We start from the raw sequence: 115,343 nt of genomic DNA on the forward strand, positions 1-115,343 counted from the left end.
AATCTAGAGAACCGGATTTAGGGGTGCTGTTAATGAGCCGTTAAATGTTGTTAAGGCCGCTTTTAGTAAGGTAAAACACTGTTTTTAATCGGAGGTTAAATGAGAGCTTGTTTTTGGCTACTTTTGCCAAAATTTTGTCTGCATGCTTTCGGTAAACAATTTATCTGTACAATTCGGAAAACGCGTTCTTTTTGATGAGGTCAATGTCAGTTTCACTACCGGAAACTGCTATGGTATCATCGGCGCAAATGGAGCGGGAAAATCCACCTTTTTAAAGGTGATCTCGGGGCAAATCGATCCCACCTCAGGAGGGAGTCATTTGGAACCCGGAAAGCGCATGTCGGTACTTGAACAGAACCACAACCGCTATGATGAGTTCCCGGTTTTGGAATCTGTTATGCGAGGTAATCAGCCCTTGTTTGCTGTCAAAACAGAGATGGATCAGTTGTATGCGGACTATTCAGACGAGAACGCCGATCGAATAGGGGAGCTGCAGGTGCAGTTTGAAGAGATGAACGGCTGGAATGCCGAAAGTGATGCAGCCGCCTTGTTGTCCAACTTGGGGATAGCCGAAGCCTTGCACTACACACAAATGTCCGATTTGGATCCAAAAATGAAGGTGCGTGTGCTTTTGGCTCAGGCGCTTTTCGGAAATCCCGACGTGCTGATCATGGATGAGCCGACGAACGACTTGGATTACGAAACCATTTCTTGGTTGGAAGATTTCTTAGCCAACTACGATAATACCGTCATCGTCGTTTCACACGACCGTCACTTTTTAGACTCGGTCTGTACCCACATCGCCGATATTGACTTTGGTAAAATCAACTTGTTCTCGGGGAACTACACCTTTTGGTATGAGAGCAGCCAGCTGGCAGCCAGACAGCGAGCTCAGCAGAACAAGAAAGCAGAAGAAAAAGCCAAAGAACTTCAAGAGTTCATCCAGCGATTTAGTGCAAACGTGGCGAAGAGTAAACAAGCCACTTCGCGAAAGAAAATGCTGGAAAAACTCAAGGTGGATGAAATCAAGCCATCGAGTCGCCGTTACCCTGCCATTATTTTTGATCGGGAAAGAGAAGCGGGCGATCAAATCTTGCAGGTCGAAAAACTCAAGGCCTATTCTGAAGATGGAGACCTCTTGTTCCAAAAGATTGATTTGAATTTGGCCAAAGGAGATAAAGTGGCCATTCTTTCCAAGGATTCAAGAGCCTCTACGGCCTTTTATCAAATCATCACAGGCCATCAAAAAGCAGAAGAAGGGACTTTTCAATGGGGGGTAACGACCACCCAGTCCTATTTGCCCTTAGACAATAGTTCTTACTTCAGTGATGATATGAACCTGGTCGATTGGTTACGCCAGTGGGCTAAGACAGATGAGGAGAAGGAAGAAGTCTACATCCGCGGCTTTTTAGGTAAAATGCTATTTAGTGGGGAGGAGGCATTGAAGAAGTCCACCGTTCTTTCTGGAGGTGAAAAGGTACGTTGTATGCTCAGTCGCATGATGATGCTCCGAGCCAACGTCCTGTTATTGGATGAGCCCACCAACCACTTGGATCTTGAGAGTATCACGGCCTTCAACAATTCTTTGAAGAATTTTAAAGGCAATTTATTACTCACCACCCACGATCATGAGTTCGTACAAACCGTGGCCAATAGAATCATTGAACTCACCCCAGGGGGAGTCATCGATCGCTATACCACCTTTGACGAATACATGTCAGACAAAGGGATTCGGGAATTACGCGAAAAAATGTACGGTCTAGAAACGGTCTAGGCGTTGAAGTACTTGCTGTTCCAAATAAACGGATTGAAGTTCTTTGAACGAGCAAATCCGTAATACAAAGCAATGGCTACCACGCATTTGAACACAAAAAAGAACACCAACCAGAATTCTGCACTAGAACTGTTCTTAGAAAACAAGCCGTCAGGAACCAAATAAGTCAGGGCTAAGCTTAGAACACAAAGGGTAAGGGCTAATTCTATCATCCCTTTCATGGGCCATACCATCAGCTTGCGCAAGGGGTGTAAATCATTTCCCCATTGATGGATAAGGTAGTAATATCCGTTTCCAATCGGAGCGAACAAGAGGGGATCGTCCTTATCTTCTAAGCGGAAGAGCTTGGAAGGGGCCATGATTTTTAATCCTTGAAGTTCGGTACCGTGCTGCTTTTCCAGGAATCGAATTTCCTGAACCGCTTCTTCCGGTATCTCCGGCTTGAAGTAACGCACATCCAGAAACCGCAATCGGTAGTCCGTACAGACGTTTTTAATGGTTTCTAAGGAGTAAATTCTTTCGGTTTCCAATAAGTCTAAATCAAATGTATTTTCAATAGACTCACTCTTTTTTTGGAAAGCGTTTTTTATTCTGCTTTTTTCTTCCTCTTCACTGTTCCAGATGGACTGGACGAAAGCCTCTACATTTAAAGAATTTGTAGAATCGCTCGGGCGCACCTTGTCGAGGGCCCGTCGCACATTTACTGGGTTCAACATAACATCTTTTTATAGCAACGGCCTAAAGTTACATAACAGAATGCAGAAGTAAAACCCTCAGGCATAAAATTGAGTAGTTGTATTTGATAAAAAGTCCATATCCCGAGAATTTGATTCCCAGGGATCAACTTTTTTTCACTAGTTTAGCCCTTCTGCACTGGTCTCAACTTAGAGGTTCCAGTCCAGAAACCAAACTGACAAACTAACCATGTTTAAGGAAATAAGCATTCGACTCTTATTGTGTATGGCTCTGTTTGCTCTGACCACTGGTCTGCAGGCTCAGGACAGCCATAAGACAATACTAAATGCCTTGAACAAAAGTGAGCTTTCAGCCACGCTGGAAAAGGTGGACGACTACACCTTATTTGCTCCCGCAGATCAAGTGTTTTGGAATCTTCCCAAGGAACAGTTTCAGCAACTATTCAATCGTCAGGATCCCTCTTTTTTAGAAAATGTCTTGCGCTATCACATTGTTGCCGGAAAACTAAGCGCCTCGCGTCTTCTCAACGATTTGGCAAAAAACAAAGGAAGAATGAGTTATCCCACCTTATTGGGTGATCGACTTCATTTTAAAATGGAAGGGCTGGATATACTCTTGGTAGATTCTCACGGGAACAAGGCCCGAATTACACAGGCGGACCTTTCTACACAGGAAGACCAATTGATGCACGGCATCGACGGCTTGATTTTACCGCCAACTTACGATTAACGCAATTCCGCTTTTAGTTCGTTTTGAAGACGTTGGGTAATACGCTGCACGCTCTTGTCGATCTGCTTATCCGTCAAGGTTTTTCCTTCATCTTGTAAGGTCAGATGTACCGCATAGGACTTTTTGCCCTGTGGTAATTCCTTGCCTTCGTATACATCGAAGAGTCCAACTGATTTTAGGATTTTGTTTTCTGCCTTTAGGGCTTGCCCTTTGATGTCAGCAAAAGTAACCTGCTGATCGACCAGCAGGGCGAGGTCTCTGCGCACCGCCGGAAACTTCGATACCGCTTTGTACTGGATTTGCTCTCTGGAGGCCAGGAGTTCCAAACAAAGGTCCCAGTTTATTTGGGCGTAGTACACTTCTAGCTTTAGGTCAAAGTGTTTACAAAGAGCCGGATCTAATGTCCCGACCTGAGCCAGGGTTGTTCCTTTGATTTTCCATTCCAACCCATCGCTATACATCCCTTTTTCCTCCACATAACTAGGCGTATCAAGGGTAATACCGATACGATTCATTAAAGACTCCAATTGACCTTTCAGGGTGTAGTAATCGGCTGTTTTGCCACTGGATTTCCAGTGGGGATAAACTTCTTTCTCTGCCATCCACAGACCCAGGTATTTCTTTTCCTCATAAGATTCCTGTTTGGATTCTTCACTGACCTTGTGGTAGGTTTTTCCCCATTCGAATAAGGCTAGATGATCCTGCTGCCGGTTGCTGTTGTGGCGAAGAACCGGAAGACCGGAAACAGCGCCCTCTGTTCGCATTCGACCGAGATCGGAACTCAAGGGGTTGAGCAGTTGTACTTCTTTGGAGGCGGCGATCCGAAACTTCTCCATTTCGAGGGGCTCCAGGCTATTGGTCAGGATTTCATTAAAGCCCTTCGCGCTCAAGAATTGACTGAGTTGGGTCTCTAATAAATGAGGTTCACTCCATTTGCTGCTGGCCACAGAAAAAGTCATTTTTTCGGGGATTTCTACGGTATTGTATCCGTACACCCGCAAGATTTCTTCGATAACGTCTACCTCTCGGGTGACGTCCACTCGGTAAAAAGGAACGAGTAGGTTCAGGCCTTTTGCGTTTTCTCCTTGAATTTGAATATCCAAGAGAGGAAGTATTTTTTGATCACCTCCCGGTCGATTGTACTTCCGATGAGGCTGTCGAGTCGGCTGTAGTTCAAGAAAACGGGGTGTGACGAAGCCTTCTGTTCCTCCAGATCAATGACCGGAGAACTGACTTGACCACCAGCAATTTCTTGAATAAGCAAGGCCGCTCTTTTTAAAGCATAAACCACTTGCTCCTGATCGATTCCTCGCTCAAAACGGAAAGAGGCATCGGTATTCAGGCCATGTCTTTTGGCTGTTTTACGAATAGAAACAGGATCAAAATAGGCGCTCTCCAAGAAAATAGAGGTTGTTGAATCGCTCACCCCAGAATACTGACCACCAAAAACACCCGCTATACACATCGGCTTCTGGCTATCACAGATCATCAAATCTTCGGCCGAAAGTTTTCTTTCTACCCCATCGAGGGTAGTAAACGTTGTTCCTTCCGGAAGACGTTTTACAACGATGGTCCGGTCTTGTACTTTATCTAAGTCGAAGGCGTGCAAGGGCTGTCCCAGCTCATGAAGCACATAGTTCGTGGCATCGACAATATTGTTGATCGGACTCAGGCCAATCGCCTTTAAGCGGTTTTGCAACCAATTGGGTGATGGGGCGACAGTAAGGTTGGTCAATGTTAGCCCAGCATAACGCGGAGCTCCTTCGGCATCTTCTACCTGTACTTCTACCGGGTGGGTAGGGGAGTCTACAGAGAACGCACTTATAGAAGGAGGTGTCAAAGTCGCGTCTTCGTTTTTTAGAGCCAGGCCGGCGCGAAGGTCACGGGCAACCCCAAAATGACTCATGGCGTCCGCTCGGTTTGGCGTCAGGCCAATCTCAAAAACCTGATCTTCTTCGACGGTAAATACTTCCTTGAGTGGAGTACCGGCTTGCCAGTGGTCTTCCAAAACAAGAATTCCCTCGTGACTTTCGCCCAGACCCAGTTCGTCTTCGGCGCAAATCATTCCATGACTGAATTCACCGCGAATTTTTCCTTTTTTGATTTTCCAGGGATTGCCTTCACCATCGTACAATTCGGTACCGATAGTGGCAACGGGAACCGTCTGGCCTTGAGCAACATTAGGTGCCCCGCAGACTATTTGTACAGGTTCTTCCTGTCCGATATCGACTTGGGTCAGTTTTAGTCGGTCTGCATTAGGGTGCTGTTGGCACTCGAGTACCTTGCCGATTACGACTCCTTCTAAGCCACCTTTAACGCTGCTAAAGGCTTCAATGCCTTCGACTTCGAGTCCGAGATCAGTAAGCAGCTCTCCAGCTTTTTCAGCCTCCCAATTCAGGGGAAGCATTTCTTTCATCCAGTTATAGGAAATTTTCATGGGAATTTACCTCAGGGTCAACTATATCGCGCAAATATAAGGAATGCACTTGCGAAGAAGAGGCTTGGGCGGTCGAAAAAAAAACGACCATTCCCTGTATAAAAAGACTAAGTTTAACGTCTAAAGCCGTTCAACGCAATACTATGAAATCAGCTTCACAAATTCTCTCAGCGCTTTCGAGCGTTTCTTTCTTGATCATCTTGTTCCTTTTCAGCTCCTGCGAGGAAGAAAATAAGAGCCCGGAACCGGGGCAGTGGACCGGATATCTGGAGGTTCAAGAAGGAAAGAAACTCCCTGTTCGATTTGCGGTTGTGGAGGAAGGAGAAAGCTGGAAAATGACCTTCTATAACGCAGAGGAAACATTGGACTCCTACGTAGCGAAATTGGCTGAAGAAAAGGCCAAGGTTGAATTTCCAGTATTTGAAACTCATTTTGACCTGAACTATTCGAAGGATTCGCTCTGGGGAAAGTACCTACTACCCAATTTGGGAAGAGAGTTGAATTTTAGTGCCCGCCCTGGAAAAATGAAAGGAGCAGACCTTGAGCCGTCCGATGCTAATTTTGAGGGTTCCTGGCAAGCGGTCTTCGAAACGGAGACGCCTACACCTTATCCGGCTCTAGCTGAATTTAAGCAAGAGGGTACGCGGCTGACTGGTACCATCAGAACCACGACAGGAGATTACCGCTACCTGGAGGGAGAGGTGAAAAAAGACTCTTTGTGGTTAAGTACCTTCGATGGGGCCCATCAGTTTCTTTTTTTAGCAGGAATGGAAAGCGATAGCCTCAAGGGAAAATTTTACTCAGGGAACCACTACCTCAGCGAGTTTACGGCTTGGAAGAATGCCGAATACGAATTGCCTTCTCCGGACAGCTTGACTTATTTGCTGCCGGGATATGACCGTCTCGCTTTTTCATTCAAAGACACGGAAGGGCAATTGCGAAGCCTGGAAGACGAGGAGTTTAAAGGAAAACCCGTGGTCGTTCAGTTGATTGGTAGTTGGTGCCCGAACTGTTTGGAAGAGTCCAGGTTTGTCGCTCAGTACCGAAAAGCACACTCAGAAATTGAAGTGCCCTTTGTGGCCTTGGCCTTTGAATATGCTAAACCAGAAGAGAAAGCCTTGTCTCTGCTGAAAAGACATCAAGATCGACTGGAAATGGATTACCCTATTCTCCTGGCTCAATACGGGGGAGTAGATAAACAAGACGCACAACAGAAATTACCCATGTTGAGCTCCGTCTGGTCGTATCCGACTATCCTATTCTTGGATAAAAACCACAAACCCATTCGAATCCATGCCGGATTCAATGGCAAGGCCACCGGAGAGGTGTATCAAAAATTCACGGAAGAATTCCACGAAACCCTCGTAGAACTTCAGGGACAGCTTAAATAATAGTAGACTTCCCCAGGCCGATATTTTCGTCATTGAGCTTATCGGAGGCCGAATCGTCACCCGCAAAATCAGCGATAAAATCACCCACTTCGGAGGTGCCAAAAGGGCTTCCGCTTTTGAGGTCACTGGTGACCACCCCTTGTTTTAGGGATTGAGAGACCGCCTGTCGTAGCACCAGGGCTTCTTCGGTCATATTGAAATGATCCAAGAGCATGGCCGCCGATAGGATGGAGGCGACTGGGTTGGCAATGTTCAGCCCCTTGGCCTGTGGAAAGGAACCGTGAATCGGTTCAAACAAGGCCGTGCTGTCTCCGACGGAAGCCGAAGCTAAGAGTCCGATGGACCCGGCAATAACACTTCCTTCATCCGATAATATATCACCAAACATATTTTCGGTCAGCACCACATCAAATTGGCTTGGGTTCAAAACAATTTGCATGGCCGCATTATCGACAAACAGAAAGTCCAGTTGAACATCTGGATACGCTTTGCCCAATTCGGTGATGGTTCTTCTCCATAAACGGGAGCTTTCCAACACGTTGGCCTTATCGACCAGGGTTAATTTCTTTCTTCTTTTTTCGGCTGCCTGAAAAGCCAAGTGCCCAATTCTTCTGATTTCATCTGCCGTGTACAGGCAGAGGTCTGAGGCCGATTCCTGGTCCTCAGAAAGCCATTTTTCTCCGAAGTAAATCCCACCGGTCAATTCCCGGTAAATCACGAAATCTGTTCCGGCAATGCGGTCGTTTTTCAAAGGAGACTGATCGATCAATTCCGGGTAAGCCTCTACAGGGCGAATGTTGGTGTAGAGTTGCATTTCTTTCCTTAATCGGAGCAGACCTTGTTCCGGACGAACTTTCGCCGTGGGGTCATCATCGTATTTGGGATCGCCAATGGATCCAAAAAGAATAGCGTCTGCTTCGCGACAAACCTCCAATGTCGACTCTGGCAGAGGATTTCCTGTCTGGTCTATAGCAATGGCACCAACAGGAGCTTCGATATACTCAAAGTCGTGACCGAATCGGCTGGCGATGGCGTCCAAACATTTAACGGCTTCATTGACCACTTCGGGGCCAATCCCATCTCCGGGTAAAAGGGCAATCTTTTTTTTCATGAATCAGTGGCTTCGGCTTTTTTCGAAAGCCTGAATTTCGTCTTTTTTACTCAATAAGAAGTCAATATCGTCGTACCCGTTCAGCAGGCACATCTTTTTGTAGTCATCGATGGCGAAATCGACTTTGATTCCCAGTTCCGGTGCTTCCAACACTTGTTCTTCTAAATTAACCCTAAAGCTGGTTTGCGGATTATTTGAAGTTGCGGCGAGCAGCTTTTGCAGGATCTCTTCCTCTACCTGAATAGGGAGGATACCGTTGTTCAAGGCATTGCCTCTAAAAATATCGGCGAAATAACTCGAAACAATAACGCGGAAGCCATAATCAGCCAGGGCCCAAGCAGCGTGCTCTCTACTGGAACCACAACCGAAATTCGTTCCGGCCAGCAAAATCTCACCACTGTAGGTTTCTTGGTTTAAAACAAAATCAGGTAAGGGCGTGCCGTCGGCTTTGAACCTCCAGTCTCTAAAAAGATTTTCACCAAATCCTTCGCGGTCTGTGGCTTTTAAAAAACGAGCCGGAATAATTTGATCTGTATCGACGTTTTCAATCGGTAAAGGAACCGCTGAAGACTCTATTTTATTCAATTTTTTCATAGTGCCGGTTCGAGGGAATTGATTACTGTGAGTTTACCTTCAATCGCGGTTTGGGCGGCGAGTAGAGGAGAAGCCAGCAAAGTACGAGCCCCTTGACCCTGGCGACCTTCAAAGTTTCGGTTCGAGGTCGAAACACAGTAGGCACCGGAAGGAATTTTGTCTTCATTCATTCCTAAACAAGCCGAGCAGCCCGACTGGCGAATGGCAAAACCTGCCGCTTCAAAAATATCTTGCAGGCCCTCTTCTTTGATCTGCTTGGCTACTTGCTGTGATCCTGGTACAATCCAGGCGGTGATCGCAGGAGATTTCTGCCGTCCTTTTACAACCGCTGCCGCTTGTCGAAAGTCTTCGATGCGTGAATTGGTGCAGCTTCCGATAAATACATAATCGATCGGGTGATCCACCAGACTTTGCCCAGGGTTAAAGCCCATGTAGTTGAGGGCTTTTTCGAAATTCTGATCGCCACTATCTGGAATAGTACCCGATAGAGGGATTCCCATTCCCGGATTGGTCCCATAGGTAATCATGGGCTCAATGTCTGCGGCGTCAAAGCTGTATTCTTGATCGAATTCAGCGCCTTCTTCCGTTGGGAGACTTTTCCAATAGGCCAGTTTCTTTTCCCACTCCTCTCCTTTAGGGGCAAATTCACGACCCTGCACATAGTCAAAAGTGGTTTGATCGGGGGCAATCATCCCTCCGCGAGCTCCCATTTCAATGCTCATATTACAGACCGTCATGCGGCCTTCCATACTCATTTGCTCAAAAACGCTGCCGGCATACTCGACAAAATAGCCAGTCCCGGAATTGGTGCCTAGTTGAGCAATAATGTACAAGATCACATCCTTGGGTGTTACGCCTTGGTTTAAGTCACCGTCCACCTTTATACGCATCTTTTTGGGCTTGTTGAGCAGCAAGCATTGGCTGGCAAACACCATAGCCACTTGCGAGGTTCCGATTCCAAAGGCAATAGAACCAAAAGCCCCATGAGTGGAGGTGTGACTGTCACCACAAACCATGGTCATCCCGGGTTGAGTGATCCCTAATTCAGGGGCCATGACATGCACGATTCCTTGGTAAGGGTGTCCCAATCCGTAAAGGGTGACCCCGTGGTTTTCGCAATTTTTACTCAAAAGATCAACCTGCTTTCGCGAAAGGGCGTCTTTAATGGGTAAGTGCTGGTTGAGGGTCGGTACATTGTGGTCCGCGGTAGCGACCACCTGCTGAGGCCTGTACAGCGGTATTCCGCGTTGTTCAAGCTCGGCAAAGGCCTGTGGGCTGGTGACCTCGTGAATGAGGTGCTTGTCGATATACAAGATCTGAGGGCCATTGGGTACGCTGTCGACCACGTGGGCATCCCAAACCTTGTCGAATAAGGTTTTACTCATTAGGCTACACGTTCTACATCCACTGCAGATTGCTCTACAATTTCGTGGATGTCTTCGTCATTAATTTCTTTTTTGCGGTCTGCAAATTCCAAAAATTTCTGGTAAACTTCGTCCAATTGAAGTTTAGTGAGTTCGTATCCTACATTTTTGGCGCGGTAGGCAAGAGCGGCACGACCGCTTCGGGCCGTCAGGACAATACTCGATTGATTGACCCCAACATCTTCTGGATCAATAATTTCGTAAGTCTCTCTGTTTTTGATTACCCCGTCCTGGTGAATACCACTACTGTGCGCAAAAGCGTTGGATCCGACGATGGCTTTATTGGGCTGTACAGGCATACCCATTTTCTGCGAAACCATTTGACTGGTGCTGTAAAGCAACTTGCTGTCAATATTGGTATCGAGATTCAAATTAGGGTGTTGGCGCAAAATCATAACCACTTCTTCCAAAGAGGTATTTCCGGCGCGTTCACCAATGCCGTTGATTGTACACTCAATCTGGCGGGCTCCGTTAATCACCCCAGCAATAGAATTGGCCGTGGCCAAACCTAAATCGTTGTGGCAGTGACAGGAAAGGATGGCCTTGTCAATGCCTGTTACATTTTCTTTGAGGTACTTCATTTTGGCACCATACTCTTCTGGCAGGCAATAGCCGGTGGTATCCGGAATATTCAAAACGGTTGCGCCTGCTTTGATCACGGCCTCACAAACCCGAGCCAGGTACTCGTTATCTGTGCGTCCGGCATCTTCCGCGTAGAATTCAACATCTTCTACGTACTTCTTGGCCAACTTGACCGCGTTTACGGCGCGCTCCAAAATCTTGTCCTGAGTGGAGTTGAATTTAAATTTGATGTGGGATTCAGAAGTACCGATACCGGTATGGATCCGAGGTCTTTTGGCGTGTTTGATAGCTTCAGCGGCCACCTCGATGTCCTTCTGGACCGATCGGGTCAAGCCACAAACGGTGGCGTTGCGCACGAGTTTAGCAATCTCACTTACACTGCGAAAATCTCCTGGACTGGATATAGGGAATCCCGCTTCGATCACATCGACGCCCAGGTGATCCAGTCGTTCGGCGATGATTAGTTTTTGAGTGGTATCCAGTTTGCAACCTGGAACTTGTTCCCCATCACGCAGGGTGGTGTCAAAGATTTGTACCTTATCTTTACTCATTTGTCGACATTTTAACAGGCAATTTCAAATGTAAAGCAGTCAATAGGGAGCCCGTTGAGGACTTCTTTGGCATTACGAGGCTAAAGCTCCTATTTGATTATTTAAGGCACTGGTTTACAGTTTTTTATATAGATTTTCATTACGATGACAAACCCGCCAAAAGATCCCTTGTTTATTCTGGTTAAATCCCTCTCGAAGTCCGAGAAGCGCCAGTTCAAACTCTATGTTGGGCGCTTGGGGGTGAATGCCGATGCCAAATTCCTTGCCTTGTTCAACCTTTTGGACAAGATGAAAGTCTATAAAGAAAGGATGATTCTCGATCAGGGAATCGTTAAAAAAGCCCAGCTCTCCAACCTCAAAGCCCACCTCTACAAACAACTTTTGGTCAGCCTGCGATTGAATCCAGCACATCAAAATACGCGGGTTCAAATCAGAGAACAGTTGGATTTTGCAACCATTCTTTACCAAAAGGGCCTGTATAAGCAAAGCCTTAAGTTGTTGGATAAGGCCAAAACCATGGCCCTGGACAATGAAGAAAAGACCATCGCCAGCGAAATTGTCGAACTCGAGAAGAGTATAGAAACCCAGTACATCACGCGGAGTATTCCGGACCGAGCAGAAGAGCTTACTGCCCAAGCCCAATGGCTTTCTCGTCAAAATGAACTCGCTAGCGCACTCTCCAACTTATCACTCGAACTATACGCGATGATGCTGAAGGTGGGGTATGTAAGGAACGATACGGATCTGGAAAGGGTGGAGCGTTTTTTTGAAACGCATTTACCTGAATTTGAAATGACTGAACTCGGTTTTCGCGAGAAAATGTGGTTGTACAAGGCCCACCTCTGGTATTCCTTTTTGACCCAGGATTTTTTAGGTTGTTACCGCTTTGCCAATAAGTGGGTAGACCTTTTTTACGAGCACCCGGAACAGATTTACCTGAATCCGGTTTTCTTCTTGAAGTCGAATCATTACTTACTGGAATCCCTCTTTTTTATCAAATACAGTTCGCAGTTTCGGGAAACCCTTGAAAAGTTGGAAGAGATTCTGACTTCCGACCGTTTTCCGAAAAATGAGAACATCGCTTCTCTGGCCTTCTTGTATTTGAATTCCAATAAACTCAATCTGCACTTTATGGAAGGTACTTTTGAGAAAGGCCTGCCCTTGGTTCAGATTGTTGAATACGGAATAGAAAAGCACCAAGACCGCATTGATCAGCACCATATCATGTTGCTCTATTACAAACTAGCTTGTTTATACTTTGGGATAGGGGACCATAAAAATTGCATTCAGTACCTCAAGCGCATCATCGAGAATAAGCAGCTAAAAATGCGCGAAGACCTCATGTGTTTTGCTCGCGTTCTAAGCTTGGTGGCCCATTACGAAGCTGGGTTGGATTATCACCTGGAAGTTCAGCTCAAAAGTACTTTCAAGTTCCTGCTCAAGATGAATGACTTGCACGCCGTTCAAAAAGAAATGATCAAGTTCTTGCGCCGCCTTGGGGATATTTATCCGACCGAGCTGCGGGCTGAATTTGAGAAACTCTACGTAGAACTAAAGAAGTTTGAGAACCATCCTTACGAGAAGCGAGCCTTCCTTTACCTCGATATACTCTCCTGGCTGGAGAGTCATTTACAGAACCGACCCGTTGCGGAGATTATCCGTGAAAAAGCCTTGAATACGGTCCGCTAATCCAGAGGCCAAACATCACCTCGGGGTGGGGGAGCAACAAAAGTCATTTGCTCTTTTTTTACCGGGTGTTCCAGTTGCAGCTTACGGGCGTGAAGACTGATCCCCGCATCGGGGTTTGATCTTTTGGCTCCATACTTTAAATCTCCTTTGATCCAAGATCTGCAAGCTGCTAATTGAGCCCGTATCTGGTGGTGTCGCCCGGTAAGCAAATCAATTTCTAGACAAAAGTAGCGATCCAACTTTTTTAGGGTGCGGTAGCGCAAACGGGCTTCTTTGCTGTTCGATTTTTTATCGGGATGGGCGTAGGATTTATTCTGTTTGGGGTTGCGAATAAGCCAATGATGTAATTCTCCAGTTTCCTTTTTATCAGGCAATTGATTGACCAATGCCCAGTAGGTTTTCTGGGTCTGCCCTTGGGCAAATTGGGCGTTCAATCGACTTAAGGCTTTGGAGGTCTTGGCGAAGACTACAACCCCGGAGGTCGGTCGGTCCAGACGGTGTACCACTCCTAAGAAGGCTGCACCCGGCTTATTGTAGCGTTTAACCAGGTACGCTTTAAGGCGCTCCACCAAGGGCTGGTCTCCGGTTTGGTCGCCCTGTACGAGTTCACCACACTTTTTATTAACCACCAAAAGGTGATTGTCTTCGAAGAGGATTTCTTCTAAAGGTCCCATAGAAGGGGAGGTCTAGTATTGTTCGCTCTCGTTGGGAAAGTCGCGACTCTTCACATCATCCACGTACTGACCGATGGCCTTGCCCATCTCGTCGTAGAGGTTCATGTACCTTCTGAGGAAGCGCGGATTGAATTCATGCGTCATGCCCAATAAATCGTGGACAACAAGAACTTGCCCGTCCACTCCACCACCGGCTCCTATTCCGATGACAGGAATGGTGAGGCTGGCCGCGACTTCTTCCGCTAATTGGGCTGGGATTTTTTCCAGCACCAAAGCGAAGCATCCAATCTTTTCGAGCATTTTGGCGTCGCGCTTAAGCTTTTCTGCCTCGGCTTCTTCCTTGGCTCTAACGGTATAGGTTCCGAATTTATAAATGGACTGCGGTGTTAGTCCTAGGTGCCCCATAACGGGAATCCCCGCTTGGATAATACGTTTTACAGAGTCTTTGATTTCTTCGCCTCCTTCGACTTTTACCGCATGACCGCCGCTTTCTTTCATGATACGGATGGCTGAACGCAGCGCTTCTTTGGAGTCACTCTGATAACTACCAAAGGGGATGTCGACCACCACCAAAGCCCTTTTGGCTGCTCTAACCACGGAACTCGCATGATAGATCATCTGATCCAGGGTAATGGGTAGGGTGGTTTCGTGACCGGCGATCACATTACTGGCGGAGTCCCCCACAAGGATGACATCGACTTGTGCCGCATCGACAATTTTGGCCATTGAATAGTCATAGGCGGTAAGCATAGAGATTTTCTCTCCGGTTTGCTTCATCTCGATGAGGGATTTTACCGTTACCCTCTTGTACTCTTTTTTAGCGGTAGACATGTTCTAGCGTTAGATCCAGAGCAAATTACGTGGATTTTAACGAGAATTACGGATTGATCTCGTAAGTCTTTCTGTACTTTTATCCGAACCGATTAGAACAAACTCATGAAGAATTCTCCTTTATTTCCTGCGAAAAAGTCCCCAGTAAAGCTTGTATTTACTCTTCTTTTGGGGCTAGTCATGACCGGTAATACCTTGGCTCAAATGTCAGCTGAGGAAGCCGAAGTCAAGCAAGCGGTCGACGACTTTTTCGCGGCTTTTCATGCTCAAGATTCGGTTGTGTTAAAGGAGGCCGCAGCACCAGGGGTGGTACTACAGTCCATCGGATTCAATAAGTCTGGTGAAGTCATCTGGCGCAAAGAGAAATTCGAAAAATTTATTCAATCCATCGCCAGCATTCCTGCTACAACCAAATTTGAAGAAAAACTCTTGTCCTACTCGGTCCAAGTCGACGGTCCAATGGCCAATGCCTGGACGGAATACGAGTTCTGGATCAATGGGGAGTTTAGTCATTGTGGGGTGAATAATTTTCATTTTGTCAAACTGGACGGAAAATGGAAAATCAGTTATCTGATCGATACCCGCAGACGCGCAGCATGCGATGCGATGAAAGAATAACACTTAGCAATCGCTGAGGAATACCCCCACAGCCAGACCACCTTCGGAGGTTTCCTTGTATTTGGAATTCATGTCCTTGGCAGTTTCCCACATGGTATTGACGACTTTATCTAAGGGTACTTTGGTGGATGTTGGATCCGTTTCTAAGGCCAACTCTGCCGCATTGATCGCTTTGATCGCACCCATTGAATTTCTTTCTATACAGGGAATTTGAACGAGCCCGCCAATGGGATCACAGGTAAGGCCCAAATGGTGTTCCATCGCAATTTCTGCGGCGACCATGACTTGTTCCGGTGTTCCTCCTAAAAGCTGAGTAAGGCCGGCTGCGGCCATGGCGGAACTAACGCCAATCTCTGCCTGGCATCCTCCCATCGCCGCAGAAATAGTCGCCCCTTTTTTAAAGATGCTTCCTATTTCGCCCGCGACGAGTAAGAAGGTTTTGATGTGTTCAAAATTGGCCTTGTGGTTTTCGATCACCAGGTAATACATTAAAACCGCCGGGATAACTCCTGCACTGCCGTTGGTTGGTGCTGTTACGACGCGTCCCAAGGAGGCATTGACCTCGTTTACACTAAGAGCGAAACAACTGACCCACTTTAAGATTTGTCTGAAACGAACCCGTGTTTTGCGAATGGCCGCAATCCAGCTTTCCGGATCTTGATAGGGTTCCTCTTCCATCAGATTGCGGTGCATATCAAAAGCACGTCTTTTTACAAACAGTCCGCCGGGTAGAGTGCCTTTTGTATGACAGCCTTCATAAACACAAGCCAACATGCAATCCCAGATCCGTTGAAGTCCTGCATCAATTTCTTCCGCCGAACGAAGGGTTAATTCGTTTTCCCAGACCAATTCAGCCAGGCTCTTCTTTTCTCGTTCGCAATAAGCGAGGGCTTCGTCTGCTTTGAGAATAGGGAAGGGGAAGGTATTCTTAAGCTCCTCATTTTCGGTCGATTTGTTTTCTTCTTGCACTACAAAGCCACCACCGATAGAGTAATAGGTTTCTGCGATCTCCTCGCCTGATTGAAGTCGGGCTCGAAAACGCAAGCCGTTCGCGTGGTAAGGAAGAAAGTCACGAATAAACAAGATGTCATCATCCCACGAAAAAGGGAGTTCCGTTTGCCCTCCAAGAGAGAGCACTTTTTCCCTTTTGACCCGATCAATCCGTTGGTGTATGGCTTGGGTCTGACACTGTTCCGGATCTTCTCCGGCGAGCCCCATGACCACGGCGATATCTGTGGCATGTCCTTTGCCCGTAAGGCAGAGAGAACCGTAGAGATCAATCTGAATCGATTGCAATGAGGAAATGGCCTGCTTGGAGCGCAGTTCATTTAAAAATGATTCTGCCGCACGCCAAGGTCCTAAGGTGTGGGAACTGGAAGGGCCAACTCCGATTTTGAGCATGTCGAAAACACTGATACACTCCATGTTTCCTGCCTTTACTGATTAGTCCTCAAATATACTACGGCCTATTTCATAAATCGCCATTTTTTTGCCGTTTTACCGCTTGTTTATTGCGGATATTTAAAATAGCGAGACCTGCTTCCAGAAGGTGACAGGAGAAATGCCAAAAACAAGTAGCGCTGACAGCTTGTCAGCTTTTTACAGCTGGCACGAAGCTTGCCCTAAGAAGGCAGACGAAATCTCTAATAAAATTAAGTAGAAGCATATGAGCAAAATAATTGGAATCGACTTGGGTACGACCAATTCCTGCGTCTCGGTTATGGAAGGAAACGACCCGGTAGTAATCCCCAATGCAGAGGGGAAGCGCACCACGCCTTCTGTAATCGCCTTCGTTGAAGGAGGGGAAATCAAAGTGGGCGACCCGGCCAAAAGGCAGGCGGTTACCAATCCAGAAAAAACCATTTACTCGATTAAGCGATTCATGGGGAATAAATTCTCTGAATCTTCCACAGAAGCGAATCGGGTTCCTTATAAAGTAGTCAAGGGTGACAACGATACCCCACGTGTAGATATCGACGGTCGTTTGTACACTCCACAAGAATTATCAGCGATGATTCTGCAGAAGATGAAGAAAACGGCAGAGGATTACCTCGGACAATCCGTTTCTGAAGCAGTAATTACTGTTCCGGCCTACTTCAACGATTCACAGCGTCAGGCGACCAAAGAGGCTGGTGAAATTGCCGGTTTGACCGTTCGCAGAATTATCAACGAGCCAACAGCCGCTTCCTTGGCTTATGGTTTGGACAAAAAGAACAGCGACCAGAAGATTGTCGTATTTGATTTTGGTGGGGGAACCCATGACGTTTCTATTCTTGAATTGGGTGACGGAGTATTTGAAGTTCTTGCCACAGACGGAGATACCCACTTGGGAGGTGATGACGTTGACCAAAAGATTATCGATTGGTTGGCAGAGGAGTTCAAGAGCGAGGAAGGGATGGACCTGCGTCAGGATGCCATGGCGCTTCAACGCTTGAGAGAGGCTGCTGAAAAGGCGAAGATTGAATTGTCTGCTTCCGCCCAAACAGAAATCAATTTGCCATACGTTACGGCTACAGCTTCCGGACCAAAGCACTTGGTGCGTACCCTGAGCCGTTCGAAGTTCGAGCAATTGATCGACGACTTGGTAAAACGTACCATTAATCCTTGTGAGGCCGCCTTGAAATCTGCAGGTCTTTCTAAAAGTGATATTGACGAAATTATCCTGGTTGGAGGTTCGACCCGAATTCCAGCGGTACAAGAGGCGGTAGAGAAGTTTTTCGGTAAAAAGCCCTCTAAAGGAGTAAATCCGGATGAGGTTGTTGCGGTTGGTGCTGCGATCCAGGGAGGTGTTTTGACCGGAGATGTAAAAGATGTACTTCTTTTGGACGTCACTCCACTTTCTTTGGGTATTGAAACCATGGGAGGGGTAGCCACGAAGTTGATTGAATCCAATACAACGATCCCGACAAAGAAGTCTCAGGTATTCTCCACGGCAGCCGATAATCAGCCTTCGGTTGAAATTCATGTACTGCAAGGAGAGCGCCCAATGGCTGCGGATAATAAAACCATCGGACGTTTCCACCTGGACGGAATTCCACCAGCTCCAAGAGGGACACCTCAGATCGAAGTAACCTTCGATATTGATGCGAATGGTATCATCAAAGTATCAGCAACGGACAAGGCGACCAATAAATCTCAGGACATCCGAATCGAAGCTTCCTCCGGATTGACCGAAGAAGAAATCGAGAAGATGAAAGCAGAAGCGGAGGCCAATGCCGAAGCCGATGCCAAAGCCAAAGAGACAGCCGATACCTTGAACAAGGCGGACCAAATGATCTTCGAAACAGAGAAGCAACTCAAAGAGTTCGGCGATAAATTGTCTGACGACAAAAAGAAGCCGATCGAGGATGCTCTGGAAGAATTGAAGAAGGTCTACGAAACCAAAGAGGTTGAGGCTATTACTCCAGCACTTGATAAAATCAATGAGGCCTGGAAAGTCGCTTCAGAAGAGATGTATAAGGCACAGGCAGAAGCACAAGGAGGAGCCCCAGGAGGGGAGCCTGGACCTGACGCCAGCGCTGGTAATGCATCAGAAGGAGATAATGTAGAGGACGTTGACTTCGAAGAAGTGAAGTAAACCAATCTCATTTCATATAGAAAACCCGCCAACTGGCGGGTTTTTTATGGCATCATTTATCGAACCCTTAACAAATCAGCCGCGCTTTAAGCCCGAACTTTGCTTTTATGAAGCAGATTTGGGGAATTGGGATTTGGATAGTGATCATGGGTTTTATTCCGATGACTTTTGATTTTGGCACAAAAAACAGTGCGGCCAGCCGAGACTGGCGGGTAATTAATGACGGAGTCATGGGAGGCTCGTCTCAGGGCCGTGCCCTGTTAACGGAAGAATCCATCTTGTTTGAGGGCGAAATTTCGCTTGAGAATAATGGAGGGTTTAGCTCCTTAAAAAGTCCTTTTACATCTTACGATTTATCGGGGAAGAAGTACCTGAAGATCCGCTATAGGGGTAGTGGACAGCCCATGGCCTTTACTTTAGAAACCAATAGACGTTGGTACAGACCATACTTCAAAAAGAGATTGAGCAGTACATCGGGTCAGTGGGTTGAAGAACGCATCGAACTGCAGGATTTCGAGGCGTATCGTATAGGATCTCGTCTTAAGCAGACCCTTACAGAAGACTTTTTGGAACAAATAATACGCATTGGTTTTATATCTGATGGGAAGCAGGCTGGGCCTTTTCGATTTGAAGTGGACTACATCATTTTTGAATAAATGCAGAATTAACCTTGACTTTACGTGGTATTTTCTAATTTAGAAAGTGTTTAAATAACCATTGCTGTGAAAAAGAAATTTTCAATTCTACCCCTGATATTATTGGGATGCCTTGTGATGGCCTTCCAATGTGACGACGACAAACAGACGCTCTTCGGAAACAATGTTCAGGCGAATCTAACTGCTCCCGCTGATTTTTCGGTTGGTGATACCCTCTGGATACGAGGACAGGTCTCCGCCAATGTCTATGATTCAGAGCTGCGGGATTCTGTCTTTGATCCTAGCTATGAATTCTCTTCTCAGTTAAGTTTGTCAGAACTCGTTCAAGTCAGTCCGGATCGAACCAACGAAATTCAGATATCCGACGCTTTGGATCGTTTTCGTATTATCAATCGAGAGGGATCTTCTTCAGCTGGCCGATGTTCCGCCTCAGAATTGAGAATACTCACCGAACTGGATCAAGAAAACAACCAATACCGCTATGAGATCGGATTGGTTCCTCGAGAAGCAGGAGAATATATCCTTCATTTTTACAGTGGAACGGGAATCCGCAATAACGACCGAAACTTGGACGTACTGAATGCCTTTAATACGGGTGCGTCGAACCCAAGTTTGACTTGCCGAAATTGTTGTTCCGGCTTTAGTCTGGATGTCCAGGCCACCCAAAGTGACTTTCTTTTCAGTGTGGACTAGGAGGAATTCTTCTACTACACGGTGATGAATAGAGATCCATTTTTAAACACTTTCGGAAACTTGATTTACGGTTCATAAGGTTTCGGCGCCACCCAAATGCCTTTGAAGTCGTATTTTTATAAAATCTATGCCTAAAACCCTAAAAATGAAAAAATACGGAAGAGTTCTCGGCCTCGTCTTGCTTGCGAGTTTGACCTTTATGGCTTGTAAACAGGAGAATAAACAAAAAGAAGTCGTAGATGAGACGGCCAAGTCTTCGATCACCCTGGAAAAACTAGAAGGTTCACCAGTTTATTCCGATGCCATTCTACAAATGAATCAGCCAGCTGAAACTACCATGGCAAGTGGAGGAGAAGTGAACTTTGCTTTTACGGTGAACAACTATGAGTTAGGAGCTCAAACGGCCGGACCCAACGCCGAAATGCTCGCTAATTCCGGAAAAGGTCAGCACATTCACTTTATTTTGAACAATCAACCCTATTCAGCTCACTACGAGCCTAACTTTTCAAAAGAAATTCCTGACGGTGTGCATCATTTGGTAGCTTTCCTAAGCCGTTCTTACCACGAATCCGTAAAGAATGAGAACTCAGTGGTTGTAAAGAAAATGGTCGTTGGGGAGAACCCGGTGGATTCCTTAGGGCTCGACATGGAGGCACCAACTCTAGTTTATAGCCGCCCAAAAGGTACCTATAAAGGAGATGACACCAAGAACTTATTACTTGATTTCTTTGTTTTGAATACGACCTTGTCTGCGGACGGGAATAAAGTCAAAGCCACAATCAACGGTGAAGAGTTTATGATAACCGAATGGGCGCCACACGTTGTAAAAGGCTTGCCAATGGGAGAAGTGACCATTCAATTGGAACTTATTGACAGAGAGGGAAACGCCATTTCTGGACCCTTTAACAAGGTCACTCGAACAGTCACTTTAGTGGAGTAGACAAGTACTAGACGATCTCTGCTTTTTCCAAAATGTAAAAAAGCCCTCGATTTCGGGGGCTTTTCATTTTTTTAAACCTAATTTACTGGTATGGAAGAAAGTCAAAAAAAGAAATACCTGTCCCCCCTACGTAGTATGGATTTTTACATGACGAATTATCACGCACTACTCAAAAAGCTAAAGGTTGAGTATGAGGTGTCGGAGATTGAAGGAATACTGCAGCGCAAGGTGCAGGACTCCCTTTTAGAACTTCTTCGGGCTAACGAATACGAAGCCCTGGTGGTCACAGACCTCAATCGAAAGATTGTTTGGGTCAACAACGGATTCAATGAAATGACTGGCTATACCAAGACCTTTGCGTTAGGTAAAAAACCCACCTTTCTTCAGGGCAAAAAGACTTCAGAAGAAATAAGAAAAGAGATCCGCCAGTTGCTTGCTGAAGGGGTTCGATTTAACCGTACTCTCTTGAATTACCGGAAAAGCGGGGAAGAATACCACTGCCATATCGATGTTATTCCCCTGCGCAACGAAGAGGAAGAAATCACCCACTTTCTGGCGATGGAAAGGGAGGAGCAAGTCGCTTAAATCCAGGGAAGCCGCTCGAAGTTTCTTATCTTTTAGGTCCTAAAATTGGAAACTATGAGAAAAGGGATAGGCTTAATCTTCATAAGCTTAGTGGGCATGTTTCAATTGCATGCTCAGGACCGAATTACAGGGGAATCATTTGCGACACGCTCAGTCGTGTTGGGGCAAAACGGCATGGTGGCCACCAGCCATCCCCTGGCAACTCAAATCGGTCTGGATATACTTAAATCAGGAGGGAATGCGATTGATGCGGCCATTGCTGCCAATGCGGCTTTGGGTCTTATGGAGCCCACTGGTTGCGGTATTGGAGGTGATCTATTTGCCATTGTGTGGGACAATGAAGCCAAAAAACTCTATGGACTCAATGCCAGTGGGCGCTCCCCGGAGTCCTTAACACTAAAGTATTTTGAAAAGCAGAAAAGCACGAAGATTCCTTCTTTCGGCCCTCTTCCCGTTAGTGTTCCCGGGGCAGTGGATGGTTGGTTCGAGCTGCATGGAAAATTCGGCTCTAAGCCCATGGGCGAAATTCTTCAACCGGCTATTGATTATGCAGAAAAGGGTTTTCCCTTAACCGAATTAATCGCCTGGTACATGAACCGTTCGGTGCCCTTTTTCATCTCGCGCGGATTTCCGAACATCGAGGATACCTATATGGGGCAGAATGGGGGGAAGCTTCCTAAAGAAGGAGAAATCTACAAGAACCCCTACTTAGCGAATACCTACCGCAAGATTGCTGAAGGTGGTCGGGACGCCTTCTACAAAGGAGATATCGCTAAAACCATAGGAGCCTTTATCAAAGAACAAGGTGGATTTTTGTCGGCCAAGGATTTTGCTAAACACAAATCCGAATGGGTAGAACCCGTTTCGATCAATTACCGGGGCTATGATGTTTGGGAGTTACCTCCTAACGGACAAGGAATTGCTGCTTTACAAATGTTGGAGATACTCGAAGGGTATGACTTTTCAAACATTGCGTTTGGAAGCGCAGAGCACTTGCACCTGTTTACCGAGGCTAAAAAGTTAGCTTTTGAAGACCGTGCGAAGTACTACGCCGATATGGACTTCTTTGATGTACCGGTAGAGCAGTTGCTTTCTGAGGAGTATGCTGCATCGCGACGGGCCCAAATAACTGACCGGGCAGGCCGCTATGAAGCTGGAGAAATTTCGGCAGGGGAAACCATCTATATGACCGTGGCCGATAAGGACGGGAATATGATTTCTTTGATTCAAAGTAACTACCGCGGAATGGGGTCGGGGATGGCCCCACCAAAATTAGGTTTCATGTTGCAAGACAGAGGCGAGCTCTTTAGTTTAAAAAGGGGACAAGCCAATACCTATGAACCAGGGAAAAGACCGTTTCACACCATTATTCCCGCTTTTGTCACGAAAGACGGAAAGCCTTTTATGAGTTTTGGGGTCATGGGTGGCGATTTTCAACCGATGGGTCATACCCAAATCATCATGAATGTGGTGGATTTTGGAATGAATATCCAAGAAGCCGGAGATGCTCCGCGTTGGGACCACACCGGAGGGGCGAGTCCTATGGGGGCGGTGAGCGAGAACACAGGAACCGTGCGCGTTGAATCGGGAATTTCGTATACGACCATTCGGGATTTGATGGGAATGGGTCACCGTATTGGTATCGCTCGTGGTGTATACGGAGGCTACCAGGCCATTCTCTGGGATGATGTCAACAAGGTCTATCACGGTGCATCAGAGAGCCGTAAGGATGGCCAAGCAGCGGGCTACTAAAAATTCTTAAAATCTAAATGCAACTTAGTTGCATTAACTAAAAAACTACACTATATTTAGATTGTTGAATAGTTCAGCTCCCTAACCTGAGGGTTCTTCAACCTGACTGAAAGAACTGAGCTATCCACATTTCTTGTGTGATTAAACCCCGGTTCAATTCGATTTTATCGTTTTGGTTCGGGGTAATTTTTTTCACCAATCTTTCCGGTTTTGATCTAAAGTGGCATGTCCAGCTCCTGCATTTTTTCGCAAATGCAACCGAGTTGCATTTGTCTAGAATAGCCTATCTTTAGGGGACCTTTTGGAAAGAGGGCCTTTCCTATGGAACTACAGTGCATTTCGGTGCAAGGTGTAAACGAAAGATTTGATATGTTACAACGAAAGTTTGACGAGGTTGTGAAATCTCATTTTCCTAATTCAATGGATGCAAAAGATACCTCCATTCACTACTTAGGAAAAATGCAAATTGAACATAAACTCGACATTTCTAAGGTGTTGATGGCGACATCGGTGTGCTCTGATGATATCAACGTGCCTTCAACTACATTTTTTAATGTTCTCTTTGGACCGTTCATCATGGGGGGACTTGGAGGGGTGCCATTTGCCGGTCAAACCGGAATGACAGCCTTCGCTCATCACATTCCTGATGATGGAAGTGCCTTTATCTTCTATGGGCCTCATATCGGTGTAACCCTAGAAGGAGAACTGGGTAAAATGTACCGTCCCCGTCAAGAAAATACAGGGAATTCCTGCGGAGCACTAATGCTCGCCTTGGATCGTCTTCACGATGAGAACTACCGTCCTATTTTAAATGACGATGACTATCAGCAGATGAAGTTGGAAGAAAGCCTTTTGCCTTATCGAGCCGATATTTTAAGTAGCGACAACCCTCAGAAGGCCATTACAGAGGCGACTTACGACATTATTGATAAGAAAATTCACGAGTATTTAAAAACGTGTAAAGATGAATTCCCTGTCGATAAAGTGACCCTCCTTGGAGGGATCATCATCAATACCGACTATGGACTGGATGACTATTTCGATTCACGAAATTTTGAGGTCATCAATGTAAAAGAATTATAAAAACGAACAGTGACTAAAAACGCATCTCAGGTAGAGGAACTAGGAGATAATCATATCGCTACCTCTGTGGAGACACCCTTGAGACCAGATGCCTTTGAGCATTCTGATGAGGAGAAGATTGAGAACATACAAGGTCTGTTTGGACAGATCATGGAAGAGTTGGGTTTGGACTTGACAGACGAAAGCCTTTCAGGTACTCCATACCGCTTTGCAAAAATGTATGTGAAGGAGTTGTTTTATGGTTTGAATCCTCAGAAGAAACCTAAGATTTCTACTTTCCCCAATACCTATGGGTACAAGCAACTTTTAGTCGAACAAAACATAAATATTGATTCGTCCTGTGAACATCACTTTCTTCCTATAGTGGGGAAAGCACATGTCGGATACATTCCAAAGGATCGTGTTGTTGGTCTTTCTAAGATTAATCGACTCGTAGATTACTATGCGCACAGGCCTCAAGTACAGGAGCGGCTTTGTCTGCAAATCATGAAGGATCTTCAAAAGATTTTGGATACTCCAGATGTAATTGTTCTGGTGGAAGCCAAACATCTGTGTGTGTCTTCTCGTGGTATAAAAGATAAGGACAGTTTCACTTCCACCTTAGAGTACGGCGGATGCTTTAGTGAAGAATCCTTACGGAAGGAGTTTTACGACCTTCTAAAACCCACTTTGGATTAAAGATTTTCTTGTGTGATTAAACCCCGGTTCAATTCGATTTTATCGTCTTGATCTGGGGTATTTTAATTCCTTTGCCGCAATATCTTTCGTCCATAATTCTTTCCCGTCTTTATCCAGTATCTGAATGGTCAGCACACGCTCTGTCCTTGGACCTGATACGGTTAATATTCCGTAGTTGTGCTCTCCAACCAGGGTTTCTTCCAGCTTGTACTTATTGAGTACTTCTTTATTCTGATTGGCTCCCGCGGTAAGGGAAGAACAAGTCAGGTCGTAAAGAGGATAGTAGCGGTCACTTTCCTGCATTTTACTCAGGCCGGTATGGTGCCGGTCCCCATCCAGAAAAATAACTCCCTCGATTCTTGCTTCTCGGATTCTTCTAAGGAGGTATTGCTGTTCTTCTGGGAAGGTGGCATAATTCTCGTACATCGCTTCTGTACTGAGTACCTGACCTCCGATAGCCACAAACTTAAACGGGGCGCGGCTGCTTGCTAAGGCATTGATCAGCCAGTCAATTTGAGCTTTGCCCAGCATTTGACGATCTCCGGTATAGTTGTCATTGGAGGTTCTGTGGTAGCGATTATCCAGCAGGAAAAATTGTATGTCAGCCCACTGAAAGCTACCGGTGATCCCGCCCTCACCCGTGAGGTTATAATTCGGGTTCGTCCAGAACAGTTGAAATATTTCGGAGGCCGTTTCTTTCATCCAATAACTTCCATCGGCATTATTGGGTCCAAAATCGTGATCATCCCAAATCGCATAGTGATGGGTCGAAGCCAGTAAGGGTTGGACTTCCGGGAGCGAACGCGTATGGGTATACCGGTGCAAAAATCCGGTGCGGGAATTCCAATCGACTTCTCTTAGGTAGGTGTTGTCACCCAGCCACAGCATAAAATCCGGATTGCTCTTATGAATAGACTGAAAGATTTCAAACTCGCTTCCATAGGGTCTGCCCGGGCGGTCAAATTCAGGCTCGTTGACATAGTTGCAACTACCAATTGCAAAACGCACGGTCGGAGGATCGGTTCGCCATTGCCAGAGGGTCTGGGATTCAAATTCCATCGGGTAGTCTCTGCGTACCTTTTTACCGTTAATGTGTAGGGTGTAGGTGTACTTTTTTCCAGGTAATACCTTGTCGGCAATGAGCTTAGCCACAAAAGCCTGATAGGGGTCGGTAGTGACTTTAGCTGTTTTAAACTTGACTTTAGGATCAGCCTGATCGTAGTACTCAAAATAGACCTCTGCGCTTTCGGTGGTTTGTGCCCAAAGTAGGACTTCCCGCATGGTAGAATACCCTACCATAGGGCCTGATTGTAAAAGATCCTGGGCTTGTATGGCCAAAGTGACAAATAGGAAAAGAGAAGTGCTAATGAGATGTCGAAATCGAGCGGTCATAAGTCGGTAATTTTTTATGGTGCAAAAGTAGAGGATACCAATTGGCTTATGGGCAGCTCTGGCTTAAGTATTCTTTAAATCTTCGTTATTACTAGAGGAGTCTCGCCGTATTTCACTCGCCAGGCCTATGGCTTCTTGAATCCGGTTATAGGTGCCACAGCGACAGAGATTACCGTTCATGGTCATTTTTACATCCAGGTCTGATGGATTAGGGTTGCGATCCAAAAGAGCCGCAGCCATCATGATCTGCCCAGATTGGCAGTATCCGCATTGGGCAACATCCAATTCCTTCCACGCTTTTTGCACTGGATGATCTCCCTTTGGACTGAGTCCCTCGATGGTGGTTACTTTCTTATCGATAGACGAAATCGGGAATTGGCAAGACCGTATTCCCACACCGTCCAGATGAACTGTGCAGGCGCCACATTGGGCTATACCGCACCCAAATTTGGTGCCGACTAAGTTCAGATGGTCCCGGAGGACCCACAATAAGGGAGTGTCGGCTTCACATTCTACTGTAAAAGAATTTCCATTGACCTCAAGGGTGTAGGTAGGCATCGTAGTGACTTTGCTATTTCCCTAAAGATAGGGCGATTCCGGGTGGTTATAAAGGCTGTTTTTCTTTTAGTTGGATCAAATATGGGATGAATATCGTATTCCCTGCCGTGCTCAGTGCCAATACATTTGGACCAACTAATACACAGTAATTATGAAAAAAGTAATGGGGCTGGTTCTTTGCCAGTTATTTTTAACCACAGCCATCTTTGCTCAAGAAGTCAAAGAGGTTAAAGTCAAAAACCTGGCGAGCTTTGGAATGCCTAAATTCAAGGATGCTCCAAAAAGGGTTTTTATTCAAGAGTTCTATATTAACTACCAGATGGTCTATGACCAAACGAGTATTGCCAAAGGATCACCAGAACTCGGGGGAGGCGCTCGTGGATCGGCCAAGGCTCAGTTGATTTTAGGGCTACAAGGTATTCAGGAAGCTGATTTACAGGCCATGACCGATCAATTGTACAAGGAGTATACCGACCGTTTAAAACAAGCTGGTTTTGAGATTGTCACCGCAGCTGACCTGCAAGGGGAACCTACGTTTGAAGCTGGACGGTGATCAATGGAGGAGAGCCGAACAAAGCGCAATTCCCTGGTTATATTACTACAGCGCCGAGCAACACCCAATTCTTCATTAAGAAAGAAACCAAGAGTGGCAAAAGAAAAACCAAAGGCGGAGCCTTTGACAATGGGATGGGAACCTCCAAAAGCCTAGGGGGAATTATCGTGGCTCGTGTCAATGTCGCGATCCCTTTTGTTGAGGATGGCCAATCACAAGGGAGTAGAGCACTGACCAAGACCTTTGGAGGTGTAGCGAAGGTGGTCGCTCGACCAAGTCTAGGCGTGGTTAATGCAACATCTTTTCAGGTCAAGGGAGGATTTGCTCAAAAAACCATCATCCTCAATTCCAATTCACTTTTCGCATTTAAGAAGGGGCTCAAATACCAAGCGACATTGAATGTTGTTCCTAAGAAAACCATCGCCATTGATGGGGTATTAGAAGACAAAAAGTACAAGGCTGTTAAAAGCGCAGAGCAGGACCTTTGGGGGTCAGACTATGGAGCAATTCGTGTATTCTCCGCTTCGGATGTTGTACTGGAAAAAATGCAGGCGGTTCCCTGTGATCCTGAAGTCTATAAAAAAGGCGTCATGATGGGCAGTTCAGCTTATCTCAATGCTTCCTTAGATGAATTTTTGAAATATCAATAAGGTCCGGAGGAGCTGCGTTTAGCTGGCCGTTTATCGGGCTTTGCCTATTTTGTCTGCCAAAGCCCGGTTTCCGGTTAACTCCTAGAAAAATGCATAAGTTCCTGATTTGTTTGTTGTGTTCGCTGTTTTGTTCTGCTTTAACTGCCCAGAACGCCGATAGTCTATTGATTGAAGCGCGCCAACAAAAAGATGACTCCCTTCAATTTTCTCTTTACCGACAAAGTGCGTTCTCTTTGATTTTTAGCGATAAGCAAAAGGCCAAAGAAGTGCTGGAAGAAGGACTGGCCTTATCCCTAAAAAAGGACAACCCGTTGGGACAGGTGAAGTTGCTCTATGTAAAGGGGATTTACATGGATGTTCACCAGCAGTCGGATTCTGCTCACTATTATTTCAGTAAAGGCTTAGAAAAAAGTCGGTCTAATGGGTATAAATCCCAGGAAGCCACTGGAATGAATAATCTGGGGATGTACAATTGGAATATCGGAAAATTCGAGGAGGCTCTCGGGTACTTTTTCGAAGGGCTAAAGCTCAATGAAGCACATGGCGACCCAAAGAATAACGCAAAGTATTTAAATAACATCGGCTTGATCTACCAGGAAATGCTCTTACTTGAAAAGTCCTTGGAATTCCATAGGAAGAGTCTCGCTTTGCGCAAAGAATTTAATTTGCTGAATGAGCAGCCCGCGTCCCTTAATAATATTGGGATTTGCCTGACAGACCTTAAGCGTTATGAGGAAGCAGAGGCCGCTTATATGGAAGGCTTACAAGTGGCTAAGAAAGCCAACAACCTCTTGGAGTATTACCTCTTGTTGGAGAATTTGGGGTATATGTACATGGAGCAAGAAAAGAATGCCTTGGCAGAGGAATACTTCAGTATGGCGCTTGATCGTCCAGAGACCCTTGGACGGGACCCCAAATCTGAATTGATTATTTCAGGGCATTTAATCGGTCTTTACAATAGATTGAACAGGCTAGAAGAATCCCAGCGATATATCCAAAAGGCCTCGGAGATTTTAAAGGAGTATCCTGACTTAAAAACCTATGCCGACCACATTCATGCCAACTCAGTAGAAAGTCATTACCGCTCCCAAAAATTGCTTCAGGCCAGGGCGGCTTTCAAAGCCTATGCTCAACTGAAAGATTCTGTTTTCTCCAAGAATAGCGCTACGGCGCTTGCCGATATGGAAGTTCGCTACGATACCGAAAAGAAGGAGAGAAAGTTACTGGAACAGAAAGTGGCGATGACCGAGAAGGACCTGACGATTCAACGAAAGGAGTACCAGCTTATCGGGCTGATTATTTTGCTTTTGCTCATAGGTCTAATCGGTTATTTGATATACAATCAGCAACAGATCAAACACTTGCAGTTTAAAAAAGAGACGGCACTTCGCGAGGCCATGGCTCAGATTGAAACTCAGAACAAAATGCAGGAGCAGCGTTTAGCGATTTCCCGCGATCTCCACGATAATATTGGTTCCCAATTAACCTTTATCATTTCGTCTATTGATAACCTGGGGTATGGTTTTGAGCTGGAAAAGCCTTTGACCGATAAGCTCAATCAGATCAGTGGATTTACTCGCCATACTATCGGTGAATTAAGAGATACCATTTGGGCGATGAACCATTCCACCATGACTTTTGAGGAACTCCAGGGCCGTATTTCTAATTTCTTAAGTCAAGCACAGCAGGCCGAAGAAAGGATTATGTTTTCTTTTGAAGCGGAAGAAGCCTTACAGCAAAAAGAGCTAACCTCTTTACAAGCCATGAATATCTACCGAATTGTCCAGGAATCGGTCAATAACTCCATAAAGCACGCCAATCCTTCAGAGGTCAAGGTAGAAGCAAGCTTTAAAGAGGGGATTTATTGTACCATCCGTGATAACGGGAAAGGATTCAACCTTCAATCCATCAGTGACGGGAACGGCTTGCACAATCTGCGAAAGCGGGCCGCTGATATCGGCGCTGAAGTGCATATTGAATCGTCCCAAAAGGGGACCTATATCCAATTGTCGAATATCCAAGTTCAGCAGGCATGAAAATAAAGCTCGCCATTGCAGATGACAACCCCTTCATGATGTCGGCGGTTAAGGCTAAAATTGCCTTTTTCCCGGAGATTGATCTCAAATTCACCGCACAATCTGGAACAGAATTGCTTGATCAATTGACAGACAATCACCATATCGATATGGTCTTGATGGATATTGAAATGCCCGGTATGGATGGCATTGAAGCAACGGCGAAGGTCAGTTCTCTTTATCCGCACATCAAGATTATTATGCTTACTGTCTTCGATGAGGATGAGTATATTTTCCAGGCCATTCAGGCTGGAGCTCACGGTTATCTCTTAAAAGAAACAGATCCTAAAAGTCTTTTCAATGGCATGAAGGAAACCCTAGAAGGCGGCGCGACCATGACCCCTTCAATTGCGCTTAAAACCCTGCGATTACTTCGTAATCCTATCGAACCGTTAGAGGAGAAGGAGCGCCTTAAAGTGGCCTTAACTGAACGCGAAATGCAGGTTTTAGAACAATTGGGCAAGGGCCTGTCTTACAAGGCAATTGCAGAGAATTTGATCGTTTCTGTTGGAACGATTCGTAAACACATCGAAAGCATTTACCGCAAGCTCCAGGTTCACAACAAAACCGAGGCCGTAGAAAAGGCTAAAAGAAATAGAATTATCTAGAATTCGATACGGTCGTAGGCCTTGAGGGTTTTTAAAGTCCACAGGGTTTGTATACCGGCCCATTCCAGCTTCATTCCTTCGCTCAGTCCGTACCAGGTATCCCAGCGTCCGTCCGGTTTTTGTTTCTGAATTAGAGCGTTCAGATCCCTTGCGATATCAGAGGTTGTGAAAGAATCCGACAATACATCATTAGGATGCGGTGCAAAATACAGGCGATGTGGCTTTCCGTAGAGGCCCCATCCTTCGTCTGCATAATCATCGCAGATGATTTCGCTGGTCTGGAGCCAATCTTTGTACTTCTTAAGTTCTTTTTTGGCACGATTGCGATCCGGATGGAACTGGAGAAATTGTAATCGGCGAGGGGTGCAGAGGTGGCAAAAAAGGTGTTTTTCTTGAAGGCGATCCAGTTCTTGCCAAACAAATTGATCTGCAGTGTTCATCCAGGGAATGTCAACTTCGTACTTGTAAAGTATGCCAAGAAGTGGAGCCGTGGTACTTAAGGCGGCCCATTCTTTAACCGTTTTAAAATGGTCCGCACAAGGGTAGGAGGAAGTGGGCCTGAACATCCAGGGTACTCCTCCCTTATCCGTTGTTACCTCTTCGAAGTAAGGCATGAAGTCCGAAAGTAAAAGTTCCTTGTTTAGCAATCCTACTTCTTCTATGGTTTCCAAAGCCATGACAGAAAACAAGGGCTGACTTTCTGGAGAGGCTGTATCAGGCTCCATCCCGTGACCAAAACCTCCATCGCGATTGCGGTAAGCGTAAACGGCATGAAATACTCCTTTCGCCGGACCTCCTTCAAAGTGGTAATGGAAAAGCCGGCGTTCAATCATGCGGGCATTGGTCAGGATAAAATCCCGCGCTTTTAGGTACTGCTCTCTGGAGAGTTTCATAGGCAATCATTCATAATCCAGTGGGCCCTTAGAGGTTTTCTGCAATGGAGATCAAGGCCATTCCTGCCGCGGCCCCTGAAATAAATAAATTCCATTCTCGGTGCTTGACGCGGATGATATTTAAAAACAGAAACGATAGTCCGGTAATGATCAAAACAATGAGCAATTGCCCCAATTCAATACCAATATTAAACCCGAAAAGAGGCTCCAAAAGGTTGGATGATCCCATCAGAAGGCTACGCAGGGAGTTCGAAAAATCCATCCCGTGAATCAAACCGAAGAACAGGGCCATAAAGTAATTCCGTTTCATAGAGCTTTGGGCAGCTAACTGACTGACCTGACTCCCAAGGACATTGCTAAAGGCCGTAATGAGAATGGTCATCGGAATCAGTACAGAGATCACATTAGAGGGTATGCGCAGGATATCCGTAAGCACCAAGAACAGCGTAATGCTGTGCCCAAGGGTGAAGGCCGTGACCAACCATAATATCTTGCGCCATTGTTCAATGCGGTAAACAGCACAGAGCACCACCAAAAACAAAATATGGTCGTAACCAGCCAAATCTGAAATATGGTCAAAGCCAAATTTTACGTAGAACCAAAAGGTATCCATGCTAGTACTTTAGGTGATGAACTGGTGTTTTTTTACTCAACATAAGGCTTTTGGATTTTCCCCTTACATGGACGTAAACAATATTGTTTTGATCAAAAAAAAGATCCGTAAAAACAGCATTCTTTATCTCCAATGACTTCAACGAAGTAGGTTGATCCAATTCGAAGTAGAGCCATAGGGCCGTGTCTTCTCCCTCTCCAGCGAGTTTTTTGCGTTGAATTTTAAGTTTTTGCCTCTTGTTGTTCGATTTGATGTAGAAAAACCGATCTAAGTAATTCAGCAACAGCGTTTCCGCGTTTTTTGCCTCATTGGGTTGACAAAAAGCCAATTCCTTACTGTTGGGATCAAAGACCAAGGCTTCATTGACGTCCGTCAAAAACAGTCGAAGATTAACGGTTATTTTATTCTTCTTTTCGTCCCATTCAATCTCGCAAAGCGACAAGCGCAGAGGGTGCGCCAAGCACAATTGCGTTGTTACAAGGGCAGTAAAAAGAAGGAACGTTCTGATCACGGATTAGCTTTGAGCATTTTCTTTGGCGTAGGCCTGAACTTCTTTGAAAACACGAATCAGGTTACCTCCCCAAATTTTTTCGATTTGCTCTTCACTATAACCGCGTTTAACCAGTTCGATGGTGATGTTCATGACTTCACTGGCGTCAAAAACTCCTTGTATTCCACCCCCTCCGTCAAAATCACATCCAATTCCAACATGGTCAATACCAGCCACTTTGACGATATGGTCAATATGGTCAACAACGTGCTCCACTGTCGCTGGGGGCGCAGGGTATTTTTCGTTGATGTCTCTAAAAGCCTGGCGTAGCGCATCGCGTTCCTCGTCCGTCATCTCGCCAATAGGCTTCATATTGGCTCTTAAAGCGGCCATTGCAGAATCGCGTTCTACATTGGGTGGGGCTTCACGGAGGTAATCTGCAAGCATAGTCAGTTGAACAACCCCTCCATTATCAGCCATGAGCTTGAGCATTTCGTCTGTCATGTTCCGGCGGTGATCCGTAACGGAACGCGCATTGGAGTGACTCGCAATAATAGGGGCTTTAGACAGCTTAACCGTATCGTAAAACAGGCTGTCATTTCCGTGAGAAACGTCGACCATAATGCCCAATCGATTCATCTCTTTGACGACTTCTTCTCCGAAAGTGCTCAAGCCTCCGTGTTCAGGTCCTTCTGAATCCGTTGCCGAGTCAGCAATATCGTTGTTGGAGGAGTGTACCAAAGTGATGTAACGTACTCCTTTGTTGTAATAAAGTTCAACGTTAGAAAGGTCATTCCCGATGGGGTAACCGTTTTCTATTCCAATGTAGATCGCTCTCTTTCCTTCATCTTCCAAAGCATAAGCATCTTCAGGATTAAGGGCCAAACCAACAATATCGGAATTGCGGCTGGTGGAAGCGACAATACTGTCGATCATTTGCAGGCAAAGGGCTTTTGCTCGGCTGTGCCCGTCATCATCCCGGATATCCTGAGCGACAAAGGCCGCAAAGAAGATCGCGTCCAGATCGCCTTCTTTCATTCGAGGGTAATCCACTTTCGACCCCGTTTCTTTTGGGTCGTGGCGAACCGACATATCAAAGCCCGGTTCGATCATCCGAAGCGGTGTATCGGCATGGGTGTCAACGGTTAGTACTCGTTTGTGAATTTCCAGTGCGAGTTCTCGTTGCTCTTCTTCAGTCAGTTCAGCTTTTTCCTGTTCCTCGCAGCCAACACTGATCAAGAGGGTGAGAAGGAATAAAAAAGGAATGTAGTTTTTCATATGAAATGGATTAGTTGAAAGCGAATGAATGTCTAAGGTAAGAATTCCAAGTATGGCATAAATGAATTTAATTGGGTTGTAAAAGGGTCATGGCGTACATCTGATCTAATTGTGACCTCGTTCTGTTTTGCTCGTCTTGACCGAGATGTACAGAAGTGATCACCGACTGCCCAATGACAATTCTTCCCTTGAACTCACCATCATCAGCCTGGTGCATGCCCTCCAAAGGATACTGGTCCAGGTAGTTCCCTAGTTCTTCGTGCGGCACCGAGGATTTTAGTGCCCAGATCGCATGAAAAATCAAGGGTTCCCCCTCAGGACTCTTCCCTACATAGAGCATGTTATGCCCTTTTTTTCGAAGGATGGTTAAGAAGGGAACAGCCTCCTTTTCGATGAGTTCTAGTTTTTGATCGGCCGTATCGGGCAAGTCATAGTGATGGCCCATTTCCATCTGATCTCCTGAATCTCGAGGAAGCCAAATTTGGTAGGTGCTCATTAAATCCCGGATCATCGAGGAGCAGTCTCGGTTTTCTAATGCTCCACCCCAGCCATAAGGCCGCCCGAGAAGGGCACTTACCAGGGGTTTTAAGGTCTTTTCTTCAAACGGATAATCGCCCATGGCTACTTCTTTTTTAGCTACCCTGACTTTCAGGAGACGAGCCTGTTTGTTTTCGGTGCTCGCAGCCATAAATACCTCGAGGCTATCGGCTTGTTTGTCCAGTTCACTATAAGGCAAAAGCATGCCCATCTTGGCTTTGATGGCAAAAAGAGAGCCTTCGGGGTTGAGTACCACATTATCCGAAAGAGGTCGGGCATAGTGACCGGTGGTCCAGGCAGAGATGAACTCTTCATCTACAAGTGCAATAGCTTGCATGCTGACCCAACCTTTATAAATGGGACTGATCACATAGCCCCATTGTTTGTCCCGACTGAGGTGCAGTATCTGTAAAGGAGTATTCGCCCATAAGGCTGTTTCTTGAAAATAGTCGAAGGGGTAGCCTTCACCGGCTTTCTTCGGCTGATCGAATCCAGGACGTTCTGTGGGTAGTCTGCGCAGGTCTGTATGTTGAACGACGAGTCCCTTATGAACAAAATTGGGGAAACTGCCCGCATCGGCATTGGCGATTAAGGCCTCTCTTTCTTGCCGATTGTGCGGTTTCTTATGCTCTCCATACCAATTGTCATCTGCCCGGTATTTTTCTAAATAAGTCAACTCTTTACCCGGAAAAGAGGCGAGTTTGGCGAGTAAAGAATCGGGCGAGGATGCCCAGGGGAGCAGGGAATTCTTCAGGAAGGTTGTCTGGGTCTTTGTACTAATTTTGATGGGCTTTTTGGGAAAAGACAACTGCTCTAGGCGGTATTCTATAACCTTCACTTCTTCAGGCTTGCTATTATCGGTGCAGGAGACAAGAAGAAAAATACACGGGATTATAATGGGCTTAGGAAGAAGTTTAAAAGACCAGGGGTGATTCATAGGGGCACTTTAGGATACTGAAAGTTAGTCTATTTAGAAAAAGGCCAGACTTCCATAACGCGAAATGACGTTTCACAGGTAAAAAAATATTATTTCAAGATTAAATGCAACTAAGTCGCATTTAGATGTAAATTTACAGTCTCTATTTCTGAAAATGAATTCGATGCAAAAGAAATTACCTGTTACCGTACTCAGCGGTTTTCTAGGCGCTGGCAAAACCACCTTATTGAATCACGTTCTTCACAATAAAGAGGGATTGAAAGTAGCTGTTATCGTCAATGACATGAGCGAGGTTAACGTAGACGCTGAACTGGTCAAGAGTGAAAATACCCTTTCGCGTACGGATGAAAAGTTGGTGGAGATGAGCAATGGCTGTATCTGTTGTACACTCCGAGAAGATTTGATGATCGAGGTGGAACGACTGGCTAAGGAGAACCGATTCGACTACCTGCTCATCGAGAGTACTGGGATCAGTGAGCCCATTCCAGTGGCCCAAACTTTTTCTTTTGTCGATGAAGAAAACAACATTGACCTTTCTCGCTTTAGCTACGTAGACACCATGGTAACCGTGGTGGACGCCTTTAATTTCTTTAAAGATTTCGGCAGTCCTGAGACCCTGATGGATCGTTCCTTGACGGATATGGAAGGCGATTATAGAACGGTGGTCAACTTGTTGACGGATCAAATCGAGTTTGCCAACGTCATTATTCTGAACAAAACGGATTTGGTCTCCAAAGATCATTTAGGAATCCTGGAGGCGACAATTAAAAAACTCAACCCTTCGGCCCGTGTAGTAGAATCTTCATTCTCTAAAGTTAGCCCTTCAGAAATCCTACACACGGGCCTTTTTAATTTCGAGGAAGCCGAGCAAAGTGCGGGTTGGATAGAAGAACTCAATAAGGAAGAGCACACACCAGAGACCGAAGAATATGGAATAGGGTCCTTTGTTTTTAGGAGTAAGCGCCCTTTTGATCCGGTTCGATTTTGGGACTACGTTCAACATCGTTTCCCTCACAATATAATTCGCAGTAAAGGCCTCTTTTGGGTGGCTTCGCGCCCTGATCAGGCCCTGATTTGGGGTCAGGCAGGAGGATCACTCCGTACAGATGCTGCAGGTGTCTGGTGGTCCAGTATGCCCTTTAAGGAAAGAGCAGAGTACATCGCTTTTCTTGAAAATCAAGACCAAATCGAGGAGAAATGGGATCCCACTTTCGGAGATCGCAAAAACGAAATCGTCTTCATTGGTCAGGATATGGACGAACGGCAGATTCGTTTGGCATTAGAAAACTGCCTTTCTACGAGCGAAGAATTGGGTTCCGAGAAATGGAAAAAGGGCTACGATGATGAGTGGCCCGTACCTCGGCCATACTCCGTGGAATAGCTACCCTAGAACGGGGATACCAGAAACCTAGTCGAATTTTGACAGGGGAGGTTTTTCGTCTTTTGACTTTTCCGTACATTCTACCATCAAAAATTTGAGTTATGCGCAAAGCCCTCTATCTCGTATTCGCTGTGCTGCTATTATGCAGTCATGATCTTTATATCAGGATGGACGCCTATTTCTTGGAAGCCAACCAGGAGGCAGTTTTGAATTTATATAATGGAACCTTTGAGAAAAGCGAAAACCTGATTACGCGGGACCGCATGTTGGATGCGTCTTTGGTCGGTGGAGGAAAGCGTCAGGCCATTGCGGAGGAGCAGTGGTCGGACCAAGACAGTACCATCAGTCAGGTTCGCTTCCAAGTGGGGGAAGAGGGAACCTATGTCGCAGGTGTTTCCACTAAAGCCCGAAATATTGAGCTAGCAGCTCAGGACTTCAACGACTACTTAAAACATGACGGTGTCTTGGATATGTTGGCTAAAAGGCAACAAGAGGGCACTCTTGAAAGCGACGCAGTTGAAAGCTATGAAAAGCATGTAAAAGCCATCTACCAGGTAGGAGAGGTCAAGACCGATGATTGGAATACCGTTTTGGGTTATCCAATAGAGTTTGTTCCCCTAGAGAATCCCTACGATCAGTACAGTGGAGGAAGCCTTAAGGTTCAACTTTTGTTAGATGGAAAGCCTCTGCCTAATCAATTGGTTTATGCTGATTATGTTGGCGGTGAACACGACCACGACCACGGGGACGCAGATCACGGCCACAGCCATGATAAGGCGGAGGAGCACGCCCATGATCACGGTGACGGTGGTCACAGCCACAGTCATGACAAAGCGGAAGAACACAGCCATGATCACGGCGACGGTGGTCACAGCCACAGCCACGACAAGGCGGAGGAACACTCCCACGATCAAGGTGACGGCGATCACAGCCACAGCCACGACAAGACGGAAGAGCACTCACACGATCACGGTGACGGCGATCACAGCCACAGCCACGACAAAGCGGAGGAACACTCCCACGATCACAAGGAGGAGCTTCATTCCCATGCCGAAAAGGAAGCAGAAGAAACCCATACACACACCAGTGGCCAGGAATTGCTCACCAATGCCCAAGGAGAGGTTGAAATTAAATTGCCGGCTGACGGGGTCTATTACCTTCGAACGATTTACATGAGAGAAGTGGAAGGCAGCAATGAGCTGACCCACCGATCTAAATGGGCCACTTTAAGCTTTGAAGTTACCCATCAGCATGGGGAAGGAACGCATACGCATGAGCATGAAGAGGGAGGAATACCTACCTGGGTCTTTGCTTTAGGAAGTCTTTTGGTGGTTGGAATCTTGTTCCTGGTTTTTAGAAAAAAGTAAGCTTATGCGATTTACGACTCGAGGCCTGTTTTCTGTATTGCTTTTTTTGGTTCCCTTATTGGCTTTTGGGCATGAAGTCAGCAGTGCGGATCAAGAAATACTTCGTACAGGAGGTTTATGGGCCTATATCCGTGTTGGAGCCACCCATATGCTCACCGGTTATGATCACTTGCTCTTTTTGACAGGGGTGATCTTTTACCTCAATGGATTTAAAGACATTTTAAAGTTTATTACGGTTTTCACCATTGGGCACTGCATCACCTTAATAGGGGCCACCTATTCCAGCATAACGGCCAATGAACATTTGGTGGACGCTGTGATTGCCTTAAGTGTACTTTACAAAGGCTTCGAGAATCTTGGTGGATTTGATAAGATTGGATTTAAGTCTCCGAACCTCTTGCTGATGGTTGGTCTCTTTGGTTTGATTCACGGCTTTGGTCTTTCTACTCGTCTTCAGTCTTTTGATATCGGGAGTGAACAGTTTCTTGCGAAAATCCTCTGTTTTAATTTGGGGGTAGAAGTAGGGCAGGTCCTGGCTTTAATCCCGATTGTCTTTATCATTACCTTATCGAGAAAGCACGCCCAATTCCCCGCCTTTTACAAAGCGATCAACTGGTATTTGGTCCTCGCCGGAATTGGACTGTTCTTTTACCAGATGTACGGCTATTTTAATGGACACTAAGGGAGAGGTTAACCCAATTTTCTTGATTAGCTTTACTGAACAAAACCAAAAGTTCAGTTTCATTGGATACAGCAAAAATTGGAATCATTAATGTTTCGGATCGAGCGAGCCGCGGTGAATATGAGGATATTCCTGGGAAGGAAGTAAAACGCCTACTCAACCTATGGTTAACGAGTCCTTGGGAAGCTGAATACGCCGTCATTCCCGATGAGCAGGATCTTTTGGAAAAAGCCATGATTGAAATGGCTGATATCCATTCCTGCTGTTTAATCGTCACTACTGGAGGAACCGGTCCGGCGGTCCGCGATGTTACTCCAGAAGCTACAGAAGCAGTCTGCGAAAAGATGATGCCTGGATTTGGAGAGCAGATGCGGCAAGTCAGTTTGCAGTATGTACCTACCGCCATTCTTTCAAGACAAACCGCCGGCATTCGGGGAAAATCCTTGATTGTCAACCTGCCGGGTAAACCCAAAGCAATTCAAGAGTGCTTGGAAGCGGTCTTTCCGGCGATACCTTACTGCATCGATTTGATTGAAGGGCCTTATTTAGAAGTCAATTCTGAAGAGATGAAGGTCTTTAGACCCAAAAAGGGTTAATTGTTCGCAATCCGGTGCTTTTTCTCTTGGAGGTAAAGTGTTCCAGGTTTCTTTAGTTTAAGTGATTTAAACAAAATGTATACTACATTAGTTTAATTGCGATTATAGGTTAATGTCTGCTTGAAATAATATTATGAAAAGAATAATCATCATATTTCTAACATTAACTGCTTTCTCTTGCAAAGCACAGTCATTAATAAAGCCACTTGACGGAGGTGGTTCTTGCCCAGTGTTTGATACAAATTGCTATGAAAAGGATACAACAAATGAATTACTAAAATTTTCAGGCACTTGGAAGTACCAAAGCGGAAATACGGAAATCACATTTAAGCTAAAAAAGGAAGAGCATTATCAAATTTCAAATAATAGAAATTTCCTAGATCTGCTAGTTGGTGAATATCAATACGTAGAAAATGGTTTAGAATTAGCAAACACTTTAGCTCAATTTGATAATCCCTTTGTTTCAGGCTATAGACATAGCATAAGTGGTAGTGTCTTTATGCATAGGTTACCATCCTATTATTGCGAAGACAATAGTGAGCCCGCTGAGATTAAAATTAATGTTAATATTAGTCACCCGACGGATACTGATGTAGATGGACAACTTATTTTAAGATATGTTAATGACAGCGAAATAGAAAAACTAGAAGTTTGTGTTTATGACCAAACTACACTAGGTAGTGGAGATGTCAGAACATTAATTCCTGACGGTCAATATGTTTTTGTGAAACAATAAAACTAGCCATATCATTCTATAAATTCAATTGCTTTAAAAGGCTATACTTTGTGATGATTGTTTTTGTAAACTAGAGAACTAAACTGAGTGTTGAACTCATCTTCACGCCGCTGTAATATAAATGAAACTAATGTAAAATATTAGGTTCCATCCGGCCTCCGCACCTGACAATAAAGCCTAGATTGCTTTGTAATCTCGCCTTTTTCTTTTTCCTCGCTTTTAAGGAGGGATTCACTTCGTGATCCCTACGGTCTCCGCACCTGACAATAAAGCCTAGATTGCTTTGCAATCCTTCGCTTTTTCTTTTTCCTCGCTTTTAAAAGCAAGCTTTTAACGCTCCTAAAAAGAAAAAGCCCGATTTTCTAGCGAAAATCAGGCTTTGCTCTAAGCGGAGGAAGAGGGATTCGAACCCCCGGAGGTGTGACCCTCAACAGTTTTCAAGACTGCCGCATTCGACCACTCTGCCATTCCTCCAATAAAATCGAAACAAGTTGACTCCTTGTTTCGGGCTGCAAATATAGGAAGCTTTTTCAAAATTGGGAAAGGGAATTTGCATCAGAGATTCAGAAGATCAAAATAAATGTACTTTTGCCCGCATGGAAGCTTGGTACACGCAGCCCGTAGAACATTGGTACTACTTTTTATTGTTGGTCGCTGTCGGTTTTGCCGTCGGTTTTATCAATACCCTGGCCGGAGGAGGATCTCTCTTGTCCTTGCCGACCTTGATCTTTTTGGGCTTGCCACCAGCAGTGGCTAACGGGACGAACCGCGTCGCCATTGTTATTCAGACGGCCCTCGCCACGGCAGGCTTTAAAAGCAAGGGCGTCTCTACCTATCCCTTCAATGCTTATTTGGGTATTTCGGCCTTGATTGGCGCCATCATAGGAGCTCAGATTGCAGTCGATATCAAAGGCGAAACCTTTAATCGGATTCTGGCCATCATCATGATTGTGGTTTTGGTGCTCATTGTTTTCAGGCCCAAAATTGATATTCAACAGCTGCAGGAGCGCACGACCGGGAAGCACCTATGGATGGGGATTGGAGCTTTCTTCTTATTTGGTATCTACGGTGGGTTCATCAATGCCGGCATCGGCTTTGTCATCATTCTGTTTCTCCACTATGTCAACCATATGACCCTGGTACGGGTTAATGCCACCAAAGTAGCCGTAGTGTTTACCTACACCTTGTCGGCCCTCTTTATTTTCGCTATGAATGACAAGGTCAACTGGCTTGTCGGTCTGGTTTTGGCCTGCGGAAATGGGCTAGGGGGCTGGGTAGCCAGCCGCGTATCCGTAAATAAGGGAGACGGATTCATCAAAGTCTTTTTGGTGATCATGGTGGTCGCCATGGCCATCAAACTCTGGTTCTTTACCTAGTAGCTAACGTACTCTACAATTTCAAGTCCGTAACCGGTTATCCCAACACGCTTGGCCTGCTCAGAGTTGGTCAGTAAACGCATTTTAGAAATATTGAGGTCGTGAAGGATTTGGGCCCCAATTCCAAAGTCTTTGTTGTCCATTTCAATTCGTGGAGCAGGGGTGACCTCCGCATCATTAGAAGCCTCTTTATACGCGCGCAGACGCCCGAGTAGGTCAAAGGACTGATTCCCTTGATTGATAAAGACCATGGCCCCCTTTTCTTCTTTTTCCAGGGCTTTAAACATGCGACTTAGGGCCTTGTCCGGATTGGTAGTCAAGGTGCCCAATACATCGTTATTGACCAGGGTAGAGTTGATACGGGTCAGGATGGGGTCTCCCTTTTCCCAGGAGCCTTTTACCAAGGCAATATGTACTTGTTCGTTCGTGGTTTGTTGGTAGGCCACCAGTCGAAAGCTTCCAAAGCGGGTTTGAATGCTGAAATCCTCTTTTCGCTGAATCAGACTATCGTGCTCCATACGGTACGATACCAGGTCTTCGATCGAAACAATTTTTAAGTCGAAACGCTCTGCCACCTTCATCAATTCCGGTAAACGCGCCATGGAGCCGTCTTCGTTCATGATCTCTACAATCACCCCAGCAGGTTTCAATCCAGCCAAACGGGCAAAATCGATAGCTGCCTCCGTATGACCGGTCCGACGCAACACCCCACCTTCTTTAGCAATCAGAGGAAAGATATGTCCTGGACGAGCCAATTCATGCGGCTTGGTTTCTGGCTTGATAAGGGCCTGCAAGGTTTTTGCACGATCACTAGCCGAGATTCCTGTAGTCACGCCCTCGCCACGCAGATCGACAGAGACCGTAAAAGCGGTTTCTAAGGGGTCTGTGTTGTGACTGACCATTTTGTGGAGTCCGAGTTCCTTGCAGCGACTCTCGGTCAAGGGAGCGCAGATAAGCCCTCTTCCGTGGGTGGCCATAAAATTGACCAGTTCCGGAGTAACCAATTCGGTGGCCGCTAAAAAGTCACCCTCATTTTCTCGGTTCTCATCATCGACGACGATGATCACTTTTCCAGCCCGAATATCTTCAATGGCTTCCGCGATGGTGTTGAGTTGGATGACGTCTTTCATGAATTATCGGATTTGCTTGGATACTTCTTTCAGGTCCTTCAATGTCATCCAGTGATAGGCGATAAAAAAGGGAATTCCGACAAGAAGCAATACAAAGGCATTGTTGGGAGCTTTACGCTGGGCCAAGTCGTAAATCTTACGGTGTTGCGCCAGCGAACGGATAAGGTTGTAATAGAGTACGATCAATAAAATAATCAATACCCCAATTATGATGATCTGGGCTTTTTCGTCTTTGAGTACTCCGCCTAGAATTAGCCCTACCATAGTTAAAAACCAGCTGATTGAACCGTAGAGGGTACTGCGTTTAAATCGCTCAATGAACAGTTTGCATTGCTGATAGCGATTATTAACCAACTTGGCTTTCTGTTTGAGATCATCCAGACCAACGCCTCGTTTTTCTAAAATCTTGATTGCCATAAAGCGGAAATCTTCCGGGTACTCGAATTGCTCAAAATTCTGAACCACATCCTCCAGTTGGTGATTGGGGAGGGGGTGAAGCTTTTCAAAGGCTTCCGATTGGGTGTCCACTACAAATTCCTGACTGGCCTGAAAAAGTTCGGTGAGGGACTGATCTTCTTCTTCAACTGTTTCTTCCTCTTCCTTTTTCCGCTTAAAGAATTTTAGGAGCGGTGCCAATTTGTTACTGATGTTCATCAGGCCGCGATCCGCGGTCGCTCTCTTGGTCAGGTAAATACCGAAAGGCATCATGATTAAGGTCGAAAGCCAGGCGCCCAGGGCCGGGTTGATTGCTCCCTTTTTGGCGGCATTCTCAGCGGCTACACCTATAAAGTGGTAGGTGAGGAACAACAAAATGGCGATCACCATAGGCAATCCCAATCCTCCTTTTCGGATAATCGCTCCAAGTGGAGCCCCGACGAAAAACAGAATGATACAAGAAAAAGCAAAGGCGTATTTCTTGTTCATGGTCAGGATATGGCGGTTGTAAATCTCGAAGCGTTTTTCGAGTTCTTCTTTCTTGATGTTGACCGTATTGATCACGTTGGTCACATTGGCCTTAGCACTATTGAGTACTTGAGTCCGCTTCCATTCCGGTAGGAGCTCCAGGAGGTCTTTGGCGGCAAGAATGCTGTCCATGGGCAAGGGTTCCGCCTTAACTTTCTTCTTATTCTGATAAGTACTATCGACCGTTTTTACAGGGAAAGCACCCATCCGAATGGTGATGTTCTTAGAAACAGCCTTGACCTGCTTGACGTTGTTCTCTCTCAAGGAGTCAATGTCTTTTCGCAGGCGAGACACGTTCTTCATCTTATCCGTGGTCTGCCCGGTTTCCTTTTCGAGGTCCTTATCGTTGAGCGAAGAGACATCGATATTCTTGGTATAGGTATCAAAGTAGGCCCGTGCAAAGGGGCGCTTTCTTTTTTCTTTGGGTTTGGTCGGCTGCACGTCTTGGTAGTAATAACCGTCGTAGAGTATCAGCTGAATCAAATCCGAAGTCTTGCTGCTGATGAGTTCCCCGTTTTTGGCGCGGATTACGGTCGTGTTTTGCTGATTGGCCGCTTTTTGGTGAATGATGACATCCTCCAGATACTGATCGTCCGGGCCTGATTTTTTCTCGACCTTGATGTTCATGTCTGAACCCTGTATATCGGTAAAAACCCCTTCGACAATTACCGCCGTAGGCTTGAGCTTCGCGATGTTTCGGCGCATGCTGTAGGTTTTCTGTTCAGAGCGCGGAATGATGTCGTTGGCCAGGAAGAAGGTGCCTACTCCCAGAATACAACAAAAAATGACCAGGCTGCGCATGGCGCGTTGCAAAGAAAAGCCGCTGGCCTTCATGGCAGCGAACTCGTAGTTTTCGGCAAAGTTTCCGAAAGTCAGAATAGAGGAGAGCAGTACTGTAAGGGGAAGAATTTTATCAATCAGCGTCGGCAAGTAGTTGATGACGAACTTGATGATAATCCCCAAATCCAGATCCTTTCCGGCCAATTCACTGATGAACAGCCAGATCGTTTGAAAAATAAAGATGAATAAAAGGATCGCGAAAGAACTGAAAAAATTGAACAGGAATCGCGTTAAAATGTACCGGTCTAAAAGCTTCACTCTCTAGTTTCTGACGATATAGTAGCCTTGGTTTTCGTACTTGGCTTCGTCAAAGGTAAATAAGCTTTTTGAGAGCGGTTGGTTCGTTTTCAAAGAATTCACAGTTATCGTGGTCTTTGTACCGTTCTTTCCGGTCTCGATGAGTTTGTAGATGTTCTTGGTTTGCACATCAATACCCAACAAGATCGATTTAATCTCACTCTTGCTGTCGATCGGAATCAACTTGACGTATTGAATCATGCGCCCATCGGTCTTCTGTTCGATATCCCAAGAATAACGGTGCCCTGATTTGTAAAAGGTCAGCATTTTTGACGGGGTAACCGTATTTTCTTCTTCCGTGTAGTCCTCAATGATCACTTCTTCATTCTCGGGAATGATGGTGTAGACTTTTTTTCCGTCATACAACTGCTGAGCGCCAAAAAGGTTGAAGAGGTATTTATCGCCCGACATGGTTACATCTCCACGGGTTTCTTGATGTGTTTTGGTTTCGCTGTTGTCCAAGGCGTATTTGAAGTCGACCTGGATGTTGTCGTAGCTGTTTACTTTCTTGTACACTTCATCCAGCAAGGCCTTGGCCTTGTCAGCATTCTGACCAAAGGCAGTTACGCTTAAGAAAAAGGCTCCGAGAAGGAGTAGTTGTTTTTTGAACATGTCGTTTTTCGTTGAAATTAAGTGGTTTCGTTTTCCAGCAATTGCTCCAGTGAATACATATCTGGCACCAGAACCTGACGGGCCTTGCTGCCTTCAAACGGCCCTACAATACCCGCGGCTTCCAGCTGATCGATAATGCGTCCGGCTCGATTATAGCCCAACTTCAGTTTTCGCTGAATCAGAGAGGCAGAGCCTTGTTGTGCGGTTACCACCACCTCGGCCGCGTCTCTGAACTTGCTGTCACGCTCCGAAACGATATTATCAATACTCGTGCCAGAATTCTCGTCTACATACTCCGGTAATAAGTGGGCTTCCGGGTAGGCGCGTTGGCTTCCGATAAATTCTGTAATCTGCTCGACTTCTGGGGTGTCCACAAAGGCACATTGAAGGCGTGTTACGTCGTTCCCTTGGGTGTAGAGCATGTCTCCGCGACCAATCAACTGATCGGCTCCAGGACCGTCTAAAATCGTTCTGGAATCGATTTTGGAAGTCACTCGGAAGGCGAGTCGAGCCGGGAAGTTGGCTTTAATGATCCCGGTAATCACGTTGACCGAGGGACGCTGCGTCGCAATGATCAGGTGAATACCTATGGCTCGGGCCAATTGGGCTAAGCGTGCAATGGGGGTTTCTACTTCCTTACCGGCTGTCATGATCAAATCTGCAAACTCATCAATGACCAAAACGATATAAGGTAAGTAGCGGTGTCCTTCTTCGGGATTCAGGCGTCTTGCCTTGAACTTCTGGTTGTATTCTTTAATGTTCCTTACCATGGCTCCCTTCAGGAGTTCATAGCGGCTGTCCATCTCGATACAAAGTGAATTCAAGGTGTGAATCACCTTGGTGGTATCGGTAATGATGGCTTCCTCTGAATCTGGAAGCTTGGCCAGGAAATGGCGCTCAATTTTGTTGTACAGGGTTAATTCCACCTTCTTCGGATCCACCAGGACAAATTTGACCTCGGCCGGGTGCTTCTTGTAGAGCAAGGAACTAATTACGGCATTTAGTCCAACGGACTTACCCTGTCCGGTGGCACCCGCCATGAGCATGTGGGGCATCTTGGCCAGGTCGACCACAAAGGTTTCGTTGCTGATGGTCTTTCCAAAGGCAATGGGCAATTCCATCTTGGACTTTTGGAATTTTGTAGAGGCGATGACCGATCGCATAGACACCACCGAAGGCTTGGTGTTGGGTACTTCGATCCCGATGGTTCCTTTTCCGGGGATCGGAGCGATGATACGAATACCTAAAGCCGATAGCGATAGGGCAATATCGTCTTCGAGATTTTTGATTTTAGAAATACGCACACCAGCCTCAGGCACAATCTCGTAGAGTGTAACGGTCGGTCCGATGGTCGCTTTGATCTGCGCAATCCCAATCTTGTAGTTTTTTAGCGTCGCTACAATCTTGTTCTTGTTCTCTTCCAGCTCGGCTTTATTGATGGTAATGCCTCCTTCGGCTCCATCCAATCCGTGACTGTCCAGAAGCTTAATAGGAGGGAACTGGTATTTTCCGAGTTCCAAGCGTGGATCGTATTCCCCATAATCCTTGACAAGCTTTTCGGCCTTGATCACGGATTCTTCTTTTTCTTCCTTGACTGCTTCCACCTTAAAGTCGACTTCATCCGTTGGGGCAGGGGCTTGGGCCGCTGCAGGGATTTCGGTATCTAAGGTGACCGAAGTGCTCGGACTTGGAGTAGGTGTAGGCGTAGGGGTTGGGGCAGGAGCGGGACTAGGCCTCGTCTCTGCAACCACTTCTTCCTCCAAATGATTCAATTCAACTTCCTCACTCTTGAGGTCCGCGGTGCTTTCAAAACTTTCTTCGACTTCTTGTCTGTTTCGGCTTAAATCGATCTTTGGTAGTTCGATAGACTGAAAAAAGCGCAGAAGACTGTTCAGCCGGGCGCTAACCCAATTCAGACTTTTATCTGGCGCAAAGTTAAACAGGCGTACCAACGCGATCACCAAGACAAAGATCAAGGTCAAGACCACCCCGAGGGAACCAGTATAATCCTGCAGGAAATCATTGATTTCTGTCCCGACACGTCCTCCCAAGGCATTACCAGGCTCCGAGAAGAACCCGAGGGCAATGCTGCCCCACATCATTAAAAAAAGACCCCAGAACCATTTGGAAACCAATTTTTTTAAGGTCAATCCAAAGAAGTAGTAAAGACCAGTAAGGGTGATCAAAATAGGAATGACAAAGGCGGCCAAACCAAAGCCTTTGTGCATGAGAAAATCCGAGAGGGCTGCCCCGAATTTATTCAAGGCATTGTCAGCCTGAACTTCCCGGCGACCGAGTTCTGTGATGGTGCTCTGATCGATTTCCCAACTCGAAAGGGAAGAGACAAAAGAGAAGAACAAGGCGATGCCTAAAAGCATAAAGAGACTACCCAGAATAATCTGGTTTTGTCTGGAGAGTTTCCAGGAAAAAGGCTTCTTTTTCTTTTTAGTGGATGTAGGTTTTCTTTTCGCGGTTCGCTTGGCCATAGTTACGAGCTGGTATTGGGCTGTTTTGCTTTAACCTCTAAAATTACAAAATCCGTCCAATTATAAGAGGAAAGCGCCTATTTCCATATACGGAAAGCGCTGACTTTTGGATGGTCCAATGAAGAATAATTTAAGAAATCAGGGATAGGGCACGGGGGATATACAGCAGACCTCCTGTGATTAAGGCGATTACGGCCGCAAAAACAACTGCGGCCGCACCATAATCCTTTACACGTTTAATTTGTGGGTCCTGTCGGGACTCCACTTTGTTAGCCAATTCTTCTATCGAAGTGTTTATGGCCTCCAGACCAATGACCAAACCGATGGCCAGATTTTGCAGGATCCACTCGACAGGGCTCAGCTCAGCAAGAAAACCGAGGCCAGTGACCAAGAGGGCGGCCAGGGCATGTACCTGCATATTGGGTTCGGATCGGAAAAGAGACACCAATCCTCGGAGGGCAATGCCCACACTGCGCATTCTTCCTTTAAGAAAGGAATCAGGCATCCATCAAGGCTTCTAAAGCGGCTTTGTAGTTGGGTTCGTTTGCTATTTCAGAGACGAGTTCCTGGTGGAGAACAACTCCTTTTTCGTCCAAAACAACAACAGCTCGCGCCAGTAGTCCTTGAAAGGGACCGTCTTGGAGTTCCACCCCGAAGTGATCTCCAGTATCGCGGAAGCGGAAGTCAGAAAGGGTTTCTACTTTGTCAATCCCTTCAGCACCACAAAATGCAGTAAGAGCGAAAGGAAGATCTCTTGAAATACATAGAACTTTGGTGTTCTCTAATTCAGCAGCTTCTTGGTTAAAGGTGCGAACCGATTGGGCACAAACCCCGGTGTTCACACTAGGAAAAATATTGAGGACAAGCTTTTGCCCTTGGTAGTCCGATAACTGGACATTGGCCATTTCTATATTCACCAAGCGCAAGTTGGCGGCTTGGTTTCCTGCTGCAGGAAGAACTCCTGATGTCGTGCACGGATTTCCTCCGATGGTAATTGATGCCATAGTGTTTTTTTGTTCTGTAAAATTACGACCTGAGAATCACTTAGACAGCCGGGGTGACCAGTTTTTTGATTTTAATCTGGAAGGCTGCAAAGAGCAGGGTCATAAAGGGACTGAGGTAATTGAAGATGGCGTACATCACGTATTCACCAACTCCCACCCCCAATACTCCGCTGTGATAGGCTCCGCAAGTATTCCATGGAATTAATGCCGAAGTTACCGTACCCGAATCCTCCAAGGTTCGACTCAGGTTTTCCGGGGCCAGGCCACGATCTGCATAGGCTTTAGAGAACATTTTACCGGGCACCACAAGGGCGAGGTATTGATCAGAGGCGGTTAGGTTGAGAGCCAAACAGCTCGCTACCGTACTGGCAAAAAGACTGAATGTTGAAGTGGCCAATTCAAGCAGGGTGTTGGTGATTCTTTGCAAGGCCCCTATACCGTCCATGATTCCTCCAAAGACCATGGCGCACATGATCAGCCAGATGGTTCCCAGCATGCCGTACATACCCCCAGAAGAAAAGAGGTCATTCAAGAGCGGGTTAGAAGACTCTACACTGGAGTCGACGGTGATGGAGTTGAGCACTCCTTTGTATGCAGAGGTAAAGTCCAATTCCGTTCCCCCTCCGAGTTTCGCAATAATATCGGGTTGAAAAATCAAGGCAAATACAGCGCCTAGTAAGGTTCCAATGAGAAGGGCCAAAAGAGGTGGGGTTTTCTTGACGATGAGCCCTATAACGACCAATGGAACAATAAATAACCAACCATTAATGGTAAAGGAATCTTTTATTGCTGCCTGAATCCCGGCAGTGTCTGCTTGGCCAGCGGCGTCTTGAAAAAGTCCTAAAATGATAAACACAAAAAGGGTTACTACAATGGTCGGTACGGTGGTGAGGGTCATGTATCTGATATGAGAGAACAATTCACCTCCCGCCATGGCTGGGGCCAAATTGGTGGTGTCGCTCAAAGGAGACATCTTATCGCCAAAATAGGCGCCCGATAAAACCGCTCCGGCGGTCATTCCGGCTGAGATATCGAGGGCGTTGGCAATTCCGATGAGGGCGATACCTACCGTAGCCGATGTGGTCCAACTACTTCCTGTTGCAATCGAAATGATCGCACAGATAACCACACAGGCGGCCAAAAAGTAACTGGGATGCAGAATGTCTAATCCATAATAGATCATAGCGGGAATGATTCCGCTGGCCAACCAGGTACCAGAAAGTGCCCCGACCATCAAGAGGATGAGCAAGGCCGAGGTCGTGGATTTGACATTGGACCCCACTTCGTCCAGCATTTTCTTGTAGCTCACCTTGTTGGAATAACCCACAATCGCGGCAACTGCTCCACCCAATAAGAGAATGAACTGGTTGGAACCACTTAAAGCGTCATCTCCGAAAATGTAAACGTTCAAAGCCAGCAGGGCGACCAAGACAATTACGGGTATCAGGGCCTCAAAAAGGCTGAGTTCCTTGTTTTCTTCAACGAAATTGTCTGGGCTAGGGGTTTGGTTTTCCATATAATAAACTATAAGCCCCTAATATTACGATTTTGTCTCCCGCTCTGCAAGCTTAGGAAAGAGAGTAACTGTCTTTCCAGCCCGTAAGTCCTACCTTCTTTAAGGCCTGTCGGTATCCCATAAAACTGCTCTCGATGTCCCCGTCTAAGCCCACAGAAAAACGAATTAGACCGTCACCGAGACCCATATCGAGCCTTTCATTTTCGGGGATTTCTGAAGAGGTAGAAGTACCCGAAGCGCTGAATAAAGTTTGGTGGTGACCCAGGCTCACGGCCAGATGACCCAGACCGGCTTTCTGCAGCTCTTGCATCAGGGCATTGGCCTGTTCGAAGTTATCTACTTCCAGGGTAAAGAGGCCTCCAAAACCATAACGCGATTGGTGCTGAGCTCGCATAATGTCGTGGTCGGGGTGAGATCTCAATCCGGGATAGGAGACTCGGTATCCCATCTTCTCCAGACCTCGCGCCAGGTAATGCGCATTTTGGCTGTGGCGAATCATACGAACATCCAGGGTTTGAAGGTTCTTGAGAATACCGGCCGCCCGGGTCGAATCCAAGGTGCTGCCAAACAGCATGGCTGCTCCTGTATTCACATCTCGCAGAGTATGGGCCATTTCTGCAGTGCAGCAGGCTACACCGGCTACACAATCGCTATTCCCATTGATAAATTTGGTAAGGGAATGAATGACGATATCGGCCCCGAGTTGAGCAGGTTGTACCAATAGGGGGGTAAAGGTGTTGTCGACAATGAGCTTTAAGCCTTTGCTGTGCGATAGCTGCCCAAGACTCGCAATGTCTGTTATGCGTAAGAGCGGATTACTCATGGTTTCCGTATAGATCACCCGGGTGTTTTCCCGAATGGCTCCTTCGACAGCTGCCACATTGTTGGTGTCTACAAAGGTGGTTTCAATACCGAGTTTTGGAAGAAAGAATTTCATGAAGGCATAGGTGCCTCCGTATATGGTGCGACTAGCGACAATGTGATCTCCTTGACCACAATGCTGCATCAATACGGCACTGATAGCGCCCATACCACTACCAAAAACGACTGCACTTTCGGTCTTTTCCATTTTGGCTAAGGCCATTTCTAAACGTGTAGTCGTGGGTGCTGAATGTCGGCTGTACAAGAAGTGATCTTCACGAGTGCCTTCAAAAGTCTCAATCATGGCATCCGCAGAGGGAAAGGCGTAGGTCGCACTGTCCGATATAGGCGGGTTGATGCCCCACTGAGCTTGTTCATTCGGAGTATAAGGCCAAAGTTTCATAGAAGTTGATTTATTTCTTACTGTAAATCACTTCATTATTAGATAAAAAAACAACTGATATTTTATTTAGATGAAAATATTTCTATGTAACAATAAATACATTGAATATTATTCTAATTTAGTCGTTGAAATACTGAACTCACGGAAACATCTTCAGAATCAAAAATTTATGGAAAGTAAGCTAGACGAGAAAGATCGGGAACTTCTGAATTTATTGCAAAGTCACGCCAAGTGGACCAATAAACAATTCGCCACGGCCTTGGGCCTTTCCAATACCGCGGTTTACGAACGCATTAAGCGACTGGAACGACAAGGGATTATAATGGAGTATGTCGCCTTGCTCGATGCGAAAAAAATAGGAAGGCCTTTTGTCGTATGGTGCCAGGTGCGCCTTGCGCAGCATATGCAACAGAATGTTCGAGAATTTGAAAAGGCGATTGCAGAACTTTCGGAAATAAGGGAATGCTATCATGTCAGTGGGGATTACGACTATATTCTTCGCATCCAGGTAAAAGACCTGGAAGCCTACCGCTCTTTTCTGGTCGAGAAACTAACGAACATCGATGGCATTGGGAATACCCACAGCAGCTTTGTTATTCAAGAAGTAAAACACAGCACAGCCCAATTGTTATAAATAGACAGGGTTTATTTATTCGGCCAAATAGTGCTAATTTTACAGGCCTAAAATCGCTTTTATGAAATCGTATGATGTAGTAGTTATCGGATCAGGACCTGGCGGATATGTAGCAGCCATTCGATGCGCTCAATTGGGAATGAAAACTGCAATTGTAGAGAAGTACTCCACGCTCGGGGGAACCTGCCTCAATGTAGGGTGTATTCCATCCAAATCCCTTTTGGATTCTTCTCATCACTACGAAGATGCGATCAAACACTTCAGCGAGCACGGAATTGAGATCCCAGGAGAAGTCAAAGTGAATCTGGAACAGATGATTGCTCGTAAGCAAGGGGTTGTTGATCAGACCACCAAAGGGATTCAGTTCCTGATGGACAAAAACAAGATCGATGTATTTGAAGGGCTTGGTAGCTTCTCTGGAAATACGGAGGTAGAAGTTGCCTTAACGGCAGGAGGAACAGAAACCCTTCAGGCTGGTAAGATAATCATCGCAACCGGTTCAAAGCCGGGTAGCTTACCCTTTATTGAGTTAGATAAAGAACGTGTTATCACCTCGACGGAAGCCCTAAAACTCTCCGAGATTCCCAAGCATATGATCGTGATTGGGGGAGGTGTTATTGGTCTGGAACTTGGGCAGGTATATAAGCGACTGGGAGCTGAAGTCAGTGTTGTGGAATACCAAGATCGTATCATTCCTGGGATGGATGCCGGCTTGTCCAAAGAACTGATGAAGGTGCTCAAGAAACAAAAAGTGAAGTTCTACCTTTCTCACAAGGTAGGAGCGGTTGAACGCAGTGGCGACACCGTACGCATTACTGCTGAAGACAAAAAGGGACAAAAGGTTGTATTGGAAGGTGATTACTGTTTGGTTTCCGTTGGACGAGTTCCTTATACCCAAGGCTTGAATGCGGAAAAAGCCGGCGTGAACATTGACGAGCGCGGTCGCGTTGTCGTCAATGAGCACTTGCAAACCTCCAATCCCAATGTCTACGCTATTGGCGATGTCATTCGCGGAGCGATGTTGGCGCACAAAGCGGAGGAAGAGGGGGTACTCGTCGCCGAGATTTTGGCAGGACAAAAACCTCATATTGATTATAATTTAATTCCAAACGTGGTTTATACCTGGCCGGAGGTGGCTTCTGTTGGACGAACGGAGGAGCAACTAAAAGAAGCCGGTAGAGCCTACAAGGCAGGACAATTCCCGATGAGGCATTGGGTCGTGCTCGCGCTAGTATGGATATCGATGGTTTTGTTAAGATTATATCGGATGCCCAAACCGATGAGGTATTGGGTGTTCATATGATCGGAGCGCGTTGTGCAGATTTGATTAGTGAAGGAGTAACAGCTATGGAGTTCAGGGCTTCGGCGGAAGACATCTCTCGTATGAGTCATGCGCACCCAACTTATGCAGAAGCGGTAAAAGAAGCGGCTTTAGCAGCTACTGCTGACCGTCCTCTCCACATCTAGATCCGGCTTTCTAAGATTTTACGAATGGCATTTGCTCTTTTCTTGCGATCGATTTCGATAGCAGGGTAGAGGGCTATGGTTCCAAAGTAAAATATATAACCGTTGTTGGCACCAAAACTGAAGAAGTAGTCCAGAATAAAAAAGACGGACAGAATAACCACAACGGTGAATAAGGGAAGCATCCAGAGGCGGTTGCGTTTGCGTTTTAAAGTTTCAGAATTAAAACGACTGTAGTATTCTTCTAAACTACACCCCAATACCAAGGCTCGAAATTTTGTGGACATAAGACCTCATTTTTATTATAGGTCTCGATGCGAGATCATTTGTTACAAAATAGGTTCTCAGGATTGTTTCTTGGCGAAAAGAAAACGAAGAATTCTCCACCGTAGTCGTTGATAGGTCCTCCGAAGGACCGGTTTGACTTCACTCCAAGCCATTTCTGTCCGAAGGCTAATACGATCCCAAAGCACCAAACGGCTTTCGTGTATGAGCGCTTCGTGCTTGTTGTACAGCAAGGCAAGGGAAGTACAGAGAATCATAAACAAGAGGGCTCCTGGTATGACTATCGCGGGGGGTAATTCGTGGTGCCAAAAACGGTAAAAGCCCAAGCCGGTAAAACTACCGTACAAGAAGATGTAGTGAATCACATAGATGGACAGGGTTACCTGTCCGATTTTTATCACCGTTGGATGCGTAAACCATTTTCTGACCGCCATGAATACCGCAAGTGCTATACATACATTCCCGAGGCGTATAAAGAGGTAGTTGTTCTGTTCTACGGCCAGAAAGAGAGACCATCCGCTCCATTGGTATAAATCCACAAACCAAGCAGATGAGCGGTAAATCAGAAGCCCGCCGACCAATAGCGAAGTGCTAATGGCTACCGGGTAAAACCGTTCCCATTGCTGTCCTTTTTTGAATATATAGGAAAGAGCTCCTCCAAATGCCGCATAGCCAAACCAAGGAAAGACGGTAAATACAGAACCGTTCATCTTGGTAAAATAATTGGCCAATCCTACTGGCCAGCCAGTGAAGGTCCACTGTTTGTATTGGGGTTCAAATAAAAATAAGCCAACGCCAATTAAAGTCAGAAGTACCGGAAAAACCCAAGGCTTTTTTTGCCCGGCGAGCAGGTACATGCCAACAATACTGATTAGTGAAAGCCCAATACAGTGCAGAACGTCCACCATAAAGAAGGTCGGATAAACCACGCCGCTGAGCAGTCCTCCCAGATTCAGACGGAGTAGATACCCAATCACCAAGAGCTGCAAGCCTCTTTTTAATCCTTTTTGAATTCGAGGGTTTGCTATTCCTTGTTCAGGGGCTTTGAGAAGTAAAAACGTGAATATGAATCCAGAAACCGTAAAGAATACAGGAGCGGTAATACCACGAAAGTAGGACCAGGTGCCGTATACGGGATTGGCAGAATCCCGAAAGGCAGGATCGAGCAGGCCATCTACAAAATGCCCTTGGAGCATCATGAGAATCGCCCAGGCCCTCAGGGCGTCGATGTAGTACAATCGTGATGAGGCTTTCGCCATTTTTCCTTTTTAACTATATACTTTTGTAACACCCCTTTAGGATGCTTCAAAGGCCAAAATTATTCAAAATCAATTGATTTAGCGGCATTTACATCAGCAATTGGGCGAAAAACAAAAATCAAAAGACGATGTCCACTATTCTGGCTTTCGCAGGGAGTAATGCTTCCGCTTCGATTAACTACCAACTGGTGTCTTATGCCAGCTCGCAAATAACAGAGCATTCTGTAAACCTGCTTAACCTTGCGCATTATCCGTTTCCGATGTACAGCATTGACTTGGAACAGTCAGAGGGATTCTCGAATTCCTTACGGGAATTTTGTGCAAGTATCCAAAAGGCAGAAGGCTTGGTTTTGTCGGTTAGCGAGCACAACAGCATGCCTTCGGCTTACTTTAAAAATCTTTTGGATTGGCTTTCACGCGTGGATCGTCAGTTCCTCGCCAATACCAAAGTGTTTCTTATGGGAACATCTCCTGGCCAGCGCGGAGCCATGACTGCTATGAAGGCGGTTGCGGATCTCCTTCCGCGCTTCGGGGCAGAGGTGATTGCCGAGTTTTCCTTGCCCTCATTTGGTCAAAACTTTGATCAGGAGCAGGGGATTCTGGATGCCGAAAAGAAGAACGAGTTTGAAGCCGTACTCAATCGTTTTAAACAGTCACTGAGCGCCTAAGTATGGAGTTAAAGGATTCCTTCTTGGCTCATTTTAGGGCAAAATACCCGGTTCAGGAGAACGATAAGCTTCTGCTGGCATGCAGTGGGGGAATCGACAGCGTTGTATTGGTTGATTTGCTTTCGATCTCAGGAGTCACTTTTGACATTGCACATGTCAATTATGGATTGCGCGAGAAAGAAAGTGATGAGGATGCCCACTTCGTCAAGACCTTAGCGAATCAATACGGGGTAGGGTTTCACCTCTACAATACTTCTTCTTTCTCAGCCGCTAAAGGAGGATCACCGCAATTGTGGGCCAGAGAAGAGCGGTACGCCTTTTTCGACAAGCTTATCGAAGAGAAAGATTATTTGGCTGTGCTCACGGCTCACCAGGCCGATGACGCCTGGGAAACCTTTTTAATCAATGCGACTAGAGGAACGGGGTTAAAAGGCCTGCAAGGTATCCCGGCCAAAGAAAACAAACGATGGCGCCCTCTCTTGCCCTTTGGCAGAGAAGATATTCAGAAGTACGCCACGAGTAGAGGCCTGCGTTGGCGTGAAGACCGGACCAACAGAGAAAGCGACTACCTGAGAAACTTCATTCGCAATCAAATTAGCCCGCTTCTTCAGGAACGCTTGCCTAAGCTGATCGATCAAATTCAATTGACCCAAACCCACCTACAGCAAAGCGCACAATTTTTAGAGCAGTACCAAGAGTGGCAATGGAATAAGCATGTCCACGCGGTCCATGGTGGCTGGTCTTTGGACTTGCGGAGTCTTCAACAAGAGAAAGATCCCGCAGCTCTACTCTTTTTACTCCTGGAACCTTACGGTTTTAATCACCTAAAAGACCTGCAGGATCTACTCATGGGGCAGAGCGGTATTTATTTAGAAAGTAAGGAGTATACCCTTACCAAGAACAGAGAGTGCTTGGAGCTTCGACAGCAGGAAGAAAAAGACGAAAACACCTATATATTGCAAGAAGGCCAACTCCAGTTGGATAGCCCAATTCGGCTTGAATTGGAAACCGTTTCCCATTGGGAGAAAGGGTCCGATGAAGTACTTTTCGCCGATAAACAAACGTTAAACTTTCCGTTAGAGGTAAGAAAATGGCGCGAAGGCGACTATTTTTATCCGATAGGAATGCAGGGTCGAAAGAAGATCGCCAAACTCTTTAAAGACGAAAAGATTGCTCGTCCGGACAAAGAAAAGATCTGGCTTCTTCTGTCCAAAGGAGAAGTGGTTTGGGTCATTGGAATGCGCAGTGATCGGCGTTTTCAGATTCAGCCCTCTACCCAAGAAATGATCAAGATTACATGGAGAAGAGATTGACTCAACTACCCGTAGCGTTTCGGCGCTTTATTCTACTGACTTTTGTTTTGATCCCCCTATTGGGCTGGGCTCAGGTATTAGATGACAACAATCCCATCATTTGGGAATCCCGGGTTGAAGAATTGGGTAACGATGAATACCTGCTCATTTTTAGCGCGGAGATCGCTCCGGAATGGCATATTTTTTCTCAGTTCACTGAAGAGGGTGGAAGTATGCCCTCAGAATTTTTCTTCCCAGATGTCGATAAGGCCTATTCTCTGGTCGGTAAAGCCTCCGAAAGCGAAACCGTGACAGAGTTCAGTGAGGTATTTGAGGTCAATGAAACCTTCTTCCTGGACCGGGCAGAATTTCAACAAAAAATAAAAAGACTCCAGCCGACGGTCAATCAATTCAAGGTGGAGCTCTACTACCAGATCTGCAAGGAGGTCTGCATTCCAAAAACGGAGGTGTTTACCTTTAGTTAGATGGATCCGCCATCGTTGAAGAAGGTCTTACCGATGCGGATGTTTCTCAAGCAGAATCCTTAAAGCTTAACTTGAAGAACAAGGAGCGCTTGACAGAAGAAGGAGAAGCGGCTCAGGTCGAAAAACAAGGGGTTTTCTGGATTTTCGGAATGGGGTTTGTCGGTGGACTTCTAGCCCTTTTAACGCCTTGCGTATTTCCGATTATACCCTTGACAGTTTCCTTTTTTACCAAGCAAGAAAAGGGAGGTGTTTTTAAAGCCTTGATGTATGGGGCATTTATCGTTGTGATTTACTTTTTACTCAGTTTGCCTTTTCACTTTTTGGAATCTGTGAATGCGCAAATACTGAATACGATTTCGACCAACATTTACCTCAACCTCTTTTTCTTTGTCATCTTCGTCTTTTTTGCTTTTTCCTTCTTTGGCTTCTATGAATTGACCCTGCCTTCCAGTTGGGCCAATAAATTGGATGCCGCTTCACATAACGCGGGAGGATTAGTCGGAGTCTTCTTTATGGCGTTGACCTTGGCCATTGTATCTTTCTCTTGTACGGGGCCTATTTTAGGAGGCTTACTTGGGAGTACCACTTTGGCGGAAGGCAATGTCGCCGCTAATTTGAGTTGGGGCATGAGTGGTTTTGGTTTAGCACTGGCTTTGCCTTTTACTTTGTTTGCCCTCTTTCCTTCTGCTTTACAAACCTTGCCGAAGTCCGGAGGTTGGATGCTAACCGTAAAGGCGGTTCTCGGGTTTTTGGAGCTGGCCTTGGCGTTTAAATTCCTCTCGAATGCTGATTTGGTCGGTCATTGGGGAATTCTCAAAAGGGAGATTTTTATCGGTATTTGGTTGGTCATTTTCTTGGCCGCTACAGCTTATCTCTGGGGATTTCTTGCCTTACCAGGGCAGTCCAAGCCCAGACCTCTGTCAAAGGGACGTGTGATCACCGGTCTAGTTTCTTTGGTGTTTTCGGCCTATTTGGGCTATGGCCTTTTCGCCGATCAGCCCCTGAAGTTATTGAGCGGTTTCCCGCCTCCTGATTTTTACAGTTTAAAAGAGAAAGAAACAGATTGTCCCTTGGGATTGGAGTGCTACAAGGACTTCGAAGAAGGGTTGACTGTCGCTGCTCAAACCAACAAACCCATGCTCTTGGATTTTACCGGCTGGGCCTGTGTGAACTGCCGTAAAATGGAGGAGAATGTATGGAGTGATCCTGAGGTGTATCGCTTGCTAAAAGAGGAGTACGTTTTGGTTTCCCTTTATGTTGATGACCGCCAAGCCCTCCCTGAAGAGGAGCAGTTCACCATGAGTTATTCCAATGGGCAACAGGTTCCTGTGCGCACCATCGGTCAAAAGTGGGGTGCTTTTCAGACCTATAACTTTCAAAACGCCTCTCAGCCTTTTTACGTTCTGTTGACCTCGGACCTTGAAGTTTTGAGCTCTCCAAGGCAGTATACAGACAAAGACGATTACCTGCAGTGGTTAAAGCAAGGATTGGAGGTTAACCCCGCTGGTTTTAATAGTGCACCCGCCTTTGAGTTGCCTGAGTGAGTGCGTAGTTTTGCGTATCTTTTGCTGAAATTTACACCCTATGAACTGGCTCAAAAAGATAGGCTGGGCGCTTCTTGCGCTTATCGGCCTGACCCTCGTTGCAGGAGGAATTTATCTCAACACCCTTAAACCCCAATATACCGGCGAACTCGATTTGCCAGGACTCGAGACCCAAGTAGAGGTGTGGTATGACCAGCACGGTATTCCCCATATTTATGGGTCGTCTGAGGAAGATGTCCAACGAGCACTAGGTTATGTACATGCCCAAGACCGCTTGTGGCAGATGGAGTTGCTCCGGCGCATTGGCCCTGGAAGACTTTCGGAGGTGTTTGGCCCCGACCTGCTCAAAACAGACAAGCTTTTTGTCGCGATGGGGATAGAAGAGTACAGTAAAAATACGGTGCAAAATATCGATTCCACCGCCCGCGAAATTCGCATGAGTCTTGCTTACTTGGAAGGAGTCAATCACTTTATAAAAACGGGGCCAACCCCCGTTGAATTTGTGCTTACCGGGGTAGAAAAAGAGGAGTACACCCTGGAAGATATTTACAACGCATTGGGCTATATGGCCTTTAGTTTTGCCCGGGCGCACCGGACTGATCCGCTCTTGTCGCATGTACGCACTAAATTGGGAATGGATTATTTAATGGATTTGCCTTTTGAAAGAGATTCAAGTAAAACCGAGATCAAGAGCTACAGTAGTGAATTGTCGGCGGATGCGATCAGTGGAATACATCAAAACCTCAAGGCTCTGGAAAATCTGCCCGTACCACAATTTATAGGAAGCAACAGTTGGGTTATTGGGCCCGATAAAACCCAATCGGGGAAGGTCATACTAGCGAATGATCCCCATATGGGATATGCCCAGCCTTCTGTCTGGTATGAGGCCCACATCAACAGTCCAGGATACGAACGCTATGGCTACTACCTCGCGGGGGTTCCCTTTCCGTTGTTGGGGCATAACAAAAATGTGGCCTATGGACTTACCATGTTCCAGAACGACGATTGTGAATTTTATCTGGAAACACCGGATCCTCAGAACACCCAGCAGTACCTGACAAGAGAAGGGCCTAAGAAATACGGGGTCAACGGAAAAACGATTCTGGTCAAGGGAGAAGAATCGGTGAACTTTTCGTGGTTAACAACGGAGAACGGCCCCGTCATAAACGAAGTATTGGACCCCGTTCAAAATCAGTCTCCGGTCAGTATGGATTGGATTTACACCTCTAAAGAAAACAAACTCCTGTTGGCCTTGTATGGCATTAGTCACGCCGAAGATCTTCCGAGTTTTAAATCAGCCCTGCCCAATATTCATGCTCCTGGTTTGAATGTGATGTACGGAGACAAGGAAGGGCGTATCGCCTGGTTCGGGACCGCCAAATTGTACCAATACCCGGACTCTGTTTCGACCTACCTGTACCGTGATGGAGCTCGTGATGCTCGCGCCCCTGAACGTTATTTGGATTTTGATGAGAATCCACAGGCCATCGATCCTGACTGGGGTTATGTGTATTCGGCCAACAACCGTCATGCCCCCAAGAATGGCGTAACGGTGCCGGGCTACTACTTGCCCGAAAACCGAGCCAAACGCATTACCCAATTGCTCGATGCAAATGATCAATGGGATCGCGCACAGGTCGAAACCATGATTAATGATATTACTTCCCCTGTCAATCCTGGAATTTTAAAGGCCTTGATTCAGCAGTTAGAAGGGATGGATTTAAGCACCGAGCAGGTCGCCTTTTTGGATCAAGCTAAGCAATGGTCGGGCGGCTATGAAATGGAGGATACGGTACCGGCCTTATTTCACCGCTGGGTCTACAACAGTATGGAGGCCATTTTCTTAGACGAAATGGGAAAAGAAAATTTTGAAGTCTTTTTGCAGACCCACCTCTTTAAAAAGGCAATAGCGCCCTTTCTTTTAGGGAAAGAATCTGTTTGGATGGATGATGTAAGTACCTCGGATAAAACGGAAACCTTACAGGAATTAGTCCAGGGCGCCTTTTCTAAGGCCTGGAGCTCTTTGGAAGATGACTTGGGTACACCTGATCAGTGGCAGTGGAGTAAAGTCCATACCCTGGAACACGAGCATCCCATCGGACGCGTTAAATGGTTGCGCTCTCGCTTTAATGTTGGTCCTTTCCCCATGTCGGGAAGCCGAGAAGTCATCAACAACATCATGTTCCCCTATACAGCAGACGGGATGTACAAGGTGAATGCGGGTCCGTCTACCCGTCGTGTCATAGACTTTGGAGATATCGAGAACAGTCGAAGTATACTGCCTACAGGTCAATCTGGGAACCCCATGAGTCCCTACTACAAGGATCAGGCAGAGATGTACAACAAGGGGGAGTTTAGAAAAATGCTCCTCAACAAAAAAGAAATTCAGGACTCCTCGGATTCTCGCTTGCAATTGAATCCTGCAGAGAACTAGACTGCGAGGATTATGCGTTAATAGCCTTGTTCTTTGGTCCTATGATCAAAGTTCATACCGCCTATATCAAGGGCATAGAGGCTTATCCGGCCTATGTTGAAGCCAGTGTTGCTCGAGGAATAGGTTACCACCTCATTGGCTTGCCCGATGCGGCAGTTCGGGAGAGTTTTCATCGGATCTCCTCCGCCTTGGCGCATACCGGATTTCGAATCCCCGGCAAGCGAATCACCCTGAATTTGGCCCCGGCGGATGTTCGAAAAACCGGTTCCTCTTTTGATCTCGCTCTGGCCGTAGCCCTTCTTTTGGCAACCGGTCAAGTAGATGTTCGGCTTTCTTCTTCAATACTGTTTCTTGGCGAATTAGGCCTGGACGGGTCTATAAAACCGGCTCCTGGTTTATATGCTGTGGCGGAAATGGCCAAAAGAAAAGGGTATAAGAAATTGGTTCTTTCCAAAGCCCAATCAGAGGAAGGCCAATGGCTGGAGGGTTTAGAGGTGTATTGTTTTGACCGCTTGTCCGAAGTCATCACCTTTATGGAGCATTCTAGAGGGTCAAAGCCGGTTCCCATTAAAAAATGGGTCTCCAGGCCTCCTCAGGCAGAGATTGACTTTGCCGAAATCAAGGGGCAGGCCATGGCGAAAAGGGGGCTCGAGATTACCGCGGCAGGAGGGCATCACGCTCTCATGGTTGGCCCGCCCGGGATGGGTAAAACCCTTTTGGCCAAAGCGCTTGTCGGGATTCTGCCCGCTTTGCGGCGGGAGGAGGCATTAATCATTAGTAAGATTCACAATGCCAAGGTACCTTTTGATGATGCAGTTATTCAAGTCGAACCTCCCTTTCGGGCTCCTCACCATACCATTAGCCGCGTTGCCTTAATGGGAGGTGGCCATTCGCCGGCCCCCGGAGAAATTTCTCTGGCTCATAAAGGGGTACTCTTCATGGATGAATTGACAGAATATCCTAGAAGTGTTTTGGAGGTGCTGCGTGAGCCCTTAGAGGAAGGTTATGTACGGATTAACCGAAGGCAACAGCAATGGCATTTTCCTGCAGAGTTTATTTGGGTCGCCAGTATGAATCCCAGCCCGGACGGCTACTTCTATACCGAAGAACGACCACCCCGTTCCAGTCCGGAAGAAATTAGACGGTATTTGAGTAAAATCTCCGGGGCACTTCTCGATCGGGTGGATGTCCATCTGGAGGTTGGCGAAATGAGTCATCAACTCATGCTACAATCAGCATCAGAAGAAAGTAGTGCAGTAATTCGCAAAAGGGTAGTAGCGGCGCGAGACATACAAGCACGACGTTATGAGGGTCAAACCGGTATGCGAACGAATGCCCAATTGAAAGGCGCAGCCCTAAAACGCTATGCAGGCTTGGATAAGCAATCCAAAGACTTGTTGTCTAAGACTATGGAGAAGTTTGCTCTTTCGGCCAGGGCGCATGATCGCATTCTAAAACTCTCGAGAACCATTGCGGATTTGGAAGGTTCTTTGAACATACGCCTGGAGCACCTCGCCGAGGCGATTCGCTTTCGGGTGATGGATCGCCAAAATTGGCTCAATCCGTTTAAATGACCTTGATGTTGGCTTTGAGTCCTTCGGCTATTTCCAGGATATTTTCGACGGTCTTCTTGAGGTAGTATTTTACCGCAATACTCGGTATCCTAAGAGTAGTGAATCCTTTTCGAAAGGATTGCATGGCATCGTCCAGATCAGCCAGAGCTCTTTGGTGTGTTAGACGATCAAATTCGGTATCAATTTCGATATTCAATTTTACCCTCGAAAGAGCAATATCAACGGATTTTTGCCCATCCCACCATTCGAGCATGGGGTGTGCGCCAGCATCTTTCAGTCCGTAAAAGAGCTGAATAGCTTCCACTGGGGTTTGATTATCTTGGATGATTTGTTGGATGAGTCCAGTATGCCGACTGCACAGTTCCACCCCCAGTAGGTCCATGGAGGTTTTATGTTCAGCATATCCTATCGCCTTGCCACAATCTTTACAGGTCATGAGAAGTAGTTAAGTTTAGGTTCAGGTTTGATTTGGGACTATGATAACCTTGAGAAAGTTCAAAATAGTATGCAGAGGCCCTGTTGACCCCCCATATTTTAGACGAACGGCACTTTTTTAGACGAACTGCATCTTTTTTAGCACAATTCCTCTAGTTTTAGAGCGATACTAAGCGAGCCCTTATGAAGAAAATTGGTCCAGGATTTTTAATTGCAGCGGCTTTTATCGGTCCTGGTACGGTTACAGCTTGTGTTCTTGCCGGAAACCAATACGGAACTCAGCTTCTCTGGGCGCTCCTTTTCTCTTTAGTAGCGACCTTGGTCTTACAAGAGATGTCTGCCCGTTTGGGCCTGGTCAGTGGAATGGGGCTAACCGATGCGCTACGGAGTAGTTTGTCATCCCCTCTTTTTCGCAAGTTCCTCTTGATTTTAGTTGCCTTCAGCATTCTTATCGGAAATACCGCCTATGAGGCGGGTAATCTGGGTGGAGCAACACTCGGACTGGAGGTCTTATTGGGTACTGACTACGCGGTATATTATCCGCTCCTAGTAGGGGCCATAGCCTTTGGAATTCTCTGGTGGGGAAATCTACGCTACCTCGAGTATTTCTTTTTGTTTTTGGTCGCTCTGATGAGTGTCTGTTTTGTTACGACGGCTATACTGGTTAAACCCCTTTGGTCCGATTTGTTCGAAGGGTTATTTGTTCCTGGCCTTCCTGAGGGCAGTTTATTTTATGTAATTGCTTTAATCGGAACCACCGTGGTTCCTTATAATTTATTCTTGCACGCCTCTTTGGTGCGCGATAAATGGAGCTCTCCGGAGGATCTCAAACAAGTGCGTAGAGATACCCTATTAAGTCTTGCGCTGGGCGGACTCATTTCGATGGCCATTGTTGTTTCGGCCAGTAAAATGAACTCTGCTGAAGTCAATAATGCCCTTGACTTGGCTCAGGCCCTGGAGCCCTTGCTGGGGAAGGTGGCCAAAGTGGCTCTAAGCTTAGGGCTTTTGGCAGCGGGCTTAAGTTCAGCCATTACAGCCCCTTTAGCCGCAGCCTATGTAGCCCAAGGATGTTTTGGGTGGAAAGGAAATACCCAATCTGCTTCTTTTAGGGCGGTGTGGATCATGGTCTTGGTTCTTGGAGTACTGGCTTTGAGCTTTTCAATTCGTCCTATTCAGATAATACAAATGGCCCAGTTCGCCAATGGACTCTTATTGCCCTTGATCGCTATCTTACTCCTCTATGCCATGAACCAAAAGAAATTACTCAAGGAGTACATTAATTCACCTTGGCAGAATGTTTTGGGAGGCCTGATTGTTTTAATCACCCTGTTATTGGGGGCACGGAGTATATTAGGTGTTTTGGGGTATTGGGGCTAAGACAAAAGGATGAAGAAGTTGTACATCAATTGTGATATGGGAGAAGGGATTTCCAAGGATGCTGAATTGCTCCCCTTGGTCAACCAGGCCAATATCGCTTGTGGTGCCCATGCAGGTTCCACTCAGATTATGAAAAGCACCATGCAGCTCGCTCTAGAAAACAACTGTTCCTTAGGAGCCCATCCCGGATATGAGGATCCAGAAAACTTTGGACGCCGATCCCTGGCGCTAGCCAATAGAGAATTGGAAGATCTTTTGAGGAAACAATTGGATGATTTCGGAAATGCTATAGAGGCCCAAGACGCTAAATGGCATCATGTAAAACCTCATGGAGGCCTGTACCATGATCTCGCTAGCCGAGAGGAACAGGCCGAGCTTTTTCTCGAGTTACTTCAAGATTATCCGGTTCAGGACGTATTCTTAAAATCCACCGAATTTTTAAAAACCGCTTGTGAGAAAAGAGGTATTCGCCTGTGGTCAGAAGCCTTTTTGGATCGAGGCTATGACAAGAACGGGCAACTCCTTGCACGCGGTCAGGAAGGAAGCCTTCTGGAATCGAAAGAAGAGGTAGCCGCTCAATGCGCCCAGTTTTTAAAAGACGATAGGGCAGAAACCTACTGTATCCACGGAGATCACCAGAATTCAGTGGCTATTTTAACCTATTTGCATCAACAATTGCCCCAGTGGGGTTACCAGCTTTCGCTATGAAACAAGCCCATATCAAGCGATTGAATCGCAATACTTTATTAATCGAGTGGCCTGATCAGGTCAGTACAGATTTATTGGATCATATTCTGGGCAAGGAAGAACAGCTTCAGAAGTCTATCGCTGGTTTGGTCGAAAGTCAGGTGGTCTATCGCAGCCTGAGTTTGCACTTTGATCAGCCTGTAGAACAAAGGCAGATCGATCAAATAGGGGAAATTATAAAAGGAGAAACAGGCACTATATCTCGCCAGCGTACGCTTTGGAAAATACCGGTATGCTACGACAGAGAATTTGGTTTAGACCTAGACGCTTGTGCGGCCGCTCTGCAATTAGAAAACAATGAACTCATAGAGCAGCATACCACTCATCATTATCCGGTCTATGGGATAGGCTTTTTACCAGGCTTCTTGTATCTAGGCGATGTGCCTGAAAAGTTGCAGGTAGGGCGACATACGCAACCTCGTCTTAAGGTCGCTCAGGGGAGTGTAGGTCTGGCCGGGAAGCAAACGGGCATTTACCCCCAGGAATCTCCCGGGGGATGGCAAATCCTGGGACGAACGCCCATTCCTTGGTTCAATCCCACCCAAAATCCTCCAAGTGCGATTCAGGTAGGAGACGCCATACAGTTCTATGCAATTGATCGGCCGACATTTGCGCTCTTTGAGATTCAAGTGCAGGAAGGGATATATCAACCCCAAAAACAGCCCTGGATATGATAGAGGTACTGCAAGCTGGTTTTTACACCACCATACAAGATCATGGTCGATGGGGTTTCCGGAAGTGGGGAGTGCCGGTTTCAGGCCCTATGGACAGAGCCGCAGCGGACTTGGCGAATCAACTGGTCCACAATAGTGCCGAGGAGGCGGTGATCGAAATAAGTCTTCAGGGGCCGGAACTCCGTTTTGAAGAAACCCTCTATTTTGCCCTGACCGGAGGGGAGCCAGAAGCTTTTTTGGATTCCACCCCTTTATCGGTCAATACCGCCTACAAGGCAGAAGCTGGGCAAGTGCTGAAAGTGGGACGCTGTACCCGAGGGGTAAGGGCCTATTTGGCCATACAGGGAGGCCTGCAGACAGAAGAGGTATTGGGTAGTCGTAGCTACTACAGCCCGATCAGTTCCTATGACCGCTTGCAAAAAGGCATGACTTTAGAGGTGTCGCCCTCTAAAGGCTTTGAGCCCAGGATATGGGCAGTAAAGCAGAAACCTGTTTCTTTCGGTAAACCACTGGAGGTGTTCCCGGGTCCGGAATTTGAGCTATTTCCTCAAGAAATTCAGTCTACTCTTTTTGACCGCAGTTTTCATATCGCTAAAGAGAACAACCGCATGGCTTATCAATTGGAAGAACTCCTGCCTGCCTATGATTTGCCTATGCTCACTTCAGTGACTCTGCCGGGAACGGTTCAGTTAACCGCCTCCGGCCGCTTGATCATCCTGATGCGGGATGCGCAAACCACGGGGGGATACCCCCGCGTTTTACAGCTCACGGAAGAGAGTATCAACCAACTGGCTCAGCGAAGTACAGGGCATTCGGTCCAGTTTTTAGCCCTTGAATGAAGAGCTGACTATTGGAATTCTTTTTTATTTAACGCACTGTAAAACAATATTTTACATCAATTTCATTCCCGTTGACCACGCGAAGGCTTTCCATACCAGGAATAGCCGGAAATGTTAACAAGTAAATTTGAATCTTGAATACTAGACTGCCTCAGCAGTTTTTGGTTGCGAGAATATGGAATTGAACAAATACAGCAAAGTTGTTACCCAGGACCCAACACAACCTGCCGCGCAGGCGATGTTGCATGCTTTGGGCCTCAATAAGGAACAATTGAGCAAACCTTTTATAGGGGTCGCCAGCACGGGCTATGAAGGAAACCCCTGCAATATGCACTTGAATCACCTGGCCACCTTGATGAAGAAGGGGGTAGAACAAGCCGATTTGGTCGGCTTGATCTTCAACACCATTGGTGTGAGTGATGGAATTTCGATGGGAACCTTCGGGATGCGCTATTCCTTGCCTTCCCGAGATTTAATCGCAGATAGCATGGAGACTGTGGTGCAGGCGATGAATTACGACGGCCTTATGGCTGCTGTGGGATGCGATAAAAACATGCCCGGTGCCCTGATGGCCCTTTTGCGTTTGAACCGCCCCGGAATCATCGTCTACGGAGGGACTATTGCTCCCGGTTGCCTCAATGGCCGCAAGCTGGACGTGGTTTCGGCTTTTGAAGCTTGGGGTGAAAAGGTGGCAGGAAGTATTGATCAAAAGCAATACGAGGAAGTGATCTCTCATGCCTGTCCTGGCCCTGGAGCTTGTGGAGGGATGTATACCGCAAACACCATGGCTTCTGCCATCGAAGCGATGGGAATGTGCCTGCCTTATAACGCCTCTAATCCGGCCAATGCCCAACAGAAAGAAACAGAATGCGTCCATGCTGGAGAGGCCATGCGACTGCTTCTCGAAAAAGATTTAAAGCCTCGGGACATCGTTACCCGGGAGGCGCTGGAAAACGCCGTGCGTTTGATTACCGTCTTAGGCGGATCAACCAATGCGGTACTTCACCTTCTGGCCATCGCCGATGCAGCGGAAATTCCGTTTACGCTACATGACTTTCAAGCGATTACTGATAAAACTCCTTTCTTGGCAGATCTGAAGCCCAGTGGGCGCTACTTGATGGAGGACCTGCACCTGATCGGTGGAATACCGGGGGTGATGAAAATGATGTTGGAGGAAGGTCTTTTGCACGGAGATTGCCTGAGCGTTACCGGGAAGACCCTGGCCGAGAATCTGGCAGAGGTTCCTTCCCTTAAAGAAGGACAAGATATAATTAGACCACTTTCCAATCCGATTAAAGAAACCGGGCACATTCAAATGCTGTTCGGAAACCTCGCTACAGAGGGAGCGGTCGCCAAGATTACGGGTAAAGAAGGACTGCGATTCAGTGGTCCGGCCCGTGTATTCGAAGGCGAATTCGCAGCCAATGAAGGGATTCAGAGGGGCGAGGTAAAAGCCGGGGAGGTTGTGGTGATTCGCTATGAAGGCCCGCAAGGAGGTCCGGGGATGCCCGAAATGCTTAAGCCTACAGCGGCTATCATGGGTGCTGGGCTAGGAAAAGAGGTCGCCTTGATTACGGATGGGCGGTTTTCTGGGGGTACCCACGGCTTCGTAGTAGGACACATCAGTCCAGAGGCCCGTTTGGGTGGTGCTATCGCCTTGGTTCAGAACGGAGATTTAATCACTATCGACGCTGAGGCCAATACCATCGAAATGGATGTGAGTGAGGAAGAGCTACAGGCCCGTAGAGCCGAGTGGAAAGCTCCTGAACTCAAAGTCAAAAGAGGAAGTCTATACAAATATGCCCACCTGGTGGGAAGTGCATCAAAGGGATGTCTTACCGATGCTTTGGAAGACCGGAGCAAGTAATAACCGTTGAAGAGTACACCATGGAAGTAGTAAACTCAAAACAAACACAAGGCGCCGCACAGACGCCAAAGGGAATGAAGATCAGTGGGGCAGAAGCCCTTATCCACTGCCTTCTGGCAGAAGGTGTTGATCTGATTTACGGATACCCAGGAGGTGCCATCATGCCCGTTTATGATGAGCTCTATAAATTTCAGGACCGCCTGACCCATATTCTGACCCGTCATGAACAAGGGGCTACGCATGCGGCCCAAGGGTATGCACGAGTCAGTGGAAAGGTGGGTGTAGCGATGGCCACATCGGGCCCAGGAGCGACCAATTTGGTGACAGGCTTAGCTGACGCTCAGATTGATTCGACCCCCATGGTGTGTATTACGGGCCAGGTACCACGCCATTTACTGGGATCAGATGCTTTTCAGGAAACGGACATCGTGGGGATTTCTACCCCCGTGACCAAGTGGAATTACCAGATCACCAAGGCCTCTGAAATTCCTGAAATCATCGCTAAGGCCTTTTATATTGCCCGATCGGGACGTCCAGGGCCGGTATTGGTCGATATCACCAAGAACGCTCAGTTTGACGCGTTGGATTTTGATTATACCCCCTGCACTTCGGTAAGAAGTTACCACCCCCTGCCAGTCGCGACCGAAGAATCCGTTGAGGCAGCGGCTTCCCTGATCAATCGGGCCAAAAAGCCTTTTATCATATTTGGCCAAGGAGTTATTCTTGGAGAGGCCGAAGAAGAACTAGAAGCCTTTGTTGAGAAATCGGGGATACCTGCTGCCTGGACAATATTAGGCCATTCGGCACTTTCCTCCGATCACCCCTTGAATGTGGGGATGGTGGGAATGCACGGAAATTACGGACCGAATGTTTTGACCAATGAGTGTGATGTATTGATCGCCATTGGGATGCGTTTTGACGACCGGGTTACTGGTAATCTCGATACGTACGCCAAACAGGCTAAAATCATCCACCTCGAAATTGATCCGGCTGAAATCGATAAAAATGTCAAAGTAGATGTGGCTTTACTCGGAGATTCCAAGGACAGTCTTGCTCGTTTGCTCCCCAAAATCGAGGCAAAATCTCATCCACAGTGGCTCAAGGAGTTTGAAGAAAAACACCAGATCGAATACAAACAAATTATTGAGCGGGACCTGTACCCAACCAAAGAAGGCCTAACGATGGGCGAGGTCGTGCGAGGGATTAACGAAGCCTCCGGTGAAAAGGCGGTGATTGTTTCGGACGTTGGTCAACACCAGATGATCGCATGTCGCTACGCCCGCTTCAAGCAGTCCAAAAGTAATATTACCTCTGGTGGACTAGGAACCATGGGCTTTGCACTTCCAGCGGCGATTGGAGCCCAGATGGGAGCTCCTGAAAGACCGGTGGTCGCCGTTATCGGTGATGGCGGATACCAAATGACCATTCAGGAATTGGGGGTCATCTATCAGCACCAGCTGCCAGTCAAAATCGTCGTGCTCAATAACGATTTCCTCGGCATGGTCCGTCAATGGCAACAGCTGTTCTTTGACAAGCGCTACGCCTCAACGGTCATGGTCAATCCTGACTTTGTCAAAATCGCAGAAGGCTATCAAATCAAAGCGCGCAGAGTCGAGAAAAGAGAAGACCTCAACGATGCGATTGCTGAAATGATGGCGTCCGAAGAACCTTATTTCTTAGAAGTTCGTGTCGAGAAGGAAGACAATGTTTTTCCGATGATTCCGTCGGGTGCTTCTGTTTCTGATATCCGATTGTCCTAATTCAAAAAACGCGATGGAAACCAAGTATTTCACCATATCTGTTTATTCCGAAAACAATGTCGGACTCTTGAACCGTATTTCAGGGATATTCTTGAAACGTCACATCAATATAGAGAGTCTAAACGTTTCTAAATCAGAAATTAAGGATGTTTCTAAATTCACTATAGTGGTGTTCACTACGGAGGATTGGACCCGTAAAATCGTCCAGCAAATCGAGAAACAAGTGGAGGTGATTAAGGCCTATTACCACGAAGACGACGAGATCATCTTCCAGGACACGGCCTTATTTAAAATCGCTTCGCATTTACTTTTTGACGAAAGACAAATCCAAAACATCATTAAGGCCAGCCATGCCCAAATTGTCACGGTCTCCCGAGACTTTTTCGTCTTGGCCAAAACCGGTCGCCGACACGAGATCGAAGATATGTATCATCAATTGGAGCCTTACGGTATCATGCAATTTGTTCGATCCGGACGCATTGCGGTTAGTAAGGAAGCCATGCCGATTCGTGAGTTGCTGGCCGAAATAGAAGAAAAACAACATTTATAAACCAAAAAACGGGGACATCCCCATATTCAACAAAGAACCGATTCATGTCCAATTATTTTAATTCATTACCGCTTAGAGAACAACTTCGCCAACTCGGCCAGTGCCGATTTATGGACAGTTATGAATTTAAAGAAGGTGTAGAAGCACTAAAAGGCAAAAAAATCGTCATTGTCGGCTGTGGAGCCCAGGGCTTGAACCAGGGACTCAATATGAGGGATTCTGGTCTAGACGTTTCTTATGCTCTTCGACCAGAGGCCATTGAACAGAAGAGAACCTCCTTTGTCAATGCCAGTGAGAATGGCTTTAGGGTGGGGACCTTTGACGAATTGATTCCGACGGCGGATGTGGTGATCAACCTCACCCCGGACAAGCAGCACACCAAAGTGGTCAGCACGGTGATGCCTTTGATGAAAAAGGGAGCCACGCTTTCTTACTCTCACGGATTCAATATCGTGGAAGAAGGCATGCAAATTCGCGAAGACTTGACCGTCATTATGGTCGCTCCAAAAAGTCCGGGATCTGAAGTACGTGAGGAGTATAAAAGGGGCTTTGGCGTTCCTACACTGATCGCTGTGCACCCTGAGAACGACCCGGAAGGCAAAGGTCTAGAGCAAGCGAAAGCCTATGCCGTCGGAACTGGAGGGCACAAGGCAGGTGTTTTACAGTCCAGCTTCGTGGCCGAAGTAAAAAGTGATTTGATGGGGGAACAGACAATCTTGTGTGGTCTCCTGCAAACCGGATCCATCCTGAGTTTTGACAAAATGGTAGCTGATGGTTTAGACGCCGGTTTTGCTTCAAAACTTATTCAATACGGTTGGGAAACCATCACCGAAGGACTGAAGCACGGTGGTATCACCAATATGATGGACCGTTTGTCCAACCCAGCCAAAATCAAGGCGTACGACCTGGCAGAGGAGCTCAAGGAGATCATGCGTCCGCTTTTTCAAAAGCATATGGACGACATCATGAGCGGTACTTTTTCTTCGACCATGATGGAAGACTGGGCGGAAGGCGATAAAAACCTTTTGGCCTGGAGAGCAGCTACCGGGGAGACAGCCTTTGAAAAGACACCTGCCGGTAGTCAAGAAATCTCGGAACAAGACTATTACGACCACGGAGTGCTACTAGTGGCCTTCGTTAAATCCGGGGTAGAATTGGCTTTCGAAACCATGACCGAGGCAGGAATCATCGCAGAATCTGCTTACTACGAGTCTCTGCACGAAACACCGCTGATTGCCAATACCATTGCGCGAAAAAAACTATTTGAAATGAACTGGGTGATCTCAGATACAGCGGAATACGGTTGCTACCTTTTTGACCATGCCTGTAAACCCTTGCTTAAAGATTTTATGGCAGGTGTGAGTACCGATGTGATCGGAAAGGCTTATGCTGCCGGATCAAACGAAGTCGATAACCGTCAACTGATTGCGGTCAACAAAGCCATTCGCGAGCATCCTGTCGAAGTGGTCGGAGAAAGACTCCGTGCTTCCATGACCGCAATGAAACCATTATAAGACCTATGTCCTCTGCTGTTACCCAACCGTATTTTCCTGTCCTGGCTGATATCTATCAGGCGGCCCAACGCATTGCGGAGGTAGCAGATCCAACCCCTCTGCAAAAGAGCATCCGACTTTCAAAAAAGTTCGGGGCTGAGATCTGGCTAAAACGCGAAGATCTGCATCGGGTAAGGAGCTATAAAATCAGAGGAGCTTACAACAAAATCAGCTCGCTGAGTCAAGAGGAATTGGCCAGCGGGGTGGTTTGTGCGAGTGCAGGAAACCATGCCCAAGGGGTGGCCTTTGCCTGTGCTCATCTCAAGGTAAAAGGTGCCATCTTTATGCCTGTGGTTACCCCGAAACAAAAGATTGATCAAACCCGTCTTTTTGGAGGCGAGTATGTAGAGGTCATTTTGGAGGGAGATACTTTTGACGATGCCTATGGCGCGGCCCGTCAGTATTGTGAGGCCGAAGACCGAACATTCATCCATCCATTCGACGACCCCAAGACCATAGAGGGGCAAGCCACCGTAGGGCTCGAAATCCTCAAGCAAGCGGATCAGTCCATCGATATGGTCATCGCCGCTGTTGGAGGGGGAGGTCTCTGTTCCGGTCTTATAGGTTCTTTTGAGGCGCTTTCCCCTCAAAGCCAGATTATCGGGGTGGAACCCAAAGGAGCTCCATCGATGAAGTCCTCTATAGAAGCAGGGAAATGCTTAAAATTAGCGAGTATTGATAAATTCATCGACGGTGCAGCAGTCCAAAAGGTCGGTGAATTAACTTTTTCGATTTGTAAGGATCGATTAACGGATATGATTACGGTGGAGGAAGGAAGGGTGTGTCAGCATATCCTTGAACTTTACAACCGCGACGCTATCGTGGTGGAACCTGCAGGAGCCCTGACCATTGCCGCCTTGGATAAATTAAAGGATCAAATAAAAGGCAAGCGAGTGGTTTGCGTAGTAGGGGGGAGTAATAACGATATTACCCGCATGGCCGAAATCAAAGAACGCGCCTTGCTCTTCGGTCAGCTCAAGCACTATTTTATTGTGCGTTTTCCCCAACGCCCCGGTGCTCTTAAGGAATTTGTAGCACAAATTCTAGGGCCGAATGACGACATCACGCATTTGAATATTCAAAAAGAACGATAAAGAAAACGCTCCGGCAATTGTCGGAATCGAACTGCGTAGGGCAGAAGATCTCGAGCCTTTGATTCAGCGAATGAAAGACCGAAACTTCTTTGGCGAATACATTAATCCGAAGCCGGACCTCTTTGAATACCTCGTTTAACTAAAGAACAACATCAATGAAAAAGATCACTTATAAACCCATACCTGAAAACAGACAAATCAACGAGGTGATTCACCAGAAAGCCTATTTACTAGGGGGTGAATTGCGGCAATGGGAAGGCGAAACGACAGAGGTTTACTCCACTATTTCCAGTACCAAAGACTACGCCCCCACACTCTTGGGAAGCATTCCCACTATGGGTGAAAAAGAAGCCTTGGAGGCTTTGGGTGAGGCCTGTTCGGCCTACGATAAAGGCCAAGGAGTCTGGCCTACCATGAAGGTGAAGGACCGCATCCACTGCATGGAAAACTTCGTCAAAAAGATGGAGACCAAACGAGAGGAAGTCGTAAAATTGTTGATGTGGGAAATCGGAAAGTCAGAACCGGATTCTTATAAAGAATTCGATCGTACGGTGGAGTATATTTATGATACTATCGAGGAGTACAAAGAGCTGGACCGCAACTCGGCCAAATTCCAAAAGCACGATGGTGTCTATGCCCACATCCGTCGTGGCCCCTTGGGTGTGGTCCTTTGTTTAGGGCCTTACAACTACCCACTAAACGAAACCTTTGCTTTGTTGATCCCCGCGATCATCATGGGGAATACTACCATCTTTAAACCGGCCAAACACGGGGTATTGCTCATCACACCTTTGATGGAAGCCTTTCAATCTTGTTTCCCTAAAGGAGTCGTCAACATCTTATTTGGACGAGGAAGAGCGGTTGCCGCCCCGATTATGCAGAGCGGGAAAGTCGATGTGCTTGCCCTTATCGGAAACAGTAAATCGGCGAATGCCCTTCAGGAACAGCACCCTAAGAGCAACCGCTTGCGTCTTGTTCTAGGGCTTGAAGCCAAGAATCCGGCGGTAGTTCTTCCGGATGCCAACCTGGACCTCAGTGTAAATGAATGTATTGCGGGAACGCTTTCTTTTAACGGTCAGCGCTGCACGGCCCTCAAGGTGGTTTATGTGCATCAGGATATCAAAGACGCCTTTTTGGATAAGTTCAGCAAGGCAGTCGATTCCCTGCCCTTTGGAAATCCCTGGGATGAAGGGGTGAAATTGACTCCGCTGCCCGAGCCTGGGAAATCCGATTACATTCAGGAACTCATTGATGATGCTATGGCCAAAGGGGCCAAGATTTTGAATGAAAGGGGAGGCGAGCGCTTTGATAACTACATCTGGCCTGCGGTACTTTACCCCGTGACTAAGGATATGCGCGTCTATCAGGAGGAGCAGTTCGGCCCGGTTATTCCGGTGGTATCCTTTGAAGAAATCAGTGAGCCCCTGGACGATATGGCGGAATCCAATTACGGACAGCAGGTGAGCCTTTTCGGAAAAGACGTCTATACCCTTTCTCCCTTGATTGATACCCTGGCAAACCTGGTGTGTCGAGTGAACTTAAACAGTTCTTGCCAGCGCGGTCCGGACGTTTATCCGTTTACGGGAAGAAAGGATTCTGCTCAAGCGACCCTCAGTGTGCACGATGCCCTGCGATCCTTTTCGATTCGAACCTTTGTCGCTTTTAAAGACAACGAAATCAACAACGAGACCGTTGAGCAATTACTGGAAGCGAAGGTGAGTAATTTCTTGAGTACGGATTATATTCTTTAACTGATATACCCCCAGAGGGCTTTATCGCTGTAGAGAAGCTGGTATTGGCGTTTCATCAGTTGGTGCTCGGGTTTCTCGAGCTTGGGATCGTCTTTGAGAATATCGAAGGCTTCGCTACGCGCGCGTTTGAGGATGGGGTTGTCTTTGACCAAATCAGCGATTTTGAGTTGGAGGACCCCACTTTGCTGGGTGCCCAATAAATCCCCTGGACCCCGAAGTTGAAGGTCCACTTCTGCGATCTGAAACCCGTCTTGGGAGTTCACCATGGTACTCATCCGTGTTTTGGCCTCATCCGAAAGCTTATAACTGCTCATCAGAATACAGTAACTCTGATCCGCGCCTCGGCCCACGCGGCCCCTTAACTGGTGCAATTGAGATAGACCAAAGCGTTCGGCACTTTCAATAACCATGACGGAAGCGTTCGGAACATTAACGCCCACTTCGATGACCGTTGTTGCGACCATGATTTGGGTTTCGCCTCGCACAAAGCGCTGCATTTCGAATTCCTTGTCCTCGGCTTTCATCTGTCCATGGACGATGGAGATTTGGTATTGCGGCTGAGGAAAATCCCTCGATATACTCTCGTAACCATCCATAAGGTCTTTGTAATCCATTTTAGAGGACTCCTGGATAAGCGGATAGACGATGTAGGCCTGCCGGCCTTTAGCGATTTCCTGTTTTAAAAACTGGATCATCTTCAGGCGGTTCTTGTCGAACCAGTGTTCCGTTTTGACCGGTTTACGGCCCGGTGGCATTTCGTCAATGACCGAATTGTCCAGATCCCCATAAACACTCATGGCCAGGGTTCGGGGGATGGGCGTAGCGGTCATTACCAGAATGTGAGGCGGGATGCTATTCTTCTTCCAAAGCTTGGATCGCTGAGCTACACCAAAACGATGTTGTTCATCAATAATAGCCAGTCCAAGCTGCTTGAATTCCACCTGTTTTTCTAAGAGGGCATGGGTCCCAACGATCAGTTTGAGTTCGCCTGAAGCCAAACCTTCCAACAGGGGTTGGCGATCTTTCTTGCTGACGGAACCCGTAAGTAGGCCTATTTCTAATCCCAAAGGCTCCAGGAGCTCGGTTAATCCTTTGTAGTGCTGTTGGGCCAGAATTTCGGTAGGAGCCATTAAACAGGCCTGAAAACCATTATCCACTGCCAGCAACATACTGAGTAAGGCGACCATGGTTTTCCCGGAACCTACATCTCCTTGTAAAAGGCGGTTCATTTGGATGGGTTTCCCCAGGTCGTTGCGAATTTCTTTGACCACCCTTTTTTGAGCACCTGTGAGTTCAAAGGGGAGGTGGTTTTGGTAGAAGTCCCCGAAATAGTTGCCGACTTTCTCAAAGGGCAGGCCTTTGATGCGCTGCTTGTGCTGTATGTTTTTGGTTAGCAGATGCAACTGCATAAAGAAGAACTCCTCAAACTTGAGTCGGAAACGGGCCTTGGCCAACAAATCCGCATTTTCAGGAAAGTGGATATGCCGGAAGGCTTCCTCTCGACCGATGAGTTGCAGTCGCACTATTAGGTTCGGTGGGAGCACCTCTTTTAAACCGGCTCTGCACTGCTGAAAAGCCTGTTGCTGAATCGCCCGGAAAAGCCGCTGGGTAATCCCTTTTTTACCGAGTATTTCGGTCGATGGGTAGACGGGTTGTAAAGAGGAGCGTTGTTGCTGTTCGAATTTGCTTTTGAGTTCCAACTCCGGATGGGCCATATTCCATTGGCTTTGGTAGCGATTAAGCCGGCCAAAGGCCACGTAGACCTCTCCGCTTTTGAGTTGTTCCTGAATATACTTGTACCCCCTAAACCAGACGAGTTCCAAGGTGCCGGTATCGTCTTGCAGATAGGCCACCAGTCGCTTGCCCCGTTTCATGGGCACCAGTTTCATCTGGGTAATTCTTCCAATGATTTGTACATCAGACCCGCTGTCCTGTAGTTCCCCGATTTTGTAGAAACGACTGCGGTCAATGTAGCGGAAGGGGTAGCACTGCAATGCCTCCCAAGCCGAGGTCAACCCGAGTTCAGAGGCCAAAACCTGCGCACGGGTGGCTCCAACCCCTTTAAAATAGGCCAGGGGAATGTCAGCTGGGGTAGAATTCATAAGACGAAATTATGTAATTTGTGTAGACTTTTCTGACTATGACAGACCAGATCGATTTCCCGCGAAGCTTCCGGGATTTGTTTTCGCTTTGTATTCTTCTATCCCTTTGCACGGCCGTTTTTGCTCAGGGATCTTCCTTCGACTTCAAGCAGGGTACAATCGACATTGAATTGCTGCCCCAAAGCAAGCAAGTCAAAGGCAGTGTTCGCTATGATTTCGAGCTTTTGAACAAAGGAGATAGCCTGTTTATCAACGCCCGAAACATGGTAATTGAAAGGGTTTTATTGGCCAATAAGGAACAGAAGTTTAGCTATGATGGTCAGCGTATCGGTCTAAAAATTAGCCGGGCAAAAAAAGGAAAAAACCAAGTGCAGATCGAATATAAGGCCTCGCCATCCAAAGCCATGTACTTTTTGGGGTGGGTCGATCAAATTCAAGGGAATGAGCAAATCTGGACACAGGGACAAGGACAGAACAACAGCCATTGGGTTCCTTCTTTTGAAGACATGCGCGTTAAGCTGAGTTATCGTTTGCGCATTCGCGCTCCTCAAGGATTTCGATTGCTGAGCAATGGAGTCTTGAATAAAAAGGAAAGCGAGCCTAAAAAAGGACTCTGGGTTTACGAACAGAAACAACCCATCAGCGCTTATCTGTTGGCCATTGCTTTAGGGAATTACCGAGAATACGAACAAACCAGTACCAGTGGAATTCCTCTTTTTCAGTACCTCTACCCGGAGGACAGTCTTCGTTATACAGGAACCTACCAGTTCACCCGCCAGGTATTTGACTTTTTAGAAGAGGAAATTGGGCAGCCCTATCCCTTTGATAACTACAAAGAAGTTCCCGTTTTTGACTTCCTGTATGCGGGTATGGAGAATGCCAGTTGCACCCTCTTTTCGGATCAGTTTGTCCAGGATCAGAACGCCTTGCCTCAGGAATCCTACCTCGGAGTACAAGCCCACGAAATGGTTCACCAGTGGTGGGGTAATTTAGTCACAGAGGCCAGTGGGGAAGACCATTGGCTGCACGAAGGCTTTGCCACTTACTACGCCCAATTGGCGGAAGCCATATACACGGGGAAGCTTGGTTCACCTGGAATGTGCTGGACAAAGCACTACAGCTAAAACAAGGGGTTAGTCAGTCCTTACTCGATCCCGGTTCCAGTAGTTTGACTTTTTACGAAAAAGGTGCCTGGGCCCTCAGGATGTTAAGAGAGAAAGTAGGGGACAAGGCTTTTAAGGAATCCATGTCAAGGGTCTTGCAGAAGTACCGTTTTAAAAACCTTCGTGTAGATCAATTCCTGGATGAAATGACTTGGCAGGATGAGGGGGATCGGACCCTTTTTGAAGAGAACTGGTTAAAGTCTATCGATTTTCCTTGGACAGAAGTAAGCAGGTGGTTGGTCCAAAAGAACCCTGATATTGGAACCTTTTTAGGCATGCAGGAGCAACTATCGGCTCTACAAAAGGGAGTAGAAAAGGATTCTCTTTTCTTGCACTTTTGGAGGCGCGAAATGCCCTCCCCATTGCGTATTCGACTTTTGAGAGGACAAGAAGATCGCCTGCCTATTGAAGAATATTGGAAAGCCTTAAAAGATCTTCATACAGCGGAGTCAGCACCGGATCGCGAACTGAGAAGAGCTTTGCTGTTTGGATTGAACACCGAGGACCCCTCGGAGGTTCAGCAGGAGTTCTATCGCACTTTCTTAAATGAAGAAGATCCTGTGGTAGGCTATCATCTCTTGTATAATCTATGGCGGTGGTTTCCTGCCGGAAGGAGCACCCTGTTAGATAGCTCCAAGCGGTTGATTCCCTTTATGGTCGATGAATTCGCGCTGATTTGGAATCTTTTGAATTTGGCCGGAGCACAGAGTCTGGAGGAAGCTGAGCCTTATATCAAGCAGTTAAAAGAATTGACCACGCCGGCCTATCCTGCAGAGGTTCGTCTGATGGCGACCAATCAGCTGTCTACTTCTTTTGGGAACCGAACCCCTTTTATCCTGAATGCCTATCTGCGCCTCAGTGTTCATCACAAATGGCGGATCCGCAAGGCGGCCGGCCAGCAAATCCTGGAATTACTCAAGGATCCTATGATTCGGCAACAGTACGAAAAAGACCTGCCGGAACGTTCTGAACAAGAACAAAAGCGATTACGTGAATTACTTGAACTGTCAAAATCAACAGAATGAAGGCCCTAGTCATATCCGGAGGAGGAAGTAAAGGTGCCTTCGCAGGCGGAGTAGCCCAGTTTTTGATTGAAGAGGCAAAGCGGGATTACGATATTTTTGTGGGTACCTCTACAGGGAGTCTTTTGCTGTCGCACTTGGCCTTGGGCAAGGTGGATAAGATCAAAGAGATCTATTCTTCCGTTGATCAAGACAGTATATTCAACAGCTGCCCCTTTAAAATAGAACGCAAGCACGGATCAGAGTTCATTTCGATCAACCACTGGAATGTGGTGCGGCGATTTCTGAAAGGTAAAAAGACCTTTGGAGAGAGTGAGAACCTGAGGGAGCTGATCCGCAGCAGTATTTCTTATCGGGAGTTTGATACCCTGAAACAAGGAAGTAAGGACGTGGTGGTAACCGTATCGAACCTTTCCTTGAATCAGATTGAATACAAAAGCATTCGGGATTACGATTACGACGAATTCCTGGACTGGATTTGGATTTCGGCAAATTATACGCCCTTTATGAGTCTGGTACGAAAAAATGGATGCGAGTACGCCGACGGTGGCTTAGGGAGTATAGTTCCCATCGAAGAAGCGATTAAACGCGGGGCCACGGAAGTCGACGTTGTGGTCTTGCGGACGGAAGTCAGTTACTACAACCGTATGCCCTCAAGAAATCCTTTTGAATTGATTACCAATATGTTTGGCTTTGTTCTGGACCGTATTGAAAACCAAAACATCAGAATAGGAAAGCTGGTCGCCAATCACCACGATGCGATTATTAATCTTTATTATACCCCTGCCGTACTGACCACCAATTCCCTGATTTTTGACAAGGAGAAAATGACCCGCTGGTGGAAGAGAGGGTACCTGTATGCTCGCAATAAGCAAACCGACGAAATGCCGATTGAACCAGACTTACAGGAATAAGTCTACCAGAGATCCCCGATTTCTTTTTTGATATAAGCCAAAGCCGTTGTAGAAGGAGCTGTTTTGTCCATGGCCTGACTCAAGATGGCCTCTCGAAGTTTATCAGCCGTCTCGATTTCGCTCATTCCTGCGGACCGAATGGACTGAATCGTGGCATTCTTGGCCGCCTTAATAATGCTCCAACACTCATCACTCAAATAGATTTGTTGCGACAAGTTGTGCTCAAATTCCGATTCGATTTGACGAACCAGTAGGTTTTCGTATTCGTTCTTTTTATCTGTTTGCGGCGCCACGCGGACCACAAGACTGGTCAAACTGATGCGCTCAAGAAAGAGGGCCATACGCTCATAGGCCTGCAGGCGTACGGGAAGGGTTTCTTTTTGAGAGTTTTTGTGCAAGAGAAAACGCCTTCTTCCATCTTCATTTTGGGTGTGCAGTCTGAAAAAGTAAAAGGCAATCACACCGGTAACAACAGCCGGCAAGAGGTAGGCAAAGAGTTGTAAAATATCAGCTCCGTTCATGGGGAATGTTTATTTCAGGGTTTCTCGGGTTTGTAAATAAAAGAGTGCGTAATCCGGTACTACCTGAAAATAAATATCAGATCGCGTACTCTTATCATGTAACGTTTGAATTCGCCCTTTTAGTGGACTGCCTTCCCTTTGAAGATACTCACTGAGCTTTTTAAGCAGGGGAGGAGTTCCGTATAAGGTCTTGGCGCGCTCGTAATCCGGACTCTGGTAGGAAGCAATTTCACCTCTTAAGATAAGCTGTGCTTCGGGATTGTCGGTCATCACCTTTTCCAGTTTTTTAACCAAGCCATTGGCGTTTAAACTGTCTGCAGGATAAAATGCAGTACTCGGATACACAAAGGTAATGGCACCTTTCTCGACTTTGAGCTGTTTGGTTTCATCCACAAACCCGCGCAATTCTGTCAGCAGCTTAAGCGTAAGAGAATCATTAGCTCCAATGCGATCCCTTAGGGCTTGTAGCTTTTGTTCCTTTTCGCGAAGATCTTCTAGGGACTTTCCGATATTCTCGGTGCGCTGAACAGACTGGGTGGTGAATTTGTTGAGGTTTTCCAACAAATTGGCATTGGTCTCTCGGATTTGTTCCAATTCAAATTCAACGGCCTGAACGCGTCCGTCACTGGCTGCCTTGGCTTTTTTGACCTGTGCCACTGAGTCTTGCCAGCTGCGAATTTCTTTTTTGAGGAGTTGTATTTCGTAGAGCAGTTCACTCTTTTTTTGCGCCTGCAGGGATAAGCTAAAAGCCAGTACAAGCAAAAGGAATAGGATCTGTTTCATTTTTGAGCTTTTGTGTCTGTTGGAATAACGATGCAATCCCAAATTTAGGATACTTTTTGGCAATTATTTGCTTCTTGATCCCAAGGCCGGGCAATTCAGTAGATCTTCTGTGGATTCAATGGTACTTCGGTCTTTTGGTACTTGTACACTTGAGAGAGGTCACTGCTGAGGTAATCGTCATCGACATTGACCTGAATGTCGTTCATAGTGAACTGACAGGGATGTTCGTATCCAGCGGCTCGGGTGATCTCAAGAAGTTCTTTTCGGAAGGTCCTGAAGTACTGCGCGAGTCTTTCAGATTTCAATGGAATGTCAATCCCAGATTGCAGCCAGCGATTTTGGGTAGCAATGCCAGCAGGGCAGCGGTTGGTGTGGCAGATCTGCGCTTGAATACAGCCAATACTCATCATGGCTTCTCGGGCCACGTTGATACAATCGACTCCCATAGCAAAAGCCATAGCGGCTTTGGCCGGAAAGCCTAGTTTTCCACTTCCGATAAAGACCAGGTCTTGATCCAGTCCATGGGATTGGAAGATGCGGTAAATAGCGGCAAAACCGTAGACCCAAGGCAAAGAAACATGGTCGGCAAAGCTCGGAGGCGCTGCGCCTGTACCTCCTTCGCCTCCATCAATGGCAATGAAATCCGGTCCCTTGCCTGTGGCTTTCATCAGTTTCGCCAGGGCCTCCCATTCGTCCGTCTTTCCGATGGCTGCCTTGATTCCGACGGGTAATCCAGTGGCCTCTGCGATATCTTCAATAAAATCAACGAGGCCTTCTATAGAGGAAAAAGCGGAATGACCAGAAGGAGAAAGAACATCGATCCCTGGTACGACTCCCCTGATTTCTGCAATTTCTTTGGTGATCTTTTTACCAGGTAGAACGCCGCCTTTACCCGGTTTTGCTCCTTGGGAAAGTTTGATTTCTATGGCTCGTATTTGGGGGTTGTCCTCCACCAGGAGCTTGAGTTTTTCCATAGAAAATTCCCCATGAGCATTCCGCACTCCAAAATAACCGGTACCAAAGTGAAATATCACATCAGCCCCGTGCTGGTGGTAAGGGGAGAGGCCGCCTTCACCGGTATTGTGGTAGGCTCCGGTCAATTGAGCTCCATGATTCATGGCCGATACGGCTGCAGCAGAAAGACTGCCAAAGCTCATGGCCGAAATATTGATAATGGAAGCTGGACGGAAAGGCTTTCGTCTTTTGTGAGCAGCCCCCATGATCTTGGCACAAGGGATGAAGTCCGGCTCTTCTTTGTGCGGATGTTTATGCCCCAACTTAAAAGGCATCAAGGCATTTTTGACGAATATATGCTGATGAGCATAGATGTCCCGGTCGGTTCCAAATCCTTCGTAATTGTTCTCCTTTTTAGCCGAAGCATAGACCCAGCCCCTTTCAATGCGGTTAAAAGGCAGTTCTTCGCGGTTGTTTGCCACAAAATACTGCCTCATTTCCGGGCCAATGCTTTCGAGTAAATACCGCAGATGCCCTACAATCGGAAAATTATGCCGAATGGTGTGGGCGCGTTGAAAAAAGATATCCCAAAGTCCAACGAGGAGCAAGGCGATGAGTACCCAGCCCCACCAGGGTATCCAGGAGAATAATTCCATGTAGGTTTATTGGTTTAAGTAGTCCAGGGTCATTTCCGTAAGAGATCGTACCCCTAAGAGCATACCCGCATCATCAATTTTAAAATCGGGGGTATGATGAGGAAATGATTCTTTATTTCCGGGCGTCATTCCGCCCAAGAAAAAGAAAAAGCCGGGCACTTCTCGCTGAAAATAGGAGAAATCCTCCGCTCCAGTAATGGCTTTTTGTTGAATAACTTGTTCTCTTCCCGCTACACGGCGAAGGGTCGGTAGCATTTGAGCGACAAGATCAGGGCTGTTGTAGGTGATGTCCGTAGCGTCCTTGATTTCGATCGTAGCACTCCCTCCATAGGCCTCTGCGATAGAGGTGACCATCTCTTCCATGCGCTTATTGATGTGGTCTTTCATGTCGTAATCGAGGGTACGGATGGTACCCAGCATTTCGGCACTTTCTGGGATGATGTTAAAACGAACCCCACTTTTGATTTTACCGACCGTGATGACTGCCGCTTCGTTGGTCAAATTCGCCTCTCGACTAATAATGGTCTGAAGACCGTCAATAATTTTTGCGCTGATGAGAATCGGATCAACACCTGCCCATGGCTGAGACCCATGGCTTTGCTTTCCTTTGACTTTAATCGTAAAGGATTGCGCTGCTGCCATGGTTCCTCCGGGCTTGTAGCGAATCATGCCCACAGGGGTTTGGGAATTGATGTGCAATCCAAAGATTACGTCCACCTTGGGGTTCTCCAGAACACCCTCTTTCACCATCAATAAAGCACCTCCTTCTTCACCCGGTGGTGGACCTTCCTCTGCTGGTTGAAAAATAAATTTGACCGTCCCTTTGATCTTGTCTTTGTTTTTAGAAAGGATCTCGGCGACCCCCATCAAAATAGCGGTATGGGTATCGTGGCCACAGGCATGCATAACACCGACCTTTTCGCCAAGGAACTCTGAGGTCACGGTGGATTTAAAAGTCAAATCATTGCGCTCGGTTACCGGCAGGGCATCGATATCGGCTCGTAAAGCAACAACCTTACCGGGAAGATCCCCTTTGAGTACGCCGACTACCCCGGTATGCGCTACTCCTGTTTGCACCTCGATCCTTAGACTTTTAAGGTGCTTGGCTATTTTTTCTGCCGTTTTGAACTCGCGGTTACTCAGTTCTGGATTTTGGTGGATATCATGCCGCCATTCAATGACTTTCTTTTCAATTTTTAGAAATTCTTTTTCCGCAATGCTGTTTTGGGCATAGAGGGAGGTGCACAATACAAGAGAAAGGGCCAGAAATACATGTCTCATAGGGTAAAATCTTGTGTGTGGAATTACTTCTGCTAAATATATCAATTTTTAAGGGCTTGACTTTTTGATCCTCAGGAAGATTACTAATTTCGATTCTTTATCGCGAAATTTCCCAAAGTAGAATTCCAACATGCCCTATTTAGATGAATTGAATGATGCCCAAAGAGCCCCTGTTCTGCATAAGGACGGGCCTTTGATGGTAATTGCAGGTGCAGGGTCGGGCAAGACCAGGGTACTGACGTACCGTATTGCACACTTGATGGAACAGGGGGTTGATTCCTTCAATATCCTGGCCTTGACCTTTACGAACAAGGCTGCACGGGAGATGAAGTCCCGTATTGCCGGAATTGTTGGGGATGCTGAGGCGAAAAATCTCTGGATGGGGACCTTTCACTCGGTCTTTGCCCGCCTTTTACGCCACGACGGCAAGCACTTGGGGTTTCCGAGTAATTTTACCATATACGATACCCAGGATTCTCAACGCCTTATTTCGGCCATCATCAAAGAGATGGGCCTCGACAAGGACGTCTACAAATACAAACAGATTCAGAACCGAATCTCCTCTTATAAGAACAGTCTAATCACAGTCAAGGCTTATTTTCAGAATCCCGAATTGATGGAAGCCGATGCCATGGCAAAAAGACCAAGGCTAGGGGAGATCTACAACAATTACGTGGAGCGCTGTTTTAAGGCTGGGGCTATGGACTTTGACGATCTGCTTTTACGTACCAACGAACTGCTCACCCGATTTCCAGAGGTTTTGCACAAGTACCAAAACCGTTTCAAGTACATTCTGGTGGATGAGTACCAAGATACGAACCACTCTCAGTACCTGATTGTCAAAGCCCTTTCGGATCGTTTTCAAAACATCTGTGTGGTGGGGGATGATGCTCAAAGTATTTACTCATTTCGTGGAGCCAACATCAGCAATATTCTAAACTTCCAACGGGATTACGACAATGTGGCGGTGTACCGTTTGGAGCAGAATTACCGATCAACCAAAACTATCGTAGAGGCGGCCAACAGCGTGATCGCCAACAACAAGAACCAACTCGACAAAGTCGTTTGGACTGACAATGATGACGGGGAGTTAATTAAGTTGCATCGCGCGGCAACCGATGCAGAAGAAGGACGCTATGTCGCTGGTTCTATTTTTGAACTCCGCATGCAGGAACAGTTGCCCAATGGAGATTTTGCAGTACTGTACCGAACCAATTCTCAGTCTAGAGCGATTGAAGACGCCTTACGCAAAAGAGATATTCCTTACCGCATTTATGGGGGCTTGTCTTTTTATCAACGCAAGGAGATCAAGGACATCCTGGCCTACCTGAGATTGATTGTAAACCCGAATGATGAGGAGGCGTTGATGCGAGTCATTAACTTTCCTGCTCGTGGAATTGGTCAGACCACCGTTGAGAAAATCCGGGTGGCCGCGAATGAATTCAATATGACCGCCTTTCAGGTCATGGAACAGGTGGAGCACGTCGCGGTTAAACTACAAAGCAATACGAAGCGAAAACTGCAGGATTTTATCACCATGATCAAAAGCTTTCAGATTTTAGCTCAGCAGCAAGACGCGTTTACCGTAGCCGAACAGGTGGCCAAAAAAACCGGACTTCTTTTGGAATTCAAAAAGGACGGTACTCCTGAGGGCATTGCTCGAATGGAAAACCTGGAAGAACTCTTAAACGGTATCAAAGATTTCGTAGAAGGGCAATTGGAACTCGCAGATGCCGAAGGAAATCTTTCGGAATTTTTGGAAGATGTGGCCTTGGCTACGGATCTGGATCAGGATACCGGAGACGACGACCGGGTCGCCTTAATGACCATCCACCTGGCCAAAGGGTTGGAGTTCCCCGTGGTTTATATCGTAGGGATGGAAGAGGATTTATTCCCATCGGCGATGAGCATGAATACCCGAAGCGAACTGGAAGAAGAACGCCGTCTATTCTATGTCGCACTGACTCGGGCCGAGAAAAAGGCCTTTTTGACCTACACCCTGAACCGCTACCGTTGGGGTAAACTCATCGATGCGGAGCCCAGCCGATTTTTGGAAGAAATTGATGAGAAATTCATCGAAAACCTCACGCCCTTACAAGACAGTTACCGCTACAAGAGCTTAATTGACCGTTCTATTTTTGGAGAAGTAGATAAGAGCAAGCTTCGCAGTACTAAACCCGTTCCAGGTACGCCACCGCCAAGCCATGCGCCAACGGAGAAACAACTGCGTAAACTTCGCAAGATCAAACCGGAAATTGCGCAGCCCAATGCAGGAAGTAACGCCAGTGAACTCCCACTCATGGAGGGAACCTGGGTTAAACACAGCCGCTTTGGTCAGGGACAGGTACTGAAACTGGAAGGAGTAGGGCAAGACCGTAAGGCCGAAATTCGCTTTGAAAGGGGCGAGGTCAAAAAACTACTTCTCCGATTCGCGCGCCTGGAGTTGATGGATAATTTGGCCAATTGAGCCTACTTTTTCGATCCTCTGTTCTGGCGGAACAGGGTGTTGCGGGTAATCCTTGTGGGTACAGAAAACGAAAAACGACTTCCTTTGGATACAGTCGATTCGATGGTAATTTGCCCTCCGTTTCGGGCGATAAAGTCACGACAAATGGCAAAGCCTAATCCTGTACCGATCTCATTTTCAGTGCCCTTGGTGGAGTGGTTTTCTTCTTGATTGGTCAAGAGCTCATCCACTTGTTCCTGGGTCATCCCAACACCAGTATCCGAAACTTCGATCCAGACTTCCGAATCCGTTTCGTAAGCCGTGAGTCCTATTCGGTCGCCATTTCGAGAAAATTTTAGAGCGTTGGAGAGCAGGTTGCGGATGACAAAATCAACCATATCCTTGTCTGCGTAGACGCGACTTACTTTGACTTCTTCGCATTCCAATTGAATCCCCTTACGTGAGGCGTGATCTGAGAATAGTTTCGCATTAGAATAGAGGAGCTGTTCTATATCAAAGGCGCGTGGCGACAGGGTGTGGTCATTCATCTGGGTCTTGGCCCAATTCAATAGGTTGTCCAGGAGCATTTGAAGATTCTGAGAGGATTCTCGCAAATACTGCACAAAGGTCTGTTGTTCTTTGGCGCTAATTTCGCCTTGTTCCTGATCTAAAATTTTAGCGATGGAAACGATATTTCCGGTATGACCTCTTAAGTCGTGAGATATTATAGAAAAGAACTTATCCTTGATCTGAGAAGCTTCCTGCAGTTCCAACTCGGATTGAGTGAGTTTTTGATTCAAACGGGTCAAAGAAACATTTTGCGTCCCCAGTACCTGCAATTGACGCCGTATTTTCTTAACGAGTTTATTGTAGGTGTCGGTGAGCTCATGAAGTTCTTTAATCTTCATCTTGGAATGGAGCTTGATCGTTCCATTAAATTGATTTTGAGAGATATAGTCCATATCGCTAATCAATTTTTCGATAGGAGCGGAAATGCGATTGGCTATGGCCAATGACAAAAATACCGCGAGAGCTAGGGTGCTGATAAACAAGAGAATTAAATAGGTGCGGATGCGTCCGGACAGCAACTGGGATTCTGTTCCTACCATTTCCGAAAGACGTTCAATCGAAAGGTCCATTCGATCTGCTGACTTTAGCCACTCCTGCGTTAAACCCGCTTCTTCGTTCCCTATTTCTAGTTCCAGTTCGACTATACGACCAAAAATCGCTTGATACGATCCCAGAATCGCAAGCGTATTCTCAAGATTTGCTTGTTCTTCCTTTTTGGCAGTCGTAATTCGTTCTTTTAGACCGGTTTTTAATTGAACAAGGCTGTCGGTCAGTTGATGAACGTAAAAGATGTCTTTGCGTAAAAAAAAGTCCTTTTCGAAGCGCCTAAGCATGAGAATATCAGCCAGCTCGATGCCTTGGATTTGTTCCAACTGGTGGATTTGCGACCTCATTTCTCCTTCCAGGCCGTAGTTTCTAAATCCCCGTTCCTTGCGAAGAGCTGTGATCTTTGTGCTTAGGTGATCGAAGTATTCCAGTTCCTTTTGAAGTTTTTCAATCCTTCGGCTAAAAATGGGGTTGTCCTTTATTTCGGCCTTTGAAAGTACATAAAGGGCTTTAGTGCTCTTTTTGAGACTGAGGTGGTAGTCCAATTGATTAGCCGTGGATTCGTCTGATTTGTAGAAATCATCGAGCAAAACATCAAAATCCATCATGCGCCCAAAAGAAGACTGAGCCTTTAGACGAGAAGCGTTAAAAGAGATCACTTTTTCTCGTGTATCACGCAGGTGATTGCTTCTCTTCAAAGAAATAAAAGAGAAGATCAAAAAGGGTATGACTAAAAGCCCAAGCGCTAAAAAAGCGGATAACAATCGCCCCTTGATGGAGTGCATGAAAGAAATTATGGTTAATGTTCTTCCAATAAACGCAAACTTGTTACCTTAAGTATGAGTTTTTCGACCAAATTCACACCAACTATTTACTTTTTATGCCCTCTGCACAATTCATTAAAGTATACCCAGAAAATCCAGCACCACGGCCTTTGGGAATTATAGCCGATTGCCTTCGGAAAGGGGGGCTAATCATTTATCCAACGGATACGGTGTACGGATTGGGCTGCGACATCACCAATACCAAAGCACTACAGCGATTGGCACAGTTGAAGGGAATTAAATTAGAGAAGGCCAACTGGTCGTTTATATGCCCAGACTTGAGTCGGCTTTCGGACTATACGCGCCAGTTGGACAATCCGACCTTTAAATTACTCAAGCGCAGTTTGCCTGGACCCTACACGTTCATTTTGCCGGGAAATAATGACTTGCCCAAGGTTTTTAAAAAGAAGAAGACCGTAGGAATTCGGGTGCCCGATCATTCGATTCCTCAGGCCATTGTGAGTACCTTGGGGAACCCCATTGTTTCCACTTCGATTTACGATACAGATGAGATTGTGGAATACACAACGGATCCCGAATTGATTTACGAGGAATGGCAAAATAGGGTGGACTTGGTGGTTGACGGCGGATTTGGAGGAAATATTCCGTCGACGATTATAGATCTCTCTGGAGATGGGCCGGTAGTTATTCGAGAAGGAAAGGGTTCTCTGGACGTACTCTAAAAAAAACCGCCTCCCAGAGGGAAGCGGTCGACTTATACTTTTAAAGGTCTTAGTTTCCTTGACCTCCAATGGCAGGATCTTTCATCCCTTCTTCGATCATGTTGTAGAACTGATCTAGTTTTGGAAGCACCACGATACGTGTTCGGCGGTTTTTCGCTCTGTTGGCCGCAGTAGTATTGCTTACTAGTGGTACATAGTAGCTTCTACCCGCTGCAGTCATTCGCTTGGGGTCAACCTTGAAATCGTTTTGTAGTACACGTACAACTGCAGTGGCACGTTTTGCACTCAAATCCCAGTTGTCAACCAGTACTCCGCTTCGGAAAGGAACGTTATCGGTGTGTCCTTCAACCAAGAATTCAAAGTCAGGTTTGTTGTTCACTACCTTGGCAACTTTACCGAGAATACGCTTCGCTGCTTCGGTTACATTATAGCTACCGCTGCGGAAAAGAAGCTTGTCAGAGATCGATACAAAAACAACGCCTTTCTCGACACTTACTTCGATATCGTCATCTTCCAAGTTTCCTAAAACTCCTTTCAAACTCTGAACCAAGGCCAGGTTTACAGAGTCACGACGAGTAACGGCATCGCGAAGGTTACTGATCATCAGGTCTTTTTCGCGAAGACTTTCTAGTGATTTCTCAAGGTTTTCGGCTCCTTTGGTAGTCAAAGTTGTCAAGTCACCCATATTGTTGATCAACTCCTGGTTGTTTGATTTCAGGAAGTCGTTTTGCTGTCTTAGCGTTTGAAGCTGTGCTTCGCTAGCCGCTTGTTCTTCCAAACAGCTATTCAATTTAACTGTTGCAGAATTCAGCAGGTCTTGTGTTTCTTTTTGTTTGGCTTCTAGATCTGCGTACTTCTTGTTGGATACGCAGGAAGTGAGTAGTAGGCAACGCCCAGTGTTCCCAGAAAAGCTTTTCTCATGATAAGTGAAGTTGTATTAACCATTAAAAATTACTCTAAAGTTATATATTTTGCTTGCTCAGCGAAGGGATAGAGGGGTTAATCTTTTACTAATCCCCGATATTCCCTTATTTGTTGTACGTAATGTAACCACACTATGGACGTCGTTCGGTAAAATTTTACACTTTTTTGGCTTTTTCCTCTTTTGGCCCACATGGACCTGCAAGACTGATAAAAGGCGAGGTGAGCTCTAAATACAGCCCAACTGTGCGCTGGTTTTCGTTGAAGTAAAAACACCACTGCCGCGATTCCATCCAGCACCATTCGAGCAAATAACAAAGCAAAAACTTCTGGCTTGGCCGTGTTTTTAAGCAGGGTGAAAAGGGAGTTTCTGAAATTCAGAAAGGTTTTGCGAGGGTTCATATTGCTCAGGGTAGACCCTCCCAAGTGAAAGACCTCCGATTGTCCGTTGTACCAGACCTGGTGCCCCTGATTTTGTGCCCTCCAGCAAAAGTCAATTTCTTCCTGGTGAGCAAAGTAATCTGCATCAAAACCGCCGAGTTCGTGAAAAACAGAAGACCGCACTAAAAAACAAGCTCCAGTTGCCCAAAACACAGGAATGGTGTCGTTGTATTGCCCAAGATCAGTTTCGATGGATTGAAATACGCGACCTCTGCAAAAGGGGTAGCCCAAACGGTCCAGAAAGCCTCCCGCAGCACCGGCGTATTCGAAGTATTCGGGCTTTTTTAGGTCCTTGATTTTGGGTTGGACTATACTGATTTCAGGATTCTCCTTCATCATATACGCCAAGGGTTCCAACCAGCCGCTGGTCACCTGTAGATCAGAATTCAATAAGCCGTAGACATCGGCTTCAATCTGGGTAAGCCCCCAGTTGTATCCACCAGCATACCCATTGTTTTCGGAATTAAATAAGACGTTGACCTGAGGAAATTCTTCTTCCAGTACCCGAGCAGAGTCGTCGGTAGAGGCGTTGTCAATAACCCACACCTCCGTACCCTGGCTGTGCGCCAATACGCTGGGCAGGTACTTCGAGAGCAAAGAAGCTCCGTTGTAATTCAAAATGACCAGGGCAACTTTCAAAACGGTTGCAAATTAAGGGCTAAATGCAGGAATTTCGGGTACGAATTTGCACTTTTTTGTGACATAATCGATGGAGTAGTACACGTGAGTTAAGCCATTGGTCAGCATGAGCCAATCGGCTTGAGCGCTCAGATTGTAACGGGCTGCTTGATCAAATACCTCTTGTGTAATGGGGACTTCAGGGGCTTTACACTCGATAAGCAGAAAGATACTCCCATCGGGTTTGTAAACCACTACATCAAATCGCTTATCGGTTTGGGCGACACGAATATGTTTTTCTACGGCGATCAGACTGACTGGGTAGTGGTGGGTTTGGATTAAAAACTGGAGCACGTGCTGGCGCACCCATTCTTCGGGTTGCAGCAGGAAGAATTTTTTCCTGATCGGATCAAAAATATGGGTGCTGTTTTCTATACTTTTGGTACGGAAGCGATAGCCCGGAAAATGGAGTTGCCGCATATGCAAATTTGCGCAAAACCGATGGAATGAAAGAATTGAAAAGCCTTATCCAAGAAATTAAAGACCGCCGCCCACGGCCGGTCTATTTCTTTCATGGTGAAGAGCCTTATTTTATGGACGTCTTCTCGGATTATTTGGAGGAGCATTTGCTTCTCGAAGAGGAAAAAGGCTTTAATCAAACGATTTTATATGGTAAGGAACTCAAGGTAGACGCTTTGGTCGAACAGCTCAAACGCTTCCCCATGATGTCGGAGTACCAAGTGGTTATCGTCAAGGAGGGACAGCATTTGGCCCGTACGGTAGATCAATTACAGGCCTATATTGAGAATCCTTTGCCCTCTACTATTTTGATGGTCAACTACAAGGGCAAAAAACTGGACAAGCGCAAAAAGCTTTATAAAGCTCTTGCCAAGTCCGGGTTCCTCTTTGAATCCAAGAAACTCTACGAATCCGAAATTTCGGCTTGGCTGAGTCGTCGTTCCAAAGAAAAAGGGCTTCAGTGCAGTCCCAAAGCCGTTGCCTTGTTGGTCGAATATTTGGGAACCGACCTTTCCTTGATCGAAAACGAGCTTGAAAAACTACGCTTGGCTATTGGAGAAGGCAAACCGGTTGATGCCCAGCAGATTGAAACCTATGTAGGGATCAGCAAGGACTTCAATAATTTTGAATTGAAGAAGGCCTTGGGAGAAAAGGACTTCGGCAAGGCGGGGACCATTTTGAATTACTTTGCCTCTAATCCAAATGCGCATCCCATGGTGGTCACGCTGGGCTTTTTACACACCTATTTTAGCCAGCTGAGTCGATACCATGCTTTGAGCGATAAAAGTGCTCCTGCAGTGGCCAAAGCTTTGCGTGTAAATCCCTATTTCGTCAAAGAATACCAGATCGCGGCCCGGCATTACCCCCTCAAAAAATTATCCGGGATCTTGCAGGAATTAAGGCGTATAGACGGGTTGTCCAAAGGGGTTGGAGCCTCCGGATGGCCAGCGAGAGAACTGTATAAGGAGCTAATGCTTTGTTTTACCCGTTAGCGGTTGCGCTGATCTAAGCTGTACTTACCAGGGCCCATAAGGAAGATGACCACATAGATCACCAAATACAACAAGGCCTTTTCTTTTACTTTAACCGGATCCGAAAAGTGGACGATAAAGGCGGCTACAGCCATCGTTGCTGCGGTGAGCAGAGAAACCCACTTGGTTTTCAATCCCAGAATGATCAAGATTGGAGCAAAGAATTCTGCTAATACGGCGATGACAAGCGTCACTGCACCATTCATTCCGATACCGGAAAGGGGTTCAGCAAATTCAAAGTCTTGGTTTACCACTTTTTGAAACTTAGGGTATCCATGAGTAATCATTAAAGCGGAGGGGATGATCCGGAGCAACGCCAGGCCCAAGTTTGATTTTAAACTCATACCAGTAAAGGATTTAATGGTTCTGAAGCGAAAAATAAGAATAATTGGTCATTGCGTACTTAAGCCATTTGCCAACGACGACTGATCAGGTAGTCCAAGCCAAAGCGACCGGATCCAAAATAGAGGTTGTAAATAGAGACCCATAAAAAGCCAAAAGCGGGCAACATTCCCCAGGTACCCTGACCCCACTTTTGAAGGAAAATGGCAACTAGCATGGTGCACATGATCAAGAAAGAGGCTAACCGTGTTTTGAGACCTAGGGCAAAAAACAGGCCTCCAACGGCTTCACTAAAAGCTCCCATCCAGGCAAAAAAGGCGGGGAAAGCGGCAAATATTCCACCGTAAGCTGCCACATCATCCGGAAACCAGTAAGCTACCTCAAACAGCCCTAATTCATTCTCTTTAGGAGACCAAGGCATACCGAACTTTGAGGCTCCAAAATCAAGGGCCAAAAGCATTCCAGTAATAAAACGAATAACGGCAAAGACAAGGTCAGCACCCCAGCGTTCTTGTAGTCGAGGGGTGATCAGTTTTTTTAAAGCTGTTTTCATAGGAGAGTGTTGCATGCTCCTAAGATAGCAAACTTTGTTTAACCTTTAGAGGGGAGGAAACTGATGGGGTTTTGCTTCCTGCATAATGCCGTAAATGGCTTCAAAAATGTCTTCTGCACTAGGTTTTGAATAGTAGTCTCCATCACTGGCATAGGCCGGCCTGTGGGCCTTTGCGGCCAATGTTTGTGGTGCTGAATCCAGGTACTGATAGCCACCCTGTTTCTCCAGGATTTCTTGCAGTAAATAGGCAGAACAACCTCCAGGAACATCTTCGTCAACGATCAACAAACGGTTGGTTTTCTTAACACTTTTGACTACATCGTGCTCGATATCGAAAGGCAATAAAGACTGCGCGTCGATAACTTCCACGTCAATGCCCATTTCCTGCACCTCTTTGGCCACCTGATCGACTATACGCAACGTTGAACCATAAGAAACCACCGTAAGATCGCTTCCGGGTTTCATGATTTGCACCTCTCCAATAGGGGTACAGAATTCACCGAGGTTCGTAGGGCGAATTTCTTTTAGACGATACCCATTAAGGCTTTCAATGACCAATGCAGGTTCGTCTCCTTTCATCAGGGTGTTATAGAAGCCGGCCGCTTGAGTCATGTTACGCGGTACAAGGATGTACATCCCTCTCAAGAGATGAATGAGCGCTCCCATGGGGGAGCCCGAGTGCCATATTCCCTCCAAGCGGTGTCCTCGAGTTCTTATGATTAGAGGAGCCTTTTGCTTACCTGCACTGCGGTAACGCAGGGTGGATAAATCATCACTCATGGTTTGAATGGCGTACAGGATATAGTCCAAGTACTGGATTTCAGCAATTGGACGAAGTCCACGCATGGCCAAACCAATACCTTGACCAACGATGGTGGTTTCGCGAATACTGGTATCCGAAACCCTCCATTCTCCAAATTTTTTCTGCAATCCTTCGAGACCTTGATTCACATCCCCAATGGTTCCGGTATCTTCTCCGAAGATCATCATTTCGGGATAGCGCTCGAAGAGTTGTTCAAAGTTGTCACGAAGGATAACCCGCCCATCAACCGTATCTTCTAGGTTGCGGTAGGTGGGTTTGATTTTTTCGATTCGGGTCGCCTTGCTGGGAAGATCATTATACAGGTGTGAGCTGAAGGCCTGTTGATTCTTTTCGGCTTGGGCTTCAATGAAATGCTGCAGGGGAGTCTTATCGGCACCTTGTTCCTGCAAGAGTAGGGTGCGAGCTCGTCTTGCCAGGGAGTGAACATCTCTTTTGATCGGCTCCTTAAAGCTGCGAAGACGTTCGATAAGCGCCTCCATTGGCTGCGGATTGGACAATTGTGGGACCAATCCCAGTAAGATTTGCTCTAGCGCATCCTTGTCTTGTCTTTGGGGTTGAAGGAAGTCTGACCAGGCATCGTTCTTTGCGGCTCTTACTTCCAATTTCCAAGACTTCTCCAATGGCTTAAGTTCTTCGTCGGCGGCCAATTCATTTTCGAGAATCCACTTGCGGAACTGGCGATTACAATCGTATTCCCGCTCCCAGGTAAGGCGTTCCTCGCTTTTATAGCGCTCATGCGAGCCGGAGGTAGAGTGGCCTTGTGGCTGGGTCAATTCAATCACGTGCAGAAGTACCGGTACATGTTCTTCTCGAGCGATGTCTGCTGCTTTTTGAAATGCCTCAATCAATGCAGGGTAGTCCCATCCTTTCACTTTGATGATTTCAAAAGCCTTTTCATTGGGTTTCCCCTCACGTTGTAAACCTCTAAGCATACTGGAAATGCTTCCTTTGGTGGTGTGGTAGTCGGCAGGGACAGAAATTCCGTAATCATCATCCCAAACGCACATGACTAAAGGAACCTGAAGAACCCCAGCGGCATTAATGGCTTCAAAGAAATGCCCTTCACTGGTACTGGCGTTACCGATGGTGCCCCAAGCGATTTCTCTTCCGTTGCGGCTAAAACGGTCCGCCCCGGGAATATTTTGGTTCTTGTAGACCTTAGAGGCTTGCGCCAATCCGAGTAATCGGGGCATTTGTCCTGCCGTACAAGAAATGTCAGCACTGCTGTTGGTTTGGTTAGTGTGGTTGAGCCATCCGCCCTCTGCATCTATGCTGGGTGTCATAAAGTGCCCACCCATTTGGCGACCGGCGCTCATGGGTTCTAAAACCGGATCGGTCGTCGCGTATAAACCGTGAAAAAAGGAGGTGGCGTTCAGGTGACCCAAACGCATCATAAGGGTTTGATCTCTGTAGTAACCGCTTCTCCAATCACCAGGCTCAAATACTTTCGCCATAGCGATTTGCGGCAACTCCTTTCCGTCACCAAAGATGCCAAACTTGGCCTTCCCCGACAGTACTTCTCTTCTTCCGAGTAAGCTGCATTCTCGGCTGATGAAGGCGTGTTTATAATCAGCCAGTACCTGTTGTTTGAATTCCTCAAATGTAATGGGTGAAGCTGTGCTGATTTCTGGGTTCATAAGGCCAAATTAGGTTTTTGCGAAATTACAAAAACTGTAGGGAATGACCTAATAGGAACAGCTCTGATTATTGAATAATTCACAATTTAAGCTGTGAATTATGAGGATATTAACAAAATAAATCACCTAATTCCCTGTTAAAAAGAGAATAATGAAAATATATTGGCCTTAGAACCATTTACGTGTAAACAGCCCCGTAAGGGTTTTTGGGCTGACCGTTACGATAAATCGAATGCGGGTTCCGTAATCTGGCTGAGCAATTTCCCAACCGAGGTTAGAGTAAAGAGGAAAGTAAAGCTCAAAGTAGTCTGTCACTAAATTTAAGCGAACACCAGAATCATAGATAAAACGCGTGCCGCCCGGATTGTCCGATGCAAAACCGAGATCTCCATACAGTTCAATCCATCTCCAGAGATTAAAACTGCCGTTTGTGGCGACCAGCCAATCGTTAGCAAAGGCATCCTCAAAGCGGGATTTAAATCCACCTTCTGCGATAATGATCTGCTGGCTTACCAGTCCAGTTGCCTCTGATCTTCCAAGGTAATCCAGATCAAAAAGGTAGTCTGTCGGGCGGTCCAAGGCAAAACTGAAGAAATCAGAATTGGTTTGATTTCTCAAGAACTTTCCAGCGTACAACCTCAGGTTGATCTGCCTATTGTTCTGAAACAAGCGTCGGAATTCCCATTCAAAGGAAACCTTGGTAAAGTCTCTGGAATACTGAAAGTCCAGTTCCATGGACTTGAAATTGATGATGTCGTTGTCTCTGTTGATGTAGCGCACATTAAAGACGCTGTAGTCTGGATCCGTATCGATCTCATTGGCAATGGCAGGATCAATGTTCCGGAAGACATTTCGCCATCGGGCGTTTAAGAATTGCCGTTTGTTAGAAATGAGGTCTCCTGGGCGCCAACCGAAACTTACCGAAGGGGTGATGGTGGTGTAGCGTGAATTGGTCTGGAAGTGAGAAGTACCCCCTCCAATGGAGTAATTGGAAACAAAAAGACCACTTTTTCCATGGTATTTACGGTACGAGAATCCACCCCCTCCAACAAGTGTTCTTTCTAAGAAGGAATAGGTCGGAGCGATGTCAAAGCGAAATTGTCTTTCCAAGAAGGTCTTGTTGTACAAACGAATCCCTGGGGTAATACCATCGTAGATGTTGTAGTTCGCGATGGGAACGTAAAAGAACTGATTGTAGTAGGGGTTTTCGGTGTCCTTGAAGAATTGGAAACGGATTTTCTTGTTGCTCGAAAGAAATCCACCCAAGGACTTCCAGTTATCACGCTGGTTGAATTCGGGAATTACTTTGTTGTAGTTCAACACCAATCGCTCTTCTCCCTTTTTGGGAATGCTAAAGCGCTTTACAGAATCAAAACCGGAGAACCAGTATTTAGAAACAACAGAATCCCCTTGGAGACCGAAAAGGGAAATAGGCACAGGGGTTCCCCTTTTGTTTTTGAGAGTTACCCGAATAGAATCTTCTCCTTGCTCGACTTTTTTGATTCGGTAATCAATCTTTTTACGGGTTTGTACGTACTCGGTAAAGAACCAGTCCAAATCTTTATCGGAGACTTTCCGCAGAATACGTTCATAGTCTTTTGCAGAGCTGATGGGCAAGCCTTTTCGCTCGCGAACGAACTCTTGAATGGAAGCTTCTACTTTGTCTTTTCCAATATAATCGGCGACATAAGCCAAGCCTAAACCGGCTTTGTAACCGCTAGCAATTTTTTGGTTAAGCTTAATAAGCGAGTCATTGGGAGTGCTTAGGGCCTGGTCCAAATTGCTTCGTACCGAAAGCATATGCAACAAATTGTACTGGTCGTTAAAGCCCATTTTTGCCAAATTAAAACTGCGAAAACCCCAGACCTTGGAGAGCTTGCCCAGCCATTTTTGATCGGGGTAGTGCTCTTCTACAAACCGAATCATCAGGTAGTTCGTTAGTCCGTCAAAAACCCACTTATCGGCTCGTGGATCCATATGAATGGTTTCTCTCAGGTAGGTTCTCAGGGCTGTTTTCAGAAACTTCATCTCGTATTGAAAGCGAGCTTCATAGGGACGAACGAAGGAAGGAAGCTGGTTGATTCCATAAAGCGGGTACCGATTATAGTCCATCTCACTAACCAGCAGGTGGTCATGTGGATATTCACCCAGGTACTCCTCAAGAAAATCTGCGATTCGAATAATACTGGCACCTTGTTCCGGTGAGTTGTATTTTTTGGCTTCGATGTCAGAAACCACTCTTAGTTTCGGTGTTAAGTGAGTGGTGAAGTTGTTTTCTAGCGTTAAAAACAGCTCACAATTCAGGACACCTTTTTCTTTAAGAATGACTTGCTTGCCCTGAGGAAACTCTGATTCACTCCCTAATTTATAGTTGCTGTTCAAATACAGCTGCTTCGGAAAGATGACCTGCACTTCGCTTTCTGCGGTCTGCTCGGTGTAGAGATCGTCCAGGTTTTTATTGGAATATTTATGCCATCCATCACGATAGGCGAGTGGACTGAAATACCAATCCTTCAGATAGAGTTCGCCGTTATCCTTATACCCATAGCCCGAAAAGCGAGTATCCGGCAGTTTTAGGTTGTAGGTAAAATGAATTTTGATGGAATCTCCCGGAGCAAGAGCCTCGGGTAAGATGACTTTAAACAAATCCTCTTCCTTGGCGTATTCCCATTTTAAGCCTTTGTAGTTTTTAGCAACAATACTGATGATGTCTGTAGAGCCTCTGTCGCGTTGACGCGCTAAGTGCAGGCCTCGGTTGAATTCTTCCGAAAAACGCTTAGATAGAGGAGTACGCTTACTGGAGTAGGAATTGTTCCAATCGTAAAACCAGATTTCTTCAAGGGGGTCTTCGCTCTGGTTTACGTATAGGTAATGCTGCTGAACGGCAATACTTTCTTCTTCTGGAATAATCTTGGCAAATACAGAGTTGGTATGCTGTGCACTTACATTGTGCAGCATGAAGAAGACCATCCCAAAAAGTAGCGCTTTGGATCTGTGCATTAAAAGTTCGGGCTAAGGTTACGACCCTTGTAGAAGGAATCAATAATGGAAACGACTTCTTCGGCAGAATCCACTAGGCGAATTAAATCCAAGTCTTCCGGACTGATGGTTCCCCAGCTCACCATAGTGTTTTTGATCCAATCGAGTAAACCACCCCAGTATTCACTTCCGACCAGAATAATAGGGAAGCGTGCAATTTTATGGGTTTGGATTAAGGTAATGGCCTCAAAGAGTTCGTCTAGGGTTCCAAAACCTCCGGGCATCACCACAAATCCTTGGGAATACTTGACGAACATCACCTTGCGAACAAAAAAGTAGTCGAAGTCAATGCTCTTGTCTGAATTGATGTAAGGATTGTTGTGTTGTTCAAATGGCAGATCGATATTTAGGCCCACAGAAATCCCTTGGGCAGCGTCTGCCCCTCGGTTACCCGCTTCCATGATTCCCGGTCCACCGCCCGTAATTACACCGTATCCTGCTTCTGCAATCCTTTTAGCGATTTCTACCGTCAATTGGTAGTATTTAGCATCCTGAGGAGTTCGGGCAGAACCAAAAATGGAAACACAAGGGCCAATCAAACTCATTTTTTCGAATCCGTTGACGAATTCTCCCATGATTTTAAAAAGGGCCCAGGAATCGTTGGTTTTGATGGCATTCCATCCTTTGTGGTGTTGTTCCGCGCTCATATTCTTTCCTTATTCTTGTAGTACTTTGGAGCTTTTAGAGACCTGAAGCTCATTCTTTAGAAACTTTGCCGTGTGGCTTTTATTGTTCTTGACCAGAGCCTCAGGCGTGCCTTTAGCAATGATCTGGCCGCCCCCCTGACCACCTTCCGGTCCTACATCAAATATGTAATCAACCATTTTAATCACGTCCAGGTTGTGTTCAATGATCAGTACTGTATTGCCTTTGTCGACTAGCCGGTTTAGAACTTCCATCAATACCCGAATATCTTCAAAGTGTAGCCCGGTAGTGGGTTCGTCTAGAATGTAAAAGGTATTTCCTGTATCTCGCTTCGAGAGTTCCGTGGCCAACTTGACCCGTTGTGCTTCCCCACCAGAGAGGGTAGTGGACTGCTGCCCTAGGGTAATATAACCCAAGCCGACATCCTGAATAGTCTTCAGTTTTCGATAGATCTTTGGGATGTGCTCAAAAAAGTCAACGGCCTCATTCATGGTCATTTCTAACACATCAGAAATGGACTTTCCTTTGTAACGTATCTCGAGAGTTTCTCGGTTGAAACGCTTACCGCGACAAGTCTCGCACTCCACATAAACATCGGGCAGAAAATTCATCTCGATGACCTTTAATCCACCCCCCATACAGGTTTCGCAACGACCTCCTGTCACATTGAAACTAAATCTTCCGGGTTTGTACCCGCGAATTGTCGCTTCTGTAGTCTTAGCGAAAAGGCTGCGAATTTCACTAAACACTCCGGTATAGGTGGCCGGGTTAGAACGGGGAGTACGGCCGATAGGGGATTGATTGATGTCAATCACTTTATCGAGATGTTCCAGACCAGAAATCTTTTGATAGGGCAGAGGTGCCTTTACCCCATTGAAAAAATGGTTGTTCAAAATCGGGTAGAGTGTTTCGTTGATGAGCGTAGATTTACCACTTCCGGAAACACCGGTGACGCCAATCATTTTACCCAGAGGTATCTTGATGGATACGTCTTTGAGGTTGTTTCCTGTACATCCCTGTAAATGCAACCACTTTCCGTTGCCCTTTCGGCGCTTTTTCGGGACCTCAATGGCCTTTCGTTCGAAGAGGTAATCGGAGGTCAGTGTCGTACTGTTCTCTAATTCAGAAGGCGTGCCTTCCGAAATGATTTCTCCCCCGTGTTTCCCTGCCTTTGGACCAATATCGATCACGTGGTCGGCGTGCAGAATCATGTCCTTATCGTGTTCCACGACCAATACCGAATTTCCGATATCCCTCAGAGATTCCAAGGATTCAATCAGGCGCGCATTGTCGCGTTGGTGCAAGCCAATACTCGGTTCGTCCAGAATATAGAGTACCCCGACAAGTTGGGAGCCAATCTGAGTTGCCAAGCGAATACGCTGGGCTTCCCCTCCAGATAAGGACTTGGATGGACGATTAAGGGACAAATAGTCCAGACCGACATTCAAAAGAAAGCCCAATCGGGTTCGAATTTCTTTTAGGATCTCCAGTGCGATGACCTTCTGCTGGGGGTTTAATCGATCTTCGAGGGTGTCAAAGAAGTGCTTGAGGCCAATCAAATCCATTTGGGCCAACTCGGCAATATTCTTTTCGGCAATTTTGAAGTACAGGGCTTCCTTCTTCAGCCGGGTCCCTCGGCATTCTGGGCACTCGATTTCGTCCATATAATCCTTGGCCCAACGCTTTATGGATGAAGAAGCGGAATCTTTGAATTGTTGCTGAATAAAGGATTCAATTCCTTCATAATCGATTTTATAATCCCGGGTTACTCCAAGCGTCTTGGAGCTGACCGAGAACTTTTCTTTGCCGCCTTTTAAGATGACTTCCAGGGCTTCTTCCGGAATTTTGACAAGGGGATCATCCAAGGAAAACCCATACCGCTTCCCGATGGTTTCGAGCTGTTTAAAGGCCCAGGATTTTTTGTAGGGACCTAGTGGAGCGATACCACCGTCCTTTATGGAAAGGCTGTTATCGGGAATGATTTTTGCAGGATTGATTTGGTGCACATGCCCCAGACCATCGCATTCTGGGCACATTCCCTTGGGCGAATTAAAGGAGAAGGTATTGGGTTCCGGACTTGGGTAAGAAATACCACTGCTCGGACACATGAGGTCTCGACTAAAATAACGGGGCTCCGAACCTTGATCATCCAGGACCATGAGCACGTTGTCCCCTGTACTCATGGCGGTTTGAATCGAAGCTGCAATGCGTTTGGTGTTTTCTTCTCCGGTTTTGACCTGCAGTCGGTCGACTACAATTTCAATATCGTGGGTTTTGTACCGGTCGAGCTTCATCCCATTTTCAATGTCCCGGATTTCGCCGTCAACCCGAACTTTGACATAGCCCTGTTTAGCAATTTGCTGGAAAAGTTCACGGTAATGCCCTTTTCTGGCCTTAATAACCGGAGCCAGAATCTGAATGCGTTGATCCATATAAGAGGATTGGATCAAATCGAGAATCTGCTCGTCGGTATAGCTCACCATCTTCTCGCCAGTCACATAACTGTAGGCTTCGCCCGCTCTGGCGTAGAGGAGCCTCAAAAAATCATAGAGTTCCGTTATCGTTCCCACGGTGGAGCGGGGAGAGCGCGAGGTGGTTTTTTGTTCAATCGCAATCACCGGAGAAAGCCCATCGATTTTGTCAACATCAGGGCGTTCCATACTGCCTAAGAACTGTCTTGCATAGGCCGAGAAGGTTTCGATGTAGCGACGTTGTCCTTCGGCATAGATGGTATCAAATGCCAAAGAAGACTTACCACTGCCTGAAAGCCCGGTAATGACGACAAGCTTATCGCGTGGAATGGTAAGATCAATATTTTTAAGATTGTGGGTTCTTGCTCCACGAATCTCAATTTCTTCTTCAAAAGACTTGGAGTTCTTCATAGCAGAACTGCTAAATTAAGGCATTTCGGACGGAGAGTGTATGTTTGTAGAAAAATCAAAACAAGATGAAATTATTGGGCGTGGGCTCTCGAATTCAGCACCCTGAATGGGGCAAAGGGGTAGTGACGGATGTTAGTCAAAAGCACTATTGGGTCACCTTTATAGATCATGGACTGGAAACCATAGGGTTGGATGATTCTTTTGAAGTTTTAGAAGCCGTTCAAGACGATGTGGACCGCGTTAGTCTTTTTGAAATGGAACAAGCCCTTTTGGGCATCCTTAAAAAATGGAACGGGCTGGGCGAAGTAGTGCCTATCGGAGACAAATGGAAAGGCGGAACAATGACGCTGCAACCCGGGGATGCCTCGCTGAGCGCTAAAGAAATACCAGTAGACACCTTCTTCCATAAAATTGTCATGTTGCGAGATCGCATCCGTGTTTTGGAACAGAAAATAAACTCCAATAAGAACTTGGAAGAGCAAGAAAAGATCGACTTGCAACAATACATTACGCGTATTTACGGAAGCTTAACGACTTTTAATGTGCTCTTTAAACTCAAAAGTCAACAATTTGTAGGGGAAAAGTCCAAATAGGTTCTAACTCGCTAATGCAGAACGGTGGTGCAACCTTTTTTTGGTCAGGGTACAGTGACCGTGTTGGCAGAGTACACCATAACGTCGCTTGCTGTCCCAGATAAACCAGTCGCAGCCGGCATATTTCTTTTTAATATGTCGACTTAAGAGGGGAATGATGTCGTAACGGGGATGCAATTCCGCACACCAGAGGGTTTCGTTGGTCTTGCGCAATTGAAGCTCTTTCTCGTGGCGTACTTTTTCATTTTGAACTTCACTCGCCGCTTTTTCCAAGGCTTTGTGTACTTCGGGGTCCATGGGCCTTGCTGAATCTACCTGGCTCAGAAAATTGAAGAGGGCCTGATTGAGGTATTTCTTTTCGGCCAAATAGGCAAAATAGGCGATACGAGCAGAGGGCTTTTTGTTCTTATCCAGTTCATGCCAAAGTTGACGAGCAATCGACTGATTAGCCAGGATGTACTTGGTCGTTTTAAAAATGGAGGTCTGTTCTGCTTGCCCTCTTTGCAAAGCGACCTCTTGGCTGTTGTTCATCTTTCTTCGGTGCCAAATGGCCGTCAGAAATCCATTAAAACTACCATCGTACGATAAGTGCAATACAGACTTATTTGAATTGAAGTCTTTTTGTTGTCTCAGTTGAACTTGAGATGTTCCGATAGGCATACTATTTCTGTTCATCATCTTGGAATTTGGTCAAAAGTATGGAAATAATCCAAATTATGGAAATAATCCTTGAAGATGGATTTAATCCATTTTTTGTTACTTTTGAATTCATATTCTAGTTAAATGGGAGAAAAAGACATTAGTGCACAGCGGTTTTCGGAGCTAAGAAGAAGTCTTGGACATACACAGGCCCAGTTTGCCGAGCTTCTAGCGATAGGCCCCACGACGGCTGATATAGAAAGGGGTAAAACCAAATTGTCCGGAAAAGTGGTGATGGAGTTGTTGCGCCAATTTAATATTAATCCTCTTTGGTTATACGGCCTGAGTAATGAACAATACGCACAGCCCAAGTCGGCAGATGTCTTGCCCAAAGTGGTGACGGTAGATTCCTCGGACCGGGAGAATATGGTTTTGGTCAATGCGAAAGCCGCTGCAGGATATCCTCAGAATATTGCAGACACCAGCTGGTATGAGCAATTACCGGCCTTTGATCTCCCCATTCCGGAATTTCGAAACGCCACCTACAGAGGTTTTCAAGTAGAGGGGGACAGTATGCTTCCCAGTTTGAGACCGGGTGATTGGGTGATGTCCCGAGCGGTTGAACATATTGATCAGGTGAGCCCAGGTCGTATGTATGTAGTTGTTTTGCAAGACGCCGTTTTGGTGAAGAAAATTGAAAGACCACCCAACTCAAATAATATTAGATTGGTTTCGCTCAACGAGCATTATCCGCCTTATGAGATTAAAGCCTTTTTAATTCAGGAACTGTGGGAAGTGAGTAGCAAACTGACCTTTCAGCTGGACACCACAAGTGAAAGCGCCTTACTGAAGCAGTTACAGCAGTCCATGGTTGATCTGAAAGCAGAACTCAATCGGGCAAAAGCCTAGTCTTACCAATAAAGCGCAGGAATATCTTCTTTCTTGGAATAACTCTCTACCGGTCCCATGCCAAGTGTTACAGGACCAATCTTATGACTTTTTGGTAGAAAAGTTCCCGTCTGTGTGACGAGCCAATCGTCCCAGCTTGCTTCCAGGCCTCCAATGGGAAGAATATTTACCCACATCAAATAGGCGCGTGGGTATCCATCATCATTTAAAAGCCACAAATAGCTATCACCGGGCGTACTGCCCCCTGTGCGGTAAGTTACCAACAGGGCTTTTTCTCCTTCCCATTCTACTAAGCGTCTTTCAGTTCCGGGATCGAATACCTTATAGGGCGCAACAAGCCAAAAGGAATCGTTATTGAACAAGTCTGTCGCCGTTTCAACCACTTCCTTTTTTTCGTCTCCTTCCAAGGATTTCCCATTTTTCCAGGCTTTAGATTTGGATGGGTTAGAAAGGAAGAGCTTTGCGCGTTGTTCCTGCCACTGCATCCACACGACCCCCATTTCTTTATCCCAGAGGTAGCGGTTTTCGCCCCCGCGATAACTCCACTTTAAAAATCGTGTTTGCTCATAAATGGTATCATTTAAAGCATTCAGCATTTTGATGGCTAAACCGTCAGCTTGGGGCCCGGAGATCCCTGCGGTACAGGTTTACTGAGGAACCAGGGAAGGCTCAAAAGGAGACCTAATAAAATAAGCAAAACGATGCCGAATAACTTAAGCTTCTTTTTCATCGAGGTAGTGTTTTACAGCTTTAGCAAGTAAAGGGGCTGCATTCTCGTCCTTTCTAAACCAAAGCTCAGGTTCAATTAATTCTATTTCTGCCAGTGCCCAATGACCTGCGTTGTCTTTGAAGAGGTCCACTCGTGCATACACCGCTTCAAATGGGCAGGCCTTGACGACATTCATGGCTATTAGCTGTTCTTCCTTTGTCGGGCGACACTCGTACAGACTGCCGCCAAAGTCATCCTGTACCCGAAAATCTCCTGATTTCGCTTTTTTAAGTACGGCATGACTGTAGTCACCTCCAAAAACCATGTAACTTCTTTCGCCCTCCAGAGGCACATGGATTTGAAATTCCTGAAGTAAAAAGTCATGGGAAGCAATTAGTTCTTGGTAGGTTTCTTCATAAGAGGCCAATTCCTCCGGCTCAATGAGATAGGTGTGATAAGCACCTCCAGAAATACAAGGCTTGAGGACACAGCGTTTATCGGAAGCACCTCCCTTTTGAAGCTGTTGATAGTGTTCCTGTAAGCTTTTCTTATTGCCTTTTTTTAACAAAACAGTATTAGGGATGCGAATACCCTTTTCTTTAAGTTCCAGCAAATAGTGCTTGTCCAGGTTCCATTCAATTAGCTCTGCTGAATTGATTAGCTGACATTGCGTTCGAACCGATTGAAGCCAACCCTTGAACTCGTCAATTCGAGTAAAATAGTCCCAAGTGGCCCGAAACAAAGCGGTTTTCGTGGAGCTCCAGTCAAAGTCGGGATCATCCCAGGCCTTTCGGACGACACGCAGACCCAGCCCTTCCAAAGCTGTCTTGAGCAAAGCATCTTCGGTCATTATGTTTTGAACCAGATGATCTGGGTCTTCGGGTTGTAAGTAGTCGCTTTTATTGAGCAAAACAACATCCCATTCTTTCATAGTTGGCGTTTAGAAGGTAGCAAAGTTAGGAGGGAAAGGCTCAAAAGCCAACGGCTTTATCATCTCCGCGTGGATCCGCCCCTCCTTCGAGCTGCCCATTGGGAAGCACCCGGATGGCGTCCACTTTTCCGATAATTCTAGTTCTTCCTTCGTTAATAATGTACCCTTTACTTTTAAGTAAGGTGATGGTTTCTGTCGAAATGGTGTTAGGCTCAAACATCAATAAGTCGGGGACACCTTGGTGGTGAATTCGGGGAGCATTTACAGCCTCTTGCATACTCATTCCGTGCTCATATACATTGAGAATGGTCTGAGCTACCGCCGTTATAATCGTGGAGCCGCCAGGGGTACCGACCACCAGCCAAAGCTTTCCGTTTTGTTCAACAATGGTAGGGGTCATGCTGCTCAACATTCTCTTTTCTGGCGCAATGCTGTTGGCCTCGGCTCCTACGAGTCCAAACATGTTGGGGACTCCTGGTTTAGCGCTAAAGTCATCCATTTCGTTATTCAAAAAGAACCCGAGGGGAGCGCAGTACAATTTGGATCCGTAGGCTCCATTGAGGGTTGTCGTTACAGATACGGAATTGCCAAAGGGATCAACAATAGAGTAGTGGGTTGTTTCATCCGATTCGACCACTTCAATATTGCCATAAGTCACATCTGCAGAGGGGGTAGCTCGATCAAAGCTAAATCCTTTCATGCGGTCTTTCAGGTACTTTTTGTCTAAGAGGGTTTCTTTTGGAATGCTTACAAAATCAGGATCTCCCAAAAAGTAATTTCGATCCGCATAGGCTCTTCTTGCGGCCTCAGAGAAAAGTTGAATGCTTGCGGCTGAATTATGGCCCATTTTCCGGAGATTGTAAGGCTCCATCATCCCCAATATTTGTCTCATAGTCATCCCTCCACTGCTGGGCGGACTCATGGAGATGACCCTTAATTTTTTATAGTCAAAAACCACGGGGTCTCGCCAAACAGCTTCATAGCGAGCAAGATCTTCTTCTGTTATAAAGCCTCCTTGTTCCTGCATAAAAGCCGCTAACTCTTTGGCCATATCCCCCTTATAAAACTCATCAGGCCCGTTTTTGGCGATCCGGCGAAAGGTATTTAGCAGGGCCGGGTAGAACAGAGTATCTCCGGCTTTTACGTTTTCGAAATGTGCAGTATTATCTCCATTGACCTCTCTAAACACCTCCTGAACACGGCCTAGACGAGCTGCTTGCTTTTCTGTTGCGGGAACCCCTTTTTCCAGTAATGCAATGACGGGTTCCAGTAATTCCTCCCATGGAAGACTTCCAAATCGCTCATGAACGGCTTTCATTCCTGCCAGCGTTCCGGGTACACCAACCGCTGTCGCCCCTTTGGTACTCATCTCGGGAATTACATTACCCAAGGAATCCAGATACATGTCTTTATGGGCTGCAAGAGGAGCTTTTTCTCGGTAATCCAAACCACCTGTTTGTCCATCGGCCAATCGAAAAACCATAAATCCACCTCCACCAATATTTCCTGCGAAAGGATAGGTGACGGCCAGCGCGAGTTCAGTTCCGACCATGGCATCAAAGGCGTTTCCTCCTTTTTCCATAATACTGACTCCAACGGCGGCCGCTTCTTCTCTGGCGGCCACGACCATAGCCTGTTTACTGACCAGCCCTGTAGGTTTAGAAGGAATAATTTTAGGCCCGCAAGCCGTAAAAAGGATTAGTACTCCGAGGTAAATGAGTCTCCGCATAGTTCTTCGAGTTTCTTCTGCGAAAAGGTAATCAAATCCGCAAAAAGGGCGAAGAAGTCGCCTTCAAAAGCGCTGTAGTTTTTCCGTAGATCTCGAGTAGCCATTAACATATTGGATCGCCCTTTGGTTCTGCGATCTAGCCCCCCAAAGGCTTCTTCCAAGCCATCCCATTCCCGGTAGTTCAAGAGCCAGTCTTGCGCTTTGATATACGGTAAAATATGCTGTGTCTTCTCCGGGAGAAGCTCGAAATTTTCTTCCAGGTGCTGGTAAAAATCCTGGGTATACCGTTCCAAAGGAATATCGGAATACTGATCCCAATGTACCGCCAGAAAATGATCGTAGAAGATATCGACGATCACTCTGGAGTAGTGGCCCTGTGTTGCATGTAGAAGTTTGCTGCTTGCTCTTGCCGCAGGGTGACTGTCGGTATAGCTGTCAATTGCTCGATGAAGCATGATGCCTTGCTGTACCCCCTTAGGAAAGTGACTGATCCGATTCCCTTTAATGTGATCAGCAAAGAAGTTACCGAGGACAATTTCCTTTTGGTCAAAAGACAAGTAAATGTGAGCGAGAAAATTCACTGGATGAAATTACAAAGACCCTTCCTCATCCGCTACCCAAGCCCTTATATTTGTAAAAATTTTTACCAATTTCATGACACTGATCAAATCCATCTCAGGAATTCGAGGAACTATCGGAGGACCTCCAGCAGATAATCTTACCCCTTTGGATGCTGTCAAGTTCGCTGCCGCTTACGGTACTTGGCTAAAAGCCAGAATCCTTCGAAAGAAAAACTCATCGTTGTTGTTGGTCGGGATGCGCGCTTATCCGGGCGAATGATTCAGAACTTGGTTATGGAAACCCTGGTTGGATTGGGTATTTCTATAATTGACCTCGGGCTTTCGACTACCCCAACGGTCGAAATTGCAGTACCTCTGGAGAAAGCAGATGGAGGGATCATCCTCACCGCCAGCCATAACCCTAAGCAATGGAATGCCTTGAAACTCCTGAACCAAAAAGGAGAATTTCTGGATGGAGTTGAAGGTCAGAAAATTCTGGAAATTGCAGAACAGGAAGATTTCGTCTTTGCTGAAGTCGATGAACTGGGAGATCGGGTGACCAATGATGCTTACCTGGATATCCACGTGGACGAAGTTCTCGCTCTGGATTGGGTTGAAGCAGAAGAAATTCGCAAAGCAGGATTTAAAGTCGTTGTTGACGGGGTAAACAGCACAGGAGGCTGGGCGATTCCTAAGTTGTTGAAGGCATTGGGTGTTGAAGTGGTGGAATTGTATTGTGAGCCAACCGGGCATTTCCCGCATAATCCAGAGCCTCTGAAGGAGCATCTGGGAGATATCTGTGCCAAAGTAGTAGAGGAAAAGGCTGATTTTGGAATTGTTGTAGATCCCGATGTGGATCGATTGGCATTCATCAGTAACGAAGGGGAAATGTTCGGGGAAGAGTACACCCTGGTCGCTTGTGCAGATTATATTCTGAGTAAAAATCCTGGCCCAACCGTTTCTAACCTTTCTTCCTCAAGAGCCTTACGCGATGTGACGCGACAGCACGGTCAGGAGTACTACGCTGCCGCAGTAGGAGAGGTTAATGTGGTCACAAAAATGAAGGAAGTCGGGGCGGTCATCGGAGGCGAAGGCAATGGAGGAATCATTTATCCTGCGAGTCATTATGGCCGGGATGCTTTGGTAGGGACGGCACTTTTCTTGATGCTTTTGATTGAAAAGAAGATGAGTGTAGCGGATCTACGGGCCTCCTATCCGGCCTATTACATGAGTAAAAAGAAAATTCAGCTCACCCCGGAATTGGATGTGGATGGAATTCTAAAGTCCATTTTGAGCGCTACAAAAAGGAGGAAATCAGTACGATTGATGGCGTTAAAATCGATTTTGCGGAAAACTGGGTACATTTACGGAAGTCCAATACCGAACCTATTATCCGCATTTATACGGAGGCCCAATCCCAAGAGGCCGCTGATGAGCTCGCGGATCGTTTTATTGAAGAATTGAGTCAATTGGCTGGACTGGCTTAGCAGGCTTCATCCAAACAAGTAAAGAATCCTTGATGGCGGATTCTTCTTCCCAGAGGATAAAGTGATTTTTGTCAGGCATGGTCCAGGTTCGTATGGAACGAGCCGAAGACATTTCTTTTTCCATAAAGGGAACATTGGAGTAGGGCACCAGCATATCTTCTGTTCCGTGGATCAGGTAGACCTCCTGCGTAACTTCTTTAAGCTTAGGAGCAAGGTCATACAGATCTTCTTTTAGCATCCAGAGTTCTTCGTTTGAAGTCCGTAAAGAACCGGGAACATAGTATTTAAGAGGAAAGGCCTTTATAGGGATTCTCCATTTTTCTGGCTTTTCAGCCGCAGGATCAAGGGAGCCGGCGACCACAACCAGCCGCTCAAATACATCTTGACCTTTAATGCCCATAGCCACCGTCAAGGGCCCCCCGTAGGAATGCCCCATGAGGGTAAATCCTTTTTGGTTATCTATACTTCGGGCAAACTGCGTCAGGAGTTCGGCTTGTTGATTCAGGTTCATGCTGGAGCCAAATGAAGTAAAACCAAAGCCAGGGCGATCAACCGCGACCAAACGAAACTGCTCTGCAAGAACAGGGTCGCTTAGGTAGGTTTTGTAAGCGTCCCAGGCACCCGGGGACCCGTGAAGCATCAGCAAGGTGTGAGCGGTGGGGTCTCCTGTTTCTATGTAGTGCAGTTCATAGTCTCCCAAGACCGCTGTTTTGTCCTGAAAGGAAATGCCATTGGATTCAAAGTAAACCGCCGTTTCTTCTGGTGCCATGCGCATACGCATACAACTGTCCGAGAAAAAGGGGAATATCAGGACAGGAAGTAAGAGGAGGTATCTTTTTTTAAATCGTCGGGTTGTACTCATGACTCTTCGCGTACAAAGGCATTGTAGTCTTTGGGATCTTTGTTTCTGTGTTTAAAGCGTTTATGGGTCCAAAGGTAGTATTGGGGTTGAGCTGCAATGGCTTCTTCTACTCGATCTAAGTAGGTGTTGGTAATCTCAAATCGTTCGGTATCCCGAGATCCTTCTTGTAGCATTTCGATCCGGCATTTGTAGTGCCCTCGTTTGACTTTTTCGACCCGCATAAAGAGCATAGGTAAATCCCAACGACGAGCGAGTTTTTCGGCTCCCGTATGAACAGGAACAGAAACCCCCATAAAGGAGCGCCAATAATCGGCTTTTATGGCCATGGGAGATTGGTCGCTGAGCATCCCGTAAATAGAAGGGATGTTGTTCTTTATGTTTTCTCCAACGATCTCTTTGGTTTCTGAAGTCGAAATGAGGCGAGTTCCCCACTTGCCTCGAATCCTTTTGGCCAGGCGATCAAAATAAGGATTGGCCAAGGGCTTGTAGATTCCAAAGGCTTTCAGGTTATGCACACGCCTATTCAGGGCCATACCCCATTCCCAACTCGCCAGGTGTCCACCGTTGAGAATAACCGAAACTCCATCTTTATCCATTTGCTCAAGAGGCCCTAAGTCTTCGACAAAGAAGCGTTTTTCCATCTCCTTAGTACTCATGCCAAGGGATTTGGCCATCTCAAGAAAGACATCGCACAAATGGCGATAAAATTCAACCTCAATTGCTTTTCTTTCAGCATCTGATTTTTCCGGAAAAGCCAAGGCCAGGTTCTCGACCACCACTTTTTTGCGGTATCCGAAGACGCGGTACAGCCAAAAATAAAGCAGATCCGATAACAGGTAAATAACCGAAAAAGGAAGTCTGGAAATCCCCCAAATGACAGGGTATACAAGGCAATAGACCAGTAGGGACATAGAAAAAAGTATGCACAAATATAGCTATATTTGAGGCCAAAAGACCCGCATGCCCTCTATCGAAATAGCCACTCTGGCGCTGATCCTTTTGAATGTGGTGGTGACCATGAAAGGATTTGGTGATTCTCGTTTTTTTGACCGGTATAAATTCCAGGTTGGTGCGATCAAGGCTCGCCAATGGGACCGCATGTTTACTTCCGGGTTCTTACACGTTGATAACCGTCATCTGTTATTTAATATGGTGACCTTGTATTTCTTTGCCAATGTCGTGATTTATGCCTTTGGAGATTGGCGGTTTTTATTGATTTACGGGGTTAGTCTTTTTACCGGGAGCCTTTTGGCCTTATCCTTCCACCGCAATGAGCCTTATTACAGTGCTGTGGGTGCGAGTGGTGCGGTTACAGGCATATTGTATTCGGCGATCTTGTTACAGCCTGACATGACCCTGGCCCTTATGTTCATTCCCATTCCCTTGCCGGCCTACGTGCTGGGGATTCTTTATTTGCTCTATTCCATTTACGGTATGAAAACCCGGGTAGGGAATATTGGGCATACCGCGCATTTTGGAGGCGCCATAGGGGGCTATGCAACCACCTTGGTTTTTTCGCCCTATTTACTTCAGACCGATACCTTTATCGTCCTCATTATGGCCGTTCCGATTGTCCTAATGTTTATTCTCGAACGCTTAGGGAAGCTGTAAGAAATATTGCGAATTACAGTAAGAAAATATCTATATTCTGAATATATTTCATTGATTCTGTGCAGTTCATCGAAAAATTTGCACCATTCATATAAGATACTAGATCCGGGAGGCGTTCTTTTTTTTCCCAATCGAATGCAAAAACCGGATTTATGCGAAGTATCTACTCTTTCCTTTTATTTGCTTTTTTAGTATTGATAGGTTGTTCTGACGAAACCCAAGTATTTCAGGATGCCGTAACATCGATGGATGTTATTACAAATGAAGTAGAACTTCAATCCAGTGTAAACTTTGATAAGAGTGGTGTACTTGATCTCAACAATTGGGAACTGGCCTCTCAAAAAAAGACACAGGCCGGAAACTATCCGCTAACCCTTGTCGCTCAGATCCAACCACCAGCCTACCAAGGTGTACAACAAATGACGGCCACTCATGTCGACATACACGACGATCTCATCTATGTTTCGTACAATACGCCTGACGCCGTTTACCAAGGAGCTATTGATATTATCAATATAGCCAACCCAGAAAGTCCTGTAGTACAATCCCGTGTTTACTTTACCAATGCCGATGTTAGTGCCTTGGCCTATCACAACAACTATGTCTTTGCTGTGGGTGGGGTGGACGCAGAGCAATCTGATCTGGCCCCAACGAATTCCTTTGTTGCCCGACTACCCATAGCCAATGGTCGATTCTCTTTAGGGTCTGGAGTAAAATTTGGCTTTCAAGAAGGTTTTGTTGCCACAGATGTTGGAATCAATACGCAGGGGATTTGGGTGAGTAGTGGACAGGATGGAAGTTTGACCCGCTACAATGAAGAATTAGAAACCCAAGCAGAAGCCTCTTTTCAGGATTTGCGGTCCCTGGCCATACGGGACGGGCAAATTGCCACTTTGGACGGCTCTTATGGTATTCGCTTGTTGAATTCAAATATGGAAACCCAGGTCGAAATCCCTGTCAACTTGAATTTTGGCCTAGCCGAAAAGAGAAGTATTTCTTTTGCAGAGGATAAAGTTGCTCTGGCAGAAGGCCGCAGCGGAAGTAGTCTGTACAACCTCGTCACCGGGCAACAAGAGGCAACAATTTCTATTCCAGTTAATCCAGAGGGTGTTGATGGAGGAGACCGGGTGACTAATGCCGCTGCTCTAAACCAGGAACTCTGGCTCATGGCCAATGGAGGTGCCGGTCTAGCCCTGATCGATAGGGAACGAC

General features: G+C 46.4%; 97 protein-coding genes, 1 tRNA gene and 4 pseudogenes (1 of these 102 only partly in view). 52 read left to right on the plus strand and 50 right to left on the minus strand.

The features are described from left to right. Positions 1 to 142 precede the first annotated feature (142 nt). Positions 143 to 1,774: an ABC-F family ATP-binding cassette domain-containing protein gene (locus BST99_RS03350; protein WP_105000537.1), complete on the plus strand. Its 1,632-nt coding sequence runs from the start codon at positions 143 to 145 to the stop codon at positions 1,772 to 1,774. On the opposite strand, the gene BST99_RS03355 is transcribed toward BST99_RS03350, so the two are convergent. After that, entirely contained in the window at positions 1,771 to 2,490 is a 720-nt protein-coding gene (locus BST99_RS03355) for a hypothetical protein (RefSeq protein ID WP_105000538.1), read from the minus strand. The genes BST99_RS03350 and BST99_RS03355 overlap by 4 nt on opposite strands. A gap of 208 nt (positions 2,491 to 2,698) precedes the next feature. Here BST99_RS03355 and BST99_RS03360 point away from each other — a divergent pair, with 208 nt between their 5' ends. Next, positions 2,699 to 3,199 carry a fasciclin domain-containing protein gene (locus tag BST99_RS03360; protein ID WP_105000539.1) on the plus strand — a complete coding sequence of 167 codons (501 nt, stop codon included), beginning with the start codon at positions 2,699 to 2,701 and terminating at the stop codon, positions 3,197 to 3,199. Here BST99_RS03360 and pheT read toward each other — a convergent pair. After that, positions 3,196 to 5,636 (minus strand): annotated as a pseudogene (pheT, locus tag BST99_RS03365) (phenylalanine--tRNA ligase subunit beta). The gene BST99_RS03360 and the pseudogene pheT overlap by 4 nt on opposite strands. A 143-nt stretch (positions 5,637 to 5,779) precedes the next feature. Here pheT and BST99_RS03370 point away from each other — a divergent pair. Then, positions 5,780 to 7,027, plus strand: a complete 1,248-nt coding sequence (locus BST99_RS03370) for a TlpA disulfide reductase family protein (protein ID WP_105000540.1) — start codon at positions 5,780 to 5,782, stop codon at positions 7,025 to 7,027. Here BST99_RS03370 and leuB read toward each other — a convergent pair. Genes leuB through BST99_RS03390 form a run of 4 tightly spaced genes read right to left on the minus strand, consistent with a single transcriptional unit; the run spans position 7,020 to position 11,289 of the window. Further along, the gene (leuB, locus tag BST99_RS03375) at positions 7,020 to 8,138 is read right to left on the minus strand and encodes a 3-isopropylmalate dehydrogenase (protein ID WP_105000541.1); all 1,119 of its coding nucleotides are present in this window, start codon (positions 8,136 to 8,138) and stop codon (positions 7,020 to 7,022) included. The genes BST99_RS03370 and leuB overlap by 8 nt on opposite strands. 3 nt (positions 8,139 to 8,141) lie before the next feature. Beyond that, on the minus strand, positions 8,142 to 8,732 hold the full coding sequence (gene leuD / locus BST99_RS03380; protein WP_105000542.1) for a 3-isopropylmalate dehydratase small subunit: 591 nt from the start codon (positions 8,730 to 8,732) through the stop codon (positions 8,142 to 8,144). After that, the gene (gene leuC, locus BST99_RS03385) at positions 8,729 to 10,117 is read right to left on the minus strand and encodes a 3-isopropylmalate dehydratase large subunit (RefSeq protein ID WP_105000543.1); all 1,389 of its coding nucleotides are present in this window, start codon (positions 10,115 to 10,117) and stop codon (positions 8,729 to 8,731) included. The genes leuD and leuC overlap by 4 nt, the downstream gene beginning before the upstream one ends. Continuing rightward, a complete protein-coding gene (locus BST99_RS03390) occupies positions 10,117 to 11,289 on the minus strand; it encodes a 2-isopropylmalate synthase (protein WP_105000544.1) in 1,173 nt (390 codons plus the stop codon). Before BST99_RS03390 ends, leuC begins: the two co-directional genes overlap by 1 nt. 144 nt (positions 11,290 to 11,433) lie before the next feature. Between BST99_RS03390 and BST99_RS03395 the strand changes: the two genes are divergently transcribed. Beyond that, the gene (locus BST99_RS03395; protein WP_105000545.1) at positions 11,434 to 12,978 is read left to right on the plus strand and encodes a hypothetical protein; all 1,545 of its coding nucleotides are present in this window, start codon (positions 11,434 to 11,436) and stop codon (positions 12,976 to 12,978) included. On the opposite strand, the gene BST99_RS03400 is transcribed toward BST99_RS03395, so the two are convergent. Together BST99_RS03400 and panB are read right to left on the minus strand one after the other, a co-directional pair. Next, positions 12,975 to 13,652 carry an RluA family pseudouridine synthase gene (locus BST99_RS03400; protein ID WP_105000546.1) on the minus strand — a complete coding sequence of 226 codons (678 nt, stop codon included), beginning with the start codon at positions 13,650 to 13,652 and terminating at the stop codon, positions 12,975 to 12,977. The two genes, BST99_RS03395 and BST99_RS03400, sit on opposite strands and share 4 nt — an antisense overlap. A 12-nt stretch (positions 13,653 to 13,664) precedes the next feature. Continuing rightward, positions 13,665 to 14,483 (minus strand): 3-methyl-2-oxobutanoate hydroxymethyltransferase, encoded by an 819-nt coding sequence (gene panB / locus BST99_RS03405; protein WP_105000547.1) that lies wholly within the window; start codon positions 14,481 to 14,483, stop codon positions 13,665 to 13,667. Positions 14,484 to 14,663: 180 nt separating this feature from the next. On the opposite strand from panB, the gene BST99_RS03410 reads away from it, so the two are divergent. Then, the gene (locus tag BST99_RS03410) at positions 14,664 to 15,101 is read left to right on the plus strand and encodes a nuclear transport factor 2 family protein (protein WP_105002422.1); all 438 of its coding nucleotides are present in this window, start codon (positions 14,664 to 14,666) and stop codon (positions 15,099 to 15,101) included. A 3-nt stretch (positions 15,102 to 15,104) separates the two neighbouring features. Here BST99_RS03410 and BST99_RS03415 read toward each other — a convergent pair whose 3' ends face one another. Further along, positions 15,105 to 16,526: an L-serine ammonia-lyase gene (locus BST99_RS03415; protein ID WP_105000548.1), complete on the minus strand. Its 1,422-nt coding sequence runs from the start codon at positions 16,524 to 16,526 to the stop codon at positions 15,105 to 15,107. A gap of 241 nt (positions 16,527 to 16,767) precedes the next feature. On the opposite strand from BST99_RS03415, the gene dnaK reads away from it, so the two are divergent. From dnaK to folE, 8 genes are all read left to right on the plus strand, one after another. Beyond that, positions 16,768 to 18,678 carry a molecular chaperone DnaK gene (dnaK, locus tag BST99_RS03420; protein WP_105000549.1) on the plus strand — a complete coding sequence of 637 codons (1,911 nt, stop codon included), beginning with the start codon at positions 16,768 to 16,770 and terminating at the stop codon, positions 18,676 to 18,678. Between the two features lie 107 nt (positions 18,679 to 18,785). Beyond that, the gene (locus tag BST99_RS03425; protein ID WP_105000550.1) at positions 18,786 to 19,334 is read left to right on the plus strand and encodes a CIA30 family protein; all 549 of its coding nucleotides are present in this window, start codon (positions 18,786 to 18,788) and stop codon (positions 19,332 to 19,334) included. Between the two features lie 66 nt (positions 19,335 to 19,400). After that, positions 19,401 to 20,027: a hypothetical protein gene (locus BST99_RS03430; RefSeq protein WP_146106190.1), complete on the plus strand. Its 627-nt coding sequence runs from the start codon at positions 19,401 to 19,403 to the stop codon at positions 20,025 to 20,027. A gap of 145 nt (positions 20,028 to 20,172) precedes the next feature. After that, on the plus strand, positions 20,173 to 20,967 hold the full coding sequence (locus BST99_RS03435) for a hypothetical protein (protein ID WP_245916169.1): 795 nt from the start codon (positions 20,173 to 20,175) through the stop codon (positions 20,965 to 20,967). Between the two features lie 90 nt (positions 20,968 to 21,057). Continuing rightward, positions 21,058 to 21,552: a PAS domain-containing protein gene (locus BST99_RS03440; RefSeq protein WP_105000553.1), complete on the plus strand. Its 495-nt coding sequence runs from the start codon at positions 21,058 to 21,060 to the stop codon at positions 21,550 to 21,552. Positions 21,553 to 21,606: 54 nt separating this feature from the next. Beyond that, positions 21,607 to 23,304, plus strand: a complete 1,698-nt coding sequence (gene ggt, locus BST99_RS03445; RefSeq protein ID WP_105000554.1) for a gamma-glutamyltransferase — start codon at positions 21,607 to 21,609, stop codon at positions 23,302 to 23,304. Positions 23,305 to 23,724: 420 nt separating this feature from the next. After that, positions 23,725 to 24,387 carry a hypothetical protein gene (locus BST99_RS03450; protein WP_219843804.1) on the plus strand — a complete coding sequence of 221 codons (663 nt, stop codon included), beginning with the start codon at positions 23,725 to 23,727 and terminating at the stop codon, positions 24,385 to 24,387. A 9-nt stretch (positions 24,388 to 24,396) separates the two neighbouring features. Then, entirely contained in the window at positions 24,397 to 25,065 is a 669-nt protein-coding gene (gene folE, locus BST99_RS03455) for a GTP cyclohydrolase I FolE (protein ID WP_105000555.1), read from the plus strand. A gap of 39 nt (positions 25,066 to 25,104) precedes the next feature. Here folE and BST99_RS03460 read toward each other — a convergent pair whose 3' ends face one another. Both BST99_RS03460 and BST99_RS03465 read right to left on the minus strand, forming a co-directional pair. Beyond that, entirely contained in the window at positions 25,105 to 26,457 is a 1,353-nt protein-coding gene (locus tag BST99_RS03460) for an alkaline phosphatase D family protein (protein ID WP_105000556.1), read from the minus strand. Positions 26,458 to 26,520: 63 nt separating this feature from the next. Continuing rightward, the gene (locus BST99_RS03465) at positions 26,521 to 27,015 is read right to left on the minus strand and encodes a (2Fe-2S)-binding protein (RefSeq protein WP_105000557.1); all 495 of its coding nucleotides are present in this window, start codon (positions 27,013 to 27,015) and stop codon (positions 26,521 to 26,523) included. Between the two features lie 151 nt (positions 27,016 to 27,166). On the opposite strand from BST99_RS03465, the gene BST99_RS03470 reads away from it, so the two are divergent. The 4 genes from BST99_RS03470 to BST99_RS03485 all read left to right on the plus strand — a co-directional run bounded on the left by BST99_RS03470 (position 27,167) and on the right by BST99_RS03485 (position 30,901). Further along, complete coding sequence (locus BST99_RS03470; RefSeq protein WP_105000558.1) at positions 27,167 to 27,568, plus strand: hypothetical protein; 402 nt, start codon at positions 27,167 to 27,169, stop codon at positions 27,566 to 27,568. Then, entirely contained in the window at positions 27,565 to 28,218 is a 654-nt protein-coding gene (locus tag BST99_RS03475) for a hypothetical protein (RefSeq protein WP_105000559.1), read from the plus strand. Before BST99_RS03470 ends, BST99_RS03475 begins: the two co-directional genes overlap by 4 nt. An 89-nt stretch (positions 28,219 to 28,307) precedes the next feature. Further along, entirely contained in the window at positions 28,308 to 30,254 is a 1,947-nt protein-coding gene (locus tag BST99_RS03480; RefSeq protein ID WP_105000560.1) for an ATP-binding protein, read from the plus strand. After that, on the plus strand, positions 30,251 to 30,901 hold the full coding sequence (locus BST99_RS03485; protein ID WP_105000561.1) for a response regulator transcription factor: 651 nt from the start codon (positions 30,251 to 30,253) through the stop codon (positions 30,899 to 30,901). The genes BST99_RS03480 and BST99_RS03485 overlap by 4 nt, the downstream gene beginning before the upstream one ends. On the opposite strand, the gene BST99_RS03490 is transcribed toward BST99_RS03485, so the two are convergent. From BST99_RS03490 to BST99_RS03510, 5 genes are all read right to left on the minus strand, one after another. After that, positions 30,898 to 31,794 carry a hypothetical protein gene (locus tag BST99_RS03490; protein ID WP_105000562.1) on the minus strand — a complete coding sequence of 299 codons (897 nt, stop codon included), beginning with the start codon at positions 31,792 to 31,794 and terminating at the stop codon, positions 30,898 to 30,900. The two genes, BST99_RS03485 and BST99_RS03490, sit on opposite strands and share 4 nt — an antisense overlap. A gap of 28 nt (positions 31,795 to 31,822) precedes the next feature. Continuing rightward, complete coding sequence (locus BST99_RS03495) at positions 31,823 to 32,407, minus strand: HupE/UreJ family protein (RefSeq protein WP_105000563.1); 585 nt, start codon at positions 32,405 to 32,407, stop codon at positions 31,823 to 31,825. Between the two features lies 1 nt (position 32,408). Continuing rightward, positions 32,409 to 32,918: a DUF6702 family protein gene (locus BST99_RS03500; RefSeq protein ID WP_146106191.1), complete on the minus strand. Its 510-nt coding sequence runs from the start codon at positions 32,916 to 32,918 to the stop codon at positions 32,409 to 32,411. Between the two features lie 3 nt (positions 32,919 to 32,921). Beyond that, complete coding sequence (locus tag BST99_RS03505; protein ID WP_105000565.1) at positions 32,922 to 34,175, minus strand: dipeptidase; 1,254 nt, start codon at positions 34,173 to 34,175, stop codon at positions 32,922 to 32,924. Positions 34,176 to 34,242: 67 nt separating this feature from the next. Continuing rightward, the gene (locus BST99_RS03510; RefSeq protein ID WP_181044138.1) at positions 34,243 to 35,550 is read right to left on the minus strand and encodes an SH3 domain-containing C40 family peptidase; all 1,308 of its coding nucleotides are present in this window, start codon (positions 35,548 to 35,550) and stop codon (positions 34,243 to 34,245) included. Between the two features lie 262 nt (positions 35,551 to 35,812). Between BST99_RS03510 and BST99_RS03515 the strand changes: the two genes are divergently transcribed. From BST99_RS03515 to BST99_RS03535, 5 genes are all read left to right on the plus strand, one after another. Continuing rightward, positions 35,813 to 37,030: a GTP-binding protein gene (locus tag BST99_RS03515; RefSeq protein ID WP_181044139.1), complete on the plus strand. Its 1,218-nt coding sequence runs from the start codon at positions 35,813 to 35,815 to the stop codon at positions 37,028 to 37,030. A 101-nt stretch (positions 37,031 to 37,131) separates the two neighbouring features. Next, a complete protein-coding gene (locus BST99_RS03520) occupies positions 37,132 to 38,397 on the plus strand; it encodes a DUF4198 domain-containing protein (protein WP_105000568.1) in 1,266 nt (421 codons plus the stop codon). A gap of 4 nt (positions 38,398 to 38,401) precedes the next feature. Continuing rightward, on the plus strand, positions 38,402 to 39,079 hold the full coding sequence (locus BST99_RS03525) for a HupE/UreJ family protein (RefSeq protein WP_105002424.1): 678 nt from the start codon (positions 38,402 to 38,404) through the stop codon (positions 39,077 to 39,079). 62 nt (positions 39,080 to 39,141) lie between these two features. Next, a complete protein-coding gene (mog, locus tag BST99_RS03530; protein ID WP_105000569.1) occupies positions 39,142 to 39,675 on the plus strand; it encodes a molybdopterin adenylyltransferase in 534 nt (177 codons plus the stop codon). A 133-nt stretch (positions 39,676 to 39,808) separates the two neighbouring features. Next, complete coding sequence (locus tag BST99_RS03535) at positions 39,809 to 40,411, plus strand: DUF6705 family protein (RefSeq protein ID WP_105000570.1); 603 nt, start codon at positions 39,809 to 39,811, stop codon at positions 40,409 to 40,411. Between the two features lie 389 nt (positions 40,412 to 40,800). Here the strand turns inward: BST99_RS03535 and BST99_RS03540 are convergent. After that, positions 40,801 to 40,885: transfer RNA gene (locus BST99_RS03540), tRNA-Ser, on the minus strand. 122 nt (positions 40,886 to 41,007) lie between these two features. Between BST99_RS03540 and BST99_RS03545 the strand changes: the two genes are divergently transcribed. Next, complete coding sequence (locus BST99_RS03545) at positions 41,008 to 41,787, plus strand: sulfite exporter TauE/SafE family protein (RefSeq protein ID WP_105002425.1); 780 nt, start codon at positions 41,008 to 41,010, stop codon at positions 41,785 to 41,787. On the opposite strand, the gene ribB is transcribed toward BST99_RS03545, so the two are convergent. The 8 genes from ribB to BST99_RS03585 form a co-directional block, all read right to left on the minus strand. Next, complete coding sequence (gene ribB, locus BST99_RS03550; protein WP_105000571.1) at positions 41,784 to 42,917, minus strand: 3,4-dihydroxy-2-butanone-4-phosphate synthase; 1,134 nt, start codon at positions 42,915 to 42,917, stop codon at positions 41,784 to 41,786. The genes BST99_RS03545 and ribB overlap by 4 nt on opposite strands. Before the next feature lie 3 nt (positions 42,918 to 42,920). Continuing rightward, positions 42,921 to 44,978, minus strand: coding sequence for an LptF/LptG family permease (locus BST99_RS03555; RefSeq protein WP_105000572.1), 2,058 nt, complete (start codon positions 44,976 to 44,978; stop codon positions 42,921 to 42,923). Between the two features lie 3 nt (positions 44,979 to 44,981). Beyond that, the gene (locus BST99_RS03560; RefSeq protein WP_105000573.1) at positions 44,982 to 45,629 is read right to left on the minus strand and encodes a LolA family protein; all 648 of its coding nucleotides are present in this window, start codon (positions 45,627 to 45,629) and stop codon (positions 44,982 to 44,984) included. 17 nt (positions 45,630 to 45,646) lie between these two features. Continuing rightward, positions 45,647 to 48,115 (minus strand): FtsK/SpoIIIE family DNA translocase, encoded by a 2,469-nt coding sequence (locus tag BST99_RS03565; protein WP_105000574.1) that lies wholly within the window; start codon positions 48,113 to 48,115, stop codon positions 45,647 to 45,649. 130 nt (positions 48,116 to 48,245) lie between these two features. Beyond that, the gene (locus BST99_RS03570; protein WP_105000575.1) at positions 48,246 to 48,620 is read right to left on the minus strand and encodes a diacylglycerol kinase family protein; all 375 of its coding nucleotides are present in this window, start codon (positions 48,618 to 48,620) and stop codon (positions 48,246 to 48,248) included. Beyond that, entirely contained in the window at positions 48,613 to 49,119 is a 507-nt protein-coding gene (tpx, locus tag BST99_RS03575) for a thiol peroxidase (RefSeq protein ID WP_105000576.1), read from the minus strand. The genes BST99_RS03570 and tpx overlap by 8 nt, the downstream gene beginning before the upstream one ends. 40 nt (positions 49,120 to 49,159) lie before the next feature. Beyond that, positions 49,160 to 50,635: a Na+/H+ antiporter NhaC gene (gene nhaC, locus BST99_RS03580; RefSeq protein ID WP_105000577.1), complete on the minus strand. Its 1,476-nt coding sequence runs from the start codon at positions 50,633 to 50,635 to the stop codon at positions 49,160 to 49,162. Between the two features lie 52 nt (positions 50,636 to 50,687). Next, positions 50,688 to 51,899 carry a trans-sulfuration enzyme family protein gene (locus BST99_RS03585; protein ID WP_105000578.1) on the minus strand — a complete coding sequence of 404 codons (1,212 nt, stop codon included), beginning with the start codon at positions 51,897 to 51,899 and terminating at the stop codon, positions 50,688 to 50,690. A 169-nt stretch (positions 51,900 to 52,068) separates the two neighbouring features. On the opposite strand from BST99_RS03585, the gene BST99_RS03590 reads away from it, so the two are divergent. After that, the gene (locus BST99_RS03590) at positions 52,069 to 52,533 is read left to right on the plus strand and encodes an Lrp/AsnC family transcriptional regulator (RefSeq protein ID WP_105000579.1); all 465 of its coding nucleotides are present in this window, start codon (positions 52,069 to 52,071) and stop codon (positions 52,531 to 52,533) included. A 61-nt stretch (positions 52,534 to 52,594) separates the two neighbouring features. Further along, positions 52,595 to 54,000: pseudogene (gene lpdA, locus BST99_RS03595) on the plus strand (dihydrolipoyl dehydrogenase). Here lpdA and BST99_RS03600 read toward each other — a convergent pair. Then, positions 53,997 to 54,284 carry a hypothetical protein gene (locus BST99_RS03600; RefSeq protein WP_105000580.1) on the minus strand — a complete coding sequence of 96 codons (288 nt, stop codon included), beginning with the start codon at positions 54,282 to 54,284 and terminating at the stop codon, positions 53,997 to 53,999. The pseudogene lpdA and the gene BST99_RS03600 sit on opposite strands and share 4 nt — an antisense overlap. Before the next feature lie 57 nt (positions 54,285 to 54,341). Then, entirely contained in the window at positions 54,342 to 55,541 is a 1,200-nt protein-coding gene (locus BST99_RS03605) for a heparan-alpha-glucosaminide N-acetyltransferase domain-containing protein (protein WP_105000581.1), read from the minus strand. Between the two features lie 128 nt (positions 55,542 to 55,669). Here BST99_RS03605 and BST99_RS03610 point away from each other — a divergent pair, with 128 nt between their 5' ends. From BST99_RS03610 to BST99_RS03630, 6 genes are all read left to right on the plus strand, one after another. Further along, positions 55,670 to 56,209: an NADPH-dependent FMN reductase gene (locus tag BST99_RS03610; RefSeq protein WP_105000582.1), complete on the plus strand. Its 540-nt coding sequence runs from the start codon at positions 55,670 to 55,672 to the stop codon at positions 56,207 to 56,209. A 2-nt stretch (positions 56,210 to 56,211) separates the two neighbouring features. Then, positions 56,212 to 57,522: a tRNA lysidine(34) synthetase TilS gene (gene tilS, locus BST99_RS03615; RefSeq protein ID WP_105000583.1), complete on the plus strand. Its 1,311-nt coding sequence runs from the start codon at positions 56,212 to 56,214 to the stop codon at positions 57,520 to 57,522. Beyond that, positions 57,507 to 57,986 carry a protein-disulfide reductase DsbD domain-containing protein gene (locus tag BST99_RS14875; protein WP_317046105.1) on the plus strand — a complete coding sequence of 160 codons (480 nt, stop codon included), beginning with the start codon at positions 57,507 to 57,509 and terminating at the stop codon, positions 57,984 to 57,986. The genes tilS and BST99_RS14875 overlap by 16 nt, the downstream gene beginning before the upstream one ends. A 71-nt stretch (positions 57,987 to 58,057) precedes the next feature. Beyond that, positions 58,058 to 59,530, plus strand: a complete 1,473-nt coding sequence (locus BST99_RS03620) for a protein-disulfide reductase DsbD family protein (protein ID WP_317046106.1) — start codon at positions 58,058 to 58,060, stop codon at positions 59,528 to 59,530. A gap of 40 nt (positions 59,531 to 59,570) precedes the next feature. Next, complete coding sequence (locus BST99_RS03625) at positions 59,571 to 61,964, plus strand: penicillin acylase family protein (RefSeq protein WP_105000584.1); 2,394 nt, start codon at positions 59,571 to 59,573, stop codon at positions 61,962 to 61,964. A 41-nt stretch (positions 61,965 to 62,005) separates the two neighbouring features. Then, entirely contained in the window at positions 62,006 to 63,538 is a 1,533-nt protein-coding gene (locus BST99_RS03630) for a YifB family Mg chelatase-like AAA ATPase (RefSeq protein WP_105000585.1), read from the plus strand. Here BST99_RS03630 and BST99_RS03635 read toward each other — a convergent pair. After that, positions 63,531 to 63,974, minus strand: a complete 444-nt coding sequence (locus BST99_RS03635) for a hypothetical protein (protein ID WP_105000586.1) — start codon at positions 63,972 to 63,974, stop codon at positions 63,531 to 63,533. The genes BST99_RS03630 and BST99_RS03635 overlap by 8 nt on opposite strands. 182 nt (positions 63,975 to 64,156) lie before the next feature. Here BST99_RS03635 and BST99_RS03640 point away from each other — a divergent pair, with 182 nt between their 5' ends. The 10 genes and pseudogenes from BST99_RS03640 (at position 64,157) to BST99_RS03685 (ending at position 76,185) form a co-directional block, all read left to right on the plus strand. Further along, the gene (locus BST99_RS03640; protein ID WP_105000587.1) at positions 64,157 to 65,350 is read left to right on the plus strand and encodes an Nramp family divalent metal transporter; all 1,194 of its coding nucleotides are present in this window, start codon (positions 64,157 to 64,159) and stop codon (positions 65,348 to 65,350) included. A 9-nt stretch (positions 65,351 to 65,359) separates the two neighbouring features. Then, positions 65,360 to 66,058, plus strand: a complete 699-nt coding sequence (locus tag BST99_RS03645; protein ID WP_105000588.1) for a 5-oxoprolinase subunit PxpA — start codon at positions 65,360 to 65,362, stop codon at positions 66,056 to 66,058. After that, positions 66,055 to 66,771, plus strand: a complete 717-nt coding sequence (gene pxpB, locus BST99_RS03650; RefSeq protein ID WP_105000589.1) for a 5-oxoprolinase subunit PxpB — start codon at positions 66,055 to 66,057, stop codon at positions 66,769 to 66,771. The genes BST99_RS03645 and pxpB overlap by 4 nt, the downstream gene beginning before the upstream one ends. Next, the gene (locus BST99_RS03655; RefSeq protein WP_105000590.1) at positions 66,768 to 67,610 is read left to right on the plus strand and encodes a 5-oxoprolinase subunit C family protein; all 843 of its coding nucleotides are present in this window, start codon (positions 66,768 to 66,770) and stop codon (positions 67,608 to 67,610) included. The genes pxpB and BST99_RS03655 overlap by 4 nt, the downstream gene beginning before the upstream one ends. Positions 67,611 to 67,785: 175 nt before the next feature. Further along, on the plus strand, positions 67,786 to 69,477 hold the full coding sequence (ilvD, locus tag BST99_RS03660) for a dihydroxy-acid dehydratase (protein WP_105000591.1): 1,692 nt from the start codon (positions 67,786 to 67,788) through the stop codon (positions 69,475 to 69,477). 20 nt (positions 69,478 to 69,497) lie between these two features. Then, positions 69,498 to 71,237 carry a biosynthetic-type acetolactate synthase large subunit gene (gene ilvB / locus BST99_RS03665; RefSeq protein WP_105000592.1) on the plus strand — a complete coding sequence of 580 codons (1,740 nt, stop codon included), beginning with the start codon at positions 69,498 to 69,500 and terminating at the stop codon, positions 71,235 to 71,237. Between the two features lie 13 nt (positions 71,238 to 71,250). Beyond that, positions 71,251 to 71,787 carry an acetolactate synthase small subunit gene (gene ilvN / locus BST99_RS03670; RefSeq protein ID WP_105000593.1) on the plus strand — a complete coding sequence of 179 codons (537 nt, stop codon included), beginning with the start codon at positions 71,251 to 71,253 and terminating at the stop codon, positions 71,785 to 71,787. A gap of 44 nt (positions 71,788 to 71,831) precedes the next feature. Continuing rightward, positions 71,832 to 73,301 carry a ketol-acid reductoisomerase gene (gene ilvC / locus BST99_RS03675; RefSeq protein WP_105000594.1) on the plus strand — a complete coding sequence of 490 codons (1,470 nt, stop codon included), beginning with the start codon at positions 71,832 to 71,834 and terminating at the stop codon, positions 73,299 to 73,301. Positions 73,302 to 73,306: 5 nt separating this feature from the next. Then, positions 73,307 to 74,573 (plus strand): annotated as a pseudogene (gene ilvA, locus BST99_RS03680) (threonine ammonia-lyase IlvA). A 16-nt stretch (positions 74,574 to 74,589) separates the two neighbouring features. Continuing rightward, positions 74,590 to 76,185, plus strand: coding sequence for an NADP-dependent glyceraldehyde-3-phosphate dehydrogenase (locus BST99_RS03685; protein WP_105000595.1), 1,596 nt, complete (start codon positions 74,590 to 74,592; stop codon positions 76,183 to 76,185). Here the strand turns inward: BST99_RS03685 and recG are convergent. Further along, positions 76,182 to 78,287 carry an ATP-dependent DNA helicase RecG gene (gene recG, locus BST99_RS03690; RefSeq protein WP_105000596.1) on the minus strand — a complete coding sequence of 702 codons (2,106 nt, stop codon included), beginning with the start codon at positions 78,285 to 78,287 and terminating at the stop codon, positions 76,182 to 76,184. The two genes, BST99_RS03685 and recG, sit on opposite strands and share 4 nt — an antisense overlap. A gap of 38 nt (positions 78,288 to 78,325) precedes the next feature. Here recG and BST99_RS03695 point away from each other — a divergent pair, with 38 nt between their 5' ends. The 3 genes from BST99_RS03695 to BST99_RS03705 are packed head-to-tail and all read left to right on the plus strand — an operon-like array spanning position 78,326 to position 81,386. Next, positions 78,326 to 79,411: a M1 family metallopeptidase gene (locus BST99_RS03695; RefSeq protein ID WP_105000597.1), complete on the plus strand. Its 1,086-nt coding sequence runs from the start codon at positions 78,326 to 78,328 to the stop codon at positions 79,409 to 79,411. Then, on the plus strand, positions 79,387 to 80,475 hold the full coding sequence (locus BST99_RS03700; RefSeq protein WP_146106192.1) for a M1 family aminopeptidase: 1,089 nt from the start codon (positions 79,387 to 79,389) through the stop codon (positions 80,473 to 80,475). The genes BST99_RS03695 and BST99_RS03700 overlap by 25 nt, the downstream gene beginning before the upstream one ends. Continuing rightward, a complete protein-coding gene (locus tag BST99_RS03705) occupies positions 80,472 to 81,386 on the plus strand; it encodes a patatin-like phospholipase family protein (RefSeq protein ID WP_105000599.1) in 915 nt (304 codons plus the stop codon). Before BST99_RS03700 ends, BST99_RS03705 begins: the two co-directional genes overlap by 4 nt. 2 nt (positions 81,387 to 81,388) lie before the next feature. On the opposite strand, the gene BST99_RS03710 is transcribed toward BST99_RS03705, so the two are convergent. From BST99_RS03710 to BST99_RS03725, 4 genes are all read right to left on the minus strand, one after another. Continuing rightward, positions 81,389 to 81,907 (minus strand): DUF7935 family protein, encoded by a 519-nt coding sequence (locus tag BST99_RS03710; RefSeq protein ID WP_105000600.1) that lies wholly within the window; start codon positions 81,905 to 81,907, stop codon positions 81,389 to 81,391. A gap of 9 nt (positions 81,908 to 81,916) precedes the next feature. Beyond that, entirely contained in the window at positions 81,917 to 82,690 is a 774-nt protein-coding gene (locus tag BST99_RS03715; protein WP_105000601.1) for a hypothetical protein, read from the minus strand. A 95-nt stretch (positions 82,691 to 82,785) separates the two neighbouring features. Next, positions 82,786 to 84,300: an FMN-binding glutamate synthase family protein gene (locus BST99_RS03720; protein ID WP_105000602.1), complete on the minus strand. Its 1,515-nt coding sequence runs from the start codon at positions 84,298 to 84,300 to the stop codon at positions 82,786 to 82,788. Positions 84,301 to 84,306: 6 nt separating this feature from the next. Further along, positions 84,307 to 85,581, minus strand: a complete 1,275-nt coding sequence (locus tag BST99_RS03725) for an amidohydrolase (protein ID WP_105000603.1) — start codon at positions 85,579 to 85,581, stop codon at positions 84,307 to 84,309. Positions 85,582 to 85,711: 130 nt separating this feature from the next. On the opposite strand from BST99_RS03725, the gene BST99_RS03730 reads away from it, so the two are divergent. After that, positions 85,712 to 88,048: an ATP-dependent helicase gene (locus BST99_RS03730; protein ID WP_105000604.1), complete on the plus strand. Its 2,337-nt coding sequence runs from the start codon at positions 85,712 to 85,714 to the stop codon at positions 88,046 to 88,048. 2 nt (positions 88,049 to 88,050) lie between these two features. On the opposite strand, the gene BST99_RS03735 is transcribed toward BST99_RS03730, so the two are convergent. Continuing rightward, a complete protein-coding gene (locus BST99_RS03735) occupies positions 88,051 to 89,928 on the minus strand; it encodes a sensor histidine kinase (protein WP_105000605.1) in 1,878 nt (625 codons plus the stop codon). A gap of 95 nt (positions 89,929 to 90,023) precedes the next feature. Between BST99_RS03735 and BST99_RS03740 the strand changes: the two genes are divergently transcribed. Then, entirely contained in the window at positions 90,024 to 90,650 is a 627-nt protein-coding gene (locus BST99_RS03740) for an L-threonylcarbamoyladenylate synthase (RefSeq protein ID WP_105000606.1), read from the plus strand. Positions 90,651 to 90,699: 49 nt separating this feature from the next. Here the strand turns inward: BST99_RS03740 and BST99_RS03745 are convergent, their stop codons facing one another. The 3 genes from BST99_RS03745 to BST99_RS03755 all read right to left on the minus strand — a co-directional run bounded on the left by BST99_RS03745 (position 90,700) and on the right by BST99_RS03755 (position 93,110). Continuing rightward, positions 90,700 to 91,428, minus strand: a complete 729-nt coding sequence (locus tag BST99_RS03745; RefSeq protein ID WP_245916170.1) for an OmpA/MotB family protein — start codon at positions 91,426 to 91,428, stop codon at positions 90,700 to 90,702. A gap of 221 nt (positions 91,429 to 91,649) precedes the next feature. Next, positions 91,650 to 92,651 carry a glycosyltransferase family 2 protein gene (locus BST99_RS03750; RefSeq protein WP_105000607.1) on the minus strand — a complete coding sequence of 334 codons (1,002 nt, stop codon included), beginning with the start codon at positions 92,649 to 92,651 and terminating at the stop codon, positions 91,650 to 91,652. Positions 92,652 to 92,663: 12 nt separating this feature from the next. Further along, a complete protein-coding gene (locus BST99_RS03755; RefSeq protein WP_105000608.1) occupies positions 92,664 to 93,110 on the minus strand; it encodes a type I restriction enzyme HsdR N-terminal domain-containing protein in 447 nt (148 codons plus the stop codon). A gap of 26 nt (positions 93,111 to 93,136) precedes the next feature. Between BST99_RS03755 and holA the strand changes: the two genes are divergently transcribed. Beyond that, positions 93,137 to 94,141 (plus strand): DNA polymerase III subunit delta, encoded by a 1,005-nt coding sequence (gene holA / locus BST99_RS03760; RefSeq protein WP_105000609.1) that lies wholly within the window; start codon positions 93,137 to 93,139, stop codon positions 94,139 to 94,141. Here holA and BST99_RS03765 read toward each other — a convergent pair. The 6 genes from BST99_RS03765 to uvrA all read right to left on the minus strand — a co-directional run bounded on the left by BST99_RS03765 (position 94,138) and on the right by uvrA (position 104,101). Continuing rightward, complete coding sequence (locus BST99_RS03765) at positions 94,138 to 94,524, minus strand: DoxX family protein (protein ID WP_105000610.1); 387 nt, start codon at positions 94,522 to 94,524, stop codon at positions 94,138 to 94,140. The genes holA and BST99_RS03765 overlap by 4 nt on opposite strands. 59 nt (positions 94,525 to 94,583) lie before the next feature. After that, positions 94,584 to 95,075, minus strand: a complete 492-nt coding sequence (locus BST99_RS03770) for a DoxX family protein (RefSeq protein ID WP_105000611.1) — start codon at positions 95,073 to 95,075, stop codon at positions 94,584 to 94,586. A gap of 45 nt (positions 95,076 to 95,120) precedes the next feature. Further along, a complete protein-coding gene (locus BST99_RS03775; RefSeq protein WP_105000612.1) occupies positions 95,121 to 97,535 on the minus strand; it encodes an alpha-ketoacid dehydrogenase subunit alpha/beta in 2,415 nt (804 codons plus the stop codon). 168 nt (positions 97,536 to 97,703) lie between these two features. Continuing rightward, positions 97,704 to 100,535, minus strand: a complete 2,832-nt coding sequence (locus BST99_RS03780; protein WP_245916171.1) for a gluzincin family metallopeptidase — start codon at positions 100,533 to 100,535, stop codon at positions 97,704 to 97,706. Beyond that, positions 100,535 to 101,221: an LOG family protein gene (locus BST99_RS03785; protein ID WP_105000613.1), complete on the minus strand. Its 687-nt coding sequence runs from the start codon at positions 101,219 to 101,221 to the stop codon at positions 100,535 to 100,537. The genes BST99_RS03780 and BST99_RS03785 overlap by 1 nt, the downstream gene beginning before the upstream one ends. Positions 101,222 to 101,230: 9 nt before the next feature. Further along, positions 101,231 to 104,101, minus strand: a complete 2,871-nt coding sequence (gene uvrA, locus BST99_RS03790; RefSeq protein WP_105000614.1) for an excinuclease ABC subunit UvrA — start codon at positions 104,099 to 104,101, stop codon at positions 101,231 to 101,233. 65 nt (positions 104,102 to 104,166) lie between these two features. Between uvrA and BST99_RS03795 the strand changes: the two genes are divergently transcribed. Continuing rightward, complete coding sequence (locus BST99_RS03795; protein WP_105000615.1) at positions 104,167 to 104,694, plus strand: hypothetical protein; 528 nt, start codon at positions 104,167 to 104,169, stop codon at positions 104,692 to 104,694. Positions 104,695 to 104,697: 3 nt separating this feature from the next. On the opposite strand, the gene BST99_RS03800 is transcribed toward BST99_RS03795, so the two are convergent. Continuing rightward, positions 104,698 to 105,372 carry a DUF4130 domain-containing protein gene (locus BST99_RS03800; protein WP_105000616.1) on the minus strand — a complete coding sequence of 225 codons (675 nt, stop codon included), beginning with the start codon at positions 105,370 to 105,372 and terminating at the stop codon, positions 104,698 to 104,700. Between the two features lie 105 nt (positions 105,373 to 105,477). Here BST99_RS03800 and BST99_RS03805 point away from each other — a divergent pair, with 105 nt between their 5' ends. After that, the gene (locus tag BST99_RS03805) at positions 105,478 to 106,242 is read left to right on the plus strand and encodes a LexA family transcriptional regulator (protein ID WP_105000617.1); all 765 of its coding nucleotides are present in this window, start codon (positions 105,478 to 105,480) and stop codon (positions 106,240 to 106,242) included. 2 nt (positions 106,243 to 106,244) lie between these two features. Here the strand turns inward: BST99_RS03805 and BST99_RS03810 are convergent, their stop codons facing one another. The 4 genes from BST99_RS03810 to BST99_RS03825 all read right to left on the minus strand — a co-directional run bounded on the left by BST99_RS03810 (position 106,245) and on the right by BST99_RS03825 (position 110,192). Next, positions 106,245 to 106,838 carry a hypothetical protein gene (locus BST99_RS03810; protein WP_105000618.1) on the minus strand — a complete coding sequence of 198 codons (594 nt, stop codon included), beginning with the start codon at positions 106,836 to 106,838 and terminating at the stop codon, positions 106,245 to 106,247. A gap of 117 nt (positions 106,839 to 106,955) precedes the next feature. Then, positions 106,956 to 107,882, minus strand: a complete 927-nt coding sequence (locus BST99_RS03815; RefSeq protein WP_105000619.1) for an ATP-grasp domain-containing protein — start codon at positions 107,880 to 107,882, stop codon at positions 106,956 to 106,958. Between the two features lie 40 nt (positions 107,883 to 107,922). Further along, the gene (gene ggt, locus BST99_RS03820) at positions 107,923 to 109,611 is read right to left on the minus strand and encodes a gamma-glutamyltransferase (protein WP_105000620.1); all 1,689 of its coding nucleotides are present in this window, start codon (positions 109,609 to 109,611) and stop codon (positions 107,923 to 107,925) included. Beyond that, positions 109,581 to 110,192: an acyl carrier protein phosphodiesterase gene (locus BST99_RS03825; RefSeq protein ID WP_105000621.1), complete on the minus strand. Its 612-nt coding sequence runs from the start codon at positions 110,190 to 110,192 to the stop codon at positions 109,581 to 109,583. The genes ggt (BST99_RS03820) and BST99_RS03825 overlap by 31 nt, the downstream gene beginning before the upstream one ends. Positions 110,193 to 110,265: 73 nt before the next feature. Here BST99_RS03825 and glmM point away from each other — a divergent pair. Continuing rightward, positions 110,266 to 111,658, plus strand: a pseudogene (gene glmM, locus BST99_RS03830) (phosphoglucosamine mutase). Here glmM and BST99_RS03835 read toward each other — a convergent pair. Both BST99_RS03835 and BST99_RS03840 read right to left on the minus strand, forming a co-directional pair. Next, positions 111,621 to 112,520: an alpha/beta fold hydrolase gene (locus tag BST99_RS03835; RefSeq protein WP_105000622.1), complete on the minus strand. Its 900-nt coding sequence runs from the start codon at positions 112,518 to 112,520 to the stop codon at positions 111,621 to 111,623. The pseudogene glmM and the gene BST99_RS03835 overlap by 38 nt on opposite strands. Then, positions 112,517 to 113,431: a lysophospholipid acyltransferase family protein gene (locus BST99_RS03840; protein ID WP_105000623.1), complete on the minus strand. Its 915-nt coding sequence runs from the start codon at positions 113,429 to 113,431 to the stop codon at positions 112,517 to 112,519. The genes BST99_RS03835 and BST99_RS03840 overlap by 4 nt, the downstream gene beginning before the upstream one ends. 49 nt (positions 113,432 to 113,480) lie before the next feature. Between BST99_RS03840 and BST99_RS03845 the strand changes: the two genes are divergently transcribed. Then, positions 113,481 to 114,131 (plus strand): rhomboid family intramembrane serine protease, encoded by a 651-nt coding sequence (locus BST99_RS03845; RefSeq protein ID WP_105000624.1) that lies wholly within the window; start codon positions 113,481 to 113,483, stop codon positions 114,129 to 114,131. 152 nt (positions 114,132 to 114,283) lie between these two features. Next, positions 114,284 to 115,343, plus strand: partial view of an LVIVD repeat-containing protein gene (locus BST99_RS03850; protein ID WP_105000625.1) — the 5' portion only. It continues 557 nt past the right edge of the window; only the first 1,060 of its 1,617 coding nucleotides appear in the window; its start codon is at positions 114,284 to 114,286; its stop codon lies off the right edge, out of view.

The organism is Aureicoccus marinus (assembly GCF_002954325.1).
GTDB lineage: Bacteria > Bacteroidota > Bacteroidia > Flavobacteriales > Flavobacteriaceae > Aureicoccus > Aureicoccus marinus.

Bases quoted from the DNA above. Each gene is read 5' to 3' on its own strand.
- BST99_RS03805 (WP_105000617.1), top strand. From the start codon at position 105,478: ATGGGAGAAAAAGACATTAGTGCACAGCGGTTTTCGGAGCTAAGAAGA.
- BST99_RS03425 (WP_105000550.1), top strand. From the start codon at position 18,786: ATGAAGCAGATTTGGGGAATTGGGATTTGGATAGTGATCATGGGTTTT.
- BST99_RS03605 (WP_105000581.1), bottom strand. From the start codon at position 55,541: ATGGCGAAAGCCTCATCACGATTGTACTACATCGACGCCCTGAGGGCC.
- BST99_RS03390 (WP_105000544.1), bottom strand. From the start codon at position 11,289: ATGAGTAAAGATAAGGTACAAATCTTTGACACCACCCTGCGTGATGGG.
- ilvB (WP_105000592.1), top strand. From the start codon at position 69,498: ATGGAAGTAGTAAACTCAAAACAAACACAAGGCGCCGCACAGACGCCA.
- BST99_RS03585 (WP_105000578.1), bottom strand. From the start codon at position 51,899: ATGAAACTTTGGCCTTATACTCCGAATGAACAAGCTCAGTGGGGCATC.
- BST99_RS03710 (WP_105000600.1), bottom strand. From the start codon at position 81,907: ATGAACGGAGCTGATATTTTACAACTCTTTGCCTACCTCTTGCCGGCT.
- leuB (WP_105000541.1), bottom strand. From the start codon at position 8,138: ATGAAAAAAAAGATTGCCCTTTTACCCGGAGATGGGATTGGCCCCGAA.
- BST99_RS03570 (WP_105000575.1), bottom strand. From the start codon at position 48,620: ATGCCTGATTCCTTTCTTAAAGGAAGAATGCGCAGTGTGGGCATTGCC.
- BST99_RS03355 (WP_105000538.1), bottom strand. From the start codon at position 2,490: ATGTTGAACCCAGTAAATGTGCGACGGGCCCTCGACAAGGTGCGCCCG.
- BST99_RS03740 (WP_105000606.1), top strand. From the start codon at position 90,024: ATGCCCTCTGCACAATTCATTAAAGTATACCCAGAAAATCCAGCACCA.
- BST99_RS03435 (WP_245916169.1), top strand. From the start codon at position 20,173: ATGAAAAAATACGGAAGAGTTCTCGGCCTCGTCTTGCTTGCGAGTTTG.
- BST99_RS03450 (WP_219843804.1), top strand. From the start codon at position 23,725: ATGGATGCAAAAGATACCTCCATTCACTACTTAGGAAAAATGCAAATT.
- BST99_RS03810 (WP_105000618.1), bottom strand. From the start codon at position 106,838: ATGCTGAATGCTTTAAATGATACCATTTATGAGCAAACACGATTTTTA.
- BST99_RS03560 (WP_105000573.1), bottom strand. From the start codon at position 45,629: ATGTTCAAAAAACAACTACTCCTTCTCGGAGCCTTTTTCTTAAGCGTA.
- BST99_RS03735 (WP_105000605.1), bottom strand. From the start codon at position 89,928: ATGCACTCCATCAAGGGGCGATTGTTATCCGCTTTTTTAGCGCTTGGG.
- BST99_RS03360 (WP_105000539.1), top strand. From the start codon at position 2,699: ATGTTTAAGGAAATAAGCATTCGACTCTTATTGTGTATGGCTCTGTTT.
- BST99_RS03720 (WP_105000602.1), bottom strand. From the start codon at position 84,300: ATGGAATTATTCTCCTGGATACCCTGGTGGGGCTGGGTACTCATCGCC.
- panB (WP_105000547.1), bottom strand. From the start codon at position 14,483: ATGTCTACCGCTAAAAAAGAGTACAAGAGGGTAACGGTAAAATCCCTC.
- ribB (WP_105000571.1), bottom strand. From the start codon at position 42,917: ATGAAAGACGTCATCCAACTCAACACCATCGCGGAAGCCATTGAAGAT.
- BST99_RS03755 (WP_105000608.1), bottom strand. From the start codon at position 93,110: ATGCGGCAACTCCATTTTCCGGGCTATCGCTTCCGTACCAAAAGTATA.
- BST99_RS03535 (WP_105000570.1), top strand. From the start codon at position 39,809: ATGAAAAGAATAATCATCATATTTCTAACATTAACTGCTTTCTCTTGC.
- tpx (WP_105000576.1), bottom strand. From the start codon at position 49,119: ATGGCATCAATTACCATCGGAGGAAATCCGTGCACGACATCAGGAGTT.
- BST99_RS03625 (WP_105000584.1), top strand. From the start codon at position 59,571: ATGAACTGGCTCAAAAAGATAGGCTGGGCGCTTCTTGCGCTTATCGGC.
- BST99_RS03395 (WP_105000545.1), top strand. From the start codon at position 11,434: ATGACAAACCCGCCAAAAGATCCCTTGTTTATTCTGGTTAAATCCCTC.
- BST99_RS03780 (WP_245916171.1), bottom strand. From the start codon at position 100,535: ATGCACAGATCCAAAGCGCTACTTTTTGGGATGGTCTTCTTCATGCTG.
- BST99_RS03705 (WP_105000599.1), top strand. From the start codon at position 80,472: ATGAAGGCCCTAGTCATATCCGGAGGAGGAAGTAAAGGTGCCTTCGCA.
- holA (WP_105000609.1), top strand. From the start codon at position 93,137: ATGAAAGAATTGAAAAGCCTTATCCAAGAAATTAAAGACCGCCGCCCA.
- BST99_RS03695 (WP_105000597.1), top strand. From the start codon at position 78,326: ATGACAGACCAGATCGATTTCCCGCGAAGCTTCCGGGATTTGTTTTCG.
- BST99_RS03370 (WP_105000540.1), top strand. From the start codon at position 5,780: ATGAAATCAGCTTCACAAATTCTCTCAGCGCTTTCGAGCGTTTCTTTC.
- BST99_RS03815 (WP_105000619.1), bottom strand. From the start codon at position 107,882: ATGAAAGAATGGGATGTTGTTTTGCTCAATAAAAGCGACTACTTACAA.
- BST99_RS03545 (WP_105002425.1), top strand. From the start codon at position 41,008: ATGGAAGCTTGGTACACGCAGCCCGTAGAACATTGGTACTACTTTTTA.
- BST99_RS03635 (WP_105000586.1), bottom strand. From the start codon at position 63,974: ATGACCTGTAAAGATTGTGGCAAGGCGATAGGATATGCTGAACATAAA.
- dnaK (WP_105000549.1), top strand. From the start codon at position 16,768: ATGAGCAAAATAATTGGAATCGACTTGGGTACGACCAATTCCTGCGTC.
- BST99_RS03465 (WP_105000557.1), bottom strand. From the start codon at position 27,015: ATGCCTACCTACACCCTTGAGGTCAATGGAAATTCTTTTACAGTAGAA.
- BST99_RS03525 (WP_105002424.1), top strand. From the start codon at position 38,402: ATGCGATTTACGACTCGAGGCCTGTTTTCTGTATTGCTTTTTTTGGTT.
- ilvD (WP_105000591.1), top strand. From the start codon at position 67,786: ATGGAATTGAACAAATACAGCAAAGTTGTTACCCAGGACCCAACACAA.
- BST99_RS03490 (WP_105000562.1), bottom strand. From the start codon at position 31,794: ATGAAACTCTCCAGAGAGCAGTACCTAAAAGCGCGGGATTTTATCCTG.
- recG (WP_105000596.1), bottom strand. From the start codon at position 78,287: ATGAATTCTACCCCAGCTGACATTCCCCTGGCCTATTTTAAAGGGGTT.
- BST99_RS03495 (WP_105000563.1), bottom strand. From the start codon at position 32,407: ATGGATACCTTTTGGTTCTACGTAAAATTTGGCTTTGACCATATTTCA.
- BST99_RS03515 (WP_181044139.1), top strand. From the start codon at position 35,813: ATGCAAAAGAAATTACCTGTTACCGTACTCAGCGGTTTTCTAGGCGCT.
- BST99_RS03565 (WP_105000574.1), bottom strand. From the start codon at position 48,115: ATGGCCAAGCGAACCGCGAAAAGAAAACCTACATCCACTAAAAAGAAA.
- BST99_RS03400 (WP_105000546.1), bottom strand. From the start codon at position 13,652: ATGGGACCTTTAGAAGAAATCCTCTTCGAAGACAATCACCTTTTGGTG.
- pxpB (WP_105000589.1), top strand. From the start codon at position 66,055: ATGAAACAAGCCCATATCAAGCGATTGAATCGCAATACTTTATTAATC.
- BST99_RS03845 (WP_105000624.1), top strand. From the start codon at position 113,481: ATGCCCTCTATCGAAATAGCCACTCTGGCGCTGATCCTTTTGAATGTG.
- BST99_RS03440 (WP_105000553.1), top strand. From the start codon at position 21,058: ATGGAAGAAAGTCAAAAAAAGAAATACCTGTCCCCCCTACGTAGTATG.
- ggt (WP_105000620.1), bottom strand. From the start codon at position 109,611: ATGCGGAGACTCATTTACCTCGGAGTACTAATCCTTTTTACGGCTTGC.
- nhaC (WP_105000577.1), bottom strand. From the start codon at position 50,635: ATGGAAAACCAAACCCCTAGCCCAGACAATTTCGTTGAAGAAAACAAG.
- BST99_RS03725 (WP_105000603.1), bottom strand. From the start codon at position 85,581: ATGAGACATGTATTTCTGGCCCTTTCTCTTGTATTGTGCACCTCCCTC.
- ggt (WP_105000554.1), top strand. From the start codon at position 21,607: ATGAGAAAAGGGATAGGCTTAATCTTCATAAGCTTAGTGGGCATGTTT.
- ilvN (WP_105000593.1), top strand. From the start codon at position 71,251: ATGGAAACCAAGTATTTCACCATATCTGTTTATTCCGAAAACAATGTC.
- BST99_RS03730 (WP_105000604.1), top strand. From the start codon at position 85,712: ATGCCCTATTTAGATGAATTGAATGATGCCCAAAGAGCCCCTGTTCTG.
- BST99_RS03835 (WP_105000622.1), bottom strand. From the start codon at position 112,520: ATGAGTACAACCCGACGATTTAAAAAAAGATACCTCCTCTTACTTCCT.
- BST99_RS03770 (WP_105000611.1), bottom strand. From the start codon at position 95,075: ATGAAAACAGCTTTAAAAAAACTGATCACCCCTCGACTACAAGAACGC.
- BST99_RS03795 (WP_105000615.1), top strand. From the start codon at position 104,167: ATGAAATTATTGGGCGTGGGCTCTCGAATTCAGCACCCTGAATGGGGC.
- BST99_RS03460 (WP_105000556.1), bottom strand. From the start codon at position 26,457: ATGACCGCTCGATTTCGACATCTCATTAGCACTTCTCTTTTCCTATTT.
- BST99_RS03415 (WP_105000548.1), bottom strand. From the start codon at position 16,526: ATGGAGTGTATCAGTGTTTTCGACATGCTCAAAATCGGAGTTGGCCCT.
- BST99_RS03520 (WP_105000568.1), top strand. From the start codon at position 37,132: ATGCGCAAAGCCCTCTATCTCGTATTCGCTGTGCTGCTATTATGCAGT.
- leuD (WP_105000542.1), bottom strand. From the start codon at position 8,732: ATGAAAAAATTGAATAAAATAGAGTCTTCAGCGGTTCCTTTACCGATT.
- BST99_RS03655 (WP_105000590.1), top strand. From the start codon at position 66,768: ATGATAGAGGTACTGCAAGCTGGTTTTTACACCACCATACAAGATCAT.
- BST99_RS14875 (WP_317046105.1), top strand. From the start codon at position 57,507: ATGGAGAAGAGATTGACTCAACTACCCGTAGCGTTTCGGCGCTTTATT.
- BST99_RS03840 (WP_105000623.1), bottom strand. From the start codon at position 113,431: ATGTCCCTACTGGTCTATTGCCTTGTATACCCTGTCATTTGGGGGATT.
- BST99_RS03410 (WP_105002422.1), top strand. From the start codon at position 14,664: ATGACCGGTAATACCTTGGCTCAAATGTCAGCTGAGGAAGCCGAAGTC.
- BST99_RS03610 (WP_105000582.1), top strand. From the start codon at position 55,670: ATGTCCACTATTCTGGCTTTCGCAGGGAGTAATGCTTCCGCTTCGATT.
- leuC (WP_105000543.1), bottom strand. From the start codon at position 10,117: ATGAGTAAAACCTTATTCGACAAGGTTTGGGATGCCCACGTGGTCGAC.
- BST99_RS03630 (WP_105000585.1), top strand. From the start codon at position 62,006: ATGATCAAAGTTCATACCGCCTATATCAAGGGCATAGAGGCTTATCCG.
- BST99_RS03480 (WP_105000560.1), top strand. From the start codon at position 28,308: ATGCATAAGTTCCTGATTTGTTTGTTGTGTTCGCTGTTTTGTTCTGCT.
- ilvC (WP_105000594.1), top strand. From the start codon at position 71,832: ATGTCCAATTATTTTAATTCATTACCGCTTAGAGAACAACTTCGCCAA.
- uvrA (WP_105000614.1), bottom strand. From the start codon at position 104,101: ATGAAGAACTCCAAGTCTTTTGAAGAAGAAATTGAGATTCGTGGAGCA.
- BST99_RS03775 (WP_105000612.1), bottom strand. From the start codon at position 97,535: ATGAACCCAGAAATCAGCACAGCTTCACCCATTACATTTGAGGAATTC.
- tilS (WP_105000583.1), top strand. From the start codon at position 56,212: ATGGAGTTAAAGGATTCCTTCTTGGCTCATTTTAGGGCAAAATACCCG.
- BST99_RS03600 (WP_105000580.1), bottom strand. From the start codon at position 54,284: ATGTCCACAAAATTTCGAGCCTTGGTATTGGGGTGTAGTTTAGAAGAA.
- BST99_RS03765 (WP_105000610.1), bottom strand. From the start codon at position 94,524: ATGAGTTTAAAATCAAACTTGGGCCTGGCGTTGCTCCGGATCATCCCC.
- BST99_RS03640 (WP_105000587.1), top strand. From the start codon at position 64,157: ATGAAGAAAATTGGTCCAGGATTTTTAATTGCAGCGGCTTTTATCGGT.
- BST99_RS03685 (WP_105000595.1), top strand. From the start codon at position 74,590: ATGAAAAAGATCACTTATAAACCCATACCTGAAAACAGACAAATCAAC.
- BST99_RS03785 (WP_105000613.1), bottom strand. From the start codon at position 101,221: ATGAGCGCGGAACAACACCACAAAGGATGGAATGCCATCAAAACCAAC.
- BST99_RS03505 (WP_105000565.1), bottom strand. From the start codon at position 34,175: ATGAAAAACTACATTCCTTTTTTATTCCTTCTCACCCTCTTGATCAGT.
- BST99_RS03485 (WP_105000561.1), top strand. From the start codon at position 30,251: ATGAAAATAAAGCTCGCCATTGCAGATGACAACCCCTTCATGATGTCG.
- BST99_RS03590 (WP_105000579.1), top strand. From the start codon at position 52,069: ATGGAAAGTAAGCTAGACGAGAAAGATCGGGAACTTCTGAATTTATTG.
- BST99_RS03715 (WP_105000601.1), bottom strand. From the start codon at position 82,690: ATGAAACAGATCCTATTCCTTTTGCTTGTACTGGCTTTTAGCTTATCC.
- BST99_RS03350 (WP_105000537.1), top strand. From the start codon at position 143: ATGCTTTCGGTAAACAATTTATCTGTACAATTCGGAAAACGCGTTCTT.
- BST99_RS03470 (WP_105000558.1), top strand. From the start codon at position 27,167: ATGAAAAAAGTAATGGGGCTGGTTCTTTGCCAGTTATTTTTAACCACA.
- BST99_RS03800 (WP_105000616.1), bottom strand. From the start codon at position 105,372: ATGATGAACAGAAATAGTATGCCTATCGGAACATCTCAAGTTCAACTG.
- BST99_RS03645 (WP_105000588.1), top strand. From the start codon at position 65,360: ATGAAGAAGTTGTACATCAATTGTGATATGGGAGAAGGGATTTCCAAG.